The organism is Rhodococcus sp. S3 (genome assembly GCF_058211795.1).
The window spans coordinates 3,792,505-3,905,189 of sequence record NZ_CM177074.1; the positions used below are offsets into that span (position 1 = coordinate 3,792,505).

The following is a 112,685-nucleotide window of genomic DNA, read 5'->3' on the forward strand; positions in this document are numbered from 1 at the left end:
GTTCTCGCGGCCGATGCCGGACTGCTTGTAACCACCGAAGGCCGCGTGCGCGGGGTACTGGTGGTAGGTGTTCGTCCACACGCGGCCCGCCTGGATGGCGCGACCGGCACGGTAGGCGACACCACCGTCGCGGGACCACACACCGGCACCGAGACCGTAGAGGGTGTCGTTGGCGATCGAGATCGCGTCGTCGAAATCGCTGAAGGACGTCACGGACACGACCGGGCCGAAGATCTCCTCCTGGAAGATGCGCATCTTGTTGTCGCCCTGGAAGATCGTCGGCTGCACGTAGTAGCCGCCCGAGAGGTCGCCGCCGAGATCGGCGCGCTCACCACCGGTGATGACCTTGGCACCCTCGCTCTTGCCGATCTCGATGTACGACAGGATCTTCTCGAGCTGGTCGTTAGAGGCCTGGGCGCCGATCATCGTGTCGGTGTCGAGCGGATCGCCCTGACGGACGGCCTTGGTGCGGACCGCGGCGAGCGAGAGGAAGTCGTCGAAGATGTCCTGCTGGATCAGTGCACGCGACGGGCACGTGCACACCTCACCCTGGTTGAGGGCGAACATCGTGAAGCCTTCGAGCGCCTTGTCCTGGTAGTCGTCGTTCGCCGACAGCACGTCGGAGAAGAAGATGTTCGGGCTCTTGCCACCGAGTTCGAGGGTGACCGGGATCAGGTTCTGCGAGGCGTACTGCATGATCAGCCGACCGGTGGTCGTCTCACCGGTGAACGCGATCTTGCGGATGCGCGGGCTCGACGCGAGCGGCTTGCCCGCCTCCACACCGAAGCCGTTGACGATGTTGACCACACCCGGCGGCAGCAGGTCGCCGATGATCGAGATCAGGTGCAGGATCGACGCCGGGGTCTGCTCGGCGGGCTTGAGGACCACCGCATTGCCGGCGGCCAGGGCCGGCGCGAGCTTCCACACGGCCATGAGGATCGGGAAGTTCCACGGGATGATCTGGCCGACGACGCCGAGCGGCTCGTGGAAGTGGTAGGCGACCGTGTCGGAGTCGATCTCGGAGATCGAACCCTCCTGCGCGCGAATGGCCCCCGCGAAGTAGCGGAAGTGGTCGATCGCGAGCGGGATGTCGGCGTTGAGGGTCTCGCGGATGGGCTTGCCGTTGTCCCACGACTCGGCGAGGGCGATCGATTCGAGGTTCTCCTCGATGCGGTCGGCGATCTTGTTGAGGATCACCGCGCGTTCGGCGGGCGACGTCTTCCCCCAGGCCGGTGCGGCGGCGTGGGCTGCGTCGAGCGCGCGCTCGATGTCCTCCTCGGTGCCGCGAGCGACCTCGGTGAACACCTGGCCGGTGACGGGGGTGACGTTCTCGAAGTACTCCCCCTTCACCGGCGGCACCCACTGGCCGCCGATCCAATTGTCGTACCGGGACTGGAACGACATGAGGGCGTCGGGCGAACCGGGACGGGCGTACACGGTCATGTGCATCTCCTGCAGCGTCGAGCGGTCGGTATGTGATCCGGAACACTACGAACGCGAGGGTTGCAACTACGTTGCGAGCTGCCTGTCCAATCGGGTCAATGTGGCATCGACCTGCGCGAAACGGGGCGACCGCGGGTCGATCGACGCCCGGTAGGCCGCCCAGGCGGTGATGTCCTCACGGCCGTGGACGGACGAGGTCCACTGCGCGAGCAGGTGCTCGTCGCCGCAGCGCAACAGCGCCGCCCGCACACCCGAGCGGAGTTCGTCGCGGATCTCCTCGATGCCCGGCGCCACCGATCCGGGCAGGATCTCCCCGGTACAGAGGCGGACCGCCGAGGCCACATCGCCGCGGTCGAGTGCGCGGCGCACGTCCGCGACATCGGTGTCGAGCGTGGTGAGCAGTCGATAGGGCCGCGATCCGAGGTGTTCGGCCCCGAGCACCTTGCGCAGGCGCGACATCTCGGCGCGGATCGTCACCGAGTCGAGTTCGTTCTCGTCGAGCAGCACCGCGAGCCGGTCGGAGCTCAGGCCCTCGGGGTGATCGGCGAGGATCAGCAGGATCTCGGCGTGCCGGCGGGACAGGCCGACGCGTTCGCCTCCGCGGTGCAGTGCGGGCCGGCCGGCGCCGATCGTCTCGATGCGCGGCGTCGTCGAGGGGAACAGCGGGCGGCCGCTCAGGGCATGCACGCGCAGTTCGGCCTCCGCCGCCGCGACCGTCGCGCGGACGAGTTGCAGGACCTCGGGCGCGGCGACGCGGTGCCCCCCTGTGATGTCGATGGCACCGAGGACCCGGCCGCTGGTGGGGTCGTGCACGGGAGCGGCCGAACAACTCCATTCGTGCACCGTGCGGTTGAAATGCTCGGCGCCGATGATCTGCACCGAATGATCCACGGCGAGAGCGGTTCCCGGCGCATTCGTGCCGACGCGGTCCTCGCTCCAGTCGGCCCCTTCGACGAAGCTCATCGACAGGGCGCGGTCGCGCGCGGCGTGATCGCCCTCGACCCACAGCAGCCGTCCCTGCCCGTCGGTGATGGCGACGAGCAGTCCGCTGTCGGCGGCGTCCTCGACGAGGAGCTTGCGCACCACCGGGCGGATCAGCGACATCGGGTGGCCGGCGCGGTACTCCTCGAGGTCGTGTCCGGAGAGCAGCGCGGGTTGTTCGACGACGTCGGGATCGATGCCGCGTTGCAGGCTCCGGCTCCACGAGTCGCGGACCACCGAGCGCACCCCGTCGAGCCGATCCTTGCCGCGTGCGGAGACGAAGGTTCCGTGCGCACGCAGCACCGCACGTGCATGCGCGGCCACGTCCGCTCCCGGGCCGAGTGCCACCCAGGGATTGGTCGTCGCGATTCCACGATCCGTCATGTACCGGCACCTCCTCCCCCGACACTGTAGTCGGGATCACACCGTGTGCGGCAGGGCATCCCTCGCGGTCGCGGCGACGCGGTGGGCGAGCATCACCGCGGTGGCGTGCGGTCCACGGCTCGGGACCTGCGGAAACACCGAGGTGTCGACGACGCTCAGCCCCTCGATTCCCCGCACGCGGCACCACTCGTCGACCACGGCGTGCTTGTCGTCGCCCATCCGGCACGTGCCGGACAGGTGCAGCGACGTCCCGAGCCTGCCGCCGCGCACGTCCACGCTGCCGGCCTCGGCGACGCCGGTGGTCGCGGCGAGGAGGTCGGCGGCGAGCCGGACCCCTTCTTCGAGGGCCTCCCGGTCGGCCGGATCGGTCAGGTATCGGTAGTCGAGCAGGGGTGGACGTCGCGGGTCGCGTTCGTCGAGCACGATGCGTCCGCGGCTGCGTGGGCGCGTCAGGACGACTCCGAGCACCGGATCGACGACGCCGCTGCCGGGGATCACCGCTCCGAATGCCGCGGTGTACGGGCGCAGTTCGAGGTTGCCGGTGTGCACGACCGTCTCGAGCAGCAGCGTGTGCGACGGGAGACCCGGGCGGAACCGGTACGGGACGGTGAACTCCGGATGGTCCGAAAAGTTTCCGCCCACCCCGGGAAGGTCGTGCAGCGGATCGATGCCGAGCCGTCGCAGTTCGCCGGCCGGTCCGATTCCGGAGAGCATCAGCAACTGGGGAGACCTCACGGCGCCCGCGGCGACGATCACGTGTGCGGCCGAGACCGTGCGTGGTCCGTCGGGCCCGGCGATCTCGACGCCCACCGCGCGAGCGCCCGCCATCACGATGCGGGTCGCGGGCACCCCGCCGGCGACCGTCAGATTCGGCCGGTCCAGGACGGGCGCGAGGTACGCGAGGAACGGACCCACCCTCGTGCCGTCGCGGACGTTCGACGGGACCGCGCCCACCCCGTCGGGTCCGGGGGCGTTGAGATCGGCGACCGGGGTGAATCCCGCGCCCTCGGCGGCGTCGACGAAGGCACGCGAGAGCGGATGCATTCGTTCGCGCGGTACCCGGGCGACCGGTATCGGGCCGGAACTTCCGTGCAGGTCGCCGGAGAGATCCGCGTCGGTCTCGACGGCCCGGAAGTACGGCAGCACCTCCTCGTACGACCACGAGGCGGGCCACGACGCGAAGTCGTCCGGCCGCGCACGCACGAAGTAGGCGCCGTTGACCGCGCCGGAGCCGCCGAGCACCCGGCCCCGCGTCACGGTCGCCTCGACATCCGGAGTCAGCCGTGCGGGAAAGTCCGCGGTCCACGGGCTCTCCGGCCCCACCGGAAGGACGGCAGCGTCACGGATCGCGCGCGGAACAGCGGACGCCGACCCGAACGCCGCGCCTTCCTCGAGCAGTAGCACGGTGCGGTCCGGATCGCCGCTGAGCCCGGCGGCCAGAACGCAGCCGCAGCTTCCACCACCGACGATCACCACATCGGCGTGCGCCGGAATCATGTCATTTCCGGATGTCGGGTACGAGCGCGGCCGCCGTGCGGGCGTCGAGCGCACCCTTCCACAGCCCCGCGCCGTACGCGAGGTCGTCGAGGCGCTTGTAGAGCAGATACCGGACGGGATCGAGACCGCCGCTCTCGCGGTGCGTCTTCCAGTCCCAGATACCTTCGGCCACAGCACAAGCCAGCACCGCCCAGCGGACCTTGCGGGAGAACACCGCTGCGACGATCGTCACGGGCCAGTAGTGCCGGCACACCGCCGACGCCACCTGCCACAGGCCGCCGGCGAATCCCTGGGCCGTGAGCAGCGCGGCGATACGGTCGGGCCGGTCGAGCTCGGAGAACATGCGCCGCAACCGCACGAAGGTGGCCACCTGGGTCAGCACCGCTGCGATGATCCCGACGCGGGTGAAACTCGCGATCGCAACGCACGCGAGAAGCGTCCAGATCGACATCACCATCGGTGGGACGGAACCCGGATGCCGCTCGGCGAGCGGGGCCGCACCGGTTCCGTAGAAGGCCTTGCGTGTCAACCACGTCCGGAAGCGGGTGCGATGGTCGTGCGCGACCCGCGAGATGGGTTCGTACCGCAACCGCCACCCCGAGGTCTGCAGTCGCCGGCACAGATCGACATCCTCGGCCACATGCATCGTCTCGTCGAAACCGCCGCAGGCGACGAGCGCATCGCGGCGCACGAGCAGCGCCGCGCTCGGCACGTACGAGACCGGGCCACCCGCGACCACGGCGGATTCCCGGCTGCCGAGGTCGAGCGACGAGCGTGCATGCTCGTACTTCGCGAGCGCGCTGCTGTCGGGTTCGAGGGCCACGATGCGCGGCGCGACGAGAGCGACCGCGGGATCGGTGAAGTGCCCCAGCGATCGTTCGAGCCAGCCGAGTTGCGGCACCACGTCGGAATCGAGGAAGGCGACGAATTCCGTTGTCACCTGCTGCAGTCCGGTGTTCCGGGCCGCTGCGGGCCCGCGTGGGGTCTCGTGCCGGATCACGCGGACGCGACCGCGTTCCGGAGCCTCGACCGGCTTCTCGGAACCGTCGTCGACGACCACGACCTCGTGCCCTTCGACGGCGGCGAGCAGACGGGCGAGGCCGGACGGATTGTCCTTGACGGGGACGACGACGGTGACGGCGGAACTCGGCGGCAGCTTCGTCGGGCGGGGGTTCCCGATTCCCGAGTCGAGCAGGCGGCGTGCGACCGCAGCGCTCTGCGCGTCGACGACCTCGACGAAGTCCTCGTCGATCATCGCCGCGGCGGCCGGTGCGAGTTTGAGCATGCGCGTGGGCGATCCTCCGACGAGGACACGTCCCCCGGCGAAGCTGCGCACCCGCGCGTCGATGCGCACACCGAAACCGTCGGGGAGCCGGGTCGCCCCGGGCTGCGCCGCCTCCGGGGAGGTCGCCTGTGGAGTGATCGCCCGACTCACCGAAGCCTTCCTTCCGTTCCCGGCTGCCACCGGGCGACCTGTGCACTCGCCCGCTCGACCAGACTCGCGAACAGGCGCGCGCCGAGTTCTGCGGTGGCCTCGGTGGGGTCTCCCAGCACTCCGTTCGCGGACACCGAGACGATACCGGCTTCGCGCAGTCGTGGCATCAGTGCTCCGATCGGTTCCGTCGCTCCGACCGCGGCCCGTGTCATGTCGACCGTCCCGGGTGCCAGGTGCAGCAGCAGACTCGTCTCCGTGACACCGGCGTGGGCGTCGGATCCCGGCACCGCGCACGGAAGCCAGGCAGCGTCGCGGCCTTCGTATCGCAGGAGGCTCACCGCCTCGATCAGCGGATAGGCGTTGCCGCCGTGCCCGTTGACGAAGACGACCCGCTTCGCCCATCGGCACACCGACCTGCCGTATTCCACGATCACCGCCTTCGTCACCTCGGCTCCGATCGAGACGGTGCCGGCGAAACCTTCGTGTTCGCCACTCGCTCCGTAGGGCAGCGGCGGGGCGACGACCACCTCGGGCAGCGCCGCGGCGACAGCAGTCGCGATCCGGGTGTCGGTGTCGAGGGGAAGGTGCGGGCCGTGTTGTTCGAGCGCACCGATCGGGACGGCCACCGTCACCCGGTCGGGTTCGATGTCCGTCCAACAGGCGTCGGCGAGCTCCCGCATCACCGCTCCGATGCTAAGGGTTTCGCGGGCGTGCACGAAACCCGGAGGTCCCGGTAGGTCCGCCCGGACGCCGAGATCCGATCGGTACTCTTTCCCGGTGCTGATCGAACCTCGTCCGCTGGACGATCCGGACGTGCAGGACCTCATCGGCGAGGTCCAGCTCGAATACGTGCGGAGGTACGGCGGGCCCGACGACACCGAACTGGCGCCGCACGAATTCGAGCCGCCACGCGGGGTGTTCCTCCTGGCGGTGGCCGACGGGGTTCCGGCCGGGATCGGCGGCTGGCGTGCACCGGAGCATTCGCATCGAGGGGTGCGCGACGACGATGCCGAGATCAAGCGGATGTACGTGCGGGCGAGCATGCGGCGACGTGGTGTGGCAGCACGGGTGCTGGGTGCGCTGGAGCGGACGGCGACCGATGCCGGTCGCCGCCGCATGATCCTCGAGACGGGCAGCGAGCAACCCGAGGCGATCGCGCTGTACGCGAAGGCCGGGTACGTGCCGATGACCGAGCGCTTCGGGCTCTACGCAGAATCACCGACGGCGATGTACTACTGCAAGGAACTGCCCCCGATCCGTCCGGCGACCGACGACGACCTGCCGGTGCTGCAGGAGATCGAACGCGCGGCGGGCAAGCCCTTCACCGAGATCGGGATGGCGTTCGTCGCCGACGACGATCCTCCGTCCGTCGAGGAGTTGCGCGCCCACCGGGACGCGGGCCGCTGCTGGGCGTGGTTCGACGAGCAGGGACGAGCGGTCGCGTATCTCGTGGCCGACGTCGTCGACGACGGTGTCCACATCGAGCAGGTGTCGGTGCATCCCGCTCACGCGCGTCGCGGGATCGGCCGCAAGCTGATCGACCATGTCGCGGGGTGGGCTCGGGACGCCGGGTTCGGATCGCTGACGCTGACCACCTACCGCGACGTGCCGTGGAACGGCCCGTACTACGCGCGTCTCGGCTTCCGCACGGTCGCGGACGATGCCCTCTCCCCCGCGCTCACCCGGATCCGCGCGGAGGAACGGAAGCACGGCCTCGACCGCTGGCCGCGGATCGTCATGCGTCGCGGGCTGGAGACGTAGGAGCCAGGTCCCTGGCGGCCCGCTCCCCCTCGGCGATCGCGGCGTGCAGGCGGCGTGGGGTCACCGCATCGCCCACGCGGATCACCCTCGTGCCGGCTCCTGTGAGTTCCCGCCACAACTCGTCGACGGGCTCCTGATGGGTGGCGACGACGACCGCGTCCACCGTGAGCGTCGTCGGCTCGCCGGTCGCGTGGTGGACCACGGTGACCTCGGCACCGTCCGGCAGGTCCACGACACCGCCGACGGCGACGCCGGTGAGTCGCTCGATCCGCGTGGCGTGGGCGCGGCGCAACCAGCCGTCGAGCTCGAGCGTCAGGCCGAGATCCTGGCCGACGAGCATCCCCGGCGTGCACACCGTCACCGCACATCCCCGGTCCGCCAGCAGTTCGGCGACGGACGTCGCCTGGTGGAAACCGAGATCGTCGACGACGAGGACCCGGCCGGAGGGTGCAGTGCGACCGGTGAGCACATCGCGCACGTCGCTCACCCGCGCCGACGATCCCGCCCAGGCGGGCCGGTGTGGGCGCGCACCCGTCGCGACGACCACGACGTCGGGTGCGAACGCACGCAGGGTCGCGGCATCCGCGGTCACACCGGTGCGGATGTCCACTCCCCTGCGCCGACACTCGGCGTCGAGGTGCGTCACCGCACCGAGCAGCTCTGCACGGTGCGGCGCCGCGGCCGCCTCACGGATCTGGCCGCCGGTGCACCGGTTCCGTTCGAGCAAGGTGACCGAATGCCCTTCTCCGGCAGCCGTTACCGCCGCCTGCAGGCCCGCGGGTCCGCCGCCGACCACGACGACCCGTTGCGGTACGGCGGGCGCAGCAGGACCGTCGGATTCGTACCCGGCGTGAGGATTGACCGCGCACGCGATGGGACGGTTGAGCCCGACCCGTCCGATGCATTCCTGATTGCAGCCGATGCACGGCCGTATCTCGTCGTCGCGTCCGGAGAGGGTCTTGTTCGCGAACTCCGGGTCGGCGATCTGCGCACGCACGGCGCCCACCAGATCGCACACTCCGCCTGCGAGCGCGGCACCGACCTGTTCGGGTCGGGTGAAGCGCCCGACCCCGACGACCGGCAGCGATACCGCTGCCCGGATCGCGTCGGGGACGAACAGTGAATAACCGTGCGGGGTGGACATCGGCGCTTCGACCAGATGCAACGTCTCGGTCGCGACGCCCACGGACGTGTTGAGGTAGTCGACGTCGCCGCTCGCCTCGAGCATCCGCGCGACCTGCACGGCGTCGTCGATACCGACACCGCCGTCGGTGCCGTCGTGACCCGTCAGTCGAACGCCCACGACACGGTCGCGCCCGACGGCCCCCCGCACCGCGGACACGACCTCGAGCAGCAGACGGGCTCGCCCGGCGAGATCCCCGCCGTAGCGGTCGGTGCGACGGTTCGTCGCGGATGCGAGAAAAGCGCGCAGGACGGATGCCTGGGAGCACTGGATCTCGACACCGTCGAAGCCGCCCTCGGCGCAGCGGCGGGCGACGTCGGCGTAGCCCGCGACGAGTTCGGCGATGTCGGATTCCGTCATCACGCGTGGGACCTCGCGGAAGAGCGGGTCGGGTTCGGGGCTCGGCGCCCACAACGGTTGCCCCGTGTACATCGAGGTGCCCTGCGCGCCGTTGTGGTTGAGCTGCGCGAGGATCCGTGAGCCGTGCCGGTGGACGGCGTCGGTGAGGCGGCGGTAACCGGTGACGACATCCGGGTCCCAGCCGCGGATCAGTTTCTCGTAGGGCCGGTCCGAGGGGTGCACGGTGTGCTCCTCGGTGACGATCATCGACGCGCCGCCGCGTGCCCTGGCTTCGTAGTACGCGATGTGCCGGTCGGTAACGGTGCCGTCGACCGAGAAGTTGGTCAGGTGCGCCGGGAAGACGATGCGATTGCGCAGGGTGACCGGACCGATCCGCAACGACGCGTGCGGAACGGTTCCGGTCCCCGTGCGCGTCACGGTCAGACCTTCGAGTTGCCCTGGTCGAGAGCCATCTGGCTGCCGGTGATGGTGGAGGCCCGATCGCTCGCGAGGAACAACACGGTTTCGGAGATGTCGTCGAGATCCGCGATCGGCTTGTGGGTGAGGATCGGCGCGAAGGACGGCTCCCAGGACGGGTTCTGCTCGAACAGCTTCAGGACACTGACGTCGGTGCCCATCGGGGTGTTCACACTGTAGGGGTGGATGGAGTTGACCCGGATCCGGTACGGGCCGAGTTCCTTCGCCGCCGCTTGCGTGATGCCGACGAGGCCGAATTTCGCTGCCGCGTAGTTGATCTGCCCCGGCATCGCCTTGAGGCCCGCCACCGAGCTGACGACGATGATCGAGCCGCCGTTGCCGGCCTCGATCATCGCGGGGGCGGCTGCCTTGAGGGTCTTGAAGACACCGGTGAGGTTGATGTCGATCAGCTCTTCGAACTGGTCGTCGGGCATCTCCCAGAAGCGGTTCCAGCTGCAGATGCCTGCATTGGCGACCACCACGTCGAGCCGTCCGAACTGGGCGACGCCCTCGTCGACGACGGCCGTCAGCGCCGTGCTGTCGCGCACGTCGGCGACGCGGGCGAGGATCCTCCCGCCGGCCTCCTCCACGAGGCGGACAGTCTCGTGGAAGTCGTCCTCGGTGGCCTGCTCGTAGGTCGCGTATTCCGAGACCGGGGCCGCGATGTCGACGCCGATGACGGACGCGCCCTCGCGCGCGAACCGGATGGCGTGGTTGCGGCCCTGCCCGCGTGCGATCCCGGTGATGAAGACGACCTTGCCGTCGAAATCTCCCATGTCGGCCCTTCCCGTCGACCCAGATTAGAACACGTTTCAGTGTGCCCCACGTTACAGTGCCGCGGCCACCCCGTATCCCTCTCGGACGGCCTCGCGCACGGTTCTCGGGGCCGCGCGGTCGCCGATCGACCACGATCCCGGCCGCTCGGACACTTCTGCCGGGAGCAGGGGTGCGCAATCGACCAGAACCGCGTCCGCGACCGACGTGGATTCCCCGGACACCCGGTCGAGGAGGACGACTCCGTCGGCATCGACCGAACCGATCCGGCACCCGAGATGTCTCGCCACGCCCGCCCGCTGCATGCGGACGTCGAAGGCGACGAGGTCCCCCGTCGGCGCGAGTCGTGATCCGGCCACCTGATCACCCGTCGCGTAGTGGACCTCCACACCGCGCTCCACGAGACGGTCGACGACGGCCCTCGCCACCGGACCACCCATCGGATCCCACACGACCACCGGGGACTTAGGAGGCCGTTTCCCCGACAGCACCTCCGCGGCGGTCGCGTACCGCTCGGGCGCGGTCACCGGACAGGAGGGCGGACGTGGCAGCCCGCCGGTGGCCTGCACGACCGCGGTGCCGGCGGCGAGTGCGCTCTCGATGTCGGCAGCACCGGCTTCCGTGCCGGTACGGATGTCGACGCCGGACTCGAGGCACTGCTGTTCGAGCCAGCCGACGAGCGCAGCGAAGTCGGGCCTGCCACCGCGCGAGACGGCGGCGATCGTCCCACCGATCCGCTCGTCCGCCTCGACCAGGACGACACGGTGACCGCGCGTCGCTGCCACGCGGGCTGCCTCCAGGCCGGCGGGTCCGGCACCCACCACGAGTACGTCGCGTGCGGAGGTCACCGGTCCGGGTGGGTCCCGTGTCTCGTCGCCGGCCTCCGGGTTCGCGATGCACCCCACAACCGGATTGTGGAAGTCGTCGACGAGGCACGCGTGGTTGCAGCGCACGCAGGGACGCGGCCGACGACCACCACGGGCGGCGGCGACGAGGTCGGGGTCGGCGATCTGCGCGCGGGTCATCTCGACCAGGTCGCACGCGCCGTCGGAGAGCGCCCGCTGCGCGTGTCCGACGTCGACGATGCTGCCCTGCAGAGCGATCGGGATCGATCCGGCGATCTCGTCACGGATGCGGCGGCACAGGTCGTCGTTGAACCCGGCAGGGACATGCGCGTCGGGCCGATACGACTCGGGTGAGAACAACCCACCGCGTACCACGGTCAGCAGGTCCATCGACGGCGCGATCGCGCGGACGTATCCGGCGGCGATCTCGGGCGTGATGCCCGCCCACGGCGTGTTCTCGTCGCACGAGAGTCTCAGGGCGAGGATGCGATCCGCGCCGATCCGCGTGCGCACGGCGGCGATCGCCTCGCGCAGCAGCCGCAGGCGGTCGGAGCCGTATGCATCATCGCGGTGATTGGTCAGCCCGGAGAGGAACTGCCGCAGCAGCGAGGTCGGTCCCGCATCGAGTTCCACCCCGTCGAGATCCGCCTCCACGGCGACCGCGGCGGCGCGACCGAAGGACTCGACCAGCTCGGCGATCTCGCGCTCGGTCGCCTCGGCGGGCAGTTCACGTGTCACCGGGTCCGGCACGCGCGAGGGCGCCCACAGCGGTGCGCGGGTCCACGCGCTCGAACCCTGGAGGCCGCGATGGCCGAGGCCTGCGAGCACGAGTGTGCCGTGCGGACGGCAGGCCTCGACGATCCGCCGGTAGCCGTCCCCGCAGTGCTCGGCCAGCGGCGCGCGTTCGTAGGGGTGGTCCCACGGGTACACCGACGCCGTCTCCGTGACGACGATCCCGCACCCACCCCGCGCACGTCGCGCGTAGTACGCGACGTGGCGGTCCGAGAACGACCGGCCGTCACCGAGATTGGTGACGTGCGGACCGAAGATCACCCTCGCCGGAGCGGTGCGTCCGGCGAGGGTGATCGGTTCGGTGAGCGCGGGGCTCATGTCGTCGGTTCGGTCAGATGCCGAGATCGCGACGGAAACCGTCCGGCACGAAGACGTCGTCGGGGGTGAGCTCGTGGATCGAGTTCTTGCCCAGACCCATGAGGGCGGAACCGATTCCGCCGGACAGGATGTCGAGGACGTTCTCCACACCGGCCTGACCGTTCGCGGCCAGACCCCACAGGTACGCGCGGCCGATGAGCACGGCCCTGGCACCGAGCGCGATCGCCTTGACGACGTCGCTACCGCGGCGGATACCACCGTCGAGCAGCACCTCGACGTCCTTGCCCACCGCTTCGGCGATCGCCGGCAACGCCCGGATCGGTGCCGGGGTGCCGTCGAGGTTGTTGCCGCCGTGGTTGGACACCGAGATGGCGGTGACCCCGGCATCGACGGCGCGCTTGGCGTCGTCGACGCGCATGACGCCCTTGAGCATGAACGGCGCGTCGCCCCACTGCTCGCGCAGCCACGCGACGTCCTCCCAGGTGGGCAGGGGCGTGGTCATCCACTCGCCGTACGCACCGAAGAAGGTCGGGGCCTGACCCTCCGGCGGGGTGAGATTGGGGGTGGTCAGATCCGGCACCCCGCCGGTCTTCGCCCATTCGAGCAGCCACTTCGGGCGGGTGATGCCCTCGGGGGCGAACTTGATCATCGCCTCGAGATTCATCCGCTCCGGGATGGCGGGGCTGCCCCAGTCGCGACCGTTGGAGAACGACCAGTCCAGGGTCATGATCAGACCCTTCGCACCGGCGGCGCGGGCACGTTCCATGCGCTGGATCAGCGTGTCGCGGCTGCCCACCCAGTACATCTGGAAGAAGGTCTTGTCGTTGACCGCCGCGACCTCCTCGATGGACTTGGACGCGAACGACGACAGACCCATCGCCGTACCGCGGGCGGCGGCCGCGCGGGCCACGGCGACCTCACCGTCCGGGTGCACGGCCTGCACGCCGGTCGGCGAGATCATCACGGGCAGGGACACATCCTGTCCCATGATGGTCGTGGCCATCTCCCGCTTGTCGGACAGTCCCGCGACATGCGGGGCGAATCCGAGTTCGCGGAAGGCGGTGGTGTTGTCGTCGACCGTGATGCCGGCCTCGGACCCGGCGACGAGCGCGCCGTAGACGGACTTGGGCAGGCGCTTACGGGCGCGCTGCTGTGCGATTGCGACGGTCTCGAACCACGGGTCCTGGGCCCACGGATTCTTCAACCAGGAAGGCTTGGCCATCGTCGGTCGTCTCCTCGGAAGATCTAGAGTCCTGCGAGCGGATTCTCGTCGCAGAACTTGGCTGGGGGTTTGGTGAGCAGGGTCAGCGGTACCGGTGCGGCCGGGGTGCGCCGTTCGGCGCGCTTTCCGGTGCGCGAGTGGTCGACGCTCGACTGCGGCACGGTGCGCTCGGCCTCGAGCGCGGACTGTCCGTAGCCCTGCACGCATTCGGGATCGGGGCCGTCCATCGGCAGGCCGGTGAAGAACTTCGCGGCCATGCAGCCGCCGCGGCACGCATCGAAGAAGTTGCACGACGCGCACGCACCGGCGGACTGCGGTTCGCGCAGTTCGCGGAACAGCTCGGAGTTCTTCCACACCGACGCGAAACCACCGTCGGTGAGGATGTTCCCGGCGTGGAAGTTCTCGTGGATCGCGAAGGGGCACGCGTAGACGTCGCCGACCGGATCGATCAGGCACACCACGCGTCCCGCGCCGCACAGGTTCAGTCCGGGCAGCGAGCCACCGGCCTCGCCGCCGAAGGCGGACAGGTGGAAGAACGAGTCGCCGGTGAGCACGCCCTCGCCGTGGGCGACGAGCCAGTCGTAGAGCTGCCGCTGCTGCTCGTGGGTGGGATGCAGGTCGTCCCACACGTCCACGGCGCGGCCGGACGGGCGCAGTCGCGTGATGCGCAGCGTCGCGCCGTAACGGTCGGCGAGAGCCTTGAACTCGTCGAGCTGGTCGACGTTCTGGCGGGTGACGACGACGGAGATCTTCGCGTCGCGGAAACCGGCCTCGGACAGGTTCTCGAGCGCGCGCACGGCCATCGCGAACGAACCCGGCCCGCGCACGGCGTCGTTGACCTCGGCGGTGGCGCCGTCGAGGGAGATCTGCACGTCGACGTAGTCGGAGGCGGCCAGCCGGGCAGCGACCTTCTTGTCGATGCGCACACCGTTGGTCGAGAACTTCACGCCCACCTGGTGTTCGGTGGCGTAGTCGACGAGTTCCCAGAAGTCGGATCGCACGGTGGGTTCGCCGCCACCGATGTTGACGTAGAAGACCTGCATGCGCTGCAGCTCGTCGATGATCGCCTTGCACTGTTCGGTCGACAGTTCGCGCGGGTCGCGCTTGCCCGACGAGGACAGGCAGTGCACACACGAGAGGTTGCAGGCGTAGGTGAGCTCCCAGGTCAGGCAGATCGGGGCGTCGAGGCCCTTCTCGAACTGGTCGACGAGGCGGCCGACCTTCGGTGGGGCGGAGGTGGTGGGCGGTTCGAGCAGCGAGGTCATGGGCTGGTCCTTACAGACGTCAGGCAGGAACGATCATGTGCGAATCGGCCAGGGTGCCCAGGGCACGCACGTAGGGCCGCTCGGCGTTCTCGTCGATCCCGTGCGCTCGCAACGCTTCTCGCACCGAACCGTGGTCGCCGAGGGATCGGACGACGTCGACGATGACGGTGTTCTTCAGGAACGACAACTTGCGGGTGCCGAAGTGGTAGAGCAACGCCCCGAACGGCTCGGGGCGAAGCGCTACCTGCGGGTGGAGCCGCCAGCCGGCACCCGGATCGAACAACTCGGTGTCCATTGCTACGGGGGACACGTCGGTGACTCCGGGCGCGGTCATGTCAGTACACGCCGCACATGCCGTCGATGGAGACCTCCTCGACGAGGGATTCCTCGATCAGATCGGATTCGATCACGGCGTTGTCACGATCGGACATGTTTCCTCCTCGGTTTCTTCTCCTGGATCGGAGTCGGTCATCACAGTGGACTTGCGCTGTGAGCCGGTTCACCACTGTAATGACATCGAGTGCAGAATGTCACCCCTCCGGGAGGAAGAATGACGCGCAGCCGCGGGAAACCGTCCGCTCGGATAGGTCGCCGCCCGTCCACCTCGAAGGAGGAACTCGCCGCGATCGGCATCGAACTGTTCATGGAGGCGGGCTTCGACGAGACGAGCATCGACGACATCGCCGAGGCGGCCGGCATCGCGCGACGCACCTTCTTCCGCTACTTCCCGTCGAAGAACGAGGTGGCATGGGGGAACTTCGACGAACACCTCGCCGGCATGCGCGCGAGCCTCGAATCGATCCCCGAGGACGTTCCGCTCTCCGAAGCGCTCACCACCGCCCTGCACGACTTCAACACCTTCCCCGACAGCGAGGCCGAACGACACCGCGCGCGGATGGGGCTCATCCTGCACACGCCCGCGCTGCAGGGCTATTCGTCGGTGATGTACCAGGGCTGGAGACGTGTCGTCGCCGAGTTCGTCGCCCGTCGCACCGGGGCCGATCCCGACGACCACATCCCCCGCACCGTCGGCTATCTGCTGCTCGGTGTCGCGATCTCCGCCTACGAGGCGTGGCTCGACGAACCCGGATCGGATCTGCACGAATTCCTGTCCACCGGGATGGGGACACTGACCGCCGGTCTCGACTACAGTGACCCGCACCCCCCCTTCCACGTCGCCCCCTTCCACACCTCCGAAAAAGGTTGCGAAACAATGACCCTGCTCGATTCGCTCGCTCCCTGCAGCCCGGGCCGGTGGACACACGACCACGTGACGGTCGAACGCGTACCCGCCGGGCCGCTGAACGTCCGGCGGGAGGACGAGCGGCTCCACGTCACGCATTCCCTCACGGCCGAGCAGCTCAGCGAGCGCCTCGTCGCCGAGGTGACCGCCTCCATCCAGGATGCCGCGTTCGGCCAGGACGAGTTCGAACTGACGATGGTGGGACTCGTCCGCTCCACGGTGCCGGGCGCCCTCGACTCGTGGGTCACCTACTACCGCAACTCGCTCGGCGAACTGCTCGACGGTACAGCCGATTTCGCGCCCATCCATGATCGCGCGGCCGAACTCGTGCGTGGGAGCGTGCTCGACCTGGGATCGTGTTTCGGCTTCCTGCCGCTGCGGCTCGCCGCCGCCGGCACCGCCGTCACCGCCACCGACATCCTGCCCGGCACGATGCGCCTGCTCGATGCGGTCGCACCGCGACTCGGACTGCACGTCGACACGCTCGTGTGCGACGCGGCGAACGTTCCGGTGCCCGACGACAGCGCCGACACCGTCACCGCGATCCACCTGCTCGAGCACGTCGACGACGCCCTCGGTGCCACGATCCTCGCCGAGGCCCTCCGAATCGCCCGGGAGCGGGTGGTGGTCGCGGTGCCGTTCGAGGACGAGGCGACGGCCTGCCACGGGCACGTGCGCACCTTCGACCTGCCCACGCTCGAGGAACTGGGGCGCAGCACGGGGCGTCCCTTCGAGGTGTTCGAACATCACGGCGGGTGGCTCGTCGTCGACTGATCCACCCGGCCATCCGCCTGCCCGCCCATCCGATTCCCGTCCGGCGACGAATACCCGGTGTGGACGGAAGGAGGTGGCGCGATGAACCACATCGCCGAGAGCCACTTCGGCCGGACGACCCGCCGCGTCGTCCTTCCCCGCCGCGCCGCGGACCGGCAGATGTCCTCGTCCGGAGTGGTGACGGACTGCCGGCCGCTCCCCGAGCGGCCGGACGTGCGACTGCTCGTCTACCACGACGACGCGGACGACTCCGACTACGACGCCGTGACGATCGGAAAGACCGACGGCGAGAACGACATTCCGGTACTCACCGCGTCGGAGGAGTGCCTGCTCGTCACCGCGACCCGGCCCGGGTCCGGTCCCGCGATCGTGCTCGCCGCACCGCCGGGTGAGGACGAGGGCCGACGGGTCCGGGAGATCACCCGACAACTTCTCGGAGGCGGACCGCTACTGCGCCTGATCCTGTACACCGGCGCACTGTCGGTACTCGTACCGTTGCACTCGTCTGCTCCGAGCGGGCGCTGAGGCGGTGTGGACGTCGGGGCCGTACTCGCCCGGGCGGACGTGGTCGACGAGCACGTGCTCGCGGTCGTACTCGCCTCCGCGCAACGGCCTGTACGGGATTCCGGGTTCCGACGACAAGCCGGCGAGACGATCGTGGAGACGGCGCTCCTCGCGCAGGAAGGTCTCCTCGTCGAGCCGGTCGGCACTCGCGACGAGATGCGGTCGCAGTACCCGCATCCCGGTGTAGAAGCCCGTACCGTGCAGGAGCGGCCACAGCACGTGATCGATCGACCCGCTGATTCCGCGCGGTCCGAGCGCTGCGGCCCGATCGCCCGCCGTGACGACGGCGAGCATCGTTCTGCCGGCCAGTCCCCCGTCGCCGTACTTGCGGACGCGGCCACGCTCGTCGCGGACACCGAACGCGAAGCCGTTGGTGAACACGCGGTCGAACCATCCCTTCAGGATCGCCGGCATGCCGTACCACCACAGTGGGAAAGACACCACGAAGTGGTCGGCGGCGCGCAGCGCGTCCTGTTCGCGACGGATGTCGTCGGCGAGGAGCCCGGTGGCTGTGGCGTTCTTCTGCCGCTCCGACAACGTGCTCCCCGGCGCCGTACCGAAGTCGGCGTCGGCGAGCACCGGATTCCAGTTCATCGCGTAGAGATCCGAGATCGCGACGCGCGTGCCCGACTCGCGTAGTCGTGCCGCCCCCGAGCGGACGAGGGCGTGCCCCAGGGAGGCGTCGTCCGGGTGGGCGTGCACCCACAGAACGCTGCCCTTTTCGACACTGTCCTTTTCGACACTGTCCTTTTCTGCACTGTCCTTTTCTGCACTGTCCTTTTCTGCACTGTCCTTCTCGGCCATGTCTCCATAGTCTGGGGACGGGAACGCTATGGGAAGTACGCACTTTGCGATCACATACGGACCGAGATGTAACGATCGGCGATGAGCAGGGATTCCTGATGACCAGCGATTCTTGATGACCGAGGAGTTCCGATGACACGGAAGGCCGTGGAGACGGCGATGCAGGTGTGCCCGGTGGAGATCGCCGTGGCGGTCCTCGGGGGCGCGTGGAAGCTCACGATCGTCAAGAACCTGATCGACGGGCCATGTCGGTTCGGCGAGCTGGGCCGGCGTGTCGGTCCCGTCAGCGCGCGAGTGCTCACCCGGCAGCTCCGCGAACTGGAGGCCGACGGAATCGTGTCGCGCACGGTCTTCGCCGAGGTACCGCCACGGGTGGAGTACGAGCTGACCGAGCTCGGCCGGACCCTCGAGCCGGCCGTCGCGTGGCTCGACGACTGGGGTGCGGCCTACAGCAGCAGGCTCACCGAGCGCAGCTGAGTGTCGGGAGAGCGGGGGTCAGATCAACCCCTGCTTGCTCGCGGCGTAGACCGCCTCGGCTCGGCGGCTCACCCCGAGTTTGCGCATGATGTTGCTGACGTGGAACTTCACGGTGGTGGCCGAGATGAACAGCTGCTCACCGATCTTCACGTTCGACATGCCGGCGGCGAGAAGCTTCAGCACCTCGAGTTCGCGGCCGGTCAACTGTTCGGCGGGTGCACCCTGCCCGTTGAGCGAACGCACGACCGCCGCGGCACTGCGCGAGTCGAAGGCGCTCTCGCCGCGGGAAACCGCCCGGATGGCGCGCACCAGCTCGGTGGTGTCGACGTCCTTGACGACGTAACCGCGCGCGCCGGCGTGCACGGCCCGCACGACGAGCTGTTCGTCGAGGAAGGTGGTGAGGACGAGCAGGCCGATACCCGGATGCGCCGAGGACAGCCGTCCGCACAATCCCAGTCCCTCGAAGTCCGATCCGGCCGAGAGCTTGAGGTCGAGCAGCACGATGTCGGGGCGCATGCGGTCGACGAGTGCGAGCGCCTCCGCGTCCGTCGAAGCCTCCCCCACCACTTCGAGATCCGGCTCGCGGTCGAGGATCGAGCGGAGTCCCTGGCGGAGGATCGCGTGGTCGTCGACGAGTGCGATGCGCACCGTGCCGGGCCGCGCCCGCGGGGTCGCCTGCGGCGGCGTGACGGTCATGACGGTTCTCCCACCTGTTGAGCTACAGCATTGTCCTGCAACGGAATCCGGGCCGCTATCCGCACACCGCCGAGTCGCGAACGACGCACCTCGAGCGTGCCGCCGAGTTCGCGGGCGCGGGCCTGCATGTTCGCGAGACCGCGGTGGCTCCCGTCGAGGTCGTTGGCGGCGAGCCGCAGCATCACCCGTAGACGCGCGGGGTCGCCGTCGCCGTCGTCGGCCACCGACAGCAGGACCGCGTCGCGTCCGTAACTGAGCCGCAGCACCACGCGACTCGCGTTGGCGTGCACCGCCGCGTTGAACAGCGCTTCGCCGGCGATCCTGAGCAGGGCGTGCTCGGCCTCGCCGCTCAGCTCGACCGGCGTGCCGCCCATCCTCGTCCTGACCTCGAGTTCGCCCGGCATGTGAGCCACGCTGAGCTGTTCGAGCATCTCCGGCAACGACATCCGTTCGGAATCGGACGGCCGGTTCAGCGCGTAGATCGCCGACCGCAACTGCTCGACGGCGCCGCGGGTGAGTTCCTTGGCGAGATCGAGTCGTTCGCTGCGTTCGGTGTCGGGGATGTCGCTGCGGCACACCTCGATCTGCATGCCCGCCGAGAGCACGGCCTGTGTCACACTGTCGTGGAGTTCGCGTGCGATGCGGTGGCGTTCCTCGTCGAGCGCCTGGTTGCGGTGGGCGACGCCCAGCTGCCGCTGCGTGACGGCGAGTTTCTTCAGGGTCGCTTCGAGTTCCTCGTTGCGTGCCTGCAGGTCGGCGGCGGCGCGGTTCGCTTCGCGGTAGGCCTGTTCGGCGCGTTCGAGCAGGAGCTGCCCGCGCTGGTAGAGAGCGGAGTTCTGCAGCGCCACCGCGGTCTGGCTTGCGAGGATCGACAGAACGGCGCGGTCGGTGGTGTCGAGGGCGCGGTGCTCCGGTGTCCACGCGGCGATGGCACCGGCGACTCCCCCGTCGAGGACGATGGGCACGAACGCGTGGTGGTTCTCGACCAGCTCGCGTCGCTCGACGGCTCCGGTGCGCACGGCGTCGAGCAGGGCCACGACCTCGTCGGGCAGGGGCGGTCCCTCGACGTTGTCGACGAGGAAGGGGGTCGCGTCGGGGCCGAGCACGAGCCTGCGCGGTCCGGCATCGGGCAGGACACCGTCGGCGAGAGCGAAGGCCACCCACGTCGCACTCAGGTGTGCGCGGGCGGCCTCGGCAACGGCGCAGATGAGCGTCTCCGGCCCTTCGACCGTGCGCACCAGCGCCCGGGAGATCAGCTCGAGTGCGTGGACGACGCGTTCGAGTCGCTCGGCGGCGCCGCGATATTGCGGATAGAAGGTCGACTTCCCGGAGCGGAGTCCGGTCAGTGCCGACAGGTCGGGAGCACTCACATCGCCGTCCGGAACAACTCGATCATCTGCTCGCGGGTCGCGGTGCGCGGATTCGTCGACATGCACGCGTCGCGCAGGGATCCCTCCGCGAGTCGCGGCAGGTCTTCCTCCCGCACACCGAGTTGGCGCAGTCCGCGCGGAACACCCACCTGACGGGCGAGAGCGTCGATGCGCGCCGCGACGGCCTCGACGGCCTCGGGCGCGGCACCGCGCGCCTCCTCCAGACCGAGGGTCGCGGCGACCTGGACGAACGGCTCGGGGTTATCGGCGCCGTTGAACCGGATGACGTGCGGCAACAGCACGCCGTTGATGACCCCGTGCGGCAGATCCAGCAGCCCGCCGACCTGATGGCTCATCGCGTGGGCGGCGCCGAGAATCGCGTTGGTGAACGCGAGTCCGGCCTCGAGGCTCGCCTGGGCCATGGTGGCGCGAGCGGGCATGTAGGTCGGGTCGTCGATCGTGCGTACGAGCGTGCCGGTGACCATGCCGACCGCCCGCAGTGCGTGATGGTCGGTGAGGGGGTTGTGGGCGCGGGAGACGAACGCCTCGATGCCGTGGGTGAGGGCGTCGAGTCCGGTGGCGGCGTTGAGGTCGGCGGGCATGGTGGTGAGCAGTCGCGGATCGATCACCGTGAGGTCGGGGACGAGCGACCGCCCGATGATGGTGATCTTGCTGCCACGAGCGGTGTCGGTGACCACGCAGAACTGGGAGACGTCGGCTCCTGTCCCGGACGTCGACGGCACCATGACCATGGGCGGAATGGGAAGCGGCGCGCGGTCGACGCCCTCGTAGTCGAGGATGTTGCCGCCGTTGGCGGCGAGGATCGCGACGCCCTTCGCGGCGTCGATCACCGAGCCACCGCCCAGGGCGACGAGGACGTCGCAGCCCCGCGATCGGTACAGCTCGCGACCGGCGGCGACCTCGTGGTCCTTCGGATTGGGGGTGAGCCCGGCCCACACCGTGGCTTCGACACCCTGGTCACGCAGGTATCCGAGGAGTTCGTCGACCCAACCGGCCTCGATAAGCCCCGGATCGGTGACGAGCATGGGGCGGACACCGCCGAGCCGGACGGCGGCGTGGGCCGCTTCGACGAGCGAGCCTTCCCCGAAGACGATCTCGGGGGCGTGGAACTTGACCAGGGCCGGCCCCGAAGCGTGGTGGTCGTCCCGAGGGGTCGCGGAAGCACGGGGATGGGTCGTGTTCTGGTGTCCCGGCATGACGACGGCCACTGTTCACTCCTGACGATCCGCACGATCCGCGCACCTGTGTGATCCAGCTTACGGTGCACGGGTTGTCGGGCGGAGCGGGCACGGGACGCACCGGACCGATGGCGAGGTCGGCACCTATCCGACAGGGTAGGTCACCGAAGCGGGTCGGCGCGCGGCGGATCTCCCCCTACGGCGTGCACCGATACATCGACAGTCCTGCACCGATACGTCGACGGTTCTGCGCCGCTACGTCACTGCCCGCCGGTATCGCCCATCACGGCACCCTCGCGGCGGGGGTCGGCACCACCGACCCATCCCTGCCCCTGACGCAGCAGCGCGCTCAATCCACTGGACTGCGGGGCGACGGACACCTCGTGGCCCATGTCGCGGAGCTGCTGCACGAGCGGATCGTTCGCTCCGTCGTCGGCACCGTCGATCGCCGGATGTTCGCCGCCGACCCCGGTGACGGGGGTGTTCGCGGCGCCGAACGACACGGCCGAGACGGCCTGCTGCGGGTCGAGGCCCCAGTCGAGGGTGTTCACGAGCGTCTTGACGACGAACTGGATGATCACCGAACCGCCCGGCGACCCGACCACCATCCGGATGTCGCCGCGACCACCGTCGGGTGTGCGTTCGAAGACGAGCGTCGGGGCCATCGAGCTGCGCGGCCGCTTGCCGGGTTCGACGCGGTTGGCGACGGGCAGTCCCTCCTCGTCGACCGGTTCGGCCGAGAAATCCGTGAGCTGGTTGTTGAGCAGGAAGCCGTCCGTCATGTGGAACGAGCCGAAGGCCGACTCGATCGTGGTCGTCATGGACGCGACGTTGCCGTAGCTGTCCGCGACCGAGATGTGGCTGGTGCCGTGCTCGGGGCTCTGCGGCGGCATACCGAGCGGGACCGGACCGAAGTCGCCGGGCTGCGCTTCGCCCATGCTCTTGCCGGGATCGATCAACCCTGCACGTTCGGACAGGTAGTCCGGGTTCACCAGGGTCTCCAGTGAGCCGCCCGGCAGGGGGACGAAATCGGCGTCGGCGACGTACTTGTCGCGATCGGCGTAGGCGAGTCGTTCGGCCTCGGAGATCAGGTGCACCGCGTCCGCGTCGGGGACACCGCCGTCGGCGTCGACATCACCCGGCGGCAGCGACGCGAGGTCGAAGTTCTCGAGGATGCCGAGCGTCGCCGCGACCGCCATGCCACCGGAGGACGGATTGGGCATGCCGCAGATCTCGTACTCGCGGTAGGGGGTGCACAGCGGTTGCCGTTCCTTCGCCTGGTAGACGGCGAGATCCTCGAGGCTCATCGTTCCGGGTGTACGCCCGCCGGAATCGGTGCCGGTGGACTCGACGATGCCGGCCGCGATGTCACCGGTGTAGAAGGCGTTCGCGCCGTCGGTGGCGATCGCCGAGAGCGTCTTGGCCATGGCGGGATTCGTGAGGGTCTCACCCGCGGCCTTGGGTGAGCCGTCGGCCTGCAGCAAGTAGGCGCGCGCCTCGTCGTCGACGGCGAGCTGTTCGGCGGAATCGGCGATCGACTGCGCCAGGCGGTCGCTGATCACGATGCCCTGGTCGGCGAGATCGATGGCGGGGCGGAACAACTCGCCCCAAGCGGCGTTCCCGTGTTCCGCGTGGACGGTTTCGAGCATCCGCACGACGCCGGGCACGCCGATCGACCGGCCGCTCGCACGCGCGTCGGGGTGGGGTTCGGTGCGATCGGTGTCGCTGATCCAGCGCAGGTAGTTCTCGGTCGCGGACATCGGTGCCGTCTCGCGGCCGTCGTATGCCGTCACCTCACCGGACGCGGCGTCGTAGTAGACCAGGAACGCTCCACCGCCGATACCCGAGGACTGGGGCTCGACGAGGCCGAGAACCATCTGGGCGGCGACGAGTGCGTCGGCTGCGGTCCCGCCGTCGCGCAGGACCTCACACGCTGCTTCGGTGGAGACGGGATTGGCCGTCGACACGGCGAAGGAGGAGGTGGTCACCGCTGTCATGCCGGCGCGGTAACCGGTCGCGATCTCGGGGTTCGTGGAGATGTCGCGATCCCCGGTCTCCGTCGGCTGCGTGTCGGTGATCGGGGTGCCGTTCGGTTCGGCGGTGCAGGTCGCGGCCGCCGCGGTCTCCTGCACATCGGCGGCACCGTCGGATTCCGTATCGCCGGACGCGGACATACACGCGCCGAGGAGGGTGATCGAGACGGTCGCGGCGAAGGCCGCGCGGACACCGGACCGGACTCTCGAGGGCAGGACCATTCCCCGACCGTAACCGGGCGCGTGAGTGGCCGTAGGGAATTCGACCGCGAGCGGCTCGCGTCCGTGCGCCGGACCCCTTGACGCGGCCGTCGCCCAGGGAGCATCCTTTATTCAACCGGATGGTTGATAAACCGGAAGGTTCACAAAGCGGAGGCGATCGTGTACGACGACGAGACGGACGACACCGCACTCGACCTGGCGTTCACCGCACTGGCCGATCCGGTCCGCCGCTGCATCGTCGCCCGGCTCAGCCGGGGCCCGGCCACGGTCACCGAACTCGCGGAACCCTTCGAGATCACCACGCAGGCGATCTCGAAACACATTCGGGTGCTCGAACACGCCGGTCTCGTCACGCGCACGCGCGACGCCCAGCGCCGGCCCGTCCATCTGAACCCTGCACGGCTGGAGATGCTGACCTCCTGGATCGACCGCTACCGGTTGGTGAAGGAGCAGCAGTTCCGCGATCTCGACGCCGTGCTGGCCCGGGAAGCGGCCCCCGATCGTCCACGGGGTGTGTAGCCCACCCCGATCCTCATAGTGTGCACAGCGCACCCCGGTCTCCGGAGGACCATCATGACCAGCAACGCAGTCACCCTCTCGATCCCCGAGGGCGTCCCCTTCATCGACTACGAGCGGGAGTTCGATTTCCCCCTCGAGGACGTCTTCCGCGCCCACAAGGACCCCGATCTCGTCGCGCAGTGGCTCGGCCCGCGCGGCATGGAGATGAAGATCGAGGAGTACGACCTCCGCACCGGCGGTTCGTACCGCTACGAACACTCCGACGACGGCGGCAGCTACCGCTTCGCGGGTGTCTTCCACACCGTGCGCGAGAACGAGCTCATCGTCCAGACCTTCGAATATCTCGGATTCCCGGATGTGGTGAGCCTCGAGACGCTCACCTTCGTCGACCTCGGGAACGGCCGCTGCAAGCTGGTCGGCCATTCCGTGTACCCGAGCCAGGAGGCCCGCGACGGCATGGCGGAATCGGGTATGGAGACCGGCCTGACCGAGGGCTTCGAACGACTCGAGGAGCTGCTGGCCGGGTCCGCGACACGGTGAGCGCCGCTCACCGCAGGGCGTGGCCGAGTTCGGCGGCGCGCGCGAGCAGTTGCACGCCGTCGCGGGCGACGACCACCTCGTCGCACACCTCGGCGTAGTCGGGCATCGCGCAGGTCGCCTGCGTCCAGTACCGCTCGGGCTCGGGCGTGATCCACGCGAGGCGGTGCACGCGGCGACGGAGTTCCTCGAGCCGATCGGTGCGCGGGGGAGGACCGTTGCAGCGCCCGTCCCCCACCACCAGCACCGACGTCCGGCCGTCGATCGATCCGGAGTGCTCGGTGAGGAGTTCGTCGAACATCCGGCCGTAGTCGCTGCTCGCTTCGAGATCGACTGCGGGATGGGCGAGTACGGCGGCCAGAGCACCGTCACCGCCGGCAGCGAGCAACTGTGTCGTCACGTCCACCGGACGATCGACGAAGGCGACCACCCGGCACCGGTGCGCCCGCCCGTGCATCGCCTGGGCGAGCCGGAGCGTGAACGCGGTGATCGGACGGACCGACAACGAGACGTCGGCGAGGACGAGCAGCCGCACCCGGTCGGGGCGGGGCGCGCGGACGACGAGCCGGAAGGGCACGCCGTCGGTCCGCATCCCCGCTCGGGCGGTCCTGCGCATGTCGAGCCGTCCGCGGGTCCGCTCACGCGGATGGGGCCGGACCGGTCCGCGCATGCGGCGCAGCACCTCGTGGCATGCGAGCTCGATCTCGGCACGGTCGATACCGGCGGTGTCGTGCGATTCGGGTGCCTCGACGCCTTCGGTCCCCGGCACCGCGGCGGCGAGCGAGGCCACGAATGCCTCGACCGCGTCCACGAGTCGCGCGAGCTGCGAGGCGGAGAGAGGTTCGTCGAGGACCTCTCCCCCGTACGTGCGGTGCGGGTCGTAGGCGTCGAGCCACGCGAGGATCGACGCCGGGTCGTCCCACGACAACGATCCGACGACCGCGGCCCCGGGTTCACCGGACAGATCACCCACCGTCGTGGTCGCGGCGTTCTCGACGTCGACGGTGTAGGTGACGCCGCGACGGCCCGAGTCCGCACCCGTGTCCACCGACAGATCGGCGTCGGACGATGTCATCGACACATCGTCGTCGTCCTTGTGCGGGTTGAATCCCTTGCGGGCCTCCGGGGTGTCGAAGTGGTCGCCGACCTCGGCTGCGCGTTCGTTGTACTCGGCGTAGCGCGCGACACTCGGGTCGTCGCCGATCTCGAGCGCCGCCGGCAGGGACTCCGCGAACTGCGCGCGGGCGGGACCGCCGCCGCTCGCGACGACGGCGGCGTCGACCGCACCGAACAACTCGTCGAAGGCGCGCTCGAAGCCGGCCCTCTCGTGCGGGTACTTCGCGCACACCGCCCGCAAGCACGAGCGCAGCGAATCCCGCTCGCGGACGGGGACCAGGTCGAGCACCCGGCGCACCTCGATGCTCTCGGCCGGTGACGCCGCGACACCGTGGCGTCGCAGGAGCATGCCGAACACCGCCGCCACCACGTCGAGCACGTAGCGGGGGCGACGCTCGTCGAGCGCGGTCACCCGTGTCGCCCGGGGTGTGGACACCCGTCCCACTCGGGATGCGTACATCGCGGGGTCACCCCCGCAGTCCGCTGCCCGCGGCATCGCGACCGCCACCACCGCGTCCCCGGAAGACGGAGGTCGTGGTGTTCGCCGGGCGTGATGCGACCGTCACACGTTCGTGCGACGGGACAGGTTCGGCCGCAATCGCTTCGGACATATCCGGTTCGGACGTCGCGGTTGCCGGTGCCGCACCGCCGAGCCGCGTCTTCGCGAGGTCGACGTCGCCGGTGTACTTGAGCAGCGTCGCCAACAGCACGTCGCGCATGCCGCCCAGCGAATCCGGGTCGTCGGCATCGTGTCCCATCACCGTCGCTGCGCGCGCGGCGTCGATGACCTCCGAGATCGAGGGGCTCTTGCGCAGCGGCAGATCGCGCAGGGTCCGGGACAGATCGACGATCTGGTGGGCCGTTCCCGGGCGCACATCCGGCACCCGGGCGGTGACGATCTCGCGTTCACGTTCGGGTGTCGGGTATCCGACGTGGTAGTGCAGGCAGCGACGCTTGAGCGCGGGCGACAACTCGCGAGTGTCGTTGGAGGTCAGGATCACCCACGGTGTGGACCGCGCCGTGAACGTGCCGACCTCGGGGATCGTCACCTGCCGTTCGGCGAGCACCTCGAGCAACAGTGCCTCCATGGACTCCTCGGTGCGATCCACCTCGTCGACGAGCAGGACCACCGGCTCCTCCGAGAGCACGGCCTCGAGCAGCGGACGGACCGACAGGAAGGTCTCCGAGTACAGGCCGAAGTCCTGCTGCGCGAGGAACTTCGACGCGTCCGCGAGGTCGGCGTGACCGGCGAGCAGTTCGCCGATGCGGTCGCGCAGCATCTGCACGTGCAGCAGCTGTTTGGCGTAGTCCCACTCGTACAGGGCGCGGCTGTCGTCGAGCCCTTCGTAGCACTGCAGCCGCACCAGTTTCCGGTCGCCGACCGCGGCGAGCGCCTTGGCCAGTTCGGTCTTGCCGACCCCGGCGGGGCCTTCGAGCAGCAGTGGCCGCTCGAGTGCGGTGGCGAGGTGCACGACGGTCGCGAACTCGTCGTCGGCGATGTAGTCGTGCCGGCGCAGCGCATCCTTCAACTCGGCGCCCGAGGCGAACGGGGTCATCCGGGGTCTCCTTGTCTGGCGTGGTCGCAGCGGAGCAGGGCGCTCCCGGGGCGCAGGGGACGCCCCGGGAGCACGGGTTCTCAGTAGGACCGGTTGATGCAGTGGTCGACGACCGGGATCATCGAGTCGACCGTGACCTCGCGGGGGTTGCCCGGGGTGCACCAGTCGTCCTGGATGTGCTCGGAGATCGCCCGGACGGTCTTCTCGTCGCCGCGGATCGTGTCTCCGCGACCCGCGTACTTCTTGGTGTTCATCTGGTTCTTCTCGTACGAGTCGGTGCGCACCTGACCGAAGTTGTCGGGGATGCCGACGTCCTTCGCGAGACGGATCGCCGCTTCGACCGCCGCGTCAGCGGCCTGGACGGTGGTCATGTTGCGGGTGTCCACGCCCATCGCGGTGGCGATGCGGGCGTACTGCTCGTAACGGGAGGGCAGGTTGTACTCCCACACGCGGGGCAGCGCGATCGCGTTGTTGAGGCCGTGGTGGCTGTCGAAGAAGGCGGAGACGGCGTGCGAGATGGAGTGCACGATGCCCAGGCCGCCGGAGTTGAAGGCCTGCGCGGCGATGTACTGGGCGTTCATCATGCCTTCGCGGGCCTTGAGGTTGCGCGGCTCGAAGACGGCCTCGCGCAGGTTCTTCGCGACCAGTTCGATCGAGTAGAGCGCGTTGCCCAGCGACGGCGCGAAGTCCAGCCGGGAGACGTACGGCTCGGAGCCGTGGGCGAGGACGTCGAAGCCGCAGTAGGCGGTGAAGTGCTGGGGGCAGCTGTAGTAGAGCAGCGGGTCGTCGATCGCGAGGGTGACGATCGTGGCCTCGTCGAAGCCGACCCACTTGTGCGGGTGGTCCATGTCGGAGGTGTCGGTGATGACGTACGCCCAGGACGTCTCGGAGCCGGTGCCGGCGGTCGTGGAGACGGCGATGTGCGGCGGGTTCTCCTTGTTGGTGGACTTCGCGAAGCCTTCGAACTCGTTGATGTTGCGGCCGTCGTGGGCGATCACGACGCGCGCGCCCTTGGCGGCGTCGTGGCTCGATCCGCCGCCGACGGAGATGATCGAGTCGCACTTCTCCTTCTGGTAGAGCGCCGCGGCCTCCATGACGTTGTAGTCCTTGGGGTTGGACTCGACCTTGTCGTAGAGGACGACCTCGACGCCCTGGTACTCGATCTTGCCGATGAGCTCCTCGATGATCCCCGATCCGCGCAGGCCGGTCGTCATCAGCAGGGCGCGCTTGAAACCGAGGTTCTTCGCCTCGACGCCGAGGATGTCGTGGGCACCGACGCCCATCAGCGCGCGGGGGAAGGGATGGAATTCCTTGATCGGGAAGTCCCAGATCTGATTGAGCTCGATTGCCATGGTGTATCTCCTCGCAGAGGGGGTGTACCGGATCGGGAGTGTGATGTGGACCTCATCCGCGATTCACCATCGACCAGAGTCGCGAGGCGTGAAAGACACAGCGGCCGAAACCGTCCGGTCGCCGCGGGGGCACCGCCCGTTCGGGTAGGGGACCTCCCGCTGACCGGGTGGGCTCCGCACCCGCCCGAGCAGTGCCGGTACCGTTTTCCTCATCCCATGCGCGCTGGTAACCTGAATTAGAACACGTTCTAGATTCGGTCGTGCGCGGCCATCTTTGCAGGAGAGGACGAGACCCACCCATGACGACTGTCGAGGTGCCCCACGGCTCACGCTCGGTGATCCTCACCGTGTCCGCCGTCGTCGAGGAGACCGCCGACACGCGGTCGATCGTGTTCGCCGTCCCGGACGAGCTGCGCGACAAATTCGCCTACCGGCCCGGCCAGTTCCTCACCCTGCGCATCCCGAGCGACCGGACGGGCTCGGTGGCCCGCTGCTACTCGCTCGCGAGCTCGCCGTTCACCGACGACGCCCCCAAGGTCACCGTCAAGCGCACCTCCGACGGCTACGGATCCAACTGGCTGTGCGACAACATCGCGGCCGGACAGACCCTCGAGGTGCTGCCTCCCGCGGGCGTCTTCACCCCGAAGTCGCTCGACCACGACTTCCTGCTGTTCGGCGCCGGCAGCGGCATCACCCCGGTGATCTCGATCCTCAAGTCCGCACTCACCCAGGGCGGCGGCAAGGTCGTGCTGGTCTACGCCAACCGCGACGAGAAGTCCGTCATCTTCGCCGAGGAGTTGCGCGCGCTCGCGGAGAAGTACCCGACGCGCCTGACCGTCGTGCACTGGCTCGAGTCCGTGCAGGGCCTTCCCACGGCCGATCAGCTCGCGGCGATCGCAGCGCCCTACGAGTCGTACGAGGCGTTCATGTGCGGCCCCGGACCGTTCATGGACACGGTCCACCAGGCCCTGAACACCGTGGGCATGCCCCGCGCCCGCGTGCACGCCGAGGTCTTCAACTCGCTGTCGGGCGACCCGTTCGCCGACCAGGCGCCGGTCGAGGTCAGCGACGAGGACGCCGCCGACGCCGCGACCGTCGAGGTCGAGCTCGACGGCGAGGTCCACAAGCTGTCGTGGCCGCGCAAGCAGACCCTCGTCGACATCATGCTCGCGAAGGGCATCGACGTGCCGTATTCGTGCCAGGAGGGCGAATGCGGGTCGTGCGCGTGCACCGTGCTCGAGGGCAAGGTCGAGATGGAGAACTGCGACGTGCTCGACCCCGAGGACATCGAAGCGGGCTACATCCTCGGTTGCCAGGCCCGGCCGGTGACCGACCACCTCAAGATCGAGTTCTGAGCCGGCGGGTTCACGCCCCGCTGCTCGCTCCCTCTGCGGAAGTGCCCGGCCCCTACGAACGTGCGGGGACGGGCACTTCCCGCATCCCGGCGGAGTCGGGCTTCGGCTTGCGCACGAGCACGCCGACCCCGGCAACGAGCGCCAGCACGGCCACGACCACGCCGTAGCCGACGGCGGTGGACATCAGGCCGAACGATCCGGCCGCCACCCCGGCGGCCATCGCGGGCACCGAGAACGCGAAGTAGCAGACGACGAAGGTCGTCGCGAAGATCCGGCCGCGCTCATGGGGTCGGCCGAGCGAGCCGACGACGCCCATGGCCGCGACGAAGGTCGAGCCCCAGCCGAAACCGGCGACGGCGGTACCCGCGTAGTACACCGCGACCCATCCCGTGAGGAGCGCCGTGATCACCGCGGCCAGTCCCGTCGCGAGCAGCACGGCCCCGAGGACCACGATGCGATGCGGGTCGCGGCGGGCCGTGGTGGTCGCCGCGACGGTGCCCGCCGTGAAGAGGGTGCCGATCGCCAGGCCCGCGGCGAGACGGTTGTCGATACCGAACACCGAGTCGACGATCGACGGTCCCAGCGACATGTACAGCCCGCCGAGCGCCCACGCCGACATCAGGCTGGGCAGGATGAGCAGATAGCGGCCCCGGACCTCACGGGGCACCGACGCGCTCGGCACCAGGCTCCGCAGGGCGTCGCGTCGCGACGGGAAACCCACCGACGGCGACGTCTCCGGCACGAAGATCAGCGCAATCGCCAGCACGACGGCGAGAACGCCGACGACCGCATAGCTCAGGACCGTCGGGAACGGCGCGAACTGCACGAGCACGCCCGCTCCCGCCGCGCCGAGCGCGAGGCCGAGCGACGGCGCCGCGGTGTTGATCAGCGGGCCGATGTGTCTGTTCGGCTGCATCTCGATCACGGCGGCGGCCAGCGCGCTCGTCGCCGCGCCCACCGCGAGACCCTGCAGGATCCGCGCGAGAATCAGCCACCCCACGCCCGGGGAGGCGATGAACACCACCATGCTCGCCGCGAGCAGCAGCAGGGCCGTCACGATCACGGGTCTGCGCCCGACGTGGTCGGACAGCGACCCCACCGTCACGAGCGCCGCGAGCAGTGCGAGCACGTAGACCGCGAACACCACCGTGAGCATCGCCGCGGAGAATCCCCACATCTGCTGGTAGACGGGATACAGCGGTGACGGTGCCGACGACGACGCGGTGAGGGTGAACGCTCCCAGGCCGACCACGGCGAAACCGAACGAGCGGATACGGCCGCGGGGCTGTACGGGAGCAGTCATCGAACCTCCAGAAGGTGATCGGCGCGTTCCACGCGAGAGACGAACGGCGTGTCCCACGCGGAAACGAACGATGCGCCCCCGCGCGAATTGGTGAACACCCCTTCACCAACATACTTCGCTCGACGAAGTATTCCTCCGGCCACCCACCCGGCTGCTCGGACACTCAGAGGGAGGTGGCGTCCTCGACGTCCTCGTCGCGCATGTCACCGGGCGCCGCGAGCAGGGCGCGACCGGCGGCGAAGACCGTCGCTGCCGGCGGCAACTCTCCGGGCACACCGCTGCGGAAGACCTCGACACGGCCCGAACCCGAGGCGGGTCGCCCGAGCGCATCGATCCGGCGCAGCGTCTGCCGTGCGACGGCCTCGGCGCTGTCGAACAGGCGCACTCCGGCCGGCAGGTGTTCGGTGATGGTGTCGGCGACCAGCGGATAGTGGGTGCAGCCGAGAACCACACCCTGGACGTCCCGAGGGGTGCGCTCGGCCGCGGAGGCGACCGCTGCGGCGACAGCCACACGATCGCCCGCATCGATGGCGTCGGCGAGTCCGTGACACGCCACCCCGACGACCTCGGACCCGTTCGCGAACTGCTCGATCAGATTCGCCTGGTACCTGCTCGCGGTGGTCGCGGCGGTGGCCCAGATCGCCACCGAATCGCACGCCGCGGCCGCGGGCTTGACCGCCGGGACCGTGCCCACCACGGGCACCGACGGACCGAGATCGGCCCGGACGTGTTCGAGGGCGGTCACCGATGCGGTGTTGCACGGGAGCACGACCACCTCGGCGCCGCGGTCGACGGCGCGGCGAGCGGTGGTGACGACCCGGTCGATCACCCAGTCCGGTGACTTCGGTCCCCACGGGGCGCCGTCGGGATCCGTCGACAACATGAGGTCGAGATCGGGACGCAACCGTCGCAGCCACGCGGACGTCGGCAACAGCCCGAGACCCGAGTCGATGAGCGCAACGATCACCCTACGAATCTAGCGGGTCGCGCGTCGCCGGCCCGAGTGCGGTCGGTGCGGCGCGCAACCCCACTCCCCTAGACCGTCGCCGCGAGCAGCTCGTCGATCGGGGCACCCGCAGCGATCTTCGCGCGCGACTTCATGACCAGCGCGGGCAGGCCGCCGCCCACCGCGCCGACGAGTCTGCCGTCGCGCTCGTAGTACGCGAGGAACTTGCGGCCGTCGTCGCGCACGACGTGCACCGTGTCGTCGGCCGTGACCGCACCGAGGCCCTGGATCTTGATGTCGTACTGGTCGCTCCAGAAGTAGGGCACCTGCGCGGCCGCGCCGGCCTCGACGCCCATGATGGTCTTCGCGAGGACGGATGCCTGTTCGCCGGCGTTCGTCCAGTGCTCGATGCGCCTGCGTCCACCGGCCGGCACCTGCCAGGACGCGACGTCGCCGACCGCCCACACGTGCGGGGTGGAGGTGCGGCCCGTGCCGTCGCAGACGACTCCGTTCTCGATCTCGACGCCCGAGCCCTCGAGCCACTCGGTGGCCGGGATCGAACCGATACCGAGCACCACGAGATCGACGTCGATCTCGCTGCCGTCGCCGAGGAGGGCCGAGGTGACACGCTCGTCGCCGCGGATCTCCGACAGACCGACCCCGGCACGCACGTCGACACCCTCGGCGGTATGCAGGCGGGTGACGAGAGCACCGACCTCGGCACCGAGCACCGACGCGAGCGGGGTGGGCTGCGGTTCGACCAGCACGACCTCCACCTCGCGCGACCGCAGGCTCGCCGCGACCTCGCACCCGATGAATCCGGCGCCGACCACGAGCGCGCGGGCACCCGGGACGATCGCCTCACGCAGCGCGCGGCTGTCCTCGAGCGACCGCAGGACGTGGACTCCTGTCAGATCGGGCAGACCGGGGATGCGGCGGGGCCGCAGACCCGTAGCAACGACGAGTTCGTCGTAGCCGAGTTCGGTGCCGTCCGCGAGGGTGAGGGTGCGCGCCGCGGTGTCGACCGAGCGGGCCGCGGCACCGAGCTTCAGCTCGATGCGGTTCTCGTCGAAGAACTCGCTCGGACGGAGGGTCGTGTCGTCACGGTCGCCGCGCAGGACCTCCTTGGACAGGGGCGGGCGGTCGTAGGGCAGGTGCGTCTCGTCGCCGACGAGCACGAGTTCGCCCTCGTATCCGGCGCGGCGCAGCTCCTCGGCGGTACGCACCGCCGCCAGGCCGGCGCCCACGACGACGACACGCTCCGGCGTACTCTCGGTCTCCCGCTCGTTCGACACCCTCGCCCCATCCTTCGCTTCGTCTGTGACACGAATGCTCGTGCCGCGCGGTAGTGATACATCCCACCCTGCGTCCCACGTTCTTACCAAACGGCGACGGCGGGCGACAGACCTACGTCGGCCGTTAGAGTTCGAGGCACCGTGAGGACAATGGGATCGAGCACGGAATACGACCGGTACACCTACCTGGGAGCCCTCATGACCAGCGACAGCGGCGCAGGTATCAGCCGCATACAGTTCGGCGCCGGAACCTCCTCCGGACCCGCCGACCCGCAGGGCCGCACGATCATCGCGGACGCGGTGGTGGCCAAGATCGCGGGGCTCGCGACCCGCGAGATCAGCGGCGTCATCGAGGTGGGCGCCGGCACCGCCCGCGTCGTGGGCGCGTTGCGCGACCGCATCCCCGGTGCGCGCATCAACCACGGCCAGGGTGTCGCCGTCGAGGTCGGTGAACGTCAGGCCGCGATCGACATCGGCATCGTCGCCGAATACGGCGTCGCGCTGCACGAACTCGCCGTCGCCATCCGGCACAACGTCATCGCCGCGGTCGAGCGCATGACAGGACTCGAGGTCACCGAGGTCAACATCACGGTCTTCGACGTCATGCTCCACGAAGAGGCCGCGGCCCTCACCGACGACGCCAAACCCCGCGTGCAGTGAACCCCGGATCCGCAGCGCACGCGAGCGCGGCCGACCTGGTCGCGGACGCCGCGCTGTCCGTTCCCGGCGTCGTGGGTCTGCACCGCGGCGCATTCGGGGAGGTCGCCACCTACCTACCCGGGCGACGCGTCGAAGGTGTGCGGCTGACCGATCGGCTGTGCGCGGTGCACATCGTCGTGCGGATCCCCGCCGATCTCCCGGCCGTCGCCGACGCCGTCCGCGTCCGGGTGTCCCCGCTGGTGGACGTGCCCGTCCAGGTGACGATCGAAGACGTCCACGCCGGTGAACGAGAAGGAGCCCCATCGTGAACCACACACCCGTCAGCAACACCGTCGTCGGACTCCTCGCGGGGCTGCTCCTGGCCCTCGCCGGCATCATCGGCGGGTTCAGCGGCCTACTGTTCGCCGTGCTGCTCGGCGCGCTCGGTGCCGCGATCGGCGCCCACCGCGACGGCCACCTCGACCTCGGCGCCCTGCTGAGGAGTCGGGGCCGTGGCTGACCCCACCGCACCCGACGTCGGGACATCCGACGATGCCGCACCCGCGGAGACCGGTTCCGGGACCGGAGTCGTGCCGCCGGGCGAACGCGGCAGCCTCGTCGTCAAGGACCGCGCGATCGAACGCATCGCCGCGGCCGCCGCGCTCGGCGTCCCCGGTGTGGTGCGGCACAGCGGAGGCGGCATCCTGCGTCTCACCGGACGCGACCTGCCCCGGGCCGACGTCACCACCGGCGCGAAGGCCGTCGCGGTGAATCTCTACATCGCCGCCGAATGGCCGTACGACGCGGCGATGCTCACCCGCAGGGTCCACGACGCGGTCGAACGCCAGCTGCACGACCTGACGGGCATGCGGATCAGCGAACTCAACGTGCTCATCGTCGCGACCGCGCTCGTCGAGGACGGCGAGACCGACGAGGCTCAGCCACCCGTCGAGTACCTGGAATCCGACATCGTCGCGGCGCGGACCACCCCGCATCCCGACATCCCCACCGTCGCTCCCCTGCCGCCGCTGGCGCCGCCCGCGGCCGCACCCGCCGCCGCGATCGTCGCGATCGCGGCACTCGCCCTGTCGTTCGTCGCTGCCCGGGAATTGCTCATCGTCAACGGGACATACGGCGGCGCCCCGTGGCTGCGCAACTCCTTCGAGTGGTTCGGCCGCCTGCACTGGCACACCTGGCTCGCGCCGATCGCCGCGGTGTGCCTCGTCCTCGGAATCGTCCTGATCGTCGTCTCGCTCAAACCCCGTCGCCGGACGCATGTCCCACTGCAGGTCGCGGGACCGGTGCCGACGGTGTGGATGCGGCGCACCGACGTCGCACGCATGTGCAGCGCCCACGCATCCGCGCTCACCGGCGTGCGCACGGCCCGCACGGTCGTCGATCGTCGCCGTGCCGTGGTGCGTATCTCGATCGAGGACGAGACACCGATCGACGAGATCACCGCCTCCGTGCGCGGCGCGGTCGCCCCGAACCTCGCGGCGCTCGCCGACCCCGTCGAACTCGTGGTGGAGGTGGCGCGGTGAAACTTCGTACCGTGCTGGCGAATCGGCTCGTCACCTTCCTGACGGGCCTCGCGCTCGCCGGTGCCGGCGCATTCGCCCTCGCCTGGGTGTGGCAGGTTCCCGCCGCCCGCGAACAGCTCTCGCGTCTCGACCGTCCCCGCGTGACCGACATTCCGGACCAGTCGTGGTGGACGCCGGCCCTGTGGTCGGTCTTCGCGGGCGGACTCGTGCTCGGCATCGCGTTGCTCGCCGTCAACCTGTCGCGCCGGCGCACCTCGACCGTGCAGCTCTACGACCAGGTCACCGACGCCACTCTCGGTGTCGAACTCGGTCCCGTCGCCGACGGTGTGGCAGCCGAACTCGCCGCCCTACCCGGCGTGCGGGCCGTGCGCGGACGCGCCGTGGTCGAACGCCACCTGCCGACGCTCTCGGTGGTGGTGCACGCCGACCCGACCATCGACGTCACCGAACTGACGGAGGCCGCCGAGGATGCCGCCCAGCGGGTCGCGCGTGCTCTCGGTGGGGCGCACGTCGCGACGCAGGTCCTGGTACATCTCGACCCGGCCGTCGACGTCCACTGAGCCCACCCCGCCCGGGCCGGCTCAGCTTCGGGCCGCGTCCACGAGGTCGTGCTCGACGCGGTAGTCCACGCGCATCCGGTCGATCGCCACGTCGCGCACCTTGTACGCCCGCTGCGTGGTGCGTTCGAGGTCCGGGTAGCGGAGTTCCTGGACGCGGGTGACGAGCGCGAGCAGCGGCCCGACGCGTCCGAGGAGGTGCTTGAGCGGACTGTCGGGGATGTGCAGGGCGTCGGCGTCGGCGTCGCCGATGAACACCCGCTGCAGCGAGTGCATCACCGTGCGGGCGACCGCCGTCCGGATCGGTGCGGTGCCCGGCAACAGGTTCGCCAGTTCCGGGACGAGATACTGCTCGGTCAGTGCGGTGACGAATTCCCGGTCCTCGTCGCTGGGGCCCGGCGAGGTGAGCCTGTAGAGGTCCTCGACCGCGATGTGGTCGCGTTCGGTACGCAGGCCCAGTTCCTCGCCCATCCCGATCACGTGCCCGACATATCGCCACAGGTGGTAGATGTCGTCGAGTTCGCGATCGGTGAAGCGCACCCCGAGGATCTGCATCGCCTCGACCGCGATGTGGCCGAACTCGGCCATCGTCAGCGCCATGTACGACTGCGGGATCGGCACGCCCCAGGCGTCCTCGTCCCACACTCCGCTCGCGAGGATGCCCTTGCGCACGTGGGCGTGGATCAGGCGTACCCGCACCGTGAACGCGAATCCGCCTCCGTCGCGTCGCATCCCACCGCGGGTGAGGACGTGCCGCAGCCACTCCCCGACCTCCACGGACCGCACGGCCGGCCGACTCACGTAGCGCCCCGTCAGCGCGAGAGGCTTTCCGGCGATGAAGTTTCCGGCACCGCGCAGCAGCGACGCGGCACCGAGCACCATGCCGAGGATCGGGGTGTGCCGGACGAGCGCATCGGCGGCGTTGTCGATGCGGTCGTGGTCGACCCAGGCGGGTTCGTCGTCGAGGAAGGCGAACAGCTCGCGCAGGGAATCGGGTGCCCCGGGGACCGCGTCGACGCCGTCGGCGAGTGCGACCCGCACGGCGTCGGTCGCGGAGTTCGGACCGAAGTCGTCGTTCACCACGGCGTCGGCCAGGGGGTCCGCCTGCCACATGCCGTCGAGCCAGCGCTCACCGAGATCGGCGTATCGGCGCACCGCAAGGTCGGCGTTGACGAGATCACGTGGGATACGTCGCTCCATACATCCATGGAAACACGAGGAATCCTCACTTACTATTCACTTTTCATGAGCTCCCCGCGCGGTGACAGAACCGCAGGCAAAGCACCTCGGAAGCGACCTGTCCAGCAGCGGAGTCACGACACCCGCAAGTTGCTCCTCACCTCTGCGCACGAGTTGCTCGAGCGCAGCCCCACCGCGCGGATCAGTACCACGGCACTCGCCGAGCACGCCCACGTGAGCATCGGGACGGTCTACCGGTACTTCCCCGACGTCGACGCCGTGCTCGACGAACTCCGTATGACCGCCGTCCACGCAATCACCACCTCGCTGTCCACCGCCATCGGGCGGGCGATGGACCAGGAACCGGCGGAGGCGATGGTGACGGTCGTGGAGAGCCTCACCGCCGTGTTCGAGAAACACGCTGCGGTACTCCGGGTGTCGTACACCTCGGAGGAGATCGAGTTCGGGCTCGCGTGGGCCGAGGTCGAAGGTCCGCTGCGGCCGCTGGGGCGCATCATCCCGGCGCGGCTGCGACCCGATCTCGACGACGCAGCACTCGACGATCTCGTCTTCATCGTGATGGGAGCGACGGCGAGCCTGTGCTCGCGGATCGCCCTCCTACGTCCCCGGAGATCCGATCGGACGCAGATGGTTGCGATGACGGCGCGGATGCTCCTCGCCGCGATCGAGAGCGCCTGATCGGGAGAGCGCCGACCACACGGCGCGGTTGACAAGAGTACTTCACATACGGGGCGGTCGTTTTTCGACCCGAAAACAGACCCGATGTCCTGCCGAACGGCACATACTGATCACTGTCGTCCTCACACCGTCGTCTCGACCGGGAAGAATGCCGTGCGCCGATTACCGATCGTGTTGTCCGCCGTGATGCTCACCGTCGTGGCCGCCTGCGGCAACGACACCGCCGAAGAATCACCGCCGGCCGCAACATCCGAGGCGACGGCTACGGATTCGACCGCTACCGGCGAGGCGCCCGCCGACGAGTTCCAGGACGTGCTCGACCGCATGCGCGAGGAGGTCGGTTTCCCCGGAGTCGTTGCGCGCGTGGTCACTCCGGACTACGAATGGACCGGTGCGTCCGGCACGATCGGTGCGGATCGATCGGAGGAGCCCGGCCCCGACGATCACACCCGTATCGGCAGCATCACGAAAACGATGACGGTCACCGCTCTGCTGCAACTGGCGGAGGACGACGAATTGTCGCTCGAGGATCCGATCGGCCGCTATGTGCCGGGTCTGCCGAACGGGGACACCGCCACTCTGGGGCAGCTGGCCTCGATGGTGAGCGGTATCCCCAGCTATACCTTCGACGAGGAATTCCAGCAGCGGCTCTTCGCCGATCCGGAGGCCCCGTGGACCCCGGACCAGCTCCTCGACTTCGTGCGCGGCGACGCACCGAACTTCGCTCCCGGCGAGCGGTTCGAGTACTCGAACACCAACTTCATCGCGCTCGGGCTGGTCGTCGAGCAGGTTTCCGGGCAGAGCCTGCACGAGTACTTCCGGGTGAACGTCTTCGAGCCCCTGGGCATGGCCGAGACCGTCATGCCCACCGACGCGGCGATCGCGTCACCGCACCTGTACGGGATCACCGAACAGGGACAGCCGGACGGGCAGACGGCCGATGCGACCGACTGGAACCCGTCGTGGGGATGGTCGGCCGGCGCGGTGATCTCCACGGTCGACGATCTCGAGTTGTGGGGCACGGCCCTCGGGACGGGCGAGGGCATCCTCTCCCCCGAGATGCAGCAGCTCCGTCTCGATTCGTTCCTGTTCGACATCCCCGGTGCGACCGACACCCGCGCCTACGGTCTCGGGCTCGGTATCGAGAACGGCTGGCTCGGCCACACGGGCGAGCTCCCCGGTTTCAACACCTACGTGGGATATCTGCCCGAACGGCAGGCCGTGGTCGTCGCTGCCGTGAACAGCGACATCCCGACCGCCGACGGGGAGGAACCGGTGACCCCCGTGGCGAACCAGCTGAAGGAGATCGTCGGCTGATCGCCGTGATCCCGAAACGCCGAACGGCGCCCACCCCGGAGGGTGGACGCCGTTCGAGCGTCAGTGAGGACTAGCTCACTTGATGATCCCGTAGGCGGTGCCTACTTGATGATCTTCGTGACGCGACCGGCGCCGACGGTGCGGCCACCCTCGCGGATCGCGAAGCGGAGGCCCTCGTCCATGGCGACCGGCTGGATCAGCTTGACGGACATCTCGGTGTTGTCACCGGGCATGACCATCTCGGTGCCCTCGGGGAGGGTAACAACGCCCGTCACGTCCGTGGTACGGAAGTAGAACTGCGGACGGTAGTTGTTGAAGAACGGCGTGTGGCGGCCGCCCTCCTCCTTGTTGAGGATGTAGGCCTGGCCCTCGAACTCCGTGTGGGGAGTCGTGGTGCCCGGCTTGACGACGACCTGGCCGCGCTCGACGTCCTCGCGCTTGATGCCGCGGACGAGGAGACCGACGTTGTCGCCGGCCTGGCCCTGGTCGAGCAGCTTGCGGAACATCTCGATGCCGGTGACCGTGGTCTTGGTCGACTCGGGGCGGATGCCGACGATCTCGACCTCTTCGTTGACGTTGATCACGCCACGCTCGATACGGCCGGTGACGACGGTGCCACGACCCGTGATGGTGAAGACGTCCTCGACGGGCATGAGGAACGGCTTGTCGGTCTCACGGACCGGGTCCGGGATGGAGTCGTCGACGGCCTGCATGAGGTCGACGATCGACTGGACCCACTTCTCGTCACCCTCGAGAGCCTTGAGAGCGGAGATCGGGACGACCGGAGCGTTCTCGTCGAACTCCTGCGAAGCGAGGAGCTCGCGCACCTCCATCTCGACGAGCTCGAGGATTTCCTCGTCGTCGACCATGTCGGCCTTGTTCAGGGCGACGAGGATGTAGGGAACGCCGACCTGACGGGCGAGCAGCACGTGCTCACGCGTCTGGGGCATCGGGCCGTCGGTGGCGGCCACGACCAGGATCGCGCCGTCCATCTGGGCGGCACCGGTGATCATGTTCTTGATGTAGTCCGCGTGACCCGGGGCGTCGACGTGCGCGTAGTGGCGCTTGTCGGTCTGGTACTCGACGTGGGAGATGTTGATCGTGATACCACGAGCCTTCTCCTCAGGTGCCTTGTCGATCTGATCGAAAGCGAAGCTCTCGTTCAGGTCGGGGAACTTGTCGGCAAGCACCTTGGTGATCGCAGCCGTGGTGGTGGTCTTGCCGTGGTCGACGTGACCGATGGTGCCGATGTTCACGTGCGGCTTGGTCCGCTCGAACTTCGCCTTCGCCACTGGATGTCCTCCTGGACTGTTGTTGCTTGCTGTATGCAGCAGTGCGGTTTGTATTACTTGGTCGTGCAGGTGACCGAGGGATAACCCGGAGGCTACTCGCCGGTCGCCTTGGCGATGATTTCCTTCGCGACGTTCGAGGGAACCTCTGCGTAGGAATCGAACACCATGGAGAAGTTCGCACGACCCTGGGTCTTCGACCGCAGATCGCCGATGTAACCGAACATCTCCGAGAGCGGAACCAGCGCCTTCACGACACGGGCACCACTGCGTTCCTCCATGGCCTGGATCTGGCCACGGCGGGAGTTCAGGTCGCCGATCACTTCACCCATGTAGTCCTCGGGCGTGGTGACCTCGACCGCCATGAGGGGCTCGAGGATCACCGGGGCGGCCTTGCGGGCCGCTTCCTTCAGTGCCTGCGAGCCGGCGATCTTGAACGCCATTTCGGACGAGTCGACGTCGTGGTACGCACCGTCGATGAGGGTGACCTTCAGGTTCACCAGCGGGTAGCCGGCGAGCACGCCGTACTGCATGGCGTCCTGAGCACCCGCGTCGACCGACGGGATGTACTCGCGCGGGATGCGACCGCCGGTGACCTTGTTCTCGAACTCGTAGGTCGCGCCGTCCTCGCCGACGAACGGCGAGAGGCCGATGATGACCTTTGCGAACTGACCCGAGCCACCGGTCTGCTTCTTGTGCGTGAACTCGAGCTTCTCGACCGGCTTGGTGATCGTCTCGCGGTACGCGACCTGCGGCTTGCCGACGTTGGCCTCGACCTTGAACTCGCGCTTCATGCGGTCGACGAGGATGTCGAGGTGGAGCTCGCCCATACCGCCGATGACGGTCTGGCCGGTCTCGTCGTCGAGCTCGACCGAGAAGGTCGGGTCCTCTTCGGCGAGCTTCTGGATGGCCGTCGACAGCTTCTCCTGGTCGGCCTTCGACTTCGGCTCGATGGAGACCTGGATGACCGGGTCCGGGAAGGTCATCGACTCGAGGACGATCGGGGCGTCCTGCGCGCACAGGGTGTCGCCGGTCGTGGTGTCCTTCAGGCCGATCATCGCGTAGATGTGGCCCGCGACCGCCTCGTCGACCGGGTTCTCCTTGTTGGCGTGCATCTGGAACAGCTTGCCGACGCGCTCCTTCTTGCCCTTGGTCGAGTTGAGCACCTGGGTGCCCGAGTCGATCCGGCCGGAGTACACGCGGACGAAGGTCAGCTTGCCGAAGAAGGGGTGCGCAGCGATCTTGAAGGCGAGAGCCGAGAAGGGCTCCTCCTTCGAAGGCTTACGACGCAGTTCCTCTTCTTCGTTACCGACCTGATGGCCGATGACGTCGCCGATGTCGAGCGGGTTCGGCAGGTAGTCGATGACCGCGTCGAGCATGGGCTGGATGCCCTTGTTCTTGAAGGCGGAGCCGCACAGCACCGGGTAGAGCTCGGAGTTGACGGTCATCTTGCGGATGGCCGCCTTGATCTCGGCGACGGTGAGTTCCTCGCCGCCGAAGTACTTCTCCATGAGCTCTTCGTCGGACTCGGCGACCGTCTCGAGCAGCTTCTCGCGGTACTCGGCAGCCTTGTCGGCGAGGTCGGCCGGGATCTCCTCGACCGTGGCCTCGGTGCCGATGTCGGTGGTGCCACGCCAGGTGAGCGCCTTCATCTCGACGAGGTCGACGACGCCGTCGAAGGCATCCTCGGCACCGATGGGGAGCTGGAGGACCAGCGGCTTCGCGCCCAGGCGATCGATGATCGTCTGCACGGTGAAGTAGAAGTCCGCGCCCATCTTGTCCATCTTGTTGACGAAGCAGATGCGCGGAACGTCGTACTTGGCAGCCTGGCGCCAGACCTGCTCGGACTGGGGCTCGACGCCCTCCTTGCCGTCGAACACGGCGACTGCGCCGTCGAGGACGCGCAGCGACCGCTCGACCTCGACCGTGAAGTCGACGTGGCCGGGGGTGTCGATGATGTTGATCTGGTTCTTGTTCCAGAAACAGGTCACAGCAGCGGAGGTGATGGTGATACCACGCTCCTTCTCCTGCTCCATCCAGTCGGTGGTCGAGGCACCGTCGTGCGTCTCACCGATCTTGTAGTTGACACCGGTGTAGAAGAGGATGCGCTCGGTGGTGGTGGTCTTGCCGGCATCGATGTGCGCCATGATGCCGATGTTGCGGACCTTGTTCAGGTCGGTCAGCACTTCCTGTGCCACAGGTAACCCCGCTCGTAGCTCGTGTCGGTCCTTGGGTGCGGACCACATGTTCTTGTGTTGTCAGCCGGCCTTTACGGGACCGACACAGTTGTGCGAGCAGCCGACCGGGAGGTCCGTGATGACGGCATCTCCCGGTCGGCGACGACTCACCAGCGGTAGTGCGCGAACGCCTTGTTGGCTTCAGCCATCTTGTGCGTGTCCTCGCGGCGCTTCACGGATGCGCCGAGGCCGTTGCTCGCGTCGAGGAGCTCGTTGGCGAGCCGCTCGACCATGGTCTTCTCGCGACGCTGACGCGCGAACGTCACCAGCCAGCGCAGGGCGAGGGTGGTGGAACGACCGGGGCGAACCTCGACCGGCACCTGGTAGGTGGCACCACCGACGCGACGGCTGCGGACCTCGAGGGCGGGCTTGACGTTGTCGAGCGCGCGCTTGAGGGTGACGACCGGATCGGTGCCGGTCTTCTCGCGAGCCTGCTCGAGCGCCTGGTAGACGATGCGCTCGGCGGTGGACTTCTTGCCGTCCAGCAGGATCTTGTTGACCAGCTGGGTGACCAGCGGCGAACCGTAGACCGGATCGGCGATCAGCGGGCGCTTGGGAGCGGGACCTTTACGTGGCATCAGCCCTTCTCCTTCTTCGCTCCGTAGCGGCTGCGAGCCTGCTTGCGGTTCTTGACACCCTGGGTGTCGAGCGAGCCGCGGATGATCTTGTAGCGCACACCCGGGAGGTCCTTCACACGACCGCCACGCACGAGCACCATCGAGTGCTCCTGGAGGTTGTGGCCCTCACCGGGGATGTAGGCGGTGACCTCGACCTGGGAGGTCAGGCGCACACGGGCGACCTTACGGAGAGCCGAGTTCGGCTTCTTCGGGGTGGTGGTGTACACGCGAGTGCACACACCGCGACGCTGGGGGCTGCCCTTGAGCGCCGCGCTCTTGACCTTGGCGGCCTTGTCGCGGCGGCCCTTGCGGACCAGCTGATTGATGGTTGGCATTAACCGGCTTTCTTCGTTGTCTGAAGCTGCTCACTTCGAGCAACCTCGGCTGTTCTGAAATTAGGGATCCATCGGTTGGGGCAAGAAAGCTGCTGCCCCGCACTCGCCCCTCGTGTGCACACGAGGTCGGGTGTGTCGCGTACCCCCACACAGGCAGCCGGGGGCTCGTTCCTGCAGATATCTACAGACCACGCGCACGGCACTACCTCGCATAGGCACACAGACCGGCCCGGGCATGCCGGACACGACCCACAACGATACCCGGCGTGCGCGCATGAGGTCAAAGTGAGGAGCACGCACCCTCCCGAGGATCCGCACACACCGTCAACTGCTGAGGTTCAGTGTGAGCCGGGCCAACGTAGCAGCAGCTTCACACGGGTCCGCTCCCCCGGAGGTGTACTGCACCCACCAGCCGAAGATGCCGGTCGTCGACGCCCCGGAACTGACCCCGCACGACAGCGGATCGCCGGGTCGGCGCATCTGCAGTGCCCGCCGGCCCTCGATGGTCGTGTTCTCGATCTCGTAGCCGAGCCCCTCGGCGGCGGCGCGTTCGTGGTCGAGGGAACCGGTCTCGAACCAGTTGAAGGTGACCTTCACTACTCCAGTGGGCCCCTCGCCGTCCCAGCGGCAGATCGCACCGAAGAACCCGCGATAGACGTAGTCCGCGCCCACGGCCTCGGCGATCTTCTCGTCGGCGACCGCATCGCACTCGGTGAGCAGCCGGGTGAACTCGGCGCCCGTGCCGCCGCCGATCCCCTCCGGGACGGCCCGCCCCTCGATGGTGCGGGTACATCCGGTGAGCAGAGCACCCGTCGTGAGGACGGTCGCGAGTGCGGCACCCCAGCGGCGGGCGTTCACTTCTGCACCCTTTCCACACTCGTGGTGGCCAGTCCGCGAGCGACGACGCAGGCGTCGGCGACGGGCGTGAGGTTCGAGTACGAGACCGACCAGTGGACGAAGTCGCCGCCGAACTCCACGCCGATCTCGCACAGCGTCGTCTGCCCCAGCTCGTTCTGATAGGACCCCATGAAACCCGACCGTCCCCCGATCTCGACGTCGGCGGCGGGCCGGCCGATGAGATCGGAGCCGGCGCGTTCGCGGCCGATGGGACTTCCCCGGTACCACGAGAAGCTCACGCTGGGGCCGCCGACGTAGATCTCCCACTCGCAGCCCACCGAGTTGCGCGTCACCGTCGTGAAACTGCCGAGACCGAAAGCCGCCGCCACCTCGTCGTCGGACATCGCGCCGCACTCGTCGAACAGCGGGCCGGGGTCGGTGACAGACGCGGTCGGCGAGGTCTCGACCTGTCCGGCGTCGTCGGAGTTCCCGCACGCCGCCGCACCGAGACCCATGAGACCGACCGTCGCCACGGCAGCCGCCGTCCTTCCGATGCGCGGGAGAGGCATGGCGGGAAGACTACCGAGCCGGGCCCACCTGTGTGCGACGACTCGAGGACTCCCGGAGCACCTCGTCGAGCTGCGCGGCCCAGTGACGGACGATCTCCCGCCGGCGGGCCGAGTCGTCCGTCAGCACGTCGGCCAGGCCGAGGCCGCGCGCGAGATCCAGGGTCGCCTGCACCGTCCGGTGCACGACCGGGTCGGTGTCGTCGGCACCGAGCTGCTCGACGGCCACCGCGTGCGAGACACGGCCGAACTTCTCCTCGAGCGGCAGGAGCATCTCGCGCAGAGCCGGATCGGCCGCCGCGGCCGTCCACACCTGCAGGGCGGCCTTGAACATGTTGCCGGTGCATTGGTCGACGATGCGCTCGACCACCGCCTCCGTGCGGCCGACGCCCTCGGGCACGTCGAACGGTTCGGTGCGGACCCGCTCGATGCGACTGTCGAACATGAACTCGAGCGATGCGGTGATGAGATCCTCCCTGGTCGGGAAGTGATGCTGGGCGGCCCCGCGCGACACTCCTGCCCGCTCGGCGACCACACTCACCGTGGTTGCGGCCCAACCGGATTCGACGAGGCAGTCGATCGTCGCCTCGAGCAGTCGCCGCCGCGTGGCGCGGCTGCGGTCCTGCTTCGGTTCTCGCGCCATCGGGACTCCTGTTCCTGCCTGTCCTGTCACGACCCCGTGGTCACGACCGTTCCGTCACGACTGATCTTCCGCCGAACGGGTATTCGTGCGACCCCGAGACCGTACGCAAAGGTCATCATCCGTACACTCGTATAACAGGTCGGGGGGAAAGGGGAGCACCACGTGGCGACCACCGTCAGGCGCGAGGACTACTTCGACGCCGCGCTGGCCATCCTGGCCACCAACGACCATGCCGGACTCAAGCAGGCACGGTTGTGCAGTCACCTCGAGGTGACGACCGGCTCGTTCTACAACTATTTCGAGAGCTGGGCGCAGTTCAAGACCGAATTCCTCCAGCACTGGCTCGAGAGCCAGACGCTCCAGCTCGCCGCCGCGGCGCGCCTCGAGGGTTCGATGACCCGGCGGCTCCGGTTGCTCGTCGAATTCGCGTGCAGCCTCCCCCACTCCGCCGAGTCCGCCATCCGCGGTTGGTCGCACAGCGACTCCGGCGTCCACGAGGTGCAGAGCGAGGTCGACGACCTGCGGTACGCGGTGGTGGCCGAAGCGGTGGCCCAGTACCTCGGTTCGAGGGACCAGGCCGAGCGGTTCGCGCGGCTGGCCCTGTACACGCTCGTGGGCTACCAGCAGACCGTGCCGCTGCAGGACGTGAGCTCGTTGCGGTGGTCCCTCGCCTATCTGCTGGGGACGCTGCTCCCAGCGGAGGAGGCGACCGGTTTCTTCCCGCCGGATTCCTTCCCGCCGAACATCGGAACCTCCGGGTTCGAGGTGTCGAACCCCGAAACCTCGAACCCGGAAACATCCGACTCGGAAGCGTCGGCCTAGTACGACTTCGGCAGGCCCAGCGAGTGCTGGGCCACGAAGTTGAGGATCATCTCCCGGCTGACCGGCGCCACGCGTGCGATGCGCGCGGCGCCGAGCATCGCCGCGAGGCCGTACTCCCGAGTGAGGCCGGCACCGCCGTGGGTCTGGATCGCCTGGTCCAGCGAGGCGATCGCAGCCTCACCCGCGGCGTACTTGGCCATGTTCGCGGCCTCGGCGGCCCCGAAGTCGTCGCCGCTGTCGTAGAGGACGGCGGCCTTCTGCATCATGAGCTTGGCGAGTTCGAGCTCGATCCGGCGCTGCGCCAGCGGGTGCGCGATGCCCTGGTGCGCACCGATGGGCTGCTTCCAGACGGTCCGCTCGTTGGCGTAGCGCACCGCGGCGTCGAGGGCGTACCGGCCCATACCCACTGCCATCGCCGCGCCCATGATCCGTTCGGGGTTCAGTCCGGCGAACAGCTGCATGAGCGCGGCCTCCGGCTCACCGACGAGTGCGTCGGCGGGAAGTCGGACGTCGTCGAAGAACAGGGAGAACTGGTAGTCCGGCTCGAGGATGTCCATCTCCATGGGCGTCTTCGTGAAGCCCGGGGCATCGGTCGGCACGATGAACAGGGCCGGACGGAGCTTGCCGGTCTTCGCGTCCTCGGTGCGGGAGACGACGAGCACGGCGTCGGCCTGGTCGACACCGGAGATGTAGACCTTGCTGCCGGAGAGGATCCAGTCGTCACCGTCGCGGCGCGCGATCGTGGTGATGTTGTGCGAGTTGGATCCGGCGTCGGCCTCGGTGATGCCGAAGGCCATGATGCAAGAGCCGTCGGCGAGGCCGGGCAGCCATTCCTGCTTCTGAGCGTCGGTGCCGTACTTGGAGATGATGGTGCCGCAGATCGCCGGTGAAACCACGACGAGCAGCAGCCCGGCGCCCTTCGCGGAGAGCTCCTCCTGCACCAGCGCGAGTTCGTAGATGCCGGCGCCGCCGCCTCCGTACTGCTCCGGAAGGTTCACGCCGAGGAAGCCGAGCTTGGCCGCCTCCGCCCACAATTCGGTGAGCGGCTCGTGCGCGCGCGACTTGGGAAGTACGTAGTCGACGTAGTTGTAGCGCTCGGCCAGAGCCGCCACCGCAGCGCGTAGTTCCTTCTGTTCTTCGGTCTCGATGATGCTCATGGGGATGCCTTCCGGGTCGGGTGAGAGGACGCGCGGCCGTGGGCGGTCGCATGAGGGAACAGGTGGGTCAGGCGCCGTAACCCAGCCGCTTGGCGGCGAGTTCGGTGAGGATCTCTGTGGTGCCACCACCGATGCCGAGGATGCGCATGTCGCGGTACTGCCGTTCGACCTCCGATTCGGCCATGTACCCGAGGCCGCCGAACAACTGAACCGCCTGGTCGGCGACCCATTCGCCGGCCTCGACCGCGGTGTTCTTCGCGAAACATACCTCGGCGATCAGGTCGGTCTCTCCCGCCACGGCGCGCTCGGTGACGTGCCGCGTGTAGACGCGCGCGACGTCGACGCGACGCGCCATCTCGGACAGGGTGCGCTGCACGGCCTGGCGGGTGATCAGCGGCCGGCCGAAGGTCTCGCGGTCGCGGCACCACGCGACGGTCAGGTCCAGGCACCGCTGCGCACCAGAATAGGCCTGGGCGGCGAGGGCGATCCGCTCGGAGACGAAACCCTGTGCGATCTGCCAGAATCCGGTGTTCTCCGCGCCGACGAGGTTGGTGACCGGTACGCGGACGTCGGCGAAGGACAACTCGGCGGTGTCCGACGCGCGCCATCCCATCTTGTCGAGCTTGCGGGAGACGGTGAAACCCGGTGTGCCCTTCTCGATCACGAGCAACGAGACTCCCCCGGCGCCGGGACCTCCGGTGCGGACGGCGGTGACCACGAAGTCGGCGCGGCATCCCGAGGTGATGTAGGTCTTCGCGCCGTTGACGACGTAGTGGTCGCCGTCTCGCACCGCGGTGGTGGTCAGATGACCGACGTCCGATCCGCCGCCCGGTTCGGTGATCGCGAGGGACCCGACGAGTTCGCCTGCGAGAGTGGGCCGTACCCACTTGTCGATCTGATCGGGATCGCCGGCCGCGATGAGGTGCGGCAGGGCGATGCCGCACGTGAACAGTGATGCGAACGCGCCGCCCGAGGCCCCCGCCTCGTGGAACGCCTCGCACACGGTGAGCGTGTCGGCGCCGTCGCCACCGGAACCGCCGACCTCCTCGGGGAATCCGGCGCCGAGCAGGCCGATCTTCGCGGCCTCGACGTGCAGTTCGCGGGGCAGTTCGCCGGCGCGCTCCCAGTCGTCGAGGTGGGGCAGGATCTCACGCTTCACGAAACCGGTGACGGTCTCGCGGAGGGCGAGACGCTCGGGGGTGGTCCACATCTTCACGGTGTCTCCGAACTCACGATGTCTCCGATGGTGTTTTCGGTCGAGGATGGTGTTTCGGTCGAAGATGTCTCGGCCGGAGGTGTCTCGACTGTGGGGCGGGCGGTCTCAGGTGGCGGACGAGCCGGGCTCGCGCCCGGCGCCGGGGGCACCGGCGAAGGCCTGCGCGAGGCCGAGCCATTCCTCCGCGTCCGGGCCGTCGGCGACGAGGGCGGTGTCGTCGCGGTGGATGCGCTGGGTGACGAGCAGGCAGAAGTCCAGGGCCGGGCCGGTGACCGACTGCGCGGCGTCCTCCGGACCCCATTCCCAGCTGTCCCCGTCGGGGGCGGTAAGCACGACGCGGAACGGCTCGGCCGGGGGCTTCCGGTCGCGGATGACGTACGCGAAGTCGCGCGTCCGCACCCCCAGGTGCGCGACGTTCTTCAGGCGCGCGGTGGGCGTGCGGGTGACACCGAGGGCGTCGGCGACGTCACCCCCGTGCGCCCAGGTCTCCATGAGCCGCGCGGTCGCCATCGACGCCGGCGACATCGGCGGTCCGAACCACAGGATCTTCGTACCCCGCGGGAGTTCGGCGAGCGCGTCGGCGAGTTCGCGGCGGGTGTCGCGCCAGTCGGCGAGCAACTCCGCGGGCGGCCGGCCCGCCTGTTTCGCGGCACCGACGTCGACGAATCCCAGCGGGTCGCCGAACGCCGCTTCGACCATCTTCACGAAGGCGTCCGGGTCACGGACGGCGGTGAGCGCCGCCCGGTCGGTCCACAACAGGTGGCCGATCTGGTGGGCGATGGTCCAACCCTCCGCCGGAGTGGGCAGCGCCCAGCTCTCGTCGGGCAGGTTCGCAACGAGAGCGTCGAGATCGTCGCCCTCCGCGCGGAGATCGTCGAGCACGGTGTGCAGATCGGACATGCGGCAAGCGTCACACGTCACAGCTCTAAAATCAAGCACGCGTGATTGTTTTTTGCGGCAGACGTCGTCCGGGCCTGTCGGACAGACTGACGGGATGGCCGACGACTCCCGCACGCACACCGTCGGGCCTGTCGTTGCGGTCCTCACCGCGGTGTTGTCGATGCAGTTCGGGGCGGCCTTCGCCGCGACCCTGTTCGGCCGGGCGGGCGCCCTCGGCACGGTGACCCTGCGCCTGCTGTTCGCGGCCGTGATCCTCTGCGCGTTCACCCGGCCCCGGCCGCGGACGTGGACACCGGAACAGTGGCGGGCGGTGGTGACACTGGGCGCGAGTCTCGCGCTGATGAACACGGCCTTCTACGGGGGGCTGACGCGGCTGCCCCTCGCCGCAACCGTCACCATCGAGTTCCTCGGCCCACTCGGACTGGCCGCGATCCTGTCCCGACGCCTCCGCGACGCCCTGTGGGTGGTGCTCGCGTTGGCCGGAGTGGTCCTGCTCGGCGTGGGTGACGGTGCCGGACTGTCCACCGGTCTCGATCCCCTCGGGGTCGCCTTCACGCTGGTCGCCGCATCGGGGTGGGCCTGGTACATCATCGCCGGCTCACGTGTGGCGACGACCCTGCCCGGATCGGCCGGACTGGCGGGAGCGACGACGATCGCGGCAGTCGTCGTCCTGCCGTTCGGCGCGGCGACCGCCGGCACCGAGCTCCTCCGGCCCGACCTCGCGCTCGCAGGACTCGCCGTGGCGCTGCTGTCGTCGGCGATCCCGTACACCCTCGAGATCCGTGCCCTGCGCGACCTGCCGAAGAAGGTGTTCGCGATCCTCATCGCGCTCGAGCCCGCTGCCGCAGCGCTCGCCGGCGCTCTGGTGCTGGGGCAGGTCGTCGAACCTCTCGCCCTCGTAGGCATCGCACTCGTCGTGGTCGCGGGAGCCGGCGCGTTGCAGCACTCGCGCGCGTGACCCGGTACCGGATGCAGGCCCGGTCAGCGGGTACGGGTGATCAGTCGGACCAACTCCCCCGCCGGACCGGACAACACCCGCGGCGGCCTCCAGACCGCGCGGAGCACACGCTGCAGGTCGAGTCCGTCCACCGCGACCGCGACGAGCCGGCCGGAGTCCAGATACTCCTCCACCGCCAGGGTGCTCAGCACCGCCGGGCCCGTGCCCCCGAGCACACTCGTGCGGACCGCGGCTCCGCTCCCGAGTTCGAGCAGCGGTGCGGCCCGGTCGTACTCCTGCAACGCGAGGTCGAGGGTGCGGCGGGTACCGGACCCCTCCTCGCGGACGACCAGTGGTGTCGCCGCGAACTCGGCCACGGTGAGCGGGCGCCGCCGCCGTGCCCACGGATGCTGCGGCGGGACGACCACGACCAGGCGGTCGCGTGCCACCGCGACACTGTGCAGTCCCTCCGGAACCGTCGGCCCCTCGACGAACCCGACGTCGCATCCGCCCTCGGCGACGACGTCACACACCCGCATCGAGTTGTGGACCTGCAACTGGATCTGGACGTCGTCGCGGAGCGTGCGGAAGGCGCCGAGCCACCGCGGGATGAGGTGTTCGGCGACCGTCATCGACGCCGCGACCACCAGTTCGGGTTGCTGTTCGACGCGCAGTGCTGCAGCGGCGTCGAGGAGGCGTTCCGCGTCGGCCAGGACCTCCCGCGCCCAGTGCGCGACCACCGTGCCCTCCGGGGTGAGCACCGAACCCGTGCGGCCCCGCCGCACGAGGACCGCGCCGAGTTGCCGTTCGAGCCGGCGCAGCATGCGGGTCGCGTTGGGCTGGGCGAGACCGGCCGCGCGGGCCGCGGCGCCGAGCCCGCCCCGGTCGTCGACCCCGACGAGCAGTTCCAGAGCGACGAGATCCGGCCAGCTGGTCATGCACGAACGATATGCCGGACCCTCTGCACATATCCATTCGATATGAGCTCATGTCCGATCGACGGCTGGTGCGGACACCGCTGCAACGGAAGAGTCGAGGCATGCTCACCGTCCACGCGCCCGTGTCCCGGCCCACCGTCGTCCCGGGTCTCCTGGTGGCCGCGGCGGGCGCGGTCGTCGCACTGGGAGCAGCGCACCTGATCCCCGGGGCGAGCCCGTTGCTCGTCGCGATCGTCCTGGGTGTGGTCGTGGCGAACGTCGGTCTGCCCGCACCGGTGGTCGAGGTTCTGGAGCCGGGTCTGGGTACGGCATCGAAGCGGTTGCTCCGAGTGGGCGTCGCGCTGCTCGGCGTGCAGCTCGCGGTCTCCGATCTCGTCGACCTCGGGTGGGGCACAGCGATCGTCGCGGCGACCGTCGTCGTCGCGGGCATCGGCGGCTCGCTCGCCTTCGGCCGGTGGCTCGGGGTGGGCTGGACCCAGCGCCTGCTCATCGCGTGCGGCTTCTCGATCTGTGGAGCCGCGGCCGCGGCGGCGGTCGACGGTGTGATCGATTCGCGCAAACGCGAACTCGTCACCACCGTCGCATTGGTGGTCGTCTTCGGCACCGCGATGATCCCGCTCGTTCCGCTCGCCGCCGGGATGCTCGGGCTGACCCCCGGGACCGCCGGTCTGTGGGCGGGTGCGGCGATCCACGAGGTCGCCCAGGTCGTCGCGACCGGCACCGCTCTCGAGGCCACCGCCGGTGGGGTGCTCGCCGCGGCCGTGACGGTCAAGCTCGCGCGGGTGGCACTGCTGGCTCCGGTCGTGGCGATCGTCGGGGTCGTCGCCCGGCGGCGCGGTGAGGGCCGCCGCGACGAGCGCACTCCCCCGATCGTGCCGGTCTTCCTGCTGGGCTTCCTCGCGTGTGTCGCGCTGCGCTCGACCGGACTGCTCGATCCGATCGTGGTGGAGGCTGCGGGCACGGTGCAGAGGGCACTGCTGACGGTCGCGATGTTCGCCCTGGGCGCGGGGGTGCGCCGGGAGGTGCTTCGCGGGGTCGGATGGCGCCCGATCGCACTCGCGGCAGCGGCGACCGTCTGGGTCGCGGCGATAGCCCTGATCGGCGTGTTGTCACTCAGCGGGCGGTGACGATCAGGACGGCCGACGAGATCGCGAGCACCACGACCGTGGCGGAGACCGCGACGTTGCGCCACCAGAAATAGGGCGCGCGACCCGCGACCAGACCGCGCACTCGCGCGCGGTGACCGATCCGGGAGGCGAGCAGCACCGCCAGCACGGGCACGAGGCAGATCAGGCCGATCGACGCGACCACGGCACCCGGGCCCGGCACGAACCGCATGAATCCGAGCACCACCGCACCGAGCACCGAGGCGGTGCGCAGCCACGCCAGACTCGTCCGTTCGGGCTGCAGACCGACGTCGCCGTGCCGCAGATCGTCCCGGCTCACGGTGCGGCTCGTCTCACCGGGCGATCGCGACGGCGAGCACGACCCCCGAGACCCCGAGGGCCACGGCGAGCAGATAGGCCACCCACGGCACCGGGAGTGCCCGTCCGGTGCGCATCGCGTGCTCGACGCGGTGCCAGCGGATCAGCGCGAACACCGTGAGCACAGCGGCGAATCCGAGCAACACGCACGCCAGCACCGTGCGGAGCCCCTCCGACACGATGCCGCCCGCGAAGGTCTCCAGCGCGACCGCCGCGGCGATGACGCCGAGCGCGGTCCGCACCCACGCGAGGAAGGTGCGCTCGTTGGCCAGCGTGAAACGAGGGTCCGGGTCCGTACCGTCACGCAGCGCCTTCGGGCGCCAACCGTGCAGCGCCTTCGGGCGCCGGCCTCCGCTGGTCTCCACGGAGCGGACTCTATCCCCGGACCGATCAGCCCACGACGAGATCGGACCCGCGGGCCGCCACGGGACGGGTCTTCAGCGGCCGCTTCGCCGGTCCTTCGACCGGCGCGCCGTCGAGGTCGTACCGGCTGCCGTGGCACGGGCAGATGATGCGATCGTCCTCGACACCGCTGAGATTGCAGCCCTGATGGGTGCAGATCGCGATGAACGCGCGGAAGTCGCCCTCTGCGGGCTGGGTGACGACGAGCCTCTTCGATTCGAGCATGACGCCTCCGCCGACCGGCACGTCCGCGACGGCGGCGACGACCTCCGCATCGGGTCCGGGAGGCGCCGTCGTGGTCGGTGCGGGCACCGCCGATCGCGCCTCGCCGGTGTCGCCGGACGATCCGCAGGCTGTAAGGGCCGCGCCGGCCGCCACCACACCGGCGCCGCTGATGAGGGTGCGGCGCGTGAGCGCCGTGCGGTCGAGGTTGTCGCTGCTCATGCACATGTCCGTTCGGGTCGGGATTCGGTTCTCCCGAGCCTATCGACGAACGTCCGGGCAGGCCGCGACCTGCGTCACCCGCGGCTGTGTCAACGACGCAACGAGGCGAGCAGCGGAAGACGGCGTCGGCGACGACCGAGTTCGACGAGGCTCTCGCGATCGGTGATCTTGACGCGCGGCCGACCCTGGGCTCGTCCGGCCTGCCGCTCGGCGGCGTCGATGGTCTTCCAGCCGTCCAGGTCCACCCGATCGGGCCTGCGCTGTGCGAGCAACCGGTTCAGCGCACGACGGTCGCCGCGGGGAGCGGCGAGTGCACCGGAGTCGAAGTCGGCCAGCAGCGCGGCGACGGTCTCCTTCGCGCATCCCTTGTTGGTGCCGATGACGCCGCTCGGGCCGCGCTTGGCCCACCCGGTGACGTAGACGCCGGCGTCCACACGACCGCCGGTGTTGGGAACGACCCCGCGGACGTCGTCGAAGGGCACACCCGGTAGCGGAACGCCGCGATAGCCGATCGACCGGAGTACGAGCGTGGCGGGCAGGTCCTCGAAACGGCCGGTGGGTCGGGCGGAGAGACGACCACTGTCGTCGACGAGTTCGGTGCGTTCGATCCGCACGCCGGTCACGTGGTCGTCGCCGAGCAGTTCGCTCGGCGCGGCGAGGTACCGGAAGACGATGCGGCGGTGCCCGGGACGGACGGGCCGGCCGGCGTACTCGCGGGCGAGACGGACGCGCAGCGCGGTCGCCGCGTCCTCCTCCACGGCCCGGGCGCTCACCGGATCGAGTTCGAGGTCGGCGTCGTCGACGACGACGTCGACTCCGGTGAGGTCGCCGAGGGCGAGGAACTCCGGATTGCTGTACGCGGCCTGGGCCGGGCCGCGCCGGCCGAGCAGGACGACCTCGCGGATGTTGCTCTTCCGCAACGCCGTCAGGGCGTGGTCGGCGATGTCGGTGCGCGCGAGTTCGTCGACGTCCATGGTGAGTATCCGCGCGACGTCGAGGGCGACGTTGCCGTTGCCGACGATGACGGCGCGTTCGCCGGACAGATCGAAAGTGCGGTCGGCGTAGTCGGGGTGGCCGTTGTACCAGGCGACGAACTCGGTGGCGGCGTGGCTGCCGGGCAGGTCCTCACCGGCGACCCCGAGGCGCCGGTCGGACGACGCACCGGTCGCGTAGATCACGGCGTGGTGGTGCTCGAGCAGTTCGGCGTGGGTGATGTCGCGACCGACCTCGGTGGCAAGGTGCAGGGCGAACTCCTCGCGCCGGAACGACCATTCGAACGATTCCGTGACCGCCTTGGTCCCCGGATGATCGGGGGCGACACCGGCGCGCACGAGGCCGAAGGGAGTCGGGAGCCGGTCGAACATCTCGACCTCGACTTCGGAACGTTCGAGCAGTTCCTGGGCGGCGTAGCAGGCCGCGGGGCCGGCGCCGACGATCGCGACCCGCAGCGTTCCACGATCGCGCGGAGGCGCCGGGGTGGGCACGAGGGGCTTCCACCCCTCCGGCGCCGGGTGGTCCTCGTACCAGGCCGCGTTGATCTCGGCGAACCGCATCTGGGAGGGATCGAGCTTGTCGTCGGGCAGGATCGCCTCGACCGGGCACGCGTCGGCGCAGGCGCCGCAGTCGATGCAGGTCTTCGGATCGATGTGCAGCATCTCGGCGGTGGCGAACTCGGGCTCGTCCGGCGAGGGGTGGATGCAGTTCACGGGGCAGACTGCGACGCAGCTCGCGTCGTTGCAGCAGGTCTGGGTGATCACATAGGCCATGGGAAGGGTCCTCGGCAGCCGGGCGGAGCGTCCGCGAATTTCATGTAACGATCCGTAACAGTTAATTCGACTGTAGCGGCTGTCGCCGTGGGTTCGCAAGAGAACCTGCGACCGCCCACCGAAACTGCGAGAATCGCACGATCGGACATCCGACCCGGGGGGACACATGGCCACGTCGACGCCGAGCACCGATCTGCCTCGGACGCGACCGCTGACGGAACTGCCCGAGCAGGCGAACCCCTTCTCCACCGAGCGCACCGTCCGCACCGGCGACGTCGACACCGGTAAGCGACTGCGGCTCGACGGCATCGCCCGCTATCTCCAGGACATCGGCACCGACAACCTCGCCGCCGTCGGCGCGTCCGAGACCGACCCGCTCTGGATCGTCCGGCGCACGATCGTCGACGTGCACCGCCCCGCCGAGTACGGCCGCACGCTCCGGCTGCGACGTTGGTGCGACGCCCTGTCGACGCGGTGGGCGAACGTGCGGGTCCGCTTCGACGACCCCGGCGACGCCCCGGACGGCCCGCTGATCGAGACCGCGGCGTTCTGGATCGACATCGGTCCCACCACCGGCGTCCCCACCCGGATCAGCGACGGCCTGTTCGAGCACATGGCCCGCTACGCGCACGACACACGCCTGAAGTGGACGGCGTGGCTGCCCGCTCGCGCACCCGACGAGCTCGACGACGAACGCGTCTTCCCCCTACGCGCCACCGACCTCGACCCGTTCGGGCACGTCAACAACGCCGTCTACTGGCACGGCCTCGAGGAGCTCCTGCCCCTCCGGCCGGACATCCCGGACGCGCCGTACCGGGCGGTGATCGAACACCTGCGCCCCGTCGCCGCCGGCGAGACCCTCACACTGCGGACGACCCTGCGAGAGGACGGACTGACGGTCTGGTTCACGGTCGAGGATCACACTCGCGCGGTCGCGTGGATCGGCCGGAAACCGGACGCTCTACGGTGGACCCCATGACCCGTACCCTGATCTTGCTGCGCCACGGCAAGTCCGCGTACCCGGACGACGTGGACGATCACGAGCGTCCCCTCTCCCCCCGCGGACGCCGCGAGGCCGGACTCGCCGGTCGCTGGATCCGGGCGAACCTGCCCGAAGTGGACGCCGTTCTGTGCTCCACCGCGACCCGGACGCGCAAGACACTCGCCGAAGCAGCCGTGGATGCTCCCGTCGAGTACCGCGACAGCCTGTACCACGCCGATCCGGAATCCCTGGTCGCCGAGATCCGGAGAACGGCCGACGACGTGCACACCCTGCTCGTCATCGGGCACGAGCCGACCCTCTCCGCGACCGTCCTCGGGCTCATCACGGATCACAGCACCGACGCTGCCCATCAGGTGGCCGAGAAGTTCCCCACCTCCGCGATCGCGGTCCTCACGGTGAGCGGATCCTGGTCCGAACTGTCGCGAGGCACCGCCGAACTCGTGGACTTCCACATCCCGCGCTGACCCGCGTCCCGAGCGACCCACCCCGAGCGGAACTGCCACGGGACGCTCGCACGCACGCCGTGACGGCATCACCGTCGAGAACAAATGACGAAGGTCCCGCCCCCGAAGAGAAGAGGGCGGGACCTTCGTCGTCTACTACGGCAGCGAACTACCGGTAGTCGTTGGAGTAACCGTAGTCATCCAGCGGCACTGCAGCGCCGGTGTTCTGGCCGAAGCCGTCCGGCGAGTAGTACTGGTCGTCGTACGCCGGGATGGCGTACGCGGCCGCACGGGCCTCCTCGGTCGGCTGGACCTCGATGTTCCGGTACTTGTTGATACCGGTACCGGCGGGGATCAGCTTACCGATGATCACGTTCTCCTTGAGACCGATCAGCTTGTCCGAGCGGCAGTTGATCGCCGCGTCGGTGAGCACGCGAGTGGTCTCCTGGAAGGACGCCGCCGACAGCCACGAGTCGGTGGCCAGCGACGCCTTCGTGATACCCATGAGGACCGGACGGCCGGCAGCCGGCTCGCCACCCTCCTGAACCACACGACGGTTCGCAGCCTCGAACTCGCTGCGCTCGACGAGCGAACCGGGCAGGAACTCCGTCGAGCCCGAGTCGATGATCGTCACGCGACGCAGCATCTGACGCACGATGACCTCGATGTGCTTGTCGTGGATCGACACGCCCTGGCTCCGGTAGACCTCCTGGACCTCGTGGACCAGGTGGACCTGAACCTGACGCGGGCCCATCACGCGCAGCACCTCGTGCGGATCGGCAGAGCCCTCGAGGAGCTGCTGACCGACCTCCACGTGATCGCCGTCCGCGAGCACGCCCTCGGTGCCGTCGGCCTTGCGGATGACGTGCAGACGCTGACGCTTGGACAGCTTGTCGTACACGACCTCCTCGCCACCGTCGTCGGGGATGATCGTGATCTTGTAAAAACGATCGTCGTCCTCGAGACGGATGCGACCGGAGACGTCGGCGATCGGGGCCTTGCCCTTGGGGACGCGAGCCTCGAACAGCTCCTGGACGCGGGGCAGACCACCGGTGATGTCCTCACCGACGCCACCCTGGTGGAAGGTACGCATCGTCAGCTGCGTACCGGGCTCACCGATCGACTGGGCGGCGACGATACCGACGGCCTCGCCGATATCGACGAGCTTGCCCGTCGCCATCGAACGGCCGTAGCAGGTCGCGCACACGCCGGTGCCGGTGTCGCAGGTCAGGACCGAGCGGACCTTGACCTTCTGGATACCGGCCTCGAGCAGCGCCTCGATCGCCGGGTCGCCGAGGTCGGAACCACGCTCGACGACGACGTTGCCGTTCGCGTCGACCGCGTCCGTCGCCAGCGTGCGAGCGTAGGTGCTGGTCTCGATGTGAGCGTCGCGCACGAGCTCACCGGTCGGCTGACCGGTCGCGTCGCGTGCGAGCTCGGCGATGGTCATCTCGATGCCGCGCGGCGTGCCGCAGTCGACCTCGCGGACGATGACGTCCTGCGAGACGTCGACCAGACGACGGGTCAGGTAACCCGAGTCGGCGGTACGGAGAGCGGTGTCGGCCAGACCCTTACGCGCGCCGTGCGTGTTGATGAAGTACTCGGCGACGGTCAGGCCCTCACGGAAGGAGGACTTGATCGGGCGCGGGATGAACTCGCCCTTCGGGTTCGTCACCAGACCCTTCATGCCCGCCAGCGAACGGATCTGGGTCATGTTGCCCGCAGCACCGGACTTGACGATCGTGGGGATCGGGTTGTCGTCCGGGTAGTGCGCCTCCATGACCTGACCGACCTCTTCGGTCGCTTCCTGCCACAGCTTGACGAGCGAGTCGCGACGCTCGTCCTCCGAGAGCTTGCCTCGGTCGTACTGCCGCTGGATGGCGTCGGCCTGGGTCTCGTACCGCTCGAGGATGTCCTTCTTCTCCGGCGGAACGAGCACGTCCGCCATCGAGATGGTGACACCCGAACGCGTGGCCCAGTAGAAGCCGGCGTCCTTGAGCTTGTCGACGGTCTGCGCGACAACGATCATCGGGTACCGCTCGGCCAGGTCGTTGATGATCGCGGCCTGGCGCTTCTTCGGCATGATGTCGTTGACGAACGCGTAGTTCGTCGGCAGCAGCTCGTTGAACAGCACGCGACCGAGGGTGGTCTGCGTGGTCCACGGCTCACCGAACTTCCAACCCTCCGGGAACAGCTCGTTCTCGACGTCGCGCGGAGGACGCAGCTGGGTCAGGCGCACCTTGATCGGAGCCTGGACCGACAGCACGCCACGGTCGACGGCCATCTGGGCCTCGGCCGGCGACGAGTAGACGCCCTGCTCGGGCTCGTCGGCGGTCGCGGCCGTGTAGGCGCCGGGGGCGTCCTCGACCAGACGGGTCAGGTGGAACAGACCCGTCACCATGTCCAGACGCGGCATGGCGAGCGGGCGGCCCGATGCCGGCGACAGGATGTTGTTCGACGACAGCATCAGGATGCGGGCCTCGGCCTGCGCCTCCGCGGACAGCGGGAGGTGCACGGCCATCTGGTCGCCGTCGAAGTCGGCGTTGAAGGCCTCACACACGAGGGGGTGCAGCTGAATGGCCTTGCCCTCGACGAGCTGCGGCTCGAACGCCTGGATACCGAGGCGGTGCAGCGTGGGAGCACGGTTCAGCAGAACCGGGTGCTCGTTGATGACCTCTTCGAGGACGTCCCACACCTGCGGGCGCTGACGCTCGACCATGCGCTTGGCGGACTTGATGTTCTGCGCGTGGTTGAGGTCGACGAGACGCTTCATCACGAACGGCTTGAACAGCTCGAGCGCCATCAGCTTCGGCAGACCGCACTGGTGCAGCTTGAGCTGCGGACCGACGACGATGACCGAACGGCCCGAGTAGTCGACGCGCTTACCGAGCAGGTTCTGACGGAAGCGGCCCTGCTTGCCCTTGAGCAGATCGGACAGCGACTTGAGCGGCCGGTTACCGGGACCGGTGACCGGCCGGCCACGACGGCCATTGTCGAACAGGGCGTCGACCGACTCCTGCAGCATCCGCTTCTCGTTGTTGACGATGATCTCGGGGGCACCGAGGTCGATCAGTCGCTTGAGGCGGTTGTTGCGGTTGATGACGCGGCGGTACAGGTCGTTGAGGTCGGAGGTCGCGAAGCGGCCACCGTCGAGCTGCACCATCGGACGCAGTTCCGGCGGGATCACCGGCACGGCGTCGAGCACCATGCCCATGGGGGAGTTGCCGGACTGCTGGAACGCCGCCACGACCTTCAGGCGCTTGAGAGCACGGAGCTTCTTCTGGCCCTTGCCGCTGCGGATGGTCTCGCGCAGCGACTCGGCCTCGGCATCGATGTCGAAGTTCTCGATGAGCTTCTGGATCGCCTCGGCACCCATGGCACCGGTGAAGTACTCGCCGTAGCGGTCCTGGAGCTCGCGGTAGATCATCTCGTCGACGATCAGGTCCTTCGGCTTCAGCTTCGTGAAGGTCGTCCAGATCTCGTCGAGGCGGTCGAGCTCGCGCTGCGCACGGTCGCGGAGCTGACGCATCTCGCGCTCGCCGCCGTCCTTGACCTTGCGGCGGACGTCGGACTTGGCGCCCTCGGCCTCGAGTTCGGCGAGGTCGGCTTCGAGCTTCTGTGCACGGGCCTCGAGGTCGGCGTCGCGCTGGTCGGCGACCGACTTCTTCTCGACCTCCATCTCGGCTTCGAGAGTGGAGAGCTCGTTGTGGCGCAGCTCGTCGTCGACCGACGTGATGACGTACGCGGCGAAGTAGATGATCTTCTCGAGATCCTTCGGCGCGAGGTCGAGCAGGTAGCCGAGGCGGCTCGGCACACCCTTGAAGTACCAGATGTGCGTCACCGGAGCGGCGAGCTCGATGTGGCCCATACGCTCACGGCGGACCTTGGCGCGGGTCACCTCGACGCCGCAGCGCTCGCAGATGATGCCCTTGAAGCGGACACGCTTGTACTTGCCGCAGTAGCACTCCCAGTCCCGGGTGGGACCGAAGATCTTCTCGCAGAACAAGCCGTCCTTCTCGGGCTTGAGCGTGCGGTAGTTGATGGTCTCGGGCTTCTTGACCTCGCCGTACGACCAGTTACGGATGTCCTCGGCGGTGGCCAGGCCGATCCGGAGTTCATCGAAGAAGTTGACGTCGAGCACGTAACTTCCTTTCCCCTGTGCGGGTTGTATTGCTGCTAGTTGTCGCTATCGCTGCCGGGGCCCGACGCGGTACGCGCCCAGTGGTGTCGGGGTGCGTACCGCGTCGGCTCGGCTCCTAGTTCGCGAGGTCGTCGACCGTGGCCGACTCGTTGCGGGAAAGGTTGATGCCCAGGTTGGCGGCCGCCCGCTCGAGGTCCTCGTCGTCGCCGTCGGCCATCGCGATGGCCGCGCCGTCGCTGGAGAGGACCTCCACGTTCAGGCACAGCGACTGGAGTTCCTTGAGGAGCACCTTGAACGACTCGGGGATACCCGGCTCGGGGATGTTCTCGCCCTTGACGATCGCCTCGTAGACCTTGACGCGACCGACGACGTCGTCGGACTTGATCGTGAGCAGCTCCTGGAGGGTGTAGGCGGCGCCGTAGGCCTGCATCGCCCAGCACTCCATCTCACCGAAGCGCTGACCACCGAATTGCGCCTTACCACCGAGCGGCTGCTGCGTGATCATCGAGTACGGACCGGTCGAACGCGCGTGGATCTTGTCGTCGACCAGGTGGTGCAGCTTGATGATGTACATGTAGCCGACCGACACCGGGTACGGGAACGGCTCGCCGGAGCGACCGTCGAACAGCGTCGCCTTGCCGTCGGGGCCGACCATGACCTCGCCGTCGCGGTTCGGCAGCGTCGAGGACAGCAGACCCGTCAGCTCCTCCTCGCGGGCACCGTCGAACACCGGCGTGGCGATGTTGGTGTCGGGCTCGGCGGCGAGCATCTCCTCGGAGAGGTTCTGTGCCCATTCGGGACGGCTGCCGTCGTCGGCCACCTGGATCTGCCAGCCGGCCTTGCCGATCCAGCCCAGGTGCGTCTCGAGGACCTGGCCGATGTTCATACGACGCGGAACACCGTGGGTGTTCAGGATGATGTCGACCGGGGTGCCGTCGGGCAGGAACGGCATGTCCTCCTGCGGGAGGATCTTGCCGATGACGCCCTTGTTGCCGTGGCGGCCGGCGAGCTTGTCGCCGTCCTGGATCTTGCGCTTCTGCGCCACGTACACGCGGACGAGCTCGTTGACACCCGGAGGCAGATCGTCGTCGTCCTCGCGCGAGAACACGCGAACACCGATGACCTTGCCGTTCTCACCGTGGGGCACCTTCAGGGAGGTGTCGCGGACCTCGCGCGCCTTCTCACCGAAGATCGCGCGGAGCAGGCGCTCCTCGGGGGTCAGCTCGGTCTCGCCCTTCGGCGTGACCTTGCCGACGAGGATGTCGCCGTCGCGGACCTCGGCACCGATGCGGACGATGCCACGCTCGTCGAGGTCGGCGAGGACCTCGTCGGAGACGTTCGGGATGTCGCGGGTGATCTCCTCGGCACCGAGCTTGGTGTCGCGGGCGTCGATCTCGTGCTCCTCGATGTGGATCGAGGTGAGCACGTCCTCCTCCACGAGGCGCTGCGACAGGATGATCGCGTCCTCGTAGTTGTGGCCCTCCCACGGCATGATCGCCACGAGCAGGTTCTTGCCGAGCGCCATCTCACCGTTCTCGGTGCAGGGGCCGTCGGCGAGGACCTGGCCGGACTCGACGCGCTGTCCCTCGTCCACGATCGGACGCTGGTTCGAGCAGGTGCCCTGGTTCGAACGGTCGAACTTGCGCAGACGGTAGGTCTTGCGGGTTCCGTCGTCGGCCATGACGGTGATGAAGTCGGCGGAGACCTCTTCGATCACGCCGCTCTTCTCGGTGACGATGACGTCGCCGGCGTCGACGGCGGCACGCAGCTCCATGCCGGTACCGACGATCGGCGACTCGCTGCGCACCAGCGGCACGGCCTGACGCTGCATGTTCGCGCCCATGAGGGCACGGTTGGCGTCGTCGTGCTCGAGGAACGGGATCATCGCGGTCGCGACCGACACCATCTGGCGCGGCGAGACGTCCATGTACTCGACCTGGTCGGCGGCGACGTACTCGATCTCCGCGCCCTTCTTACGGACGAGGACACGCTCGTCCGAGAAGCGGTTGTCGGAGCCGATCGGCGAGTTGGCCTGCGCGATGAGGTAGCGGTCCTCCTCGTCGGCCGTGAGGTACTCGACCTCGTCGGTGACGACACCGTCGACGACCTTGCGGTAGGGCGTCTCGATGAAGCCGAACGGGTTGACCCGCGCGTACACCGACAGCGAGCCGATCAGGCCGATGTTCGGGCCTTCCGGGGTCTCGATCGGGCACATGCGGCCGTAGTGCGACGGGTGGACGTCGCGGACCTCGAGGCCGGCGCGCTCACGCGACAGACCGCCGGGGCCCAGCGCCGACAGACGACGCTTGTGCGTCAGGCCCGACAGCGGGTTGTTCTGGTCCATGAACTGCGACAGCTGGGAGGTTCCGAAGAACTCCTTGATCGCAGCCACGACCGGACGGATGTTGATCAGGGTCTGCGGCGTGATCGCCTCGACGTCCTGGGTGGTCATGCGCTCACGGACCACGCGCTCCATGCGGGACAGGCCCACGCGGATCTGGTTCTGGATGAGCTCACCGACCGTGCGCAGACGACGGTTGCCGAAGTGGTCGATGTCGTCGACCTCGACGGGAACCTCGACGCCGCCGGGGACGGTCATCTTGTTCTCGCCCGCGTGCAGACGCACGAGGTACTCGATCGTGGCGACGATGTCTTCCTCGGTGAGGGTGGACGCCTCGATCGGCTGACCCGTGTTCAGGCCGAGCTTCTTGTTGATCTTGTAACGGCCCACGCGCGCCAGGTCGTAGCGCTTGTCCTTGAAGAAGAGGTTCTCCAGCAGGGTCTGCGCGCTCTCCTTGGTCGGCGGCTCGCCCGGACGGAGCTTGCGGTAGATGTCGAGGAGCGCCTCGTCGGTGCCCGCCGTGTTGTCCTTCTCGAGCGTCGACATCATGATCTCGGAGAATCCGAAACGCTCGACGATCTGCTCGGTGGACCAGCCCAGCGCCTTGAGCAGCACGGTGACCGGCTGACGGCGCTTGCGGTCGATACGCACACCGACGGTGTCGCGCTTGTCGACGTCGAACTCGAGCCAGGCACCGCGGCCCGGGATGACCTTGACGCTGTGCAGGTCCTTCTCGGTGCTCTTGTCGACGGTCTTGTCGAAGTACACGCCCGGCGAACGGACGAGCTGGGACACCACGACACGCTCGGTGCCGTTGATGATGAAGGTGCCCTTGTCGGTCATCATCGGGAAGTCACCCATGAAGACCGTTTGGCTCTTGATCTCGCCGGTGTTGTTGTTGATGAACTCGGCAGTGACGAACAGCGGAGCCGCGTACGTCATGTCCTTGTCCTTGCACTCCTCGACGGAGGCCTTGACCTCGTCGAAACGAGGATCGGAGAAGGACAGGGACATCGAACCCGAGAAGTCCTCGATCGGCGAGAGCTCGTCGAGGATCTCCTCCAGGCCACCGACGACGTGATTGTCGCCGCGCTCGGCAGCCTTCGCGCGCCAGCGCTCCGAGCCGATCAACCATTCGAAGGAATCGGTCTGTAGATCGAGGAGCCCGGGAACTTCGAGGGGTTCGCGAATCTTCGCGAACGACACCCTCGTCGGGGCTCCGGGGATTCCGGCTACTGCCTTGGTCTGGCTAGAGACTGCCAAGATGCGTCCTTCCAGCACCTCACGCGGGCCGCTCCAACCGGTGCGACCGCCGCTGTACCTGCTTCTTCATGTGGGGCGTTTTCGCTGGTCGCAACCCGAACGAGAACCCCACCGACACACCGAAACGGTCTCGCCCGAAAGGGCGGATTCCGACTCGACGATCAGAAGGTGAACAGGAGGCAGCCAGCGCAAAGAACTAACCTACACCTAAGTAGGCGAAATGTCCACAGGGGTGCCTCAAAGAAACCTGGCAAACGACCTCGAGCGGCTCACGAGGAAGCCTTCAGTCGAACAGGCGTACCGATAGAGTGACCGCTCGCGTCGCCTGCGTCAAGACTGCGCGTCCGGAACGATCCGCGCGTCGCGGCCGCGGACACCCCCGGTGAGGGGGCGATCCGCAGCCGTCGTCACCGGTCGCGGATCTCCGAGACCAGCCATCGTCCGTCCGACTTCTCCATCCTCACCAGCAGCGGTGCGGCCGCGCTGCCCTGGGCGATCCCGTCGCCGGTGGCGCTGACGTTGATGTAGGCGGCGACCTCGGCGCGGGTGTCGTCGAGCATCGTCGCGCCGATGTGCTCGACCATCACCTCGGTGACCGTGCGGGTGTCGATCGCGGCCTTCTTGGTGACGTCCGCGGTCGAGTCGAACTCCTCGAGCCGCTCCGGGGTCAGCAACTCCCGGATCCGCCCGAAGTCCTCGTCGATGGTGCGGTAGTCGTAGCCGTGCATGGTCTCGATCGCGACCTTCGCGGCCTCGGTGACCTCCCGGGTCTCCGCGGTGTCGACCCACGCGACGTTCGAGACGTCGGCACCGGGACGGAAGGCCGCGACCGCGGCGATCACCGCGAGCACCACCGCCACCGCACCGACGAGAATCACCGGGCGCCACCCACCGGAGGCACGCGACCCGCCGGCCTCACCGGCGGGAGGCTCCGGTGGATCCCCGGGCTCGGTCGCAGTCTCCGCCGGGCTCGCTGCCGGGGACCCGGCCGTGTCGGCGGCCGTCGGCGCGGGCTTCTCGTGCTCGTTCTCCTGCTTGTCGAGCGTCACCTCGGAAGGTCGCGACTGCTCGGCAGGGTTTTCCCCTGTACGGGTCTCCGCCGGTCCGGTACTCCCCTGTTCGGGCGGCGTGATCGTCCGCTCCGTCCGGGACGGGCGTTCGTCCTGCGCCGGGGTCGGGCGTTCGTCCTCTGCAGGGGTCATCCGGGGCGGTCGGGACGTGCCGGCGACCTTCGGCCGACGGCGCGGGGGCCCGCTGGGGCCGGTCTTCCGTCGCTGCGGGGGCACTACACGTTCTCCTTCGTCGACTTGCCGAACATCATGGGCCCGCCTCGCCCTCGGGCGCGGGCGCCCCGGTATCTCCCGGCGCGGGCGCCCCGGTATCTCCCGGCGCGGGCGCCCCGGTATCTCCCGGCGCGGGCGCCCCGGTATCTCCCGGCGCGGGCGCCCCGGAATCGTCGGGCGCGGGCTGCGCGCCGGGATCGGGAGCCGGAGCACCGGGGACCGGGCCCGACTCCATCTCGACGGAGGCGAGCGGCTCGATGGTCTCGGCCTTCCACACGTCGCCGTCCTTGCGCAGCGACACGAGCACCGGGACCTTGTTGGTCACGAAGTACTCGGGGGTCTGGGTGCGCACGGCGAGCACGACGAGCGCCTTACCCAGATCGTCGTCGGTGTTGAGTTCGGTGAGCGTTCCGAACAGCACTTCGGCCGACATGCTGGTGCCGGTCTCCGCGACCCGAGCCCGGATGTCCTCCTCGGTCGCCGCGAGATCGTTGCGCAGGGCGTCGCCGGTGATCGACGACCGCATGTTCTCGATCGACAGGTCGACGTCGTTCGCGTCGACACTGTTCAGGTTGACGGCCGCCTGCATGGCTCCCGAGAGTGCGGCGTCGCGCGCCTCGGCGGCCGAACGGTCCACCAGGAGCGCACGCCCCCAGCCGTAGCCGAACCACACCGCCGCCGCGAGGGCGACGACGGCGAGCACCGAGACGACGGCAAGGGCCGCCCTGCGTGCCCCGCCCGGTCCCCGGCCGTCCGCGGGCGAGTTGCCGTCGGCGGATGGGGGCGGGGTGGGCGGAGCGTCGGAGGAAACTGGTGCACTCACTCCACAAACCTACTAACTGCTCACTTCGGGGTGACTCCGAGCAACGGCGCGAGCTGCGTCGCGATCGGATTCAGGTTGAGCTTGTCGGGGTCCTTCTTCGGCTTGAAATCCCAGGGCTGGATCGTGTTCGGATCGGCGAAGACGATGCGGTTCGCGCTGCGCACGCCGGTGACACTGCCCTGCGGCACCTCGCACGAGGCGTTCGTGTTGAACGGGAAGTCCTGCTGGGTCTCGTCGAAGTTCGGATCCTGCGCGCGCATCTGCGCGAGGATCTCCTGCGTCCCCTCGTACCCGATGGTGCACGAAGGCGGATTGTTGGTCTCGAGCACGATGCCCTGACGCACCGCACCGTCGCCCGGAGCGACCGTACTCGCACTGCCCGCGACGGCGGGAAGGAAGGCCAGCAGCGGCTGCAGGGCGATCGACTGCGGCGCGGCCACTTCCGCCACCGCCGCGAGGTTCGCGAGGTCGGTGGTCAGGCCCGGGCCGGAGCCCTCGATCAGCTGCGAGAGCTGGTCGCTCGCGTCGGTGCCGGTGTCGATCAGGCGCCGCAGATCGGGATCGCTGTCGCGGAGCTGTGCGGTCACCAGGTCCAGATCCGAGCTGAACTGCTGGATCGCCGACGACTGGTCGGACTGCGTGTCGAGCACCGTGAGGCTGTCGCGGATCAGCGTGACGGTCTGCGGCAGGTACTCGGCGCCCTTCTCGCTGAGACCGGCGAGCGCGTCGACGAGCACCTGCAGGTCGTCGCCGCGGCCGTCGAAGGCCGCGCCGAGCTCGGTGACGACGGTGCGCAGCGGCTCGAGCGGAACCGAGTACACGAGGTCGTTCGTGCTCAGCAGCAGGTCCTCGACCGGCGTGGGCAGATCCTCCTCGGTGCCCTCGATGACGGAGCCCTGTTCGAGATAGGGGCCCTCGTCGTTCGGCGGCTGCAGATCGACGTACTGCTCACCGATCGCCGACCGGTTCGCCACGACCGGTCGCGCCGACGCCGGGATCTGCGGTCCGCCGTTGTCGAGACGCAGCTCGACGTTGATGCCGTCGTCCGTGAGGCTGAGCGCCCCGACACGGCCCACGGGCACCCCGCGGTAGGTGACCTCGGCGTTCGGGAAGATGCCGCCGCCGGTGGGGAACCGCGCGTCGACGGTGTACTGGCCGAAGCCCATGAGGTTGTCGAGCCGCACGTACCGGGCACCGACGAACACGATGCCGAGCAGCGCGATGATCACGAACAGCGCGAGCTGCACTTTCACCAGGCGCGATCTCACTGCCCACCCCCGAGTCCGAGCTGATTCAGCAAACCTTGCAGCGGCCCCGGCTGTGGGGCCTCGTCACCGTCGGCACCGGTGTCGGTGTCCGCGCCGGCCTCGGTGACCCCCGGGATCTCGATGCCGTCGGGCAGCGACACCCCTTCGGGCAGCGTCACACCGGGCAGACGCGGAGTGGGAAGCACCGGCAGCAGCGACACGGTGGGCCAGCCCGGGGCGGGCCCGTTCCCGTCGTAGTACGGGTTGGACGGGTCGACGAGCGGCTTCGGATTGCCGAACTTCGGCTCGCGGTAGACCGGGTCGCCCTGGCCCACACCGAGCGCGGCCAGCGCGTTGCCGATCTGCAGGTCGACGACGAGGAAGAGGTTCACCGAGTTGCCCAGCGCGACCTTCTCGACACCGTCCGGGAACGGCACCGTGGGCACGAAGGCGAGCGCCTCGACGAGGTCGTCGCCCGATGCCGCGAGTGCCTGGAGGGTCGGGCGCAGCGCCAAAAGGTCGGCGATCAGATCCTCCTTGGACTGATCGAGGACGTCGACACCCGCGGTGCCGAGCCGGTCGAGCTGGCCGAGCAGCTGGGTCAGCTGCGGCCGCTGCTGTTCGAGCACCTCGGTCGCGACCGGCAGTTCGTCGAGCACGGCGGCGATCTTGTCGTTCTGCTCCGCGACCCGCACCGTGAGCTCGTCGAGTCCGTCGAGCGCCCGGGTGATGTCGTCGCGTTGCTGTTCGAGACCGGTGATCAGGGTCTCGGCCTGCTCGATCAGGCTGCGCGTGGTTCCCTCGCGGCCGTCGAAGGCCGTCGACAATTCGTTGACGATCGGCGCGAGCTGACCGACACCGCCACCGTTGAGCAGCAGCGACAGCGCGCCGAGCACCGGTTCGAGTTCGGTGGCGTGCCGGGTGCGGTCGAGCGGGATCACGTCGCCGTCCGCGAGCCGGCCCGTCGGGGGCTCGTCCTCCGGAGGCGTGAGTTGCACGAACTTCTCACCGAGCAGACTCGACTGTTCGACGCTCGCGAGCGCGTTCGCCGGCAGGTCGACACTCGAGTCGAGCACGATGCCGACGTCGGCGGTCCACCCGAAATCGGATGCGACCGAGATCGATTCGACGCGCCCGACCGGTACACCGTCGACCTTCACGCTCGACTGCGGAACCAGGTCGAGCACGTCGTCGAACTGGACGGACAGACGGATCGGATCGCTCCCCACGTCGGCGCCGCCGGGCAACGGGACGTCGGACAGACCGCCGCACCCCGTGACCGTCACAGCGACCACGCACGCGGCCGCTCCGAAGACACCTGTGCGGCCCATCCTCTTCGCGCCGCTCACCGATCTCCTCCCTGGAGGTCGAGCCGGGGCGAGACCACGCCGGGCACCGTGCCCGGAGTGACCTGCCGCTGAATGTTCTCGCCGCTCAGGACACCGAACGGCAGGATCAGATCCGGGGACCGCTGGTCCTCGGTGATCTGTGTGGCGACGTCGCGGCACCGGTCGATCAGCGGCTGCATCTGCCGGCCGAGCTGCTCGAAACGCTCGTCGCCGGGCACGAGATTGCCCAGATCGATGAGCTTGCACACCGCTCCCGCAGGATCCTGCAGGTCGGGCAGCACGAGGCGCGACGCGAGCACACCGGCTTCGGCGTCGTAGGAGTTGACGAGGTTGCTCACCGCGAGCGGGAGCAGCGTCAGCGAATCCACGAGTTCCTGCCGACGATTCGACAGGGTCTCCGTGATCGGCACGAGTGCGTCGACGTTGTCCTTCACGGCCGCCTGGTTGTCGCGCACGAACGTCGCGACGTCGCCGAGCGTGACCGACAGCGTGTTCAGGGCCTCGCCGAGGTTCTGCCGCTCCCCCGCCAGGAATCCCGACAGGTCCGAGAGCTGGGCGTTGAACTGGCGCACCTGCTCGTCGTTGGCCGCGAGGGCGCTGACGAACACCTGCAGGTTCTCGATCGTGCCGTAGAGGTCGTCGCGCGACTGGTCGAGCGTGCGCGCGGCGGCCGACAGGTTCTCGATGCTCTGCCCGAGGGCCTCGCCGTTGCCGGCGAGGTTCTCCGCACCGACCTCCACGAAATCGGTCAGCGCGCCCTCACGGTTCGCGCCGTCGGGACCGAGCGCGCGGGAGAGTTCGTCGATGCTCGCGTAGAGCTCGTCGACCTCCACCGGGGTGGCGGTGCGCTCGCGGTCGATCACCGCACCGCTGCTCATCGTGTCGCCGCCGGTGTAGGCGGGGGTGAGCTGCACGTAACGGTCGGCGACCACCGAGGGGGTGATCTGCACGGCGCGAGCGTCGGCCGGGATGTCGACGCCGCGGTTCACCCGCAGACCGACCTTCACCAGATCGCCCTGCGGTTCGACGGAGGTCACCTTCCCCACCTCGACGCCGAGCACCCGCACGTCGGAGCCCTCGTAGATGCCGACGGCCTTGTCGAAGTAGGCGGTGATCTCGGTGGTGCCCAGTCGGGTGAACAGCCACCAGCCGGCTCCGGCCAGGGCCACCGCGACCGCCACGACGGCCGCGATCAGCGCGATGCGCCCGCGATTGCTGCGGGACTCGCCGTTCTCGGCGTGTGCCATCAGTTACCCCCTTCCAGGCGGCGACCGGGTTCGCGGTAACCGGGGATCTCCGGCAGGCCCGGCGGGGTCAGGTTCACGACGACCTGGTCGAACCACCGGCCGTTGCCGACGACGTTGGTGTAGACGCGCACGAACGGCTCGTACAGCTCCATGGCCCGATCGAGGTTGTCGTTGTTCTCCTGGAGGATGTCGACGACGCCGCGCAACTGCTGCAGGGCGGGACCGATGGTCTCGCGGTTCTCCTCGACGAGCCCGGAGAGCTCGGCCGACAACCGCTTGGTGCCGTCGAGCAACTGGGAGATCGCCTCCTGCCGGTTGTTCAGTTCCGCGACGAGCAGCGCGCCGTCGGAGAGCAACCGGTTGAACTCGGCGTTGCGGTCGGCGAGCACCTTCGAGACGTTGCCGGTCGCATCGAGGAGTTTCTTCAGCTCCTGGTCACGACTCGCGACGGTCTCGGACAGGCGGCTGATGCCGTCGAGTGAGGCCCGGATGTCGTCGGGTGTCTCCGAGAAGGCCTCCGACAGGGTCTGGAAGCCGGTCGCGAGCTGTTCGGAATCGATCTCGCCGAGGGTGGTTGCCGCCGACGAGAACGCCTCGATCACGTCGTACGGCGCGACCGTCCGGTCGAGCGGGATCCGGTCGTCCGGGTCGAGCACCTCCGTACCCCGCGGCTCGAGCGCCAGATACTTCTGCCCGAGGATCGTCTTGATCTGGATGGAGGCCGCCGTGTCGTTCCCGACCCAGGCGTCCTGGACCTTGAACGAGACGATCACGCGGTCGCCCTCGAGGTCGACTCCGGTGACCTTGCCGACCTTCACGCCGGCGATACGCACCTCGTTGGTGGGCTTGAGACCTGCGGCCTCGCTGAATTCGGCCTCGTAGGTTGCGCCCGCCCCGATGATGGGCAGTTCGTCGAGGAAGAAGGCGGACAGTGTCCCCAGCAGCACCACGACGATGCCCAGGGCACCGGCGGCGGCCGGACTGCGACGTTTGCTCATCGTCCCTGCAACTCCTGCATCCCCTCCTGCGAGCAACGCTTCGCCGCATTCGTGTAGATGGGTTGGTTCACGGTGGGCAGCCCCGTCGGCAGATTCAGATACGGGACCGAACCGGGACCTGCGACGATGTCGATACCGCACAGGTAGAACTGGAACCACGAACCGTAGCTGGCCACGCGCCCGAGCTTGTCGAGCTTGACCGGCAACGTCTCGAGGACGCGGTCGACCTCGTCGCGGTTCGCGTTGAGATTCGAGGTGACCTGTTCGAGCGCCGTGATCGACTGTGCGATCGACGGACGGGTGGGCTCGAGGACGTCGGAGACCGCGTCGGTCAGCCCCGCCATCGACGCCACCGCCGAACCGACGGTCGCCCGGTCGGCCGACAATCCGCTGACGAGTGCCTGCGTGTTGACGAGCAGCGAATCGAGCTGCTCGTCGCGCTGGTCGATCGTGGCCAGGACGGTGTTGAGGTTGTCGATCACCGCACCGATCACGCGATCCTTGTCGGCGATGGTGTTGGTCAGCGACGCGGTGCTGCGCACCAGATCGTCGATCGTTCCGGCCTCACCCTGGAAGACCTGGATGATCTGGAACGAGAGCTTGTTGACGTCGTCGGCGCTCAGCGTCTGGAACAACGGCCGGAAGCCGTCGAAGAGCGTCGTGAGGTTCACCGCCGGCTTCGTTCGCTCGATCGGGATCGTGTCGCCGCTCGTGATCTTCTCGCCCTGCGCACCCTCGCCCTGACCGAGCGCGATGTACCGCTGGCCGACGAGATTGCGGAAACGGATGGTCGCCGTGGCACCGGCAGGCAACCAGTCGCGCTCCTCGAGCGAGAAGGTGACCCGCGCCTGCCGTTCGTCGAAGACCGAGATCTCCTCGACCTGTCCCACGCGGACACCCGCGATGCGGATGTCGTCGCCCTTGTTGAGCGAGGTGACGTCGGAGAAGATCGCGTGGAACTTCGTTCCTCCCCCACCGCCGACACTGGCGATGGTCGCGGCGAGGACACCGGTCGCGATGACGGTGACCACAGCGAACACGATGAGTTTGATCAGGGGTGCTGCCAGACCTCTCACTGGAAGCTCACCTCCGTACCGCGGATCGCCGGAGCGCCGAGCCGGGTGGTCCAGGACGGGACCTCCTCGGGGTCGACACCGGTGGCCTGTCCGTAGATCACGTCGAGCGTGTCCTGTTCCAGACGCGAGCCGGCGTACGAGACGGGAGTCGCGCCGTTGCCCGAGGTGCCGATGATCTCGCCGACGTCGTCGGGGACGCCGGATCCTGCCGGGGCAGGGAAGAAATCGATGGTCTCGGGGCCGGGATTACGCGACGGCACCTGGTACGAACCGTCGTTGACCGAACCGCCCGGATACTGCGGGAAGTTGCGGCCGGGCGCGGTCACGTCGTTGTAGCAGGCCGGTCCGCGATCGTCGAGCAGACGCGGTTCGTCCTGGTTCGGCAGGTAGCGGCCCTTCGGGTTCGTGAACTGGATGTTCGCGCGCACACCCGGGAACGGATCGTCGGCCGCGAGCAGGTCGACGGCGGCCGGCTTCGCGTCGGCGAATCCCTCGAAGGTGCACGGGAAGGACGGCGAGTAACGGGCGAGCAGCTGCAGCGCCTCCTTCGAATCGGCGGACAGCGTGATGATCGAGTTCGAGTTCTGCTCGATGAAATCGGCCGTCTGCGACGACGCTCCCGTCGCGCTCGCGAGCAGCGTGCGGATCTGGTTCTGCTGTTCGACGACCGTGCCACCCGTCGTGCGCAGGTTGTTCAGCGCCTCGACGAGTTCCGGTGCGGCTTCGGAGTAGGTCTGCGAGAAGTCGGCGAGACCGCGCAGATCCTCCTGCAGCGTGGGCAGTTCGACGTTCACCTCACGGAAGATCTGTTCGAGGTCGTCGACCGTCTGCCCCAGCTTCTCCCCGCGTCCGCTCAGTCCCTGTGCCAGTGCGCCGAGCGTGTTGGCGAGGTCCTGCGGCGGGACGGCCTCGAGGAGCGGGAGCAGCCCGTCGAGCACGTCGCCGAGTTCGACGGTGCGCTCGCTCGTGTCCTGCACCAGCACATCGCCGTTCGTGACGGGACGCCCCGGATCGTCGGGGATGATCAGCGAGACGTAGCGCTCACCGAAGAGTGTCTTCGGCAGCAGCTGTGCCGTGGCGTTGACCGGGATCAGTTCGGCCTTGTCGGGGTCGAGAGCGAGATGCGCGGTGACGTCGCCGCCTTCCGCGCTCGTTCCGCGGACCTCGCCGACGAGCACACCGCGCGCCTTGACGTCGGCGTTGAGCGGCAGCGCGTTGCCGATGCTGTCGGTGCGGAGGTCGACCTTCACGACCTTCGTGAACGTCTTGTTGTACATCGCGATCGTGACGTACAGGAACAGCGCCAGCACCACGAAGAAGATCAGTCCCAGGGTGCGCCGACGCACGGGCGAAGTGGTCGTGTCGCTCATCCGGCCACCCTCACCGTGGTCGTCGTGCCCCAGATCGCGAGGCTGAGGAAGAAGTCGAGGATCGCGATCGTCACGATCGCGGTACGCACCGCGCGGCCCACGGCCACACCGACGCCGGCGGGACCGCCGCTGGCGTGGAAACCGTAGTAGCAGTGGATGAGGATGACCACGAACGCGAAGACCAGCACTTTCGCGAACGAATACAACACGTCCTCCGGTGGGAGGAACAGATAGAAGTAGTGGTCGTACGAGCCGCTCGACTGGCCGTTGAACAGCGTGCTGATCGTGCGGGTCGCGAGATAGGCCGCGAGGAGACCGATGATGTACAGCGGGATCACGGCGACGAAGCCGGCGATCATCCGGGAGGTCACCAGGAACGGCAGCGACGGCACGGCCATCACCTCGAGGGCGTCGATCTCCTCGCTGATCCTCATGGCGCCGAGCTGTGCCGTGAAGCCGCAGCCCACGGTCGCCGACAACGCGAGCGCCGCGACGATCGGGGCCAACTCACGGGTGTTGACGTAGGCGGAGAGGAAGCCGGTGAGCACCGACGAGCCGAGCTGCTCGAGCGCGGCGTAACCCTGCAGACCCACGACGACGCCGGTGAAGCCGGACATCATCGCGATGACGCCGATGGTGCCACCGATCACGGCGAGTGCACCGCTGCCGAAGGTGACCTCGGCGAGCAACCGCAGGACTTCCTTGCGGTAGTGGGTGAGGGTTCGCGGGGTCCACGCGACGGCGCGCGCGTAGAAGGACATCTGGTCCCCCGCGCGGTCGAGCACGTTCAGCGGTGCGCGCACCGCTCGGCGACCCCGGAGAAGAACGAGATCTCCGCGGCCTCTGGAGACTGTCATCTGGTCAGGATCCCTTCGCAGGAACGATCTGCAGGTACACCATCGTCAGGATCAGGTTCGCGAAGAAGAGCAGCAGGAACGTGATGACGACGGTCTGGTTCACGGCCTCCCCCACGCCCTTCGGGCCCGCACCCGGGTGCAGTCCCTTGTAGGACGCGACGACGCCGGCGATCAACCCGAAGATCGCAGCCTTGAGTTCGGCGACGTAGAGGTCGGGTAGCTGCGCGAGGGCGGAGAAGGAGGCGAGATAGGCGCCGGGGGTACCGCCCTGCAGCACCACGTTGAAGAAGTAGCCGCCGGCGATGCCGATCACGGAGACTAGGCCGTTGAGCAGGAGCGCCACGAGCACCATCGCCAGTACTCGCGGGACGACGAGCCGCTGGATGGGATTGATACCCAGCACCTCCATCGCGTCGATCTCCTCGCGGATCGTCCGCGATCCGAGGTCGGCGGTGACCGCGGAGCCTGCGGCACCGGCGATCAGCAGAGCTGTCACGATCGGACTGCCCTGCTGGATGACCGCCAGGACGCTCGCGGCGCCGGTGAACGATTCGGCGCCGAGCTGCTTGATCAGCGAGCCGGTCTGCAGCGACACGACGGCGCCGAACGGGATCGCGACGAGCGCCGTCGGAAGAATCGTGACACTGGCGATGAACCACGCCTGTTCGATGAATTCCCGGAACTGGAACGGTCGGCGGAAGGTGTTCCGCACGACGTCGACGAACAGTTCGACGATGTTGCCGGCCTGGGTGAGTGCGCCGTGAACCGGCCGCACGAGCGAGCTGCCCGCCCCCATCTACTCTCCTGCTTCTCCAGCCTGCGGCTGTACTACTACTGACGTTGTACGACTGCTGCGGCTGTTGCTACTTCGGGGCCTGCTCGTATCCCTCTCCGGTGTAGGCGGGAATGATCTGGGTGTCGTCGTCGGCGTATCCCCGGGAGGTCCGGGGCGCGCCGGTGTGATCGAGCGATTCGAGGATGGCGCTCTGGGCGGCCGGGGGCAGAGTGTGCAGGATCGAGCGCACCCGCTCCTGCCGACGCGCCACCGCCTGCCGCTCCGGCATCCCCGGCGTGGCCTGCATCTGCGGCACGATCCCCTCGATATCGTCCACACCACCGGCATGATGACCGGCATCGACGAGCGCCTGCTCGTGCGCCATCGTCGCCTCGTCCTTCTCCTCCGACATCCCGATCGGACCGATCATCGTGCCGTTGAGGAACTGCTTGACCACCGGCTCGTCCGAGGTCAACAACACCTCACGCGGACCGAACATCACCAACTGCCGACGGAACAACATGCCGATGTTGTCCGGCACCGTACGCGCCAGATTGATGTTGTGCGACACGATCAGGATCGTCGCATCGATCTCCGCGTTGATATCGATCAACGTCTGCGAAATGTAGGTGGTGCGCACCGGATCGAGACCCGAATCCGGCTCGTCGACCAGGATGATCTCCGGATCGAGCACCAACGCACGGGCCAGGCCGGCGCGCTTGCGCATCCCCCCGGAGATCTCACCGGGCAGCTTGTCCTCGGCGCCGAGCAGACCGACGAGCTCGAGCTTGCTCATCACGATCTGCCGGATCTCCGATTCGGTCTTCTTGGTGTGCTCACGCAACGGGAAGGCGACATTGTCGTAGAGGTTCATCGACCCGAACAACGCCCCGTCCTGGAACAACACCCCGAACAGCTTGCGGATCTCGTAGAGCTCCTTGCTCGAGCACTGCAGGATATCGGTGCCGTCGATGACGATCGAGCCCTCCTCCGGGCGCAACAGACCGATCAACGACTTGAGGAACACCGACTTACCGGTACCCGACGGACCGAGCAGCGCACTGACCTCACCGGCCGGCAACGTCAACGTCACGTCCTGCCAGATACGTTGCGAGCCGAAGGACTTGGTCAGCCCCTCGACGGAAACCTCGACTCCCACGATTACCTCCGCTGTCCGATACCGTCGCCCCCGTGTGGGTTGGGTCACTCTATCGCATGGATAGTGGTACCTGTGACAAGCGATCCTACTCATGAGTAAGGACCTCGTACAAGGGGGCATACATATCTGGACTTATGCCGTGACCTGCATGAACACGATGTAAATATCGAATTCTGCCGATATCGGACATATCGCTCGGCATTCTTGTCCGAGAATGCGAAAGGGCCGTTCCCGCGAAAGTGAATTCGCGGAAACGGCCCTGTGCGGAACCGTCCCGGAGAGCGACGAACGCTCGACGGGGAAGTTCGGAAACCGTCTTACTTGACGGTGACCTTGGCGCCGGCCTCTTCGAGCTTGGCCTTGGCAGCGTCGGCAGCGTCCTTGGCGACCTTCTCGAGGATCGGCTTCGGAGCACCCTCGACGAGGTCCTTGGCTTCCTTCAGGCCCAGGCCGGAGACGATCTCGCGAACGACCTTGATGACCTGGATCTTCTTGTCGCCGGCACCCTCGAGGATGACGTCGAACTCGTCCTGCTCGGACTCGGCCTCGGCAGCAGCGGCCGGAGCACCGGCGGCAGCGACGGCAACCGGAGCAGCAGCGGTGACCTCGAAGGTCTCCTCGAATGCCTTAACGAACTCCGAGAGCTCGAGCAGGGTCAGTTCCTTGAACGCGTCGAGCAGCTCTTCGGTGGTGAGCTTCGCCATGGTGGCGGTCCTTCCTGATAAGTCCCATGTCGCTGATCCGCGACCGGATGGGATGGTGCGTGCCGGAGCACGCGTGGATGTATCTTTCGCGGTGATGCGGATTCGCAGTGATGCGGATCAGCGTCAGGCGGCTTCTTCGCCCGCCTTCTTCTCCTGCAGAGCGGCCGCGAGGCGGGCCACCTGAGAAGCGGGGGCGTTGAACAGGCCTGCGGCCTTTGCCAAGTTGCCCTTCATCGCGCCGGCGAGCTTGGCCAACAGCACCTCGCGGGACTCGAGGTCCGCGATCTGGTTGACCTGCTCCACGGACAGCGCAGCGCCGTCCATGTAGCCGCCCTTGATGACGAGAGCCTTGTTGTCCTTCGCGAAGTTCTTCAGAGCCTTCGCAGCGTCCACCGCTTCGCCCTTGACGAACGCGATGGCGGTCGGACCGACGAACAGGTCGTCGAGACCCTCGACGCCCGCCTCAGCGGCGGCACGCTTGACCAGGGTGTTCTTGGCGACGGAGTAGGTGGCACCCTCTCCGAGAGCGCGACGCAGCTCGGTCAGACTTCCCACCGACAGACCACGGTATTCCGTGATCACGGCAGCGGTGGAGGTCTTGAACTGCTCGGTGATCTCCGCAACTGCGGAAACCTTCTCGGGCTTTGCCATACTTCGCCTCCTCTCAGTAACAGTCGTTTTCCCGGTGTCCCGAGTGGGACGCCCCACCGGACGACCGCCGGGACCGGAAAACGACGAACGCCCCGGCGCAGGGCACACGGGGCGTGAAAGGAGGAGGAACTCGAATGCACCCGGAAGGCACATCACGGCTCACATCTCCCCTAACCTCGTCCTCCTGCGTGGGCCGCCGGACAACTCCGGACCTTCAACCGATCCGCACGCGGATTCGGTGACCAACGGTCTTGGGTAGAACATGATCGGGGTGAAGATCGGCGCACGCCGAACTACCCGACCACTGTAGCGGACGATATCCGCGAAATGCAAAACGGCCGGCACAGCGATGCTGTGCCGGCCGCTTCGAATGCACATCCACTGCGTGCAGTGCGAACTACTCCGCGATCTCGAGGAGGTTGCGGGTGCGCTGCGGATCCACCGGGATGCCCGGGCCGGTGGTCGTAGCGATCGTGACCTTCTTGATGTAGCGGCCCTTCGCGCTGGACGGCTTGGCGCGGAGCACCTCGTCCAGAGCAGCAGCGTAGTTCTCGACCAGCTTGGTCTCGTCGAACGAGGCCTTGCCGATCACGAAGTGCAGGTTGGCGTTCTTGTCGACGCGGAAGCTGATCTTGCCACCCTTGATGTCGGTGACGGCCTTCGCGACGTCCGGGGTGACCGTACCCGTCTTCGGGTTCGGCATCAGACCACGGGGACCGAGGACGCGGGCGATACGACCGACCTTCGCCATCTGGTCGGGGGTCGCGATCGCGGCGTCGAAGTCCAGCCAGCCGCCCTGGATGCGCTCGATCAGATCCTCGGCGCCCACGACGTCGGCGCCTGCGGCCTCGGCCTCGGCAGCCTTCTCGCCCACCGCGAAGACGATGACGCGAGCGGTCTTACCCGTGCCGTGCGGCAGGTTGACCGTGCCGCGCACCATCTGGTCCGCCTTACGGGGATCCACACCGAGTCGCATGGCGACCTCGACGGTGGCGTCGTAGTTCTTCGAGGTGGTCTCCTTCGCGAGCTTCGCAGCTGCGAGGGGGCTGTACAGGTTGTCCGAGTCGATCTTCTCGGCCGCGGCGAGGTATGCCTTGCTGCGCTTTGCCATGTTCTTTCCTAACTTCTCACCGGCAGGTGAATGGTTCGGGCGTGGTAGCGGGCCTGGCCGGCCCTCCCACGAGTGCTACTGCAGGCGGGGACGGGTCCCCGGAACAGTGAGGGCTCAGCCCTCGACCGTGATGCCCATCGACCGAGCGGTGCCGGCGATGATCTTCGCGGCAGCCTCGATGTCGTTGGCGTTCAGGTCTTCCTGCTTGGTCTTGGCGATCTCGCGCACCTGATCCATGGTCACCTTGGCGACCTTGGTCTTGTGCGGCTCGCCGGAGCCCTTCTGCACGCCTGCAGCCTTGAGCAGGAGCTTCGCGGCCGGCGGGGTCTTCAGCTTGAAGTCGAACGAGCGGTCCTCGTAGACCGTGATCTCGACCGGCACGACGTTGCCACGCTGCGACTCGGTCGCCGCGTTGTACGCCTTGCAGAACTCCATGATGTTGACGCCGTGCTGACCCAACGCGGGGCCGACCGGCGGAGCCGGGTTGGCCTGGCCGGCCTGGATCTGGAGCTTGATGAGCCCGGCGATCTTCTTCTTCTTGGGGGGCATCTCTATTCCTAGTTTCTTGCTCGGTGTGGTTCTTGCGTACTGCTACTGCAAGCTTGTGCGCGCCGGATGCCGGCGCCGTCGGGTCCCGGGGACCGTCAGATCTTCGACACCTGGTTGAACGACAACTCCACGGGAGTCTCACGGCCGAAGATCGACACCAGGACCTTGAGCTTCTGCTGCTCGGCGTTGACCTCGCTGATGGAGGCGGGCAGCGTCGCGAACGGGCCGTCCATCACGGTGACGGACTCGCCGACCTCGAAGTCCACCTCGATGGCGGGCTTCGCAGCGGCGGCGGGAGCCTGCTCGCCTGCGGCCGGGGCACCGGCCGCCGGCTTCTTCTTCGCCTGCTGCGGGAGGAGGAACTTCACGACCTCCTTGATCGTCAGCGGCGACGGACGCGACGTGGCTCCGACGAAGCCGGTCACGCCGGGCGTGTTCCGGACGGCACCCCACGACTCGTCGTTGAGTTCCATCCGGACGAGGATGTAGCCGGGCAGGACCTTGCGGTTGACCTGCTTGCGCTGACCGTTCTTGATCTCGGTGACCTCTTCGGTCGGCACCTCGACCTGGAAGATGTAATCGGCGAGGTCGAGGTTCTGGACACGGGTCTCGAGGTTGGTCTTGACCTTGTTCTCGTAACCGGCGTAGGAGTGCACGACGTACCAGTCGCCGGGCTCACGCCGCAGCTGCTTCTCGAGGGCCTCGGCCGGATCGACCTCGTCCTCTTCGGCGGGCGCGTCAGCGGCGTCCTCCGCTGCGTCGGAGACATCGGCATCGGACTCGACATCGGTGCCGGACTCGACAGCAGCGTCGGACTCGGAGACCTCGGTGTCCGCATCCGCCGACTCGGCCGTCACGTCGTCAACCAAGGCCTCGTCCGAAACGTGCTCCTCGGCCGAAGCCTCGTACGAGTCGTTCTCGGGGGTGCTCACCGGGCACTTTCCTCTCGTCGATCACATTTTTCGTCTCGCGCGGACAGGCGCTAACCGAACAACCAGCTGACGCCCTGTACGAACGCCAGATCCAATCCGAAGATGAACGCCGTCATGACGGTCACGAACGCAAGGACCACGAGTGTGTAGGTGGTCAACTGCTTGCGGTTGGGCCAGATCACCTTGCGGAGCTCGGCGACGACCTCACGGAAGAAGCGCACGAGTCGCTTGAAGATGTTCTCGGACTTCGCGGCGGGACGATCGCTCACGGCCGTGGCCGAACGCGACGTCTTCTTCATGGACACCGCGCTCGTCGTGGAAGCCGAGGAACCGGCTGCACCACGACGGGTGGCCCGCTTGCCGGTCGGCCGAGCAGCCGCGGAGGAACCGTCGGGGGTCGCGCCGGTAGCCGTTCCAGCGTCGCCGGGGATGTTCCCTGCGGTGCCGCTGTGGCGCTGACCGCGCTCCTCGCTCACATCGTTCCTCTCGGTCGCTGGCAGTCCGGGGGCAGGGGCGACAGGACTTGAACCTGCAACCTGCGGTTTTGGAGACCGCTGCTCTGCCAATTGAGCTACGCCCCTCTGGTCGGACATCCACACTCGTACGAAGCGAGTGTCCGGAACCGACCCATCTGCGACCACATGACACGCGCGCTACCCCGTCGGGCCGTTACGGCCTTCGTAGAGCAGCGCGCTGCTATGCGATCCCAGAAGCCTAAGTGTACTGCATTGCCCCGGGACAAACCCAATCCGCTCGGCCGTCAGGCCAAACGGACCGTTGCCGTGGCCCGACCGAAGATCTTGCGACCGTCGGACTTCGCCACGATAGCGACCACTGCTGTCTTGCTCTCCGCGTCCACCGACTTGATCTTGCCGGTGAACTCGATCTCGGCGGCCTTGTCGGCCTCCACATATACCGGACTGGTGAACCGAACGTTGTATTCGGTCACCGCGCCGGGGTCTCCCAGCCACTCCGTGACGAAGCCGGCCGCGATGCCCATCGAGAGCATGCCGTGCCCGACGACGTCGCGCAAGCCGGCCAGTTCGGCCACCTTGTCGCTCCAGTGGATCGGGTTGGGATCACCCGACACACCTGCATAGTTGACCAGATTTCCGCGCGTGAGTGTGACGACCTTCGACGGAAGCTCGTCCCCTACCGCGACATCCGCGAAACTACGGAGTGTCACTGTGCATCACCACATCCTTGACCGCGTGCGCGATGTTGTCGTCGACCTCGCCACCGGAACGGGCGACGAGCGTCGTCCAGGACGTGAGCACGAGATTGTCGTACTGATCGGTGATCACGTTCTTGGTGGTGATGATGTCGCTGCCGGCAGCCTGACGGAAATCGTCGAGGTAGACGTCGCAGAACAGCCTGTCGCCGGCCTGGATCGGGCGGTGGTAGACCATCCGCTGGTCGGTCTGCATGATCTGGCTCAGGTCGTATCCGGTGACGACCTCTTCGAACAGCTTGCGCTGCGCGATCATGCCGACGATCGAGACGAAGGTCAGCGGCGCGATCACTCCGTCGTACCCCAGCCCGCGGGCTGCGTCGTCGTCGTGATGCGCCGGATGCGAATCGCGCACGGCACGGGCGTACTCGCGGATCTTCTCGCGACCCACCTCGTAGTAGTCGTCCACCCGGTAGTGGTGGCCGACCATGGACTTGGCGTGCGCGGCGGCATCGAACGGGATCCCGGCCTGTTCGGTCGCGTCCACCGATTCCTGGTTCTCGAGTACGTTCGTCATACGCAAAACCTCCGCAATTCCGACGACGCCAACTGGCACGGTCGGTATTGCGGAGACCTTACGCGTCGACGTCGTTCCGACCGGCTACTTGGACTCGCGGTGCGACTGGTGCGTACCGCAGTTCGGGCAGAACTTCTTCAGTTCGAGCCGGTCGGGGTCGTTGCGACGGTTCTTCTTGGTGATGTAGTTGCGGTGCTTGCACACCTCGCAGGCCAAGGTGATCTTCGGCCGAACGTCAGTAGAGGAGGCCACGGGATGCCTTCTTTCGCGTCAATCCGATCAGTATCGATCAGGGTGGATCAATGAACTTTTGGTAGCGGTGACCGGACTTGAACCGGCGACGCAACGATTATGAGTCGTTTGCTCTACCAACTGAGCTACACCGCCTCGGTGCCGAGTGTCGCTACGAAGGCGGCACCTCAATCCAGCGAGCCCCCTGACGGAATCGAACCGTCGACCTTTTCCTTACCATGGAAACGCTCTGCCGACTGAGCTAAGGGGGCGTGGCCTCCGGAGCATCTCTGCTCGCTGCGGCCTCCAAAAGATTACACACACTCGGTCCTGGTGCAAAATCCGCTGGTAGAGGCCCATAAACGCCGCTGCTCTCCGAGCTCTGCGCACCCGCACCCACCCGTGCCCACACGTACGCGCGCGGTGGGCCGGCGGTGGGTACCGGACGCGGGACGGAACGGCACCGCGTGCCGAGCCGGCCAGAACCTCGGGAGAGTCCCGGGAGAGCAGGACCCACACTCCCGGACCACACTCCAGGGCCTGCGCTACAAGGACCTGCACTACAGAGAATCCGCACTACAGAGACCCCGGAATGCAGAACGGCCCCGGTTCCGAAGAACCGGGGCCGTTCCGGTGGCAGGTGTAGGATTCGAACCTACGTAGGCGTAAGCCGACGGATTTACAGTCCGCTCCCATTGGCCGCTCGGGCAACCTGCCGGGTGCGATCGGGACCGCGTCCTCGATGCGTTTGGAAGAATACAACGCATACCCCCCCGAAACGCAAACCGAGTGGTCACAGCCCCGCGCGACCCGATAGCGTCGGGTGGACAGAACCCTTACAGACCGACCCGGAAGTGGAGTGAGACGTGGCTGATTCGTCGTTCGATGTGGTGAGCAAGGTCGACCGCCAGGAAGTGGACAACGCGCTGAACCAGGCGGCGAAGGAGATCGCCAACCGCTTCGATTTCCGGAACACCGGGGCGCACATCGAGTGGTCGGGTGACGAGGCCATCACGATCTCGGCCGAGACCGAGGACCGCGCACTCGCCGCGCTGGAGGTCTTCAAGGAGAAGCTGATCCGCCGAGACCTCTCGCTGAAGTCCTTCGACGCCGGCGAGCCGACGCAGTCCGGCAAGGTCTACAAGATCACCGGAACCCTGGTGCAGGGCATCAGCCAGGAGAACGCCAAGAAGATCTCCAAGCTCATCCGTGACGAGGGCCCCAAAGGCGTCAAGGCGCAGATCCAGGGCGACGAGCTACGCGTGACCAGCAAGAAGCGCGACGACCTGCAGGCCGTCATCTCGCTGCTCAAGAACGCCGACCTCGACATCGCCCTGCAGTTCGTCAACTACCGCTAGTTCGTCAACTACCGCTGGTTCGTCGAGCACCGCTGGTTCGTCGACCTCTGCTGACGAACCCCTCCCCTACGACACCGCCCGCGACTTCCGTCGCGGGCGGTGTCGTCTGTGGGTGTCGTGTGCCGTCCGGTCAGCGGATCCCGGCCATGCGCTCGAGTCGTTCGATGCGGTCGGCCATCGGCGGATGCGTCGAGAACAGCCGGCTCATCCTGTCGCCCGCCCGGAACGGGTTGGCGATCATCAGGTGCGACTGGGTCGCGAGCTTCGGTTCGGGCGGCAGCGGCGCGGCCTGCGTGCCGAGAGCGAGCTTGCGCAGCGCCGACGCCAGGGCCAGCGGGTCGCCGGTGAGCTCGGCACCGGACTGGTCGGCCTGGTACTCGCGCGACCTCGACACGGCGAGCTTGACGACCGATGCCGCGATGGGGCCGAGCAGGGAAACCAGCAGCAGCGCCAACGGATTCGCGCCACCCTCCCGGTTGCCGAATGCCGACGCGAAGAACGCGAAGTTCGCCAGACCCGAGATGACGGCGGCCATCGCGCCGGCGACCGACGAGATGAGGATGTCGCGGTTGTAGACGTGGGCGAGTTCGTGGCCGAGCACCGCGCGCAGTTCCCGTTCGTTCAGGATCTCCAGGATGCCCGTCGTGCAGCACACGGCGGCGTTGCGCGGGTTACGTCCCGTGGCGAACGCGTTGGGGGCGTTGGTGGGGCTGATGTAGAGCCGCGGCATGGGCTGGTGCGCCGCGGTCGCGAGTTCGCGCACGATCCGGTACATCGCCGGAGCCTGCACCTCGGTGACAGGCTGGGCGTGCATCGCCCGTAGGGCGAGCTTGTCGCTGTTGAAGTACGCGTAGCCGTTCATGCCGACGGCGAGCACGATCGATATCAGCAGGATCGTCGAGTTCTGGAACAACGCTCCGACGAACACGATCAGCGCGGACATTCCGATCAGCAGACCGGCCGTCTTGAGACGGTTCGAGTATCCGTGCACGTCGCACCCCTTCCGCACCACGATTCCCCACTCGTTCGTCCAACGAACGAGCGCACGGCGCGGTTCCCGCCCCGAAACGGGGCGGGACCACACGACGGTCCGTCAGCCCACGCGGGCGACGGTGAAGTCCACGAGGCGACGCAACGCCTCGTTCGCCGGGCCCTGAGGCAGGGCGTCGAGTTCGGCGTGGGCGCGGGCGGCATAGGTCGCGAGGGTCGCCTTCGCCGCATCCATCCCCGGCGAGCGGACGAGCAGCTCGAGTGCCTCCGCGACGTGCGCTTCGTCCTCGATGGGACCGACGAGCAGTTCGCGCAGGCGATCGGCCTCCGGCCCGGTCTCCTGCAGCGCGTAGAGCACCGGCAGGGTGTACACGCCCTCGCGGAGATCGGTTCCGGGGGTCTTGCCCGACTCCGTGGTGTCGGACGCGATGTCGATGATGTCGTCGACGATCTGGAAGGCGGTGCCGACGGCGTCGCCGAGTCGTTCGAGACGCTCGACGTGTTCCGGATCGGCGCCCGAGAACGTACCGCCGAAGCGACCGCTGGCGGCGATCAGCGAACCGGTCTTCTCCCAGATCACCCGCAGGTAGTGCTCGACCGGGTCGTCGTTGCTGCGCACACCGATGGTCTCGCGCATCTGACCGGTGACCAGCTCGGCGAACGTCTCCGCGATGATCTGCACGGCCGACGGACCGAGGGTCGACACCAGTCGCGAGGCGTGCGCGAACAGGTAGTCGCCGGCGAGGATCGCGACGCTGTTGCCCCAGCGCACGTTGGCGCTCGGAGCTCCGCGACGCATCGTCGCCTCGTCCATCACGTCGTCGTGGTAGAGCGTCGCGAGGTGCACGAGCTCGACGACGGTCGCCGCCGTCACCACGGCGGGATCGGTGGGCTTCGGCCCGAGCTGCGCGGTGAGGATCGTGAACAGCGGCCGGAACCGCTTGCCACCCGCCTTCGCCAGGTGCAGTGCGGCCTCCGTCAGGAAGTCCTCACCGTCGGACAATTCCTCGACCAGGAGTTTCTCGACGCTCGCGAGGCCGTCCCCGACTGTCGCGGCGAGGACCGGATCGCCGAGTTCCACACCGGCCACGACGGTGCTCGGCGCCGCATCGGCCGAACCGGCGGTCCGAGCCGCCCCCTCAGTGCTCACGATGACGTACCCATCCTGTTCTGTCGCCTCGACTTCACCGTAGTGAACCTAGCCGTTCGTTCCCCGATCCACCTCGTCGAGGCGGCCGATCGCGGCCTGAGAAGATGGAGCGGTGGTGGCCGAACACTCCGCGCGAGATCCGCGGCAATCCCAGTCCTGCGTTCCCGACAGTACCGATGTTCTCGTCGTCGGTGCCGGTCCAGCCGGTTCCGCCGCCGCTGCGTGGGCTGCCCGCGCCGGTCGCGAGGTGCTGCTCGTCGATGCCGCGACCTTCCCTCGCGACAAGACCTGTGGTGACGGACTGACCCCGCGCGCCGTCGCCGAACTCGACGAACTCGGTCTCGGCGACTGGCTGCGCACCCGCACCGTCAACCGCGGTCTGCGTCTCGAGGGCTTCGGTGGCCGCTTCGAACTCCCCTGGCCCGACTCGTCGTTCCCCGTCGTGGGCAGTGCCGTGCCGCGCACCGAACTCGACGCCCGGATCCGGCAGGTCGCGCTCGACTCGGGTGCCCGCGCCGTGGACGGGACGAAGGCCGTCGACGTCGAACGCGACGGCGACCGGGTCTCGGCCGTGATCTTCCGCACCGCCGACGGACCGCGGACCGTCCGGTGCCGCATGTTGATCGTCGCCGACGGGGTGCGCTCTCCCCTCGGCAAGGTGCTCGGACGTCGCTGGCACCGCGACACCACCTACGGCGTGGCCGCGCGGGCCTACGCCACCTCCCCGCGCAGCGACGATCCGTGGATCACCTCGCACCTCGAACTGCGCGACGACGCGGGCGCCGTCCAGCCGGGTTACGGCTGGGTGTTCCCGCTCGGCACCGGCGAGGTGAACCTGGGGGTGGGCACCCTCGCAACCGCCTCGCGACCCGCGAACGGATCGCTGCGACCGCTCATCGACCTGTACGCGCGGCAGCGCCGCAGCGAATGGGAGCTCGGTGAGGTGACGCGGGTGGCGTCGGCGCTGCTGCCCATGGGCGGAGCCGTGTCGGGGGTCGCGGGCAGGAACTGGGCGTTGATCGGCGACGCCGCAGCGTGCGTCAATCCGCTCAACGGCGAGGGCATCGACTACGGACTCGAGGGCGGGCGGCTGGTCGCCGGGTTGCTCGACTCCGACGACCTCACCGAACTGTGGCCGGCGACGCTGCGCTCCCACTACGGCCGGGCGTTCTCCACCGCGCGTCGCCTCGCGAACCTGCTCACGATCCCGAAGTTCCTGCCGGCGACGGGTCCGATCGCGATGCGGTCGCGGACGATGATGTCGGTCGCGGTGCGGGTGATGGGCAATCTCGTCACCGACGAGGACGCCGACTTCGTGGCCCGGGTGTGGCGGACGAGCGGTCATTTCTCGATGCGCTGGGATCGGCAGCCGCTCTTCGCCTGAGCCGCTACATGTGCCGCGCGGCTACGTGCGTACCGCGCTGCACCGATGCGCGCGGCTACGTGCGTACCGCGCGGTGCAGGGCGGTGATGCCCCCGGTGAGATTGCGCCACTTCACGTCGCTCCAGCCCGCGGCCTCGATGCGCCGGGCGAGCTGTTCCTGATCGGGCCAGGCCCGGATCGATTCGGCGAGGTAGACGTAGGCGTCGGGATTGCTGCTGACCGCCCGCGCGACCCGCGGCAGCGTCCGCATCAGGTACTCCATGTAGACGGTGCGCAGCGGTTCGCGCACGGGCGTGGAGAACTCGCACACCACGAGGCGTCCACCCGGCTTGACCACGCGGGCGATCTCGCGCAGCCCCTCGTCCGGGTCGGCGACGTTGCGCAGGCCGAAGGAGATGGTCGCGGCGTCGAAGACGGCGTCGGCGAACGGCAGTCGCATCGCGTCGCCCGCGACCATCGGGACGTTGCGGAACTCACCGGCGTGCAGCATGCCCGTGGAGAAGTCGGTGGCGACGACCCATGCGCCGGACCGTCCGAGTTCGACGGTGGAGACCCCGGTGCCAGCGGCCAGGTCGAGCACGCGCTCGCCGGGCTTCAGGTCGAGGGCGGCACGGGTCGCGCGACGCCACCCGCGGTCCTGCCCGAACGACAGGACGGTGTTGGTCAGGTCGTAGCGTGCAGCGACCCCGTCGAACATGGACGCGACCTCACGCGGGTCCTTGTCGAGCGACGCGCGTGATCCGTGAGTTGTTGCCACGGCCGAAACGTTACCCGCTCCCCTGCGCCGTCCCGGCCGTCGTGCCGTCCCGGGAGCGACGTCGCGACGGACGTTGCGTTCGTCACACCCGAAGTTCCCGACCCTTCTCGTCGGAGGGGGCTGCGGCAGCCGCGTTCCTCTTCCGCCTGAGCCAGATCGACACGGGCATGGCGATCAGCCATGTGACGACAATCACTGATCCGGTGGGGATCAGTGCGACGCGAGCGTCCCGACCGGTCACGCGAACGAGATCGGGATCACTCCGGGCGTATTCGACGGCGATCCGCTGCCCGGTGGTCAGCCCCGTCGGATACAGAACACCCAGCTCGGGATTGTGTGTCACGCCGTCGGGGGTGACGAAACTCACCGCGGACCGGAGGGATCCGGCCGAGAGCACCTCGGCGACGGCCGTACCCGTGTCGGAGCGGATGGTGAGGTCGTTGCGGAGAGCGCCGAGGAACAGGATCACCGCGAGGGCGGAGATCGCCGCCGCGACGATGAGAACCGCGCGCCGCGCGCGCTCGGGTCCGCTCACAGCTGCGCCCGCACCGCCGCGTGCAGTTCGCGCAAGCCGGCCCGATCCGTGGTGACCTCGACCACACGGATGCCTGCGGGCGGCACCGTGTCGTCCGCGAGCGCCAGCGCGAGGCCCTGCAGATCCACCCGCTCGTGCGGGACGCGGTAGGCCGCGCACAGTGCCGCGAGGTCCATGCCGTGCGGCGTGCCGAATACACGCTCGAAGACACCTGCGTACTGCGGGTCGCCCTGTTCGAGCAATTCGAAGATTCCGCCGCCGTCGTCGTTCGCGACGACGATGGTGAGGTTCTGCGGACGCGGCTCCGACGGTCCGATGAGCAGGCCCGACGCGTCGTGCAGGAAGGTCAGGTCGCCGAGCAGCGCGACGGTCCGTCCCTGCTCGTAGGCGAGTGCGGCACCGACGGCGGTGGAGACCGTGCCGTCGATCCCGGCGACACCGCGGTTGGACAGCACCTTCACGTCCGGCTTCGGGTAGCTCACGAGCGCCGCGTCGCGCACCGGGTTCGACGCCCCGAGCAGCAGCTGGTCGCCGGGCTTCAGTGAATCCGTCACCACCGCGGCGACGTGCAGTCCGGTGGCCTTCGGATGCCCGTCGAGCTGGGCGCGCACGGCCTTGTCGGTGTGCGCCGAGAGCTGGCGGCATCGTTCGAGCCACGCCTCGTCGGGTGCTCCCGACACCACGGCGCGGGTGCCGGTGGCGATGACGTTGCCCGAGACGTCGGGCCAGCGCGGCCCGGTGGTCAGCGCGTAGACGGTGACGGCGGGGTCGGCGAGCAGGTTCGACACCGGCCGATGCAGCGTGGGCCGGCCGGTGATGATCGCCTGGCGCGGCTTCAGGTGCGGCAGCGCCATCGGATGCACCGGGATGCCGTGCAGCGGTGCGGTGGGTTCGGCGACGGTCGGCAGCCCGGACAGCTCGGGGCGGTGAGCGGAACCGTGACCGGAGACGACGATCGTGTCGGGGGTCAGATCGATCTCGAGCGGGACGTCGAGGGTGGCGTTCACCGTGGTGGTCCAGGCCTTGCCGTCGGGACGCCCCTCGGGCACCGGTCCCTTCGCGTCGAGCTCGGGCACGAGCGGTTCGCGCAGCGGGATATCGAAGTGGACCGGGCCGGCGTTGCCGGAGCGGGTTCCGCGGGCGGCGGCGAGCACTCGGGAGACCGCCGAACGCCACTGGCTGTTCTGTTCGGTGCCTTCGGCGAGTCCGAGGCTGATGGTCGCGCGTACCTGGGTGCCGAACATTCCGAGCTGTTCGACGGTCTGGTTCGCGCCGGATCCGAGCAGTTCGTAGGGGCGATTGGCGCTGAGCACGACCAATGGGACGCGGGCGTAGTTCGCCTCGAGCACGGCCGGTGCGAGGTTGGCCACGGCGGTCCCGGAGGTCATGACGACCGGGACGGGACGACCCGAGGCGAGGGCCAGGCCGATCGCGAGGAATCCGGCGGTGCGCTCGTCGATACGCATGTGCAGGCGCAGACGTCCTGCGTTGTCGGCGGCCTGGAGCGCGAAGGCGAGCGGCGCGTTGCGCGAGCCCGGGCACAGCACGACGTCCCGAACACCGCCCCGGGCGAGTTCGTCGACGACAGCAGTGGCCTGGGCAGTGGACGGATTCACGGAGTCCAGGGTAATTGCGCCGGAAGTGTGGCCGGGTCCAGGTGTGGTCAGAATGGAGGCCGTGCGCACAGTCTTCGATCCCGCCGAGTCGAGTCCCGGCCGCTTCTACCGCCTTCTCACCGCGACAATCGTGCCGAGACCGATCGCATGGGTGTCGACCGAGGCCGAGGACGGTGTGTTCAATCTCGCTCCGTACAGCTTCTTCACGGTGGCGAGTACGGCCCCGCCGGTCGTGCAGTTCACGTCCGTGGGCCGCAAGGACAGCCTGCGGAACATCGAGCAGACGGGCGAGTTCGTGATCAACATCGCGACCGTGCCGTTGATGGAGAAGGTCAACGCCTCGTCGGCGGCGTTCCCGCACGACATCGACGAGTTCACGGAGGTGGGTCTGCACGCCGAGCCGAGCGAGCGGGTGCGGCCCCCGCGGGTCGCGGAGGCACCCGCCTCGATCGAGTGCCGGCTGCATCGAGTGATCGAGATCGGCGACTCGTTCGTCGTAATGGGCGACGTCCTCGCGGTGACGGTCGACCCCGAGGTGCTGGCGGAGGACGGTGCCCCGGATTTCGCGGCGCTCGGCGCGGTGAGCCGGTTGGGGCGGACGGAATGGGGCCTGACGCCCGCGGTGCGGAGACTGGAGCGGCCCGGCACTCCCGGGTGAGAACACAGGTTAGGCTCCGCTGAACGATCGTCGGGATGCTGCACGTCGTCAGTGATGGCATCCGAGCAACCTCGGAGGGCCGCATGGCGAAGAGCACCGGAACCGCACGGCGCAACCCCTATCTCAAGCCCGGGTCGCGGCGGATGGTGCGCGCGCAGGTACTCGCCGCCGAACGCATCAGCCCGACCTTCGTGCGCATCACCGTGAGCGGCGACGACGTCGACTCGATCGCACCGATGGGCTTCGACCATTGGTTCCGCATGTTCTTCCCCACCCCGGAGCAGCAGGAACTGACCCTCCCCGGGGCGACGGACGACCGTTGGTGGCCCGAATATCGAGAGCTCCCCGAGGAGCGGCGGCCCGTGCTGCGGAACTACACGTTCCGCCGCGTGCGACCTGCGGGAACCGGGCTGTTCGGCCCGACTTCCGAGATCGAGATCGATTTCGCGTCGCACGGCGATCTGGGCCCGGCCTCGGCATGGGCGGAGCGGGCACAGCCCGGCGACGAGATCGGCATCCTCGACGAGGGCATCAGCAACCTCCCTCTCGACGAGGCGCGGTCGTGGCTGCTCGTCGGTGACGAGAGCGCCGTGCCCGCCGTGGCCGGCATCCTCGACTCGATCCTCGCCCTCGATCCGCTCGCGTCCGTCGAGGTCTTCGTCGAGGTTCCGCACCCCGACGACCTCACCGCCCAGGACCTGCCGACGGGAGAGAACGTGCGGGTTCATCCGGTGATCAGGACCGATGCCGAGGCGGTACCGGGCAGTCTCGTCGTCGATGCGGTTCGGGAGGCGACCCCGTCGTCGGATTCCACCCACGCGTTCGTCGCGGGCGAGTCGTCGCTCGCGACCGGTGTGCGCCGTCATCTCGTGCGCGAGTGCGGCTGGGACCGGTCGGCGGTGACCTTCATCGGATATTGGAAGTACGGCGAGCCCGTCTACTGACGGTCCGAATCTTCCCCGGAACGACGAACGTCGCGGTACCGACCGGCGAACCGGTTCGGGACCGCGACGTCCGGATGTCGCTGGTGTCGGCTCAGCCGGCGTGCTTCTGGATGAGATCACCCAGGCGCGGCAGGGCCTCGACGACGTGCTTCTTGGCCGAGGGGCGCAGCGAGTCGTAGACCTTCTTGACACCGGACTTCGACGTGCCGGCGATGCGCTCGTCGGTCACCCCGAGAAGAGCGTCGGCGACGACCTCGCCGCGGGCGACCAGGAAGTCCGAGAACGAACCGTTGCCTGCGTACTCCACCCAGAACGGCTGGAGCTTCTCGACGAATTCGGGCAGCAGACCTTCGACGGCACCCGGCACGATGCCCGGGCCGACCTTCTTCACTGCTGCGTAGCCACCCTTGAGGGCGAGACCGGACGCACCCTTCTTGTCCGACACCTCAGCATCGATCAGGGCTTCGACGTCTGCCTTGACCGCCGGGAACTTGTCGGCGCCGAGGAGGGCATCGCCCAGAGCTGCAACCACTTTCACTGCCTCCGTAGATGTGACACTTGTGACCGTTGGGACGCGGGGAACGATATACGACGATTCCGTGCCGTCACAGTCCGCGTCCGGCGAGGTCGTCACAGTCCGCGTCCGGCGAGCACCGTACGGCACCGACGCACCCGTTCGCACCACCACTCGACTCGATCGGGATCGGCCCGCAGCGCATCGAGCCGCTCGGGTTCGGGCTCGACCGCGACGACGTCGAGCGCTCCGTCGGACATGTGCAGAGCCGGCGCGACGTCGGCTTCGAAGAAGCCACCCGTGCCCAGCCCGCAGGCGTACGGGAGGTCGGGCAGGGCAGCGGCCGCCGCGAGACCGGTGGCGATTCCCACCGCCGAGTCGAGAGCGCTCGAGACGACCACCTCGACGCCGTGTCCGGCGAGTTCGTCGGCGAGCGCGACGAGGCGTCGGACCCCGCCGAGCGGCGCGACCTTCACGATGGCGACATCCGCTCCCCCGGCCCGCACGACCCGCAGGGGATCCTCGGCGCGGCGGATGCTCTCGTCCGCCGCGATGCGCACCCCGGGCAGTCGCCGGCGCACCTCGACGAGTTCGGGGACGGTCGCGCACGGCTGCTCGGCGTATTCGAGCGGACCGTCGGCGGTGAGTGCCGTGAGCGCACGGACGGCCTCGTCCACGCTCCAGCCGCCGTTCGCGTCGATCCGGACGTTGGGCACGTGCTCGCGCACGGCCCGGACACGAGCGACATCCTGCGCGAGATCCTGGCCCGGCTCGGCGACCTTCACCTTCGCGGTGCGCGCGCCGGGGAACCGGGCGAGCACCTCGGGGACGCGCTCCGGGCCGATGGCGGGCACGGTCGCGTTGACAGCGATCCGGGAGCGGCGCGGAGCCGGATGGCCCTGCCAGGCGGATTCGATCGCCGACTGCAACCAGTGCGCCGCCTCGTCGTCACCGTATTCGGGGAACGGCCCGAACTCGCCCCACCCGGCGGGTCCGCGCAGCAGCAGCACCTCGCGTTCGGTGATGCCGCGGAACCGGACGCGCATGGGCATCGAGACGACGACCGCCCCGTCGAGCAGCTCGTCCGCGGACGGGAGGGGTAGGGAGGTCACGGCTGGCCCGGCAGCAACTGGACCATCAGCGCCTCGCAGTCGGCGAGGAGGTTGCCGTCGACATCGCGCAGTTCGGCCTTGCAGAAGGCCTTGCGACCGTCCACGCGGTCGACCCAGCCGTCGACGACGAGTTCGGTCTCGATCGGGGTGATCCTGCGGTAGTTGACGTGGAGATAGGCAGTGCGGGCGATCGGCCGGCCGTTGGCGTGGATGACCATGCCGAACAGGTCGTCGAACAGCAGCGGCAACGTGCCGCCGTGCGCGGCCCCGTTGCCTCCGAGGTGGTAGCGGCGGAAGACGCCGCGTTCACGGACACCGTCCGGTCCGTACTTCTCGATCGTCCACGGCAGCAGCAGCGCACTGCCGCGTCCGGGCAGGTCCACGTTGAAGCCCGCGGGCGAGCGGCCCTCGGGCACGGCGTGCTCGGCGAGCAGATCGACCAGGGCCTCGGTCTGCTCGATCGCGCGGTCGACGACCTCGTCCGGCGGGTTCGTGGCGACCATCAGATCCTGCAGACGCCGGAAGGTCTCGACGAAGCGACCGTAGTTCGGCCCCGCCTTCACCGGTTCGTAGACCGGAAATCCACCGTGGTGTTCGTAGTCGTCGCGGGGATCGGTCTGCTCGCTCATGGTTGTGCACGTTATCGGGCGGCAGCACACATCGTCGCGATGCCCGGCCCTTTATGGTGACGAGGTGACCTTCGATCCAGAATTGTGGCGCCCGGTACCCGGGTTCGAGAACCTCACCGACATCACCTATCACCGACACGTCACGCAGGGCACGGTCCGCGTCGCGTTCGATCGTCCCGAGGTGCGCAACGCCTTCCGCCCGCACACCGTCGACGAGCTCTACCGCGTGCTCGACCACGCGCGGACCACCTCCGACGTCGGCGTCGTGCTGCTCACGGGCAACGGCCCGAGCCCGAAGGACGGCGGATGGGCGTTCTGCTCCGGCGGCGACCAGCGGATCCGGGGCCGCAGCGGCTACCAGTACGCGAGCGGCGAGACGGCCGACACCGTCGACAAGGCCCGCGCCGGCCGCCTGCACATCCTCGAGGTCCAGCGGCTGATCCGGTTCATGCCGAAGGTCGTCATCGCTCTGGTCAACGGCTGGGCCGCCGGCGGCGGGCACAGCCTGCACGTCACGTGCGACCTGACGCTCGCCTCCCGCGAGCACGCTCGCTTCAAGCAGACCGACGCCGACGTGGGCAGCTTCGACGGTGGCTACGGCAGCGCCTACCTCGCCAAGATGGTCGGCCAGAAGTTCGCGCGGGAGATCTTCTTCCTCGGCGACACCTACACGGCCGAGGAGATGCACCACATGGGTGCGGTCAACAAGGTCGTCGACCACGACGAGCTCGAGAACGTCGCGCTGGAGTGGGCGCAGAAGATCAACGGCAAGTCGCCGCAGGCGCAGCGCATGCTCAAGTACGCCTTCAATCTGCAGGACGACGGACTCGTCGGCCAGCAGTTGTTCGCGGGCGAGGCCACGCGCCTGGCCTACATGACCGACGAAGCGATCGAGGGTCGCGACGCCTTCCTGGAGAAGCGCGATCCCGACTGGTCGCCGTACCCCCACTACTACTGATCCTGACGCGACGAACCGGGCTTCGCCCCTGCTACAGCAGGTGCAAGGCCCGGTTCGCCACGCAAGGAGGGGTCGTCGGACGGAAGGTCAGACGCAGTCGCGGCAGAAGGCCTGCTCGCCGTCGCCCGTCGCGCGGCGGCTGTGGTGCTGGACGAGGAAGCAGCCCATGCAGGTGAACTCGTCCGACTGCTTCGGCAGGACCTGGACCGAGAGCTCCTCCGCCGACAGTGCCGAGAGGTCGGCGCCGGGCAGGTCGAGGGTCTCGAGGATCTCACCCTCGTCGGTGTCGGCGGCCGCGGTGGGCTTGATGTCCAGCTCGTCCAGGGCAGTGCCACCGCCGCCCAGGATGTCGGTGGTGCGGGGAGCGTCGTAGTCGGTCGCCATGGCAGTTCTCCTCACTCGTTGTCGGCGGTGCCGCGCAGCCGCGGGTTACGGCTGCGTCGGACCCGCTGTGGCAGGCCGGCGCTGTCATGGGCACCGTTGCCGTCAGTAATGTCCCACCCGAAGCTTCGTCAAACACATATGTCCAGTTACGTTCGAACTGTGTGCTCTCGGGCACACTGTGGGACATGACCGATCGCCAGAGTCCGCGAACCGCCCACACCCGCCCGGAAGGCGTCTCCGACGCCACTGTGAAAGCGACCGGCAAACTGTCCGAGGCCCTCGAGACCGTCGAGCAGGCGCGGGGCCATCTCTATGCCTTCCACCAGCTGATGGGCCGCGCCGATCTGCTCACCGGCGACGCCGAGGAGTTGTTCCGCGAGGCCGGGCACGACGAGATCGCCGAGCGTCTCGACACCGAGATCATCGGACGCAACATCGCCGAGGGTCGCTGGACCTTCCAGCTCGTCGAGGCGTTCGACGACGGCTACTGGTCGGACTTCCGCACCTTCGAGAAGCAGGTGCGCGACGAACTCGTGCAGGGCCGGCGCCATCTGTTCGAAGCAGAGATGAAGGAATCGCGGCGCACACACGGCCGCCGCCATCACGAGGCCCGCCCGGCCGAGGAGCAGTGACGGTGGAGATCCTCAGCAGCCGCACCATCCTCCGGCCGCGTGATCAGGAGGCCGCCCTCGAGTTCTACGGCTCGACGCTGGGACTGGCGATCGCCCGCGAGTATCCCGGCGGAACCGTCTTCTTCGCGGGGCAGTCGCTCATCGAGATCGCCGCCCACGGCCGGTCCGACGACAGCGACGAGGTGTTCCACGGCGCCCTGTGGCTCCAGGTGCGCGACGTCTACGACGCCGAGGCCGAGCTGGCACTGAAGGGTGTACGCATCGTCCGGGGTGCGAAGCAGGAGCCGTGGGGACTGCACGAGCTGTGGATCGCCGATCCCGACGGGATTCCGATCGTCCTGGTGCAGATCCCCGAGGACCATCCGTTGCGCCGCGACCTCCGCTGACGAACGGAGGTACCCGGGCACGACCGCAGGCAGTCGCGCGGCGCCGGTGATCTTGCACACAAGCCGCGCGGTCTGCTCTGCACTCCGCTCATGGTCGGAGTCCGAAAGAACCGGTCGGGCGTGACGGCGAGACGCAGAATTCACACCCCCGTCGCTGTACATTCACGTGCCCGCTACCCCACAATCGACAGACGTGACCGCAGAGTTCGTCGTGCTCCTGGTGGTGGTCGTCACTGCCCTCGCATTCGATTTCACCAACGGCTTCCACGACACCGGCAATGCCATGGCGACATCCATCGCCACCGGCGCCCTCAAACCCAAAACCGCGGTCACTTTGTCCGCGACCCTCAACCTCGTCGGCGCCTTCCTGTCCGTGGAAGTCGCCGCGACCGTCGCGAAGGGTGTCGTCGACCTCGACACCGTCGGCGGTACCGATCTGTTGCTCATCGTCTTCGCCGGTCTGGTCGGAGCGATCCTCTGGAACATCTCGACCTGGCTGTTCGGCCTTCCGTCCAGCTCGTCGCACGCCCTGTTCGGCGGTCTCGTCGGCGCTGCACTGGCGTCGATCGGTGTCCAGGGCGTGGTGTGGGACGGAGTGCTCGGCAAGGTCCTGATCCCCGCCGTGCTCGCGCCCGTCATCGCGGCGCTGGTGTCCACGGTGGGCATCTGGTCGATGCACCGCCTGACCCGCTCCGTCTCCAACGAACACCGCGACCGCGGCTTCCGGCTGGGACAGATCGGCACGGCGTCCCTGATGTCCCTCGCGCACGGCACCAACGACGCGCAGAAGACGATGGGCGTGATCTTCCTGGCCCTCGTCGCCCACGGCACCATCACCGCCGACACGGACATGCCGTTCTGGGTGAAGGTCGCCTGTGCCGTCGCGATCGCACTCGGCACCTATCTCGGCGGCTGGCGCATCATCCGCACGCTGGGCAAGGGTCTCGTCGAGATCGCCCCGCCGCAGGGCCTGGCCGCCGAGTCGTCGTCGGCCGCCATCATCCTCACCTCGAGCCATTTCGGTCTGCCGCTGTCGACCACGCACGTCGCCACGGGCTCGATCCTCGGCACGGGTCTGGGCACCAAGGGCGCGGAGGTGCGCTGGTCGGTGGCGCGACGGATGGTCGTCGCGTGGGTCATCACCCTGCCGTGCGCCGCGGTCGTCGGAGCGATCTGCTGGGGGCTCGCCCACCTCATCGGCGGCATGCCCGGCGTGCTCGTCGTGTTCGCGATCCTGTGCGCCCTGGCCGTGTTCATGTGGCTGCGCTCGCGCCGACAGCCCGTCGACGCCTCCAACGTCACCGCCGACTGGGACGACAAGCTCGCCCCGGCGCCGGGTGCCTCCGAAACGGTCACCGGGGAAGGACGCTCGTGAACCTGCTGACGCACACCCTCGACTCCCTGTGGCAGGTCGTTCTCGTGGGCCTGCTGCTCGGCGCCGGCCTGCCCTCCCTGTTCGCGCTGGGGGTCCGCGCGCTCGACACCGGTCGCGGCAGCGACGGCACACCGAATCCGGCGGCCCGGACCGCCGCGGTGCTGTGCTTCGCCGTGGTGGCCTGCGCGATCCTGGCGGGCATCCTCCTGCTGGCGTCCGATTTCCTCGCCGGAACATTCGGCATCGACATCTTCTGATCGGAGTGACGGGTGGCCCTCCCGCCGTTTCTCGCTTCCATCGTCGAGTGGCTCCGCGCCGGTTACCCCGAAGGGGTGCCGGAACAGGACTACGTACCCCTGTTCGCACTGCTCGCGCGGCGCCTGTCCGACGAGGAGGTCGCCCAGGTCGCCGACACCTTGGTCGAGGACGGTGACCTCTCGATCAACCGCATCGACATCGCGGTCCTGATCAGCAAGATCACCAACAACATGCCGTCGCCCGACGACGTGGACCGGGTCCGCCGCCAACTCGAAGCGGGCGGATGGGACACGACACAATACGATCTGTGACCACACTCGAGCTCCTGCCCGTCCCGGCCGGGTCCGCCGTCCGATCCGTGCTGCCCGCCCTGCAGCGCATGCTCGACGGTGACGGACCGGCGCTGCTCCCCGTCCCTGCCGGGGACGAGCGGGAGACACTCCGCCTCACCGATGCGCTGAGCCCCGGTGAACCCGTCGCCGACGGGGTGGGACTGGTGGTCGCGACCTCCGGCACGACCGGGACCCCGAAGGGCGCCCTGCTCTCCGCGCAGGCGCTGCGCGCGAGCGGCGACGCCACCCACGCCCGGCTGGGTGGGACGGGCTCGTGGCTCCTGGTCCTGCCCGCCCATCACATCGCCGGCATGCAGGTGCTGCTGCGCGGCCTGCTCTCCGGAACCGAACCCGTCGTCGTCAACGTGTCCGCCGGTTTCGATCCCGCGGATCTGCCGGCGGCGGTGGACGCCATGCCGGGTCCTCGCCGGTACAGCTCGATGGTTCCCACCCAGCTGATCAAGGCCCTCGATCATCCCGACGCCACCGCGGCGCTCGCCCGCCTCGACGCGATCCTGCTCGGTGGGGCCGCGACTCCCGTGCCGGTCCTCGAACGTGCCCGCGCGGCCGGTATCACGGTCGTCCGCACCTACGGCATGAGCGAGACCTGTGGCGGCTGCGTCTACGACGGCGTGCCGCTCGACGGGGTGCACGTGCGCGTCGACGGCGACTCGCGGGTGTGGCTCGGCGGCGCCACGCTCGCCTCGGGCTACCGGAACCTGCCCGATCATCCCGCCTTCGCCGAACCCGGCTGGTTCCGCACCGACGACGCAGGCACGCTCGACGACGGGGTCCTGCGCATCCTGGGACGGCTCGACGAGGCCATCTCCACCGGCGGGCTCACCGTGGTCCCCCAGGTGGTCGAGGCCGTGCTCGTCGAGCACCCGGCCGTCCGGGAGGTCGCGGTGGTGGGTCTGCCCGACCCCCGGCTCGGGCAGCGCGTCGCGGCCGTCGTCGTTCCCACCCCCGGCACGACGCCGACGCTCGCCGAGCTCCGGGACCACGTCGAGGCCACGCTCGATCCCACTGCTGCGCCGCGTGAGCTGCAGGTCGTCGACACACTGCCGCTGCGTGGGCCGGGCAAGGTGGATCGCCGAGCCCTCGTCTCGCGCTTCTCCTGACGGGGTGCGCACGACGCGGCAGGCGGGCCCGGGTGCGAAGATCGATCCATGGCAACGGCTGGTCAATGGCTCGAAGGCGCTCGTCCGCGCACCCTCCCCAATGCGATAGCACCCGTCCTGGCAGGCACGGGCGCTGCGGCGTGGCTCGGTGAGGCCGTGTGGTGGAAGGCGCTGCTGGCACTGGTCGTCGCGCTCGGATTGATCATCGGCGTGAACTTCGCCAACGACTACTCCGACGGCATCCGCGGCACCGACGACGAGCGGGTCGGGCCGATGCGGCTGGTGGGCTCGGGCGCGGCGAGCCCCGGTGCCGTCAAGCGCGCGGCGTTCGTGTGCTTCGGCATCGCGGCCGTCGCGGGACTCGCTCTCGCCGTCACGACCGCCTGGTGGCTCGTGCTCGTCGGCGCGGTCTGCATCGCCGGGGCCTGGTACTACACCGGCGGGAAGAACCCGTACGGCTACAGCGGCTTCGGGGAGATCGGCGTCTTCGTCTTCTTCGGGCTCGTCGCGGTGCTCGGCACGCAGTTCGTGCAGGCCGGTCGCGTCGACTGGGTGGGTCTGGCGTGCGCGATCGCCGTCGGCTCGATCTCGACGGCCGTGCTGGTGACGAACAATCTCCGCGACATCGCGACCGACGCGGAGACCGGCAAGCGGACCCTGGCGGTCAAGCTGGGCGATCCGAGGACCCGCACGCTCCACCTGGTGCTGGTCGTGGTGCCGTTCGTGATGTCGCTGGTGCTGGTCGCGGCGACGCCGTGGGCGCTCGCCGGCTTCCTCGCCGCGCCGTTCGCGGTCCGCGCGCACAAGCCGGTGCGGGCCGGTGCCCTCGGTCTCGCGCTGATCCCGGCATTGAGCGATTCGGGTGTGGCGATGCTCGTGTGGGCGGTGGCCACCGCGCCCGCGCTGGCCTTCGGCTGACCAGGACGCGGGCACGGCGGAATCTGCCGCGGACGGGCGGGATCAGTCGCGGTCCGGGACGACCAGTCCGAGGACGAAGTTGACGATCGCGATGATCACGCCGCCCCACAGTGCCGCCCAGAAGCCGTCGATCGTGAGGCCGTACTCGGTGAAGCCGCTCAGCCACGCGGTGAGCATGAGCATCAGCGCGTTGACGACGAGCAGGAACAGCCCGAGGGTGAGGATCACCAGCGGCAGCGACAGCAGCTTCACCAGCGGCTTCACGAGTGCGTTGACGACGGTGAAGATGGCGGCCAGCACGACGAGCGTGATGACCGCGCGGGTCGTGTCGGAGGTGCCCGCGGGATCGGTGAAGTCGATCCCGTCGACCAGCTCGACCGCGAGCCACAGACCGACCGCGTTGATGATCAACCGCAGTATCAGAGAAATCATGGTGCCACTGTGGCACACGGAACCCGGTCTCGTAACGGGCAAATCGGACGCATGCGGGGTCGCCCCTCCCCCTCAGGGGCCTCTCAGCGACGGACGGTAGCGTCGGCCGGCGTGCGTTCACGTCTTCTCCCCCTGCTTCTCGCCGTGACCGGACTGCTCCTCGTGGGCACGGGTTCGGTCTTCGCCTGGCTCGACCGTCCCGAGACGGCGGTCGCGACCGTCGCGGAAGAGCCGAGTCCCTCGGCGGACGGCGTCGACGAGGCGCGGAGCAACCTGCAACGGGCCGGACTGCCGCTGTCGGTGCTCGACGGCGGGGTCGGGCAGCTGACGGAGGGCAGCACCCAGCTCGACGACGGTGCCCGTCAACTCTCCGACGGCCTCCGGCAGGCTCGCGACGGTGGCGAGCAGCTCGCCGACGGCCTCGGGCAGCTCGACGGCGGTGTCGACATGCTCGGCGACGGCGCCCGCCAGGTGAGCGGTGGCGTCGACGAGGTGGTCGACCGGCTCTCCGGTTTCGGGGAGATGCAGGGCGACGTCACGGCGCGCCTCACGACCGTCGCCGACACGCTCGGTGCGTCCGCGGATCCGGTCTCGCAGGGCGCGGCCGGCCAACTGCGCGGACTCGTCGAGACCCTCGACACGCAAGGCCTCGGGCCGGACACCCTCGAGCAGCTCGGGCAGTTGCGCGACGGCGCACGGCAGCTCGCCTACGAACTCACCGATCCGAACGCGCAGTTCGTCGCGGGCATGGCGCAGGCCGCCGACGGCTCGCGGCAGCTCCGCGACGGCCTCGTCCTCCTCGACGACGGGGGCCGGGCCCTGACGGACGGCACCGGACAGCTCGTCGACGGTGTCGGGCCGGTGGCCGATGTCGTCGGCGGGATCGCCGACAACGTCCGGTCGGCCACCGAAGCGCTGCCGCGCACCGCGCCGGCCGCTCCGGACACGCAGGCCGCGGAGGTCACGGCGACGTCGGATCGTCAGTGGTGGCCGTTCGCGACGATCGCGGTCGGCACGCTGCTGCTCGTCGCTGCGACGGTCGTCCCGCTCGTTGCCGGGCGTCCGCTCGCCGTCGCTCCCGCACAGCCGACCCGGTAACCGCCCGAAGGGTCAGGCGGCGGCGTCGAGGTGGCCGTTCAGTCGCTGACGGAGCTGCGCGCGCGGCACGTGCGCTTCCACGAGGGCGACGGTCGCCGGATCGTCGCTGCGCAGCAGTCCGAGCAGGATGTGCTCGGGACGGATGACGCGTTCGCGGCGTGCGATCGCCTCCCGCAGCGCGAGTTCGAGCGACTTCTTCGCCGCCCGGTCGAACGGGATGTGGCCGAGCCGGTTCGCGCCGCCCCGCCGATCGGCGCTCTTCCCGTCGAGCACCCCCTTGCCGAAGGCGGCTTCGAGACGGCTCCGGACCTCGTCGAGATCGATGCCGATCGCTTCGAGTGCCGCGGCGTCCTCCTCACCGAGTGGGGCGTCGGTGGTCCGGGCGGCCCGGTCGGAGCGGAGCCCGTCGACCGTGAGACCTTCTTCCGCGAGCAGGACCCGCAGCGGTTCCTCCGCGGCGACGGCGACACCGATGAGCAGGTGTGGCGCCTCGATCCGGGGATCGTGCACCCGGATCGCTTCCTGTTGTGCTGCGACGACGACGGATCTGGCACTGTCGGCGAATCGTTCGAACATGTCGATCACCTGCGCTTCCGGTTGTGCTTCTGATGGACCGCCTGCCGGCTGACGCCGAGTTCGTCGGCGATGGCCTGCCAGGACCAACCTCGATCCCGGGCATTCGCGACCTGAACCTCCTCGAGCCGTTCCAGCAGCCGGCGCAGGGCACGCACGGCGCGCAGGCCCACTGCGGGATCGGAGCTCGCGGCGGCAGCGGCGAGGGTGGTGGCTTCACTCATGGTGTCAATATAGGTTGACAACTCCAGCGCGTCAACGAAGATTGACAAGAAGCGGGATCCGCGCAGGTGGACGATCTACCGAGGCCACCGACCGGTGGTCGCGAACTTCTCCAGCATCGCGAGCGGTGCGGCGAGATCCATTCCCTCGGCAACGACCCATTCGTCGGAGAAATAGGTGTCGGCGTAGCGCTCGCCGCCGTCGCACAGCAGCGTCACGACGCTGCCCTCACGGCCCTCCGCGAGCATCTCGGCGATCAGACCGAAGGCTCCCCAGAGGTTCGTGCCGGTCGAGCCGCCCACCCGGCGTCCGAGCGCGGCACTCGCGTGCCGCATGGCGGCGATGGACGCCGCGTCGGGCACCCGCACCATCCGGTCGACGACCTCGGGCACGAAGGACGGCTCGACGCGCGGACGCCCGATCCCCTCGATGCGCGAGGGCATGCCGGTGGTGTAGTCGGCCGAACCCGTCTCGAACCCACCGAAGAACGCCGAGTTCTCGGGGTCGACGACCGCCAGCCGCGTCCGGTGACGGCGATAGCGGATGTAGCGGCCGAGAGTCGCGCTCGTGCCGCCGGTCCCGGCGCCGACGACGATCCACTCCGGCACGGGATGACGCTCGAGACGCATCTGCGAGTAGATGCTCTCGGCGATGTTGTTGTTGCCTCGCCAGTCGGTGACCCGCTCGGCGTTCGTGAACTGGTCCATGAAGCAGCCGCCGAGCTCGTCGGCGAGCCGCTGCGCCTCGGTGTAGATCTCCGGCGGGCGGTCGATGTAGTGGCACCGGCCGCCCTGGGCCTCGATGAGCGCGACCTTCGCCGGTGAGGTGCGGCGCGGTACGACGGCCACGAAGTCGAGGCCGAGGAGCCGCGCGAAGTACGCCTCGCTGACCGCGGTGGACCCGGACGACGCCTCGATGATCGGGGTCCCTTCACGGATCCAGCCGTTGCACAGGGCGTAGAGGAACAGCGAGCGCGCGAGACGGTGCTTGAGGCTGCCGGTGATGTGCGTCGACTCGTCCTTGAGGTACAGGTCGATGCGCCAGTCCGCCGGGAGCGGGTAGCGGAGCAGGTGGGTGTCCGCGCTGCGCTGAGCGTCGGCCTCGATGAGCCGGACCGCGTTGTCGACCCAGCCCCGGGGTGCGCTGCGGTCGACGACCGCGCCGGTCGCCGTCACCGCCCGTTCTCGCCGCGCATGCGCTTCTCGAGGTCGGCGCGTTCGGTACGCCGGCGCTCGTCGACCGCGGCGATGCTCTCGTTGACGCGACGCCGCAGCGAGGCGAAGAGCACGAGCGAGACGGGCAGGGCGATGAGCACGGCGAACAGGGCCGCGACGAGGAGGGGGATTTCCACCCCGAATGCCCGCGGAACGTAGAGAATGAGCAGTGTGAGCACGACGACGAGGGCGAGCCGTGCCACGGAGTACAACGCGACGTCCCGGATCAGGGACCCGGTCCCCGCTCGACGGCCTGCGGCCGTGGCGCCCTCGCCGTGAGGGTGTGGAGTGCGCTGGGAGGGGGTATCCGAGGGTTCGTTCCGGCGTTCGTCGTTCACCACTCCAGGTTAACCGGCCGTCAGGACGACGAGTTCCGCGACGATTTCCGGAAGTCGGACATCCGTCCGTTTTGTCTATTACTTCCGCTTTACCAACCGTAGACCGTTCGAGCAACCAGGGGTATCGGTGCCACCATGGGCTTGGACATCCCGATCGAACAACTCGATCGCGTCGAACAACACGATCACGACAACCGGGAGGACATTCGCAATGAGCGCACCCACTTTCAACGGCGCGAAGGAATCCCTGCTGACCCCGGGTCAGGTGGCAGCACTGTTCCATGTGGATCCCAAGACCGTCACCCGGTGGGCCCACGCCGGCCGATTGGGCTCGCTGCGGACCCCCGGTGGCCATCGCCGCTTCCGTGAGTCCGAGGTCCTGGCGCTGCTCCGCTCCCTGACGACCGAAGCGACGCGCTGATCCGAGACAGCAGAATCCGCACCTCCGGCGTGCACCTGCCGGACCCCGGCCGACCACCCGCGGAACCCACGTGCCGGACCGGGTTCCGCCCACCTAGAATGTGGACGAACCGGTCTGCGGTCGCCGCGGCCCGGAGGTGCACGGCGAGGGCACGTCCTCGTCCGGCACCGCCACGGTCAGGAGGTGCAACGTGCTCTATCTGTTGGCACTCATCGGTGCGGTGACACTCGCAGTCCTGCTGTGGAAGGCGTACGGTCCCACGTCCCGTCCGCCGACCCGCGTGATGGGTCCGGACGACGATCCCGACTTCCTGTGGAAGGTCGATCGCGAGGTGCACCGCCGCCGCAGTGGCGACGGCACCGGCGAGTCCGATCAGGAACGGGGCGACTGACCGTTCACCGTGTGCGGTGAGCCTGTCACCGCGCGGCGAACCCGTCGGCGATATCCGCGGCGAGTCCGAGAAGGGCGCGCTGCGTACCCGACTGCAACCGGTCCAGATCGATCTCCGCCCCCTCTTCGAGGTGGGGGTCGAAGGGTAGGACGTGGACCGCGCGGCACCGCTGTTCGAAGTGCCGCACCACGAGGTCGAGATCGACCTTGCCCGACCTCGGCCGCACCGCGTTGACGACGGCCACCGACCGCTCGACGAGTTCGCGATAGCCGTGCGCGTCGAGCCAGTCGAGGGTGGCTGACGCGCTGCGGGCGCCGTCCACCGAACCGGAACTGATGACGACCAGAGTGTCGGCGTTCTCGAGGATCGCGCTCATAGCAGAGTGCATGAGCCCGGTCCCGCAATCCGTGAGCACGATGCTGTAGAACCGCTCGAGCAGACCTAGCGTCCGCTCGTAGTCGTCGGCGCTGAAGGCCTCCGAGACCGCCGGATCGGTGTCCGAGGCGAGCACCTCGAGACGATGCGTGTTCTGCGAGGTGTAGGCGCGCACGTCCGCGTACGTCTCGAGCAGTTCCTGATCACGCAGCAGCGTGCGCACCGTGGCCGGCGTCTGTTCGGCCACCTTCTGACTCAACGTCCCGCGGTCCGGATTGGCGTCGACCGCGACGATCCGATCGCCACGCAGCTCCGCAAAGGTCGAACCGAGCGTGACCGTGGTGGTCGTCTTGCCCACCCCGCCCTTGAGACTCAGCAGGGCGATCCGATGGCAGCCGTGCAGCGGTACACGCACCCGCTCGGCCGATTCCTCCTTGCGCTGCTGCCGGGGGCTCTCCCCCACATGGACGCGACCACCGGTCGCCCGGTAGACCACCCGCCGCCAGCCCTTCCGCGGCGGCGCGGCGACCGGGCGTACCAGTAGCGACGAGTCCAGCGCCGTCGCGTCCAATGCGTGTCCGCCGAGCCCCGACGAACCGTTGTCGGCCCCATCCACCGCGTTCTCCCCCCCGTCGACTGTCACGGACGACGGCGCGACGATAGCAGCCTCAGTTGAGCCCGGCGTACGAGTGCAGGCCCGAGACGACCATGTTGATGATGAACAGGTTGAACAGCATCGCGACGAAACCGGCGACGTTGATCCAGGCCGCGCGGGTGTTGCGCCAACCGGAGGTCGCACGGGCGTGCAGGTAGGCGGCGTAGACGACCCACGTGATGAACGAGACCGTCTCCTTCGGGTCCCAGCCCCAGAAGCGTCCCCAGGCCGCCTCGGCCCAGATGGCACCGAGGATGATGCCGGCACCGAACAGCGGGAAACCGATGATCGTGGTGCGGTAGGCGAGACGGTCGAGGGTCTGGGCGTCGGGCAGACGCTCGGCGAGCGACGCGAACACACCGCTGCGCTCCTCACCCTTCGGGAAACGGATGCGCAGGAGGAACAGCAGGCTCGCGACACCCGAGACGAGGAAGATGCCGCTGCCGACGCTGATGATCGTCACGTGGATCGGCAGCCAGAACGAGCGCAGCGCGGGAACCACCGGGGCGGCGTCGGCGTAGAGCACGGTCGCCGCGAGGAACATGAGGATCAGGACGGGAACCAGCAGGTACACCCACATGGTCCGGTAGGCCGGCTTGCGCAGGACGATCAGGCCGAAGATCACGGCGGCGGTGCACGCCATCGCGACGAACTCGTACATGTTGCCGAGCGGGAAGCGCTCGGTGGCCAGGCCGCGGAGCACGATCGAGGCGACCTGTAGTCCGGCGACCACGACGACCAGCGCGCGGCCCATGTTGCCGAGACGCTGCGACAGGGCGCGCTTCGGCGCCTCCTCGACGCGACCCGGGCCGGCGGTGCGTTCGACGGTGTCGGAGGCCGGTCGCCGGCCGGCCGCGACGAGTTCGCGTTCCCGTTCGGCCACGACGTCGGCGCGGTGGGTCGCATATTCGGCGACGAGCAGCACCAGCGCCAGCACGAGCACCGCGAACGCCGATTCGAAGGCCCAGTCGCTGTACCGCGCCAGGGTGTCGTTCTGTGTCATCAGTTCTTCTTCTCCTGTGCCGCCGGGGCGGAGGGTGCATCGTCACCGAGGAGTCGCTCGACCAGTCGGTCGAACTCGTCTCCCCATCCGGCCTGATCGGTCCGTGCGAGACCACCGAGTTCTACTACGGTTCGTCGTTCACCGTCGTTCACTGTACCGCTCGGGTACGCGCGCGCCCACACTCTGCGTCGTTTGACCAGCAGCGACACGAGCAGACCGGCCATCATCGCGATCGCCGCGACGAGCACCCACTGCTGCGCCGGGTCGTGCGAGACCTGCAGGTTGACGAAGTCGGTGGCCTTGTCGAACCGCACCTCGGTGCCGTCGGCGAGTGTCACGCTCTCCCCCGGGCGCAGGTTCACGCGGTCCTGCTTCACGAGGCGGCCCTGGTTGATCAGTTCCTTGTTGAGCGAGAACAGCGACTGCGGGCTGCCGGTGTCGAGACCGGAGTCGCCCTTGTAGACGTCGATCGCGACGGCGGGGTCCATCATCGCCGGGAAGATCGACGTGAGCAGCGTGCCGTGGAAGGACGCCGTCGGCGCGAACAGTCCCTCGAGCGCGATCTGGTTCTTCCGGCGCTCGTCGGCGTCGGGGTACATGCCGCCGGGAGGGTCGAAGCGCATGGCGCCGCTGCTGAGGAAGGTCGTCGCGTCGTCGGGCGCCCACTGCATCGTCTCGGTGCGGGTCTCGCCGTTCGGCCAGGTGACGGTGAAGGTCGGGGCGTAACCGTGACCCTGCAGGTACACGCGGTCGCTGCCGACCCGCAGCGGATGGTTGACCTTCAACTGCGCGTCGCGCCAGGTGTTCGTGACGAGGTCGTCGCCGTACTGGTACTCGATGTCGGAGGTGAACATCTCGGCCTGGCCGTTGTCGAGATAGTCGGCGGCGAAGGTGTTCACCCGCACGCACATGGGGTTCAGGCCGGTGCCGTCGAGCGTGCTGCCGGCGCGGAACGAGTCGAAGGAGGCGGGCGAGGTGGTGCAGAACTCCTCGCCGTTCGCGACGAGGATGCGCTGCCCCTCGTAGCCGAAGAGCTTGCCGGCGGCGACGGCGACGAGCAGCCCGACGAGGGAGATGTGGAAGACCAGGTTGCCGGCCTCGCGCAGATAGCCCTTCTCGGCGGACAGGGTCATCTCGCCGTCACGTCCGCGGGCACCGCCCTCGCGGCGCACGACCTTCCAGCCGCGCAGTTCTCCCTGGATCCGGTCGAGGGCGTCGGCGGGGTTGTCGGCCACGGTCGTCTGCGTGTGGTGCGGTAGGCGCTGCAGGTTGCGCGGCGCGGCGACCGGCGGGGTGCGCAGGGCGTGGAAGTGCTCGACGCACCGCGGCAGGATGCAGCCGACCAGCGAGACGAACAGCAGCACGTAGACGGCGGTGAACCAGAAGCTGCCGAAGACGTCGAACAGCTCGAACCGGTCCATGATCGGTCCGAGCGTCGGGCGGGCCGCGATGTACTCGTCGACCTTCTGGGTGTTGAGGCTGCGCTGCGGCAGGAGTGCGCCCGGGATCGCGGCGAGCGCGAGCAGGAACAGCAGGACCAGCGCGGTCCGCATCGACGTCAGGCCGCGCCAGGTGTTCCGCACGAAGGCCGTGGCACGTCCGAGCGCGCCCTGTCGCGGCGGAGGCGACGGTTGCGGTGCGGGGGTCGGGGTGTGTGTCGCGGTCATACGGGCAGAGTCACTTCCGAGATGAACGAGTCACGGACCCAGGACACGAACAGGTCCCACGCGCCGGTGACGAGAGCGATGCCGACGGCCATGAGCATCAGGCCGCCGACGATTTGCACGGTCCGCGCGTGGGTGCGCAGCCAGCCCACCCCGCGCAGCGCCCGCGCCGAGCCGAGCGCGAGCACGACGAACGGCAACCCGAGGCCGAGGCAGTAGGCGACGATCAGCGTCACCCCCCGTGCCGCGGTGGTGCCCTCGGTGCCCGCCGCCAGCGAGATGACGCCGGCGAGGGTGGGGCCGAGGCACGGGGTCCACCCGAGCGCGAAGACCGCGCCGAGCAGCGGGGCGCCCGCGAGGTTCGAGATGCGCCGGGGCGCCGGGCGCGTGTCGCGCTGCAGGGCCGGGATGAGGCCGATGAAGACCAGGCCCATCACGATGGTGACGACACCGCCCACCCGCATGAGCAGTTCGCGGTTGACGGCCAGCGCGGAGATCGCCCCGAACACCGAGGCGGTCGCGAGGACGAACACCACGGTGAATCCGAGGACGAACAGCCCGGCGGCACCCGCCACCCGGAGGCGACCGTCGCTGCGGACGGTCGTGGTGCGGGCACCGGCCTGCTCGGCGGTGACGGCGGGAGCCTCGGCTCCCACCACCCCGGCGAGATAGGACAGATAGCCGGGAACGAGCGGCACGACGCACGGCGACGCGAAGGAGACGAGACCGGCGAGCAGGCACGCGCCCATCGCCAGCAGCAGCGGACCCGACAGGGCCGCGTTCTGGAAGGTCTCCCCGACACCCGACGCAAGGATCACTGTTACTGCTCCGAATCCGGTTCCGCCGCGACCCGCTCGACGACCGGTTGCAGGTCCTCGGCGAGCAGTTCGGTCAGGTAGACCGCGGCCACGCGGTGCTCGCGGTCGAGGACGACCGTCGTCGGCACGACCGAGGTCGGGTAGTTCCGTCCGAGGGCGAGCAGCGAACGCATCGGCGGGTCGTAGATCGACGGGTAGCCGATCTGCTGGTCGGTGACGAAGTCCTGGGCCTTGTCGCGCTGGTTGTCGCGGACGTTGATGCCGAGGAACTGCACCCCGAGATCCTTGGTGGCCTCGTAGACCTCCTCGAGATCGTCGGCCTCGCTGCGGCAGGGCGCGCACCACTGGCCCCACACGTTGAGCACGACGACCTGGCCCTCGTAGTCGTCGAGGGAGATGGTCTCCCCCTCGTTCATGAGGTCCTCGCCGGTGAGCTCACCGAGGGTGCCGCGTTCGGCCGGGGGATCGTAGAAGATGCGGGTCTGCCCGCCGGGCGAGACGAAGTCGAACGTTCCCCCGGTGGCGACGGCGTCGTCCCCGGTGGCGCAGGAGGTGAGCAGGACGGCACCGCAGATCGCGGCGACCGTCGCCCGGAACACCTTTCTCATGCGCCGTGGACGTTCGGGTCGGAGGCGCCGGCCGGCTCGGAGTAGACCAGGTCGACGAGGGTGTCGCCCTCGTAGACCAGGGAGGTCAGCGAGGCGAGGCTGCACTGGCGGCGACGCGGGTCGTGCCACAGGCGCTCGCCCTCGAGGAAGCGGCGCAGCGTCCACACCGGGAGCTGGTGGCTCACGCACACCGCTTCGCGTCCCGCCGCAGCCACGCGGGCCGCGTTGACGGCGGCGAGCATGCGGTGGGCGATCTGCAGGTAGGGCTCGCCCCAGGAGGGAGTGAACGGATCGCGCAGCTTCCACCAGTGGCGCGGCTTGCTGAGCGCGCCGTCGCCGACCGAGACCTTCAGGCCCTCGAAGTCGTTGGCCGCCTCGATGAGGTTCTCGTCGGTGCGGATCTGCAGGCCGTGCTTCTCCGCGATCGGGGTGGCGGTCTGCTGGGCCCGTTCGAGCGGGGACGCGACCACGTGCGCGATGTCGTGGTCGGCGAGCGACGCCGCGACCGCTCGTGCCTGGGCCTCGCCGGTCACCGACAGCCGGAAGCCGGGCAGGCGGCCGTAGAGGATTCCGGAGGGGTTGTGGACCTCTCCGTGGCGGAGCACGTGCACGATCGTGCGGGTCTCGGACGGGGCGGCGTCGGTCACGTCGATGTTCCTCGAGGGGTGTGGGAGGGGCGGGTTCGTGTGAGCAGGCAGGAGAGCGGCGCTACGGCGCGGTCGCCGCGGCGGCCGCGCGAGCGGCATGCGGCAGCGCGTCGGCGATCCGCGAGAACGCGTCGTCGTCGAGCGCGGACGAGACGAACCATGTCTCGAAAGCGCTGGGGGGTGCGTAGACGCCGCGCTCGAGCAGCGCGTGGAAGAAGGCCGGGAAGCGCCAGGTCTGCGCGGCCTTGGCCTGCTCGTAGTTCGTCACCGGCTCGTCGGTGAAGAAGACGCTCAGCAGCGTGCCGGCGTTCTGGA

115 protein-coding genes, 4 tRNA genes and 2 pseudogenes (2 of these 121 only partly in view) are annotated in these 112,685 nt (G+C 68.6%); 35 read left to right on the top strand and 86 right to left on the bottom strand.

Annotated elements, in window-relative coordinates:
- The 5 genes from adh to mftE form a co-directional block, all read right to left on the bottom strand.
- On the bottom strand, positions 1-1,443 hold the 5' portion of the coding sequence (gene adh / locus AC0LPE_RS17465; RefSeq protein WP_088897131.1) for an aldehyde dehydrogenase. Its footprint begins 81 nt before the window's first position; 1,443 of the gene's 1,524 nt are visible here — the first part of the coding sequence; the start codon lies at positions 1,441-1,443; its stop codon lies beyond the left edge, outside the window.
- Between the two features lie 66 nt (positions 1,444-1,509).
- Positions 1,510-2,808 (bottom strand): GAF domain-containing protein, encoded by a 1,299-nt coding sequence (locus AC0LPE_RS17470; RefSeq protein WP_490604894.1) that lies wholly within the window; start codon positions 2,806-2,808, stop codon positions 1,510-1,512.
- 36 nt (positions 2,809-2,844) lie between these two features.
- On the bottom strand, positions 2,845-4,305 hold the full coding sequence (gene mftG, locus AC0LPE_RS17475; RefSeq protein ID WP_160875209.1) for a mycofactocin dehydrogenase MftG: 1,461 nt from the start codon (positions 4,303-4,305) through the stop codon (positions 2,845-2,847).
- Between the two features lies 1 nt (position 4,306).
- Positions 4,307-5,740 (bottom strand): mycofactocin biosynthesis glycosyltransferase MftF, encoded by a 1,434-nt coding sequence (gene mftF, locus AC0LPE_RS17480; RefSeq protein ID WP_490604895.1) that lies wholly within the window; start codon positions 5,738-5,740, stop codon positions 4,307-4,309.
- Positions 5,737-6,420: a mycofactocin biosynthesis peptidyl-dipeptidase MftE gene (mftE, locus tag AC0LPE_RS17485; protein WP_229568385.1), complete on the bottom strand. Its 684-nt coding sequence runs from the start codon at positions 6,418-6,420 to the stop codon at positions 5,737-5,739. The genes mftF and mftE overlap by 4 nt, the downstream gene beginning before the upstream one ends.
- A 97-nt stretch (positions 6,421-6,517) precedes the next feature.
- Between mftE and AC0LPE_RS17490 the strand changes: the two genes are divergently transcribed.
- Entirely contained in the window at positions 6,518-7,501 is a 984-nt protein-coding gene (locus tag AC0LPE_RS17490; RefSeq protein ID WP_229565307.1) for a GNAT family N-acetyltransferase, read from the top strand.
- On the opposite strand, the gene AC0LPE_RS17495 is transcribed toward AC0LPE_RS17490, so the two are convergent.
- The 7 genes from AC0LPE_RS17495 to mftA are packed head-to-tail and all read right to left on the bottom strand — an operon-like array spanning position 7,476 to position 15,147.
- Positions 7,476-9,461 (bottom strand): mycofactocin system FadH/OYE family oxidoreductase 2, encoded by a 1,986-nt coding sequence (locus AC0LPE_RS17495; RefSeq protein ID WP_490604896.1) that lies wholly within the window; start codon positions 9,459-9,461, stop codon positions 7,476-7,478. The genes AC0LPE_RS17490 and AC0LPE_RS17495 overlap by 26 nt on opposite strands.
- Before the next feature lie 2 nt (positions 9,462-9,463).
- A complete protein-coding gene (locus AC0LPE_RS17500) occupies positions 9,464-10,276 on the bottom strand; it encodes a mycofactocin-coupled SDR family oxidoreductase (RefSeq protein WP_490604897.1) in 813 nt (270 codons plus the stop codon).
- Positions 10,277-10,327: 51 nt separating this feature from the next.
- Complete coding sequence (locus AC0LPE_RS17505) at positions 10,328-12,229, bottom strand: mycofactocin system FadH/OYE family oxidoreductase 1 (protein ID WP_490604898.1); 1,902 nt, start codon at positions 12,227-12,229, stop codon at positions 10,328-10,330.
- A 13-nt stretch (positions 12,230-12,242) separates the two neighbouring features.
- Positions 12,243-13,451 carry a pre-mycofactocin synthase MftD gene (mftD, locus tag AC0LPE_RS17510; RefSeq protein WP_016696154.1) on the bottom strand — a complete coding sequence of 403 codons (1,209 nt, stop codon included), beginning with the start codon at positions 13,449-13,451 and terminating at the stop codon, positions 12,243-12,245.
- Between the two features lie 23 nt (positions 13,452-13,474).
- Positions 13,475-14,716: a mycofactocin radical SAM maturase gene (gene mftC / locus AC0LPE_RS17515; RefSeq protein ID WP_016696155.1), complete on the bottom strand. Its 1,242-nt coding sequence runs from the start codon at positions 14,714-14,716 to the stop codon at positions 13,475-13,477.
- Positions 14,717-14,735: 19 nt separating this feature from the next.
- The gene (gene mftB, locus AC0LPE_RS17520) at positions 14,736-15,050 is read right to left on the bottom strand and encodes a mycofactocin biosynthesis chaperone MftB (protein WP_390889774.1); all 315 of its coding nucleotides are present in this window, start codon (positions 15,048-15,050) and stop codon (positions 14,736-14,738) included.
- A gap of 1 nt (position 15,051) precedes the next feature.
- Positions 15,052-15,147 carry a mycofactocin precursor MftA gene (gene mftA / locus AC0LPE_RS17525; protein ID WP_006553546.1) on the bottom strand — a complete coding sequence of 32 codons (96 nt, stop codon included), beginning with the start codon at positions 15,145-15,147 and terminating at the stop codon, positions 15,052-15,054.
- A gap of 119 nt (positions 15,148-15,266) precedes the next feature.
- Here mftA and mftR point away from each other — a divergent pair.
- From mftR to AC0LPE_RS17540, 3 genes and pseudogenes are all read left to right on the top strand, one after another.
- A pseudogene (gene mftR, locus AC0LPE_RS17530) lies at positions 15,267-15,860 on the top strand (mycofactocin system transcriptional regulator MftR); the annotation flags it as partial.
- Positions 15,861-15,929: 69 nt separating this feature from the next.
- Positions 15,930-16,733: a mycofactocin oligosaccharide methyltransferase MftM gene (gene mftM, locus AC0LPE_RS17535; protein WP_490606366.1), complete on the top strand. Its 804-nt coding sequence runs from the start codon at positions 15,930-15,932 to the stop codon at positions 16,731-16,733.
- An 81-nt stretch (positions 16,734-16,814) separates the two neighbouring features.
- Positions 16,815-17,258 carry a hypothetical protein gene (locus AC0LPE_RS17540; protein WP_229565314.1) on the top strand — a complete coding sequence of 148 codons (444 nt, stop codon included), beginning with the start codon at positions 16,815-16,817 and terminating at the stop codon, positions 17,256-17,258.
- Here AC0LPE_RS17540 and AC0LPE_RS17545 read toward each other — a convergent pair.
- Complete coding sequence (locus AC0LPE_RS17545; protein WP_490604899.1) at positions 17,181-17,999, bottom strand: NAD(P)H-dependent oxidoreductase; 819 nt, start codon at positions 17,997-17,999, stop codon at positions 17,181-17,183. The two genes, AC0LPE_RS17540 and AC0LPE_RS17545, sit on opposite strands and share 78 nt — an antisense overlap.
- A 234-nt stretch (positions 18,000-18,233) precedes the next feature.
- Between AC0LPE_RS17545 and AC0LPE_RS17550 the strand changes: the two genes are divergently transcribed.
- Complete coding sequence (locus tag AC0LPE_RS17550; protein WP_088897102.1) at positions 18,234-18,578, top strand: winged helix-turn-helix transcriptional regulator; 345 nt, start codon at positions 18,234-18,236, stop codon at positions 18,576-18,578.
- An 18-nt stretch (positions 18,579-18,596) separates the two neighbouring features.
- On the opposite strand, the gene AC0LPE_RS17555 is transcribed toward AC0LPE_RS17550, so the two are convergent.
- From AC0LPE_RS17555 to ggt, 4 genes are all read right to left on the bottom strand, one after another.
- Complete coding sequence (locus AC0LPE_RS17555; RefSeq protein ID WP_016690913.1) at positions 18,597-19,274, bottom strand: MadR family response regulator transcription factor; 678 nt, start codon at positions 19,272-19,274, stop codon at positions 18,597-18,599.
- A complete protein-coding gene (locus AC0LPE_RS17560) occupies positions 19,271-20,644 on the bottom strand; it encodes a MadS family sensor histidine kinase (protein ID WP_016690912.1) in 1,374 nt (457 codons plus the stop codon). Before AC0LPE_RS17560 ends, AC0LPE_RS17555 begins: the two co-directional genes overlap by 4 nt.
- Positions 20,641-21,873, bottom strand: a complete 1,233-nt coding sequence (locus AC0LPE_RS17565; RefSeq protein WP_490604900.1) for an iron-containing alcohol dehydrogenase — start codon at positions 21,871-21,873, stop codon at positions 20,641-20,643. Before AC0LPE_RS17565 ends, AC0LPE_RS17560 begins: the two co-directional genes overlap by 4 nt.
- A gap of 230 nt (positions 21,874-22,103) precedes the next feature.
- Positions 22,104-24,098, bottom strand: a complete 1,995-nt coding sequence (gene ggt / locus AC0LPE_RS17570; protein ID WP_490604901.1) for a gamma-glutamyltransferase — start codon at positions 24,096-24,098, stop codon at positions 22,104-22,106.
- A 159-nt stretch (positions 24,099-24,257) separates the two neighbouring features.
- Between ggt and AC0LPE_RS17575 the strand changes: the two genes are divergently transcribed.
- Together AC0LPE_RS17575 and AC0LPE_RS17580 are read left to right on the top strand one after the other, a co-directional pair.
- Positions 24,258-24,617: an ArsR/SmtB family transcription factor gene (locus tag AC0LPE_RS17575; protein WP_016690909.1), complete on the top strand. Its 360-nt coding sequence runs from the start codon at positions 24,258-24,260 to the stop codon at positions 24,615-24,617.
- Positions 24,618-24,671: 54 nt separating this feature from the next.
- On the top strand, positions 24,672-25,157 hold the full coding sequence (locus AC0LPE_RS17580) for an SRPBCC family protein (RefSeq protein WP_016690908.1): 486 nt from the start codon (positions 24,672-24,674) through the stop codon (positions 25,155-25,157).
- Between the two features lie 7 nt (positions 25,158-25,164).
- Here AC0LPE_RS17580 and madC read toward each other — a convergent pair whose 3' ends face one another.
- The 3 genes from madC to mdo form a co-directional block, all read right to left on the bottom strand.
- The gene (gene madC / locus AC0LPE_RS17585) at positions 25,165-26,619 is read right to left on the bottom strand and encodes a MadC family VWA domain-containing protein (protein WP_490606367.1); all 1,455 of its coding nucleotides are present in this window, start codon (positions 26,617-26,619) and stop codon (positions 25,165-25,167) included.
- 118 nt (positions 26,620-26,737) lie between these two features.
- Positions 26,738-27,826 (bottom strand): MadB family AAA-type ATPase, encoded by a 1,089-nt coding sequence (locus AC0LPE_RS17590; RefSeq protein ID WP_088897099.1) that lies wholly within the window; start codon positions 27,824-27,826, stop codon positions 26,738-26,740.
- An 80-nt stretch (positions 27,827-27,906) separates the two neighbouring features.
- On the bottom strand, positions 27,907-29,178 hold the full coding sequence (mdo, locus tag AC0LPE_RS17595) for an NDMA-dependent methanol dehydrogenase (protein ID WP_016690905.1): 1,272 nt from the start codon (positions 29,176-29,178) through the stop codon (positions 27,907-27,909).
- Positions 29,179-29,477: 299 nt separating this feature from the next.
- Here mdo and AC0LPE_RS17600 point away from each other — a divergent pair, with 299 nt between their 5' ends.
- Positions 29,478-30,533: a ferredoxin--NADP reductase gene (locus AC0LPE_RS17600; RefSeq protein ID WP_059383283.1), complete on the top strand. Its 1,056-nt coding sequence runs from the start codon at positions 29,478-29,480 to the stop codon at positions 30,531-30,533.
- A gap of 52 nt (positions 30,534-30,585) precedes the next feature.
- Here AC0LPE_RS17600 and AC0LPE_RS17605 read toward each other — a convergent pair whose 3' ends face one another.
- From AC0LPE_RS17605 to AC0LPE_RS17615, 3 genes are all read right to left on the bottom strand, one after another.
- Positions 30,586-31,836, bottom strand: a complete 1,251-nt coding sequence (locus tag AC0LPE_RS17605; protein WP_016690903.1) for an MFS transporter — start codon at positions 31,834-31,836, stop codon at positions 30,586-30,588.
- Between the two features lie 163 nt (positions 31,837-31,999).
- Entirely contained in the window at positions 32,000-32,803 is an 804-nt protein-coding gene (locus AC0LPE_RS17610) for a glutamate racemase (protein WP_033096093.1), read from the bottom strand.
- Positions 32,804-32,871: 68 nt separating this feature from the next.
- Entirely contained in the window at positions 32,872-34,077 is a 1,206-nt protein-coding gene (locus AC0LPE_RS17615; protein ID WP_490604902.1) for an NAD(P)/FAD-dependent oxidoreductase, read from the bottom strand.
- 198 nt (positions 34,078-34,275) lie between these two features.
- Here AC0LPE_RS17615 and AC0LPE_RS17620 point away from each other — a divergent pair, with 198 nt between their 5' ends.
- From AC0LPE_RS17620 to AC0LPE_RS17640, 5 genes are read left to right on the top strand one after another with little or no spacing between them, the layout of a single operon-like run.
- Positions 34,276-34,737 (top strand): Asp23/Gls24 family envelope stress response protein, encoded by a 462-nt coding sequence (locus AC0LPE_RS17620; RefSeq protein ID WP_026060889.1) that lies wholly within the window; start codon positions 34,276-34,278, stop codon positions 34,735-34,737.
- The gene (locus AC0LPE_RS17625; protein ID WP_160875233.1) at positions 34,734-35,045 is read left to right on the top strand and encodes a hypothetical protein; all 312 of its coding nucleotides are present in this window, start codon (positions 34,734-34,736) and stop codon (positions 35,043-35,045) included. The genes AC0LPE_RS17620 and AC0LPE_RS17625 overlap by 4 nt, the downstream gene beginning before the upstream one ends.
- Positions 35,042-35,236 (top strand): hypothetical protein, encoded by a 195-nt coding sequence (locus tag AC0LPE_RS17630; protein ID WP_006552248.1) that lies wholly within the window; start codon positions 35,042-35,044, stop codon positions 35,234-35,236. The genes AC0LPE_RS17625 and AC0LPE_RS17630 overlap by 4 nt, the downstream gene beginning before the upstream one ends.
- Positions 35,229-36,257 (top strand): DUF6286 domain-containing protein, encoded by a 1,029-nt coding sequence (locus AC0LPE_RS17635; RefSeq protein WP_490604903.1) that lies wholly within the window; start codon positions 35,229-35,231, stop codon positions 36,255-36,257. Before AC0LPE_RS17630 ends, AC0LPE_RS17635 begins: the two co-directional genes overlap by 8 nt.
- A complete protein-coding gene (locus AC0LPE_RS17640) occupies positions 36,254-36,817 on the top strand; it encodes a hypothetical protein (protein ID WP_059383288.1) in 564 nt (187 codons plus the stop codon). The genes AC0LPE_RS17635 and AC0LPE_RS17640 overlap by 4 nt, the downstream gene beginning before the upstream one ends.
- A gap of 21 nt (positions 36,818-36,838) precedes the next feature.
- Here the strand turns inward: AC0LPE_RS17640 and AC0LPE_RS17645 are convergent, their stop codons facing one another.
- Entirely contained in the window at positions 36,839-38,014 is a 1,176-nt protein-coding gene (locus AC0LPE_RS17645; protein ID WP_490604904.1) for an oxygenase MpaB family protein, read from the bottom strand.
- Positions 38,015-38,059: 45 nt separating this feature from the next.
- Here AC0LPE_RS17645 and AC0LPE_RS17650 point away from each other — a divergent pair, with 45 nt between their 5' ends.
- The gene (locus tag AC0LPE_RS17650) at positions 38,060-38,692 is read left to right on the top strand and encodes a TetR/AcrR family transcriptional regulator (RefSeq protein ID WP_490604905.1); all 633 of its coding nucleotides are present in this window, start codon (positions 38,060-38,062) and stop codon (positions 38,690-38,692) included.
- 153 nt (positions 38,693-38,845) lie between these two features.
- On the top strand, positions 38,846-40,009 hold the full coding sequence (locus AC0LPE_RS17655) for a serine hydrolase domain-containing protein (protein WP_490604906.1): 1,164 nt from the start codon (positions 38,846-38,848) through the stop codon (positions 40,007-40,009).
- Between the two features lie 101 nt (positions 40,010-40,110).
- Here AC0LPE_RS17655 and tuf read toward each other — a convergent pair whose 3' ends face one another.
- The 7 genes from tuf to AC0LPE_RS17690 all read right to left on the bottom strand — a co-directional run bounded on the left by tuf (position 40,111) and on the right by AC0LPE_RS17690 (position 46,533).
- Positions 40,111-41,301, bottom strand: a complete 1,191-nt coding sequence (tuf, locus tag AC0LPE_RS17660) for an elongation factor Tu (protein ID WP_016690893.1) — start codon at positions 41,299-41,301, stop codon at positions 40,111-40,113.
- A gap of 92 nt (positions 41,302-41,393) precedes the next feature.
- Positions 41,394-43,496: an elongation factor G gene (fusA, locus tag AC0LPE_RS17665; protein ID WP_024101663.1), complete on the bottom strand. Its 2,103-nt coding sequence runs from the start codon at positions 43,494-43,496 to the stop codon at positions 41,394-41,396.
- 146 nt (positions 43,497-43,642) lie between these two features.
- Complete coding sequence (gene rpsG / locus AC0LPE_RS17670) at positions 43,643-44,113, bottom strand: 30S ribosomal protein S7 (protein ID WP_016690891.1); 471 nt, start codon at positions 44,111-44,113, stop codon at positions 43,643-43,645.
- Positions 44,113-44,487 carry a 30S ribosomal protein S12 gene (gene rpsL / locus AC0LPE_RS17675; protein WP_006552258.1) on the bottom strand — a complete coding sequence of 125 codons (375 nt, stop codon included), beginning with the start codon at positions 44,485-44,487 and terminating at the stop codon, positions 44,113-44,115. The genes rpsG and rpsL overlap by 1 nt, the downstream gene beginning before the upstream one ends.
- Positions 44,488-44,811: 324 nt before the next feature.
- A complete protein-coding gene (locus AC0LPE_RS17680) occupies positions 44,812-45,345 on the bottom strand; it encodes a DUF3558 domain-containing protein (RefSeq protein WP_006552259.1) in 534 nt (177 codons plus the stop codon).
- Positions 45,342-45,893 carry a DUF3558 domain-containing protein gene (locus AC0LPE_RS17685; protein ID WP_051121622.1) on the bottom strand — a complete coding sequence of 184 codons (552 nt, stop codon included), beginning with the start codon at positions 45,891-45,893 and terminating at the stop codon, positions 45,342-45,344. The genes AC0LPE_RS17680 and AC0LPE_RS17685 overlap by 4 nt, the downstream gene beginning before the upstream one ends.
- Before the next feature lie 10 nt (positions 45,894-45,903).
- Positions 45,904-46,533: a TetR/AcrR family transcriptional regulator gene (locus tag AC0LPE_RS17690; RefSeq protein WP_019291249.1), complete on the bottom strand. Its 630-nt coding sequence runs from the start codon at positions 46,531-46,533 to the stop codon at positions 45,904-45,906.
- 162 nt (positions 46,534-46,695) lie between these two features.
- On the opposite strand from AC0LPE_RS17690, the gene AC0LPE_RS17695 reads away from it, so the two are divergent.
- On the top strand, positions 46,696-47,355 hold the full coding sequence (locus tag AC0LPE_RS17695) for a TetR/AcrR family transcriptional regulator (protein ID WP_121208906.1): 660 nt from the start codon (positions 46,696-46,698) through the stop codon (positions 47,353-47,355).
- Here the strand turns inward: AC0LPE_RS17695 and AC0LPE_RS17700 are convergent.
- From AC0LPE_RS17700 to AC0LPE_RS17710, 3 genes are all read right to left on the bottom strand, one after another.
- Complete coding sequence (locus AC0LPE_RS17700; protein WP_006552263.1) at positions 47,352-48,512, bottom strand: acyl-CoA dehydrogenase family protein; 1,161 nt, start codon at positions 48,510-48,512, stop codon at positions 47,352-47,354. The two genes, AC0LPE_RS17695 and AC0LPE_RS17700, sit on opposite strands and share 4 nt — an antisense overlap.
- Positions 48,513-48,579: 67 nt before the next feature.
- Complete coding sequence (locus AC0LPE_RS17705; protein ID WP_490604907.1) at positions 48,580-49,728, bottom strand: acyl-CoA dehydrogenase family protein; 1,149 nt, start codon at positions 49,726-49,728, stop codon at positions 48,580-48,582.
- Between the two features lie 105 nt (positions 49,729-49,833).
- Positions 49,834-50,628, bottom strand: coding sequence for a TIGR03084 family metal-binding protein (locus AC0LPE_RS17710; protein WP_490604908.1), 795 nt, complete (start codon positions 50,626-50,628; stop codon positions 49,834-49,836).
- A 94-nt stretch (positions 50,629-50,722) separates the two neighbouring features.
- On the opposite strand from AC0LPE_RS17710, the gene AC0LPE_RS17715 reads away from it, so the two are divergent.
- Positions 50,723-51,586, top strand: a complete 864-nt coding sequence (locus AC0LPE_RS17715) for an EamA family transporter (protein ID WP_172414862.1) — start codon at positions 50,723-50,725, stop codon at positions 51,584-51,586.
- A gap of 23 nt (positions 51,587-51,609) precedes the next feature.
- On the opposite strand, the gene AC0LPE_RS17720 is transcribed toward AC0LPE_RS17715, so the two are convergent.
- Positions 51,610-52,503, bottom strand: coding sequence for a LysR family transcriptional regulator (locus AC0LPE_RS17720; RefSeq protein WP_019291245.1), 894 nt, complete (start codon positions 52,501-52,503; stop codon positions 51,610-51,612).
- A gap of 101 nt (positions 52,504-52,604) precedes the next feature.
- On the opposite strand from AC0LPE_RS17720, the gene AC0LPE_RS17725 reads away from it, so the two are divergent.
- Positions 52,605-53,630 carry a YeiH family protein gene (locus AC0LPE_RS17725; protein WP_490604909.1) on the top strand — a complete coding sequence of 342 codons (1,026 nt, stop codon included), beginning with the start codon at positions 52,605-52,607 and terminating at the stop codon, positions 53,628-53,630.
- Here the strand turns inward: AC0LPE_RS17725 and AC0LPE_RS17730 are convergent.
- From AC0LPE_RS17730 to AC0LPE_RS17745, 4 genes are all read right to left on the bottom strand, one after another.
- Positions 53,617-53,949 carry a DUF202 domain-containing protein gene (locus AC0LPE_RS17730; RefSeq protein WP_006552269.1) on the bottom strand — a complete coding sequence of 111 codons (333 nt, stop codon included), beginning with the start codon at positions 53,947-53,949 and terminating at the stop codon, positions 53,617-53,619. The genes AC0LPE_RS17725 and AC0LPE_RS17730 overlap by 14 nt on opposite strands.
- 13 nt (positions 53,950-53,962) lie before the next feature.
- On the bottom strand, positions 53,963-54,352 hold the full coding sequence (locus tag AC0LPE_RS17735; protein WP_174556260.1) for a YidH family protein: 390 nt from the start codon (positions 54,350-54,352) through the stop codon (positions 53,963-53,965).
- Positions 54,353-54,377: 25 nt separating this feature from the next.
- A complete protein-coding gene (locus tag AC0LPE_RS17740) occupies positions 54,378-54,833 on the bottom strand; it encodes a Rieske (2Fe-2S) protein (RefSeq protein WP_490604910.1) in 456 nt (151 codons plus the stop codon).
- An 89-nt stretch (positions 54,834-54,922) separates the two neighbouring features.
- Entirely contained in the window at positions 54,923-56,599 is a 1,677-nt protein-coding gene (locus AC0LPE_RS17745) for an FAD-dependent oxidoreductase (protein ID WP_255025756.1), read from the bottom strand.
- Positions 56,600-56,765: 166 nt separating this feature from the next.
- Between AC0LPE_RS17745 and AC0LPE_RS17750 the strand changes: the two genes are divergently transcribed.
- Positions 56,766-57,578 (top strand): acyl-[acyl-carrier-protein] thioesterase, encoded by an 813-nt coding sequence (locus AC0LPE_RS17750; protein WP_490604911.1) that lies wholly within the window; start codon positions 56,766-56,768, stop codon positions 57,576-57,578.
- The gene (locus AC0LPE_RS17755; protein ID WP_490604912.1) at positions 57,575-58,066 is read left to right on the top strand and encodes a SixA phosphatase family protein; all 492 of its coding nucleotides are present in this window, start codon (positions 57,575-57,577) and stop codon (positions 58,064-58,066) included. The genes AC0LPE_RS17750 and AC0LPE_RS17755 overlap by 4 nt, the downstream gene beginning before the upstream one ends.
- Before the next feature lie 148 nt (positions 58,067-58,214).
- Here AC0LPE_RS17755 and AC0LPE_RS17760 read toward each other — a convergent pair whose 3' ends face one another.
- The 26 genes from AC0LPE_RS17760 to AC0LPE_RS17885 all read right to left on the bottom strand — a co-directional run bounded on the left by AC0LPE_RS17760 (position 58,215) and on the right by AC0LPE_RS17885 (position 84,617).
- The gene (locus AC0LPE_RS17760; RefSeq protein ID WP_006552275.1) at positions 58,215-62,186 is read right to left on the bottom strand and encodes a DNA-directed RNA polymerase subunit beta'; all 3,972 of its coding nucleotides are present in this window, start codon (positions 62,184-62,186) and stop codon (positions 58,215-58,217) included.
- Between the two features lie 115 nt (positions 62,187-62,301).
- Positions 62,302-65,808 carry a DNA-directed RNA polymerase subunit beta gene (gene rpoB, locus AC0LPE_RS17765; RefSeq protein ID WP_490604913.1) on the bottom strand — a complete coding sequence of 1,169 codons (3,507 nt, stop codon included), beginning with the start codon at positions 65,806-65,808 and terminating at the stop codon, positions 62,302-62,304.
- Between the two features lie 389 nt (positions 65,809-66,197).
- Complete coding sequence (locus tag AC0LPE_RS17770) at positions 66,198-66,992, bottom strand: hypothetical protein (protein ID WP_202399757.1); 795 nt, start codon at positions 66,990-66,992, stop codon at positions 66,198-66,200.
- Between the two features lie 115 nt (positions 66,993-67,107).
- Positions 67,108-67,776: a hypothetical protein gene (locus AC0LPE_RS17775; protein ID WP_490606368.1), complete on the bottom strand. Its 669-nt coding sequence runs from the start codon at positions 67,774-67,776 to the stop codon at positions 67,108-67,110.
- Positions 67,777-67,916: 140 nt separating this feature from the next.
- On the bottom strand, positions 67,917-69,164 hold the full coding sequence (locus AC0LPE_RS17780; protein WP_059383308.1) for an MCE family protein: 1,248 nt from the start codon (positions 69,162-69,164) through the stop codon (positions 67,917-67,919).
- On the bottom strand, positions 69,161-70,474 hold the full coding sequence (locus AC0LPE_RS17785) for an MCE family protein (RefSeq protein WP_019291235.1): 1,314 nt from the start codon (positions 70,472-70,474) through the stop codon (positions 69,161-69,163). The genes AC0LPE_RS17780 and AC0LPE_RS17785 overlap by 4 nt, the downstream gene beginning before the upstream one ends.
- 14 nt (positions 70,475-70,488) lie before the next feature.
- Positions 70,489-71,739, bottom strand: a complete 1,251-nt coding sequence (locus AC0LPE_RS17790) for an MCE family protein (protein ID WP_016694779.1) — start codon at positions 71,737-71,739, stop codon at positions 70,489-70,491.
- Positions 71,739-72,737, bottom strand: a complete 999-nt coding sequence (locus AC0LPE_RS17795; protein WP_016694780.1) for an MCE family protein — start codon at positions 72,735-72,737, stop codon at positions 71,739-71,741. Before AC0LPE_RS17795 ends, AC0LPE_RS17790 begins: the two co-directional genes overlap by 1 nt.
- Positions 72,734-73,813: an MCE family protein gene (locus AC0LPE_RS17800; RefSeq protein WP_016694781.1), complete on the bottom strand. Its 1,080-nt coding sequence runs from the start codon at positions 73,811-73,813 to the stop codon at positions 72,734-72,736. The genes AC0LPE_RS17795 and AC0LPE_RS17800 overlap by 4 nt, the downstream gene beginning before the upstream one ends.
- Positions 73,810-75,183, bottom strand: coding sequence for an MCE family protein (locus AC0LPE_RS17805; RefSeq protein WP_016694782.1), 1,374 nt, complete (start codon positions 75,181-75,183; stop codon positions 73,810-73,812). Before AC0LPE_RS17805 ends, AC0LPE_RS17800 begins: the two co-directional genes overlap by 4 nt.
- Entirely contained in the window at positions 75,180-76,040 is an 861-nt protein-coding gene (locus AC0LPE_RS17810; RefSeq protein ID WP_024101684.1) for an MlaE family ABC transporter permease, read from the bottom strand. Before AC0LPE_RS17810 ends, AC0LPE_RS17805 begins: the two co-directional genes overlap by 4 nt.
- A 4-nt stretch (positions 76,041-76,044) precedes the next feature.
- On the bottom strand, positions 76,045-76,836 hold the full coding sequence (locus AC0LPE_RS17815) for an MlaE family ABC transporter permease (RefSeq protein ID WP_006552286.1): 792 nt from the start codon (positions 76,834-76,836) through the stop codon (positions 76,045-76,047).
- Positions 76,837-76,903: 67 nt separating this feature from the next.
- Positions 76,904-77,977 (bottom strand): ABC transporter ATP-binding protein, encoded by a 1,074-nt coding sequence (locus AC0LPE_RS17820; RefSeq protein WP_088897126.1) that lies wholly within the window; start codon positions 77,975-77,977, stop codon positions 76,904-76,906.
- 314 nt (positions 77,978-78,291) lie between these two features.
- Positions 78,292-78,678 carry a 50S ribosomal protein L7/L12 gene (gene rplL, locus AC0LPE_RS17825; protein WP_003937621.1) on the bottom strand — a complete coding sequence of 129 codons (387 nt, stop codon included), beginning with the start codon at positions 78,676-78,678 and terminating at the stop codon, positions 78,292-78,294.
- Positions 78,679-78,801: 123 nt separating this feature from the next.
- A complete protein-coding gene (rplJ, locus tag AC0LPE_RS17830) occupies positions 78,802-79,329 on the bottom strand; it encodes a 50S ribosomal protein L10 (RefSeq protein ID WP_006552288.1) in 528 nt (175 codons plus the stop codon).
- A 397-nt stretch (positions 79,330-79,726) separates the two neighbouring features.
- Positions 79,727-80,440: a 50S ribosomal protein L1 gene (rplA, locus tag AC0LPE_RS17835; RefSeq protein ID WP_016694305.1), complete on the bottom strand. Its 714-nt coding sequence runs from the start codon at positions 80,438-80,440 to the stop codon at positions 79,727-79,729.
- A 114-nt stretch (positions 80,441-80,554) separates the two neighbouring features.
- Complete coding sequence (rplK, locus tag AC0LPE_RS17840; protein ID WP_006552290.1) at positions 80,555-80,989, bottom strand: 50S ribosomal protein L11; 435 nt, start codon at positions 80,987-80,989, stop codon at positions 80,555-80,557.
- Positions 80,990-81,084: 95 nt separating this feature from the next.
- On the bottom strand, positions 81,085-81,921 hold the full coding sequence (nusG, locus tag AC0LPE_RS17845) for a transcription termination/antitermination protein NusG (protein WP_016694306.1): 837 nt from the start codon (positions 81,919-81,921) through the stop codon (positions 81,085-81,087).
- 50 nt (positions 81,922-81,971) lie between these two features.
- Positions 81,972-82,397, bottom strand: a complete 426-nt coding sequence (gene secE, locus AC0LPE_RS17850; protein ID WP_026061589.1) for a preprotein translocase subunit SecE — start codon at positions 82,395-82,397, stop codon at positions 81,972-81,974.
- Between the two features lie 32 nt (positions 82,398-82,429).
- Positions 82,430-82,502: transfer RNA gene (locus AC0LPE_RS17855), tRNA-Trp, on the bottom strand.
- A 179-nt stretch (positions 82,503-82,681) separates the two neighbouring features.
- The gene (gene hadB, locus AC0LPE_RS17860; RefSeq protein WP_019291230.1) at positions 82,682-83,107 is read right to left on the bottom strand and encodes a (3R)-hydroxyacyl-ACP dehydratase subunit HadB; all 426 of its coding nucleotides are present in this window, start codon (positions 83,105-83,107) and stop codon (positions 82,682-82,684) included.
- Entirely contained in the window at positions 83,094-83,669 is a 576-nt protein-coding gene (hadA, locus tag AC0LPE_RS17865) for a (3R)-hydroxyacyl-ACP dehydratase subunit HadA (protein WP_016694308.1), read from the bottom strand. Before hadA ends, hadB begins: the two co-directional genes overlap by 14 nt.
- Positions 83,670-83,753: 84 nt before the next feature.
- Positions 83,754-83,921 (bottom strand): 50S ribosomal protein L33, encoded by a 168-nt coding sequence (rpmG, locus tag AC0LPE_RS17870; protein WP_003941903.1) that lies wholly within the window; start codon positions 83,919-83,921, stop codon positions 83,754-83,756.
- A 59-nt stretch (positions 83,922-83,980) separates the two neighbouring features.
- A tRNA-Met gene (locus AC0LPE_RS17875) sits at positions 83,981-84,056 on the bottom strand.
- Positions 84,057-84,099: 43 nt separating this feature from the next.
- A tRNA-Thr gene (locus AC0LPE_RS17880) sits at positions 84,100-84,172 on the bottom strand.
- 362 nt (positions 84,173-84,534) lie between these two features.
- Positions 84,535-84,617 (bottom strand) — tRNA-Tyr (locus tag AC0LPE_RS17885).
- Positions 84,618-84,766: 149 nt separating this feature from the next.
- Between AC0LPE_RS17885 and AC0LPE_RS17890 the strand changes: the two genes are divergently transcribed.
- The gene (locus tag AC0LPE_RS17890; protein WP_016694310.1) at positions 84,767-85,258 is read left to right on the top strand and encodes a YajQ family cyclic di-GMP-binding protein; all 492 of its coding nucleotides are present in this window, start codon (positions 84,767-84,769) and stop codon (positions 85,256-85,258) included.
- 130 nt (positions 85,259-85,388) lie between these two features.
- Here the strand turns inward: AC0LPE_RS17890 and htpX are convergent, their stop codons facing one another.
- Positions 85,389-86,249 carry a zinc metalloprotease HtpX gene (htpX, locus tag AC0LPE_RS17895; RefSeq protein ID WP_490604914.1) on the bottom strand — a complete coding sequence of 287 codons (861 nt, stop codon included), beginning with the start codon at positions 86,247-86,249 and terminating at the stop codon, positions 85,389-85,391.
- Between the two features lie 102 nt (positions 86,250-86,351).
- Positions 86,352-87,398 (bottom strand): polyprenyl synthetase family protein, encoded by a 1,047-nt coding sequence (locus tag AC0LPE_RS17900; protein WP_088897084.1) that lies wholly within the window; start codon positions 87,396-87,398, stop codon positions 86,352-86,354.
- Between the two features lie 112 nt (positions 87,399-87,510).
- On the opposite strand from AC0LPE_RS17900, the gene AC0LPE_RS17905 reads away from it, so the two are divergent.
- The gene (locus AC0LPE_RS17905; protein WP_088897083.1) at positions 87,511-88,782 is read left to right on the top strand and encodes a geranylgeranyl reductase family protein; all 1,272 of its coding nucleotides are present in this window, start codon (positions 87,511-87,513) and stop codon (positions 88,780-88,782) included.
- A gap of 55 nt (positions 88,783-88,837) precedes the next feature.
- Here AC0LPE_RS17905 and AC0LPE_RS17910 read toward each other — a convergent pair whose 3' ends face one another.
- The 3 genes from AC0LPE_RS17910 to menD all read right to left on the bottom strand — a co-directional run bounded on the left by AC0LPE_RS17910 (position 88,838) and on the right by menD (position 91,690).
- Positions 88,838-89,539: a demethylmenaquinone methyltransferase gene (locus AC0LPE_RS17910; protein WP_088897082.1), complete on the bottom strand. Its 702-nt coding sequence runs from the start codon at positions 89,537-89,539 to the stop codon at positions 88,838-88,840.
- Between the two features lie 82 nt (positions 89,540-89,621).
- Positions 89,622-90,074: a DUF3592 domain-containing protein gene (locus tag AC0LPE_RS17915; protein ID WP_145693279.1), complete on the bottom strand. Its 453-nt coding sequence runs from the start codon at positions 90,072-90,074 to the stop codon at positions 89,622-89,624.
- Positions 90,071-91,690, bottom strand: coding sequence for a 2-succinyl-5-enolpyruvyl-6-hydroxy-3-cyclohexene-1-carboxylic-acid synthase (gene menD, locus AC0LPE_RS17920; RefSeq protein WP_026061593.1), 1,620 nt, complete (start codon positions 91,688-91,690; stop codon positions 90,071-90,073). Before menD ends, AC0LPE_RS17915 begins: the two co-directional genes overlap by 4 nt.
- Positions 91,691-91,742: 52 nt before the next feature.
- Here menD and AC0LPE_RS17925 point away from each other — a divergent pair, with 52 nt between their 5' ends.
- A complete protein-coding gene (locus AC0LPE_RS17925; RefSeq protein WP_019291222.1) occupies positions 91,743-92,348 on the top strand; it encodes a flavin reductase family protein in 606 nt (201 codons plus the stop codon).
- A gap of 83 nt (positions 92,349-92,431) precedes the next feature.
- Positions 92,432-93,292 (top strand): siderophore-interacting protein, encoded by an 861-nt coding sequence (locus AC0LPE_RS17930; RefSeq protein WP_490604915.1) that lies wholly within the window; start codon positions 92,432-92,434, stop codon positions 93,290-93,292.
- Positions 93,293-93,383: 91 nt separating this feature from the next.
- Here the strand turns inward: AC0LPE_RS17930 and AC0LPE_RS17935 are convergent, their stop codons facing one another.
- The 3 genes from AC0LPE_RS17935 to AC0LPE_RS17945 form a co-directional block, all read right to left on the bottom strand.
- A complete protein-coding gene (locus AC0LPE_RS17935; protein WP_033096107.1) occupies positions 93,384-93,824 on the bottom strand; it encodes a DUF6918 family protein in 441 nt (146 codons plus the stop codon).
- A 98-nt stretch (positions 93,825-93,922) separates the two neighbouring features.
- Positions 93,923-94,918, bottom strand: a complete 996-nt coding sequence (locus AC0LPE_RS17940) for an o-succinylbenzoate synthase (protein WP_019291219.1) — start codon at positions 94,916-94,918, stop codon at positions 93,923-93,925.
- Positions 94,915-95,547: a PaaI family thioesterase gene (locus tag AC0LPE_RS17945; protein WP_160875265.1), complete on the bottom strand. Its 633-nt coding sequence runs from the start codon at positions 95,545-95,547 to the stop codon at positions 94,915-94,917. Before AC0LPE_RS17945 ends, AC0LPE_RS17940 begins: the two co-directional genes overlap by 4 nt.
- A 64-nt stretch (positions 95,548-95,611) precedes the next feature.
- Between AC0LPE_RS17945 and AC0LPE_RS17950 the strand changes: the two genes are divergently transcribed.
- Positions 95,612-96,505, top strand: coding sequence for a 1,4-dihydroxy-2-naphthoyl-CoA synthase (locus AC0LPE_RS17950; RefSeq protein ID WP_016694321.1), 894 nt, complete (start codon positions 95,612-95,614; stop codon positions 96,503-96,505).
- An 87-nt stretch (positions 96,506-96,592) separates the two neighbouring features.
- Here the strand turns inward: AC0LPE_RS17950 and AC0LPE_RS17955 are convergent, their stop codons facing one another.
- A complete protein-coding gene (locus AC0LPE_RS17955; RefSeq protein ID WP_016694322.1) occupies positions 96,593-96,889 on the bottom strand; it encodes a DUF4193 domain-containing protein in 297 nt (98 codons plus the stop codon).
- Positions 96,890-97,074: 185 nt separating this feature from the next.
- Here AC0LPE_RS17955 and AC0LPE_RS17960 point away from each other — a divergent pair, with 185 nt between their 5' ends.
- From AC0LPE_RS17960 to AC0LPE_RS17990, 7 genes are all read left to right on the top strand, one after another.
- Positions 97,075-97,521 carry a hypothetical protein gene (locus AC0LPE_RS17960; protein ID WP_490604916.1) on the top strand — a complete coding sequence of 149 codons (447 nt, stop codon included), beginning with the start codon at positions 97,075-97,077 and terminating at the stop codon, positions 97,519-97,521.
- A gap of 2 nt (positions 97,522-97,523) precedes the next feature.
- Complete coding sequence (locus AC0LPE_RS17965) at positions 97,524-97,907, top strand: VOC family protein (protein ID WP_026061596.1); 384 nt, start codon at positions 97,524-97,526, stop codon at positions 97,905-97,907.
- 193 nt (positions 97,908-98,100) lie between these two features.
- The gene (locus AC0LPE_RS17970; RefSeq protein ID WP_016694325.1) at positions 98,101-99,282 is read left to right on the top strand and encodes an inorganic phosphate transporter; all 1,182 of its coding nucleotides are present in this window, start codon (positions 98,101-98,103) and stop codon (positions 99,280-99,282) included.
- Complete coding sequence (locus AC0LPE_RS17975; protein ID WP_016694326.1) at positions 99,279-99,539, top strand: hypothetical protein; 261 nt, start codon at positions 99,279-99,281, stop codon at positions 99,537-99,539. Before AC0LPE_RS17970 ends, AC0LPE_RS17975 begins: the two co-directional genes overlap by 4 nt.
- A gap of 12 nt (positions 99,540-99,551) precedes the next feature.
- Positions 99,552-99,851 (top strand): DUF3349 domain-containing protein, encoded by a 300-nt coding sequence (locus AC0LPE_RS17980; protein WP_006552314.1) that lies wholly within the window; start codon positions 99,552-99,554, stop codon positions 99,849-99,851.
- Positions 99,824-100,993: an o-succinylbenzoate--CoA ligase gene (gene menE / locus AC0LPE_RS17985; protein ID WP_202399735.1), complete on the top strand. Its 1,170-nt coding sequence runs from the start codon at positions 99,824-99,826 to the stop codon at positions 100,991-100,993. The genes AC0LPE_RS17980 and menE overlap by 28 nt, the downstream gene beginning before the upstream one ends.
- 48 nt (positions 100,994-101,041) lie before the next feature.
- Positions 101,042-101,911, top strand: a complete 870-nt coding sequence (locus AC0LPE_RS17990) for a 1,4-dihydroxy-2-naphthoate polyprenyltransferase (protein ID WP_085469622.1) — start codon at positions 101,042-101,044, stop codon at positions 101,909-101,911.
- Between the two features lie 42 nt (positions 101,912-101,953).
- Here the strand turns inward: AC0LPE_RS17990 and AC0LPE_RS17995 are convergent, their stop codons facing one another.
- Entirely contained in the window at positions 101,954-102,343 is a 390-nt protein-coding gene (locus tag AC0LPE_RS17995) for a phage holin family protein (RefSeq protein WP_016694329.1), read from the bottom strand.
- A 111-nt stretch (positions 102,344-102,454) separates the two neighbouring features.
- Between AC0LPE_RS17995 and AC0LPE_RS18000 the strand changes: the two genes are divergently transcribed.
- The gene (locus tag AC0LPE_RS18000; protein ID WP_490604917.1) at positions 102,455-103,441 is read left to right on the top strand and encodes a hypothetical protein; all 987 of its coding nucleotides are present in this window, start codon (positions 102,455-102,457) and stop codon (positions 103,439-103,441) included.
- A 12-nt stretch (positions 103,442-103,453) separates the two neighbouring features.
- On the opposite strand, the gene AC0LPE_RS18005 is transcribed toward AC0LPE_RS18000, so the two are convergent.
- The 4 genes from AC0LPE_RS18005 to AC0LPE_RS18020 form a co-directional block, all read right to left on the bottom strand.
- Positions 103,454-104,017 (bottom strand): Clp protease N-terminal domain-containing protein, encoded by a 564-nt coding sequence (locus tag AC0LPE_RS18005; RefSeq protein WP_172414860.1) that lies wholly within the window; start codon positions 104,015-104,017, stop codon positions 103,454-103,456.
- Between the two features lie 5 nt (positions 104,018-104,022).
- Positions 104,023-104,238 (bottom strand): helix-turn-helix domain-containing protein, encoded by a 216-nt coding sequence (locus tag AC0LPE_RS18010; RefSeq protein WP_088897076.1) that lies wholly within the window; start codon positions 104,236-104,238, stop codon positions 104,023-104,025.
- A gap of 75 nt (positions 104,239-104,313) precedes the next feature.
- A complete protein-coding gene (gene cds1, locus AC0LPE_RS18015) occupies positions 104,314-105,411 on the bottom strand; it encodes an L-cysteine desulfhydrase Cds1 (RefSeq protein WP_490604918.1) in 1,098 nt (365 codons plus the stop codon).
- Entirely contained in the window at positions 105,408-105,791 is a 384-nt protein-coding gene (locus AC0LPE_RS18020; RefSeq protein WP_016694334.1) for a DUF4229 domain-containing protein, read from the bottom strand. The genes cds1 and AC0LPE_RS18020 overlap by 4 nt, the downstream gene beginning before the upstream one ends.
- A 208-nt stretch (positions 105,792-105,999) precedes the next feature.
- Here AC0LPE_RS18020 and AC0LPE_RS18025 point away from each other — a divergent pair, with 208 nt between their 5' ends.
- The gene (locus AC0LPE_RS18025) at positions 106,000-106,209 is read left to right on the top strand and encodes a BldC family transcriptional regulator (protein WP_006552323.1); all 210 of its coding nucleotides are present in this window, start codon (positions 106,000-106,002) and stop codon (positions 106,207-106,209) included.
- Positions 106,210-106,399: 190 nt separating this feature from the next.
- A complete protein-coding gene (locus tag AC0LPE_RS18030; RefSeq protein ID WP_026061601.1) occupies positions 106,400-106,600 on the top strand; it encodes a hypothetical protein in 201 nt (66 codons plus the stop codon).
- 25 nt (positions 106,601-106,625) lie between these two features.
- Here AC0LPE_RS18030 and AC0LPE_RS18035 read toward each other — a convergent pair whose 3' ends face one another.
- From AC0LPE_RS18035 to hemL, 7 genes and pseudogenes are all read right to left on the bottom strand, one after another.
- Complete coding sequence (locus AC0LPE_RS18035; RefSeq protein ID WP_490604919.1) at positions 106,626-107,774, bottom strand: MinD/ParA family ATP-binding protein; 1,149 nt, start codon at positions 107,772-107,774, stop codon at positions 106,626-106,628.
- A pseudogene (ccsB, locus tag AC0LPE_RS18040) lies at positions 107,716-108,633 on the bottom strand (c-type cytochrome biogenesis protein CcsB); the annotation flags it as partial. The pseudogene ccsB and the gene AC0LPE_RS18035, both read right to left, overlap by 59 nt.
- Positions 108,633-110,300: a cytochrome c biogenesis protein ResB gene (gene resB / locus AC0LPE_RS18045; protein WP_145693273.1), complete on the bottom strand. Its 1,668-nt coding sequence runs from the start codon at positions 110,298-110,300 to the stop codon at positions 108,633-108,635. The gene resB and the pseudogene ccsB, both read right to left, overlap by 1 nt.
- Positions 110,297-111,115, bottom strand: a complete 819-nt coding sequence (locus tag AC0LPE_RS18050; RefSeq protein ID WP_016696083.1) for a cytochrome c biogenesis CcdA family protein — start codon at positions 111,113-111,115, stop codon at positions 110,297-110,299. The genes resB and AC0LPE_RS18050 overlap by 4 nt, the downstream gene beginning before the upstream one ends.
- Positions 111,116-111,117: 2 nt before the next feature.
- Positions 111,118-111,723, bottom strand: a complete 606-nt coding sequence (locus AC0LPE_RS18055) for a TlpA disulfide reductase family protein (RefSeq protein ID WP_106201465.1) — start codon at positions 111,721-111,723, stop codon at positions 111,118-111,120.
- A complete protein-coding gene (locus AC0LPE_RS18060; RefSeq protein WP_016696081.1) occupies positions 111,720-112,370 on the bottom strand; it encodes a histidine phosphatase family protein in 651 nt (216 codons plus the stop codon). The genes AC0LPE_RS18055 and AC0LPE_RS18060 overlap by 4 nt, the downstream gene beginning before the upstream one ends.
- Positions 112,371-112,431: 61 nt before the next feature.
- A protein-coding gene (gene hemL, locus AC0LPE_RS18065) for a glutamate-1-semialdehyde 2,1-aminomutase (protein WP_106201464.1) crosses the window boundary here: on the bottom strand, positions 112,432-112,685 show its 3' portion. Its footprint extends 1,072 nt past the window's final position; only the last 254 of its 1,326 coding nucleotides appear in the window; its start codon lies off the right edge, out of view — the gene reads right to left on this strand; it ends in the stop codon at positions 112,432-112,434.

What these genes read in the sequence shown, in the direction of transcription:
- AC0LPE_RS17685 (WP_051121622.1), bottom strand. Translation starts at nt 45,893, where the DNA reads ATGCCTCTCCCGCGCATCGGAAGGACGGCGGCTGCCGTGGCGACGGTC.
- AC0LPE_RS17690 (WP_019291249.1), bottom strand. Translation starts at nt 46,533, where the DNA reads ATGGCGCGAGAACCGAAGCAGGACCGCAGCCGCGCCACGCGGCGGCGA.
- AC0LPE_RS17795 (WP_016694780.1), bottom strand. Translation starts at nt 72,737, where the DNA reads ATGAGCAAACGTCGCAGTCCGGCCGCCGCCGGTGCCCTGGGCATCGTC.
- AC0LPE_RS17725 (WP_490604909.1), top strand. Translation starts at nt 52,605, where the DNA reads ATGCTCACCGTCCACGCGCCCGTGTCCCGGCCCACCGTCGTCCCGGGT.
- resB (WP_145693273.1), bottom strand. Translation starts at nt 110,300, where the DNA reads ATGACCGCGACACACACCCCGACCCCCGCACCGCAACCGTCGCCTCCG.
- AC0LPE_RS17590 (WP_088897099.1), bottom strand. Translation starts at nt 27,826, where the DNA reads ATGACCCCGTTCGCCTCGGGCGCCGAGTTGAAGGATGCGCTGCGCCGG.
- AC0LPE_RS17945 (WP_160875265.1), bottom strand. Translation starts at nt 95,547, where the DNA reads ATGAGCGAGCAGACCGATCCCCGCGACGACTACGAACACCACGGTGGA.
- AC0LPE_RS17550 (WP_088897102.1), top strand. Translation starts at nt 18,234, where the DNA reads ATGACACGGAAGGCCGTGGAGACGGCGATGCAGGTGTGCCCGGTGGAG.
- AC0LPE_RS18010 (WP_088897076.1), bottom strand. Translation starts at nt 104,238, where the DNA reads ATGAGTGAAGCCACCACCCTCGCCGCTGCCGCCGCGAGCTCCGATCCC.
- AC0LPE_RS17745 (WP_255025756.1), bottom strand. Translation starts at nt 56,599, where the DNA reads ATGGCCTATGTGATCACCCAGACCTGCTGCAACGACGCGAGCTGCGTC.
- AC0LPE_RS17720 (WP_019291245.1), bottom strand. Translation starts at nt 52,503, where the DNA reads ATGACCAGCTGGCCGGATCTCGTCGCTCTGGAACTGCTCGTCGGGGTC.
- AC0LPE_RS17710 (WP_490604908.1), bottom strand. Translation starts at nt 50,628, where the DNA reads ATGTCCGATCTGCACACCGTGCTCGACGATCTCCGCGCGGAGGGCGAC.
- AC0LPE_RS17555 (WP_016690913.1), bottom strand. Translation starts at nt 19,274, where the DNA reads ATGACCGTCACGCCGCCGCAGGCGACCCCGCGGGCGCGGCCCGGCACG.
- rpsG (WP_016690891.1), bottom strand. Translation starts at nt 44,113, where the DNA reads ATGCCACGTAAAGGTCCCGCTCCCAAGCGCCCGCTGATCGCCGATCCG.
- AC0LPE_RS17930 (WP_490604915.1), top strand. Translation starts at nt 92,432, where the DNA reads ATGGCGAAGAGCACCGGAACCGCACGGCGCAACCCCTATCTCAAGCCC.
- rpsL (WP_006552258.1), bottom strand. Translation starts at nt 44,487, where the DNA reads ATGCCAACCATCAATCAGCTGGTCCGCAAGGGCCGCCGCGACAAGGCC.
- mftC (WP_016696155.1), bottom strand. Translation starts at nt 14,716, where the DNA reads ATGACCTCGCTGCTCGAACCGCCCACCACCTCCGCCCCACCGAAGGTC.
- AC0LPE_RS17955 (WP_016694322.1), bottom strand. Translation starts at nt 96,889, where the DNA reads ATGGCGACCGACTACGACGCTCCCCGCACCACCGACATCCTGGGCGGC.
- AC0LPE_RS18055 (WP_106201465.1), bottom strand. Translation starts at nt 111,723, where the DNA reads ATGAGAAAGGTGTTCCGGGCGACGGTCGCCGCGATCTGCGGTGCCGTC.
- AC0LPE_RS17810 (WP_024101684.1), bottom strand. Translation starts at nt 76,040, where the DNA reads ATGACAGTCTCCAGAGGCCGCGGAGATCTCGTTCTTCTCCGGGGTCGC.
- AC0LPE_RS18005 (WP_172414860.1), bottom strand. Translation starts at nt 104,017, where the DNA reads ATGTTCGAACGATTCGCCGACAGTGCCAGATCCGTCGTCGTCGCAGCA.
- AC0LPE_RS17650 (WP_490604905.1), top strand. Translation starts at nt 38,060, where the DNA reads ATGAGCTCCCCGCGCGGTGACAGAACCGCAGGCAAAGCACCTCGGAAG.
- AC0LPE_RS17540 (WP_229565314.1), top strand. Translation starts at nt 16,815, where the DNA reads ATGAACCACATCGCCGAGAGCCACTTCGGCCGGACGACCCGCCGCGTC.
- rplJ (WP_006552288.1), bottom strand. Translation starts at nt 79,329, where the DNA reads ATGGCAAAGCCCGAGAAGGTTTCCGCAGTTGCGGAGATCACCGAGCAG.
- AC0LPE_RS17605 (WP_016690903.1), bottom strand. Translation starts at nt 31,836, where the DNA reads ATGACTGCTCCCGTACAGCCCCGCGGCCGTATCCGCTCGTTCGGTTTC.
- AC0LPE_RS17620 (WP_026060889.1), top strand. Translation starts at nt 34,276, where the DNA reads ATGACCAGCGACAGCGGCGCAGGTATCAGCCGCATACAGTTCGGCGCC.
- rplA (WP_016694305.1), bottom strand. Translation starts at nt 80,440, where the DNA reads ATGGCAAAGCGCAGCAAGGCATACCTCGCCGCGGCCGAGAAGATCGAC.
- AC0LPE_RS17500 (WP_490604897.1), bottom strand. Translation starts at nt 10,276, where the DNA reads ATGGGAGATTTCGACGGCAAGGTCGTCTTCATCACCGGGATCGCACGC.
- AC0LPE_RS17815 (WP_006552286.1), bottom strand. Translation starts at nt 76,836, where the DNA reads ATGGGGGCGGGCAGCTCGCTCGTGCGGCCGGTTCACGGCGCACTCACC.
- AC0LPE_RS17805 (WP_016694782.1), bottom strand. Translation starts at nt 75,183, where the DNA reads ATGAGCGACACGACCACTTCGCCCGTGCGTCGGCGCACCCTGGGACTG.
- mftG (WP_160875209.1), bottom strand. Translation starts at nt 4,305, where the DNA reads ATGATTCCGGCGCACGCCGATGTGGTGATCGTCGGTGGTGGAAGCTGC.
- menE (WP_202399735.1), top strand. Translation starts at nt 99,824, where the DNA reads ATGGGACACGACACAATACGATCTGTGACCACACTCGAGCTCCTGCCC.
- mftA (WP_006553546.1), bottom strand. Translation starts at nt 15,147, where the DNA reads ATGTCCGATCGTGACAACGCCGTGATCGAATCCGATCTGATCGAGGAA.
- AC0LPE_RS17790 (WP_016694779.1), bottom strand. Translation starts at nt 71,739, where the DNA reads ATGGCACACGCCGAGAACGGCGAGTCCCGCAGCAATCGCGGGCGCATC.
- AC0LPE_RS17740 (WP_490604910.1), bottom strand. Translation starts at nt 54,833, where the DNA reads ATGAGCAGCGACAACCTCGACCGCACGGCGCTCACGCGCCGCACCCTC.
- AC0LPE_RS17925 (WP_019291222.1), top strand. Translation starts at nt 91,743, where the DNA reads ATGGAGGCCGTGCGCACAGTCTTCGATCCCGCCGAGTCGAGTCCCGGC.
- AC0LPE_RS18025 (WP_006552323.1), top strand. Translation starts at nt 106,000, where the DNA reads ATGAGCGCACCCACTTTCAACGGCGCGAAGGAATCCCTGCTGACCCCG.
- mftE (WP_229568385.1), bottom strand. Translation starts at nt 6,420, where the DNA reads ATGCGGGAGCTCGCCGACGCCTGTTGGACGGACATCGAACCCGACCGG.
- ggt (WP_490604901.1), bottom strand. Translation starts at nt 24,098, where the DNA reads ATGGTCCTGCCCTCGAGAGTCCGGTCCGGTGTCCGCGCGGCCTTCGCC.
- AC0LPE_RS17960 (WP_490604916.1), top strand. Translation starts at nt 97,075, where the DNA reads ATGACCGATCGCCAGAGTCCGCGAACCGCCCACACCCGCCCGGAAGGC.
- madC (WP_490606367.1), bottom strand. Translation starts at nt 26,619, where the DNA reads ATGCTCCTGCGACGCCACGGTGTCGCGGCGTCACCGGCCGAGAGCATC.
- AC0LPE_RS17755 (WP_490604912.1), top strand. Translation starts at nt 57,575, where the DNA reads ATGACCCGTACCCTGATCTTGCTGCGCCACGGCAAGTCCGCGTACCCG.
- AC0LPE_RS17785 (WP_019291235.1), bottom strand. Translation starts at nt 70,474, where the DNA reads ATGGGCCGCACAGGTGTCTTCGGAGCGGCCGCGTGCGTGGTCGCTGTG.
- mftD (WP_016696154.1), bottom strand. Translation starts at nt 13,451, where the DNA reads ATGGCCAAGCCTTCCTGGTTGAAGAATCCGTGGGCCCAGGACCCGTGG.
- AC0LPE_RS17750 (WP_490604911.1), top strand. Translation starts at nt 56,766, where the DNA reads ATGGCCACGTCGACGCCGAGCACCGATCTGCCTCGGACGCGACCGCTG.
- AC0LPE_RS17770 (WP_202399757.1), bottom strand. Translation starts at nt 66,992, where the DNA reads ATGACCCCTGCAGAGGACGAACGCCCGACCCCGGCGCAGGACGAACGC.
- mdo (WP_016690905.1), bottom strand. Translation starts at nt 29,178, where the DNA reads ATGGCAATCGAGCTCAATCAGATCTGGGACTTCCCGATCAAGGAATTC.
- AC0LPE_RS17990 (WP_085469622.1), top strand. Translation starts at nt 101,042, where the DNA reads ATGGCAACGGCTGGTCAATGGCTCGAAGGCGCTCGTCCGCGCACCCTC.
- AC0LPE_RS17505 (WP_490604898.1), bottom strand. Translation starts at nt 12,229, where the DNA reads ATGAGCCCCGCGCTCACCGAACCGATCACCCTCGCCGGACGCACCGCT.
- AC0LPE_RS17580 (WP_016690908.1), top strand. Translation starts at nt 24,672, where the DNA reads ATGACCAGCAACGCAGTCACCCTCTCGATCCCCGAGGGCGTCCCCTTC.
- AC0LPE_RS17470 (WP_490604894.1), bottom strand. Translation starts at nt 2,808, where the DNA reads ATGACGGATCGTGGAATCGCGACGACCAATCCCTGGGTGGCACTCGGC.
- mftM (WP_490606366.1), top strand. Translation starts at nt 15,930, where the DNA reads ATGACCCTGCTCGATTCGCTCGCTCCCTGCAGCCCGGGCCGGTGGACA.
- hadA (WP_016694308.1), bottom strand. Translation starts at nt 83,669, where the DNA reads ATGACGAACGTACTCGAGAACCAGGAATCGGTGGACGCGACCGAACAG.
- AC0LPE_RS17600 (WP_059383283.1), top strand. Translation starts at nt 29,478, where the DNA reads ATGACGACTGTCGAGGTGCCCCACGGCTCACGCTCGGTGATCCTCACC.
- rplL (WP_003937621.1), bottom strand. Translation starts at nt 78,678, where the DNA reads ATGGCGAAGCTCACCACCGAAGAGCTGCTCGACGCGTTCAAGGAACTG.
- mftB (WP_390889774.1), bottom strand. Translation starts at nt 15,050, where the DNA reads ATGACCGCGCCCGGAGTCACCGACGTGTCCCCCGTAGCAATGGACACC.
- rplK (WP_006552290.1), bottom strand. Translation starts at nt 80,989, where the DNA reads ATGCCCCCCAAGAAGAAGAAGATCGCCGGGCTCATCAAGCTCCAGATC.
- AC0LPE_RS17995 (WP_016694329.1), bottom strand. Translation starts at nt 102,343, where the DNA reads ATGATTTCTCTGATACTGCGGTTGATCATCAACGCGGTCGGTCTGTGG.
- AC0LPE_RS17700 (WP_006552263.1), bottom strand. Translation starts at nt 48,512, where the DNA reads ATGAGCATCATCGAGACCGAAGAACAGAAGGAACTACGCGCTGCGGTG.
- AC0LPE_RS17645 (WP_490604904.1), bottom strand. Translation starts at nt 38,014, where the DNA reads ATGGAGCGACGTATCCCACGTGATCTCGTCAACGCCGACCTTGCGGTG.
- AC0LPE_RS17715 (WP_172414862.1), top strand. Translation starts at nt 50,723, where the DNA reads ATGGCCGACGACTCCCGCACGCACACCGTCGGGCCTGTCGTTGCGGTC.